The 115343-nt window shown below is 30.0% G+C and carries 79 protein-coding genes, 4 tRNA genes and 1 riboswitch (2 of these 84 only partly in view); of the genes, 7 read left to right on the top strand and 76 right to left on the bottom strand.

The window, feature by feature from the left end:
* Together rhaD and CDLVIII_RS04240 are read right to left on the bottom strand one after the other, a co-directional pair.
* Positions 1 to 559 carry the 5' portion of a rhamnulose-1-phosphate aldolase gene (rhaD, locus tag CDLVIII_RS04245; RefSeq protein ID WP_009168193.1) on the bottom strand. It extends 260 nt beyond the left edge of the window, so the window shows 559 of its 819 coding nt (coding positions 1–559); its start codon is at positions 557 to 559; the stop codon falls past the left edge of the window.
* Positions 560 to 1022: 463 nt separating this feature from the next.
* Entirely contained in the window at positions 1023 to 1781 is a 759-nt protein-coding gene (locus CDLVIII_RS04240) for a DeoR/GlpR family DNA-binding transcription regulator (protein WP_009168192.1), read from the bottom strand.
* 224 nt (positions 1782 to 2005) lie between these two features.
* Here CDLVIII_RS04240 and rhaM point away from each other — a divergent pair, with 224 nt between their 5' ends.
* Positions 2006 to 2320, top strand: coding sequence for an L-rhamnose mutarotase (gene rhaM, locus CDLVIII_RS04235; RefSeq protein ID WP_009168191.1), 315 nt, complete (start codon positions 2006 to 2008; stop codon positions 2318 to 2320).
* A 125-nt stretch (positions 2321 to 2445) separates the two neighbouring features.
* Here rhaM and CDLVIII_RS04230 read toward each other — a convergent pair whose 3' ends face one another.
* Together CDLVIII_RS04230 and CDLVIII_RS04225 are read right to left on the bottom strand one after the other, a co-directional pair.
* A complete protein-coding gene (locus tag CDLVIII_RS04230) occupies positions 2446 to 3987 on the bottom strand; it encodes an MFS transporter (RefSeq protein ID WP_009168190.1) in 1542 nt (513 codons plus the stop codon).
* 644 nt (positions 3988 to 4631) lie between these two features.
* Positions 4632 to 5471, bottom strand: coding sequence for a sugar phosphate isomerase/epimerase family protein (locus tag CDLVIII_RS04225; RefSeq protein WP_009168189.1), 840 nt, complete (start codon positions 5469 to 5471; stop codon positions 4632 to 4634).
* Between the two features lie 480 nt (positions 5472 to 5951).
* On the opposite strand from CDLVIII_RS04225, the gene CDLVIII_RS04220 reads away from it, so the two are divergent.
* Entirely contained in the window at positions 5952 to 7082 is a 1131-nt protein-coding gene (locus tag CDLVIII_RS04220; protein ID WP_009168188.1) for a glycoside hydrolase family 88 protein, read from the top strand.
* A gap of 532 nt (positions 7083 to 7614) precedes the next feature.
* Here the strand turns inward: CDLVIII_RS04220 and CDLVIII_RS04215 are convergent.
* The 11 genes from CDLVIII_RS04215 to CDLVIII_RS04165 form a co-directional block, all read right to left on the bottom strand.
* On the bottom strand, positions 7615 to 8877 hold the full coding sequence (locus tag CDLVIII_RS04215; RefSeq protein ID WP_009168187.1) for an ABC transporter substrate-binding protein: 1263 nt from the start codon (positions 8875 to 8877) through the stop codon (positions 7615 to 7617).
* A gap of 58 nt (positions 8878 to 8935) precedes the next feature.
* Positions 8936 to 10948, bottom strand: coding sequence for a methyl-accepting chemotaxis protein (locus CDLVIII_RS04210; RefSeq protein ID WP_186005543.1), 2013 nt, complete (start codon positions 10946 to 10948; stop codon positions 8936 to 8938).
* Between the two features lie 353 nt (positions 10949 to 11301).
* Complete coding sequence (gene rhaA / locus CDLVIII_RS04205) at positions 11302 to 12558, bottom strand: L-rhamnose isomerase (protein WP_009168185.1); 1257 nt, start codon at positions 12556 to 12558, stop codon at positions 11302 to 11304.
* A gap of 109 nt (positions 12559 to 12667) precedes the next feature.
* Entirely contained in the window at positions 12668 to 14065 is a 1398-nt protein-coding gene (rhaB, locus tag CDLVIII_RS04200; RefSeq protein ID WP_009168184.1) for a rhamnulokinase, read from the bottom strand.
* Between the two features lie 307 nt (positions 14066 to 14372).
* Positions 14373 to 15854: an L-fucose/L-arabinose isomerase family protein gene (locus CDLVIII_RS04195; protein ID WP_009168183.1), complete on the bottom strand. Its 1482-nt coding sequence runs from the start codon at positions 15852 to 15854 to the stop codon at positions 14373 to 14375.
* A gap of 70 nt (positions 15855 to 15924) precedes the next feature.
* Positions 15925 to 16548 (bottom strand): DUF4867 family protein, encoded by a 624-nt coding sequence (locus tag CDLVIII_RS04190; RefSeq protein WP_009168182.1) that lies wholly within the window; start codon positions 16546 to 16548, stop codon positions 15925 to 15927.
* A gap of 211 nt (positions 16549 to 16759) precedes the next feature.
* Positions 16760 to 18751, bottom strand: coding sequence for a transketolase (tkt, locus tag CDLVIII_RS04185; protein WP_009168181.1), 1992 nt, complete (start codon positions 18749 to 18751; stop codon positions 16760 to 16762).
* A gap of 65 nt (positions 18752 to 18816) precedes the next feature.
* Positions 18817 to 19464 (bottom strand): fructose-6-phosphate aldolase, encoded by a 648-nt coding sequence (gene fsa, locus CDLVIII_RS04180; RefSeq protein ID WP_009168180.1) that lies wholly within the window; start codon positions 19462 to 19464, stop codon positions 18817 to 18819.
* Between the two features lie 199 nt (positions 19465 to 19663).
* Complete coding sequence (locus CDLVIII_RS04175; RefSeq protein ID WP_009168179.1) at positions 19664 to 20812, bottom strand: ROK family transcriptional regulator; 1149 nt, start codon at positions 20810 to 20812, stop codon at positions 19664 to 19666.
* 185 nt (positions 20813 to 20997) lie between these two features.
* Positions 20998 to 22500 carry a xylulokinase gene (xylB, locus tag CDLVIII_RS04170; protein ID WP_009168178.1) on the bottom strand — a complete coding sequence of 501 codons (1503 nt, stop codon included), beginning with the start codon at positions 22498 to 22500 and terminating at the stop codon, positions 20998 to 21000.
* Positions 22501 to 22805: 305 nt separating this feature from the next.
* A complete protein-coding gene (locus CDLVIII_RS04165; protein ID WP_009168177.1) occupies positions 22806 to 24800 on the bottom strand; it encodes an FAD-dependent oxidoreductase in 1995 nt (664 codons plus the stop codon).
* 201 nt (positions 24801 to 25001) lie between these two features.
* Between CDLVIII_RS04165 and CDLVIII_RS04160 the strand changes: the two genes are divergently transcribed.
* On the top strand, positions 25002 to 25553 hold the full coding sequence (locus CDLVIII_RS04160; RefSeq protein ID WP_009168176.1) for a PadR family transcriptional regulator: 552 nt from the start codon (positions 25002 to 25004) through the stop codon (positions 25551 to 25553).
* A gap of 187 nt (positions 25554 to 25740) precedes the next feature.
* A complete protein-coding gene (locus CDLVIII_RS04155; RefSeq protein ID WP_009168175.1) occupies positions 25741 to 26640 on the top strand; it encodes an ROK family protein in 900 nt (299 codons plus the stop codon).
* A gap of 227 nt (positions 26641 to 26867) precedes the next feature.
* Here CDLVIII_RS04155 and CDLVIII_RS04150 read toward each other — a convergent pair whose 3' ends face one another.
* From CDLVIII_RS04150 to CDLVIII_RS04010, 29 genes are all read right to left on the bottom strand, one after another.
* Entirely contained in the window at positions 26868 to 27836 is a 969-nt protein-coding gene (locus CDLVIII_RS04150) for an AraC family transcriptional regulator (protein WP_009168174.1), read from the bottom strand.
* 393 nt (positions 27837 to 28229) lie between these two features.
* Positions 28230 to 28883 carry a membrane protein gene (locus CDLVIII_RS04145; protein ID WP_009168173.1) on the bottom strand — a complete coding sequence of 218 codons (654 nt, stop codon included), beginning with the start codon at positions 28881 to 28883 and terminating at the stop codon, positions 28230 to 28232.
* A 222-nt stretch (positions 28884 to 29105) separates the two neighbouring features.
* Entirely contained in the window at positions 29106 to 30044 is a 939-nt protein-coding gene (locus CDLVIII_RS04140; RefSeq protein ID WP_009168172.1) for a DMT family transporter, read from the bottom strand.
* Between the two features lie 33 nt (positions 30045 to 30077).
* Positions 30078 to 31070 carry a Gfo/Idh/MocA family oxidoreductase gene (locus CDLVIII_RS04135; RefSeq protein ID WP_242835817.1) on the bottom strand — a complete coding sequence of 331 codons (993 nt, stop codon included), beginning with the start codon at positions 31068 to 31070 and terminating at the stop codon, positions 30078 to 30080.
* Positions 31071 to 31351: 281 nt separating this feature from the next.
* On the bottom strand, positions 31352 to 32353 hold the full coding sequence (locus tag CDLVIII_RS04130) for a biotin-dependent carboxyltransferase family protein (RefSeq protein ID WP_009168170.1): 1002 nt from the start codon (positions 32351 to 32353) through the stop codon (positions 31352 to 31354).
* Entirely contained in the window at positions 32354 to 33067 is a 714-nt protein-coding gene (pxpB, locus tag CDLVIII_RS04125; protein WP_009168169.1) for a 5-oxoprolinase subunit PxpB, read from the bottom strand.
* A 36-nt stretch (positions 33068 to 33103) separates the two neighbouring features.
* Positions 33104 to 34234, bottom strand: a complete 1131-nt coding sequence (gene alr / locus CDLVIII_RS04120) for an alanine racemase (protein ID WP_009168168.1) — start codon at positions 34232 to 34234, stop codon at positions 33104 to 33106.
* 16 nt (positions 34235 to 34250) lie between these two features.
* Positions 34251 to 35018 (bottom strand): 5-oxoprolinase subunit PxpA, encoded by a 768-nt coding sequence (locus CDLVIII_RS04115; protein WP_009168167.1) that lies wholly within the window; start codon positions 35016 to 35018, stop codon positions 34251 to 34253.
* A 150-nt stretch (positions 35019 to 35168) separates the two neighbouring features.
* Positions 35169 to 35957 (bottom strand): putative hydro-lyase, encoded by a 789-nt coding sequence (locus tag CDLVIII_RS04110; protein WP_009168166.1) that lies wholly within the window; start codon positions 35955 to 35957, stop codon positions 35169 to 35171.
* Positions 35957 to 37084, bottom strand: a complete 1128-nt coding sequence (locus CDLVIII_RS04105) for a DUF4392 domain-containing protein (protein ID WP_009168165.1) — start codon at positions 37082 to 37084, stop codon at positions 35957 to 35959. Before CDLVIII_RS04105 ends, CDLVIII_RS04110 begins: the two co-directional genes overlap by 1 nt.
* Before the next feature lie 11 nt (positions 37085 to 37095).
* Complete coding sequence (locus tag CDLVIII_RS04100; RefSeq protein WP_009168164.1) at positions 37096 to 37938, bottom strand: D-amino acid aminotransferase; 843 nt, start codon at positions 37936 to 37938, stop codon at positions 37096 to 37098.
* 745 nt (positions 37939 to 38683) lie between these two features.
* Entirely contained in the window at positions 38684 to 39139 is a 456-nt protein-coding gene (locus CDLVIII_RS04095; protein WP_009168163.1) for an Lrp/AsnC family transcriptional regulator, read from the bottom strand.
* A gap of 200 nt (positions 39140 to 39339) precedes the next feature.
* Positions 39340 to 41517 (bottom strand): Tex family protein, encoded by a 2178-nt coding sequence (locus CDLVIII_RS04090; RefSeq protein WP_009168162.1) that lies wholly within the window; start codon positions 41515 to 41517, stop codon positions 39340 to 39342.
* A 336-nt stretch (positions 41518 to 41853) separates the two neighbouring features.
* Complete coding sequence (locus CDLVIII_RS04085) at positions 41854 to 42792, bottom strand: type II CAAX endopeptidase family protein (protein ID WP_009168161.1); 939 nt, start codon at positions 42790 to 42792, stop codon at positions 41854 to 41856.
* 173 nt (positions 42793 to 42965) lie between these two features.
* Positions 42966 to 44465, bottom strand: a complete 1500-nt coding sequence (locus tag CDLVIII_RS04080; protein ID WP_009168160.1) for a HAMP domain-containing sensor histidine kinase — start codon at positions 44463 to 44465, stop codon at positions 42966 to 42968.
* Positions 44455 to 45150 (bottom strand): response regulator transcription factor, encoded by a 696-nt coding sequence (locus tag CDLVIII_RS04075; protein ID WP_009168159.1) that lies wholly within the window; start codon positions 45148 to 45150, stop codon positions 44455 to 44457. The genes CDLVIII_RS04080 and CDLVIII_RS04075 overlap by 11 nt, the downstream gene beginning before the upstream one ends.
* Before the next feature lie 294 nt (positions 45151 to 45444).
* Positions 45445 to 45612, bottom strand: a complete 168-nt coding sequence (locus CDLVIII_RS31030) for a hypothetical protein (RefSeq protein WP_186005542.1) — start codon at positions 45610 to 45612, stop codon at positions 45445 to 45447.
* A 112-nt stretch (positions 45613 to 45724) separates the two neighbouring features.
* Positions 45725 to 46820 (bottom strand): peptide chain release factor 2 gene (prfB, locus tag CDLVIII_RS04065; RefSeq protein WP_009168157.1). Its coding sequence is split into 2 segments (ribosomal slippage): positions 45725 to 46741 and positions 46743 to 46820, totalling 1095 coding nucleotides; the frame shifts between segments, so codons are not numbered across the junction.
* 215 nt (positions 46821 to 47035) lie between these two features.
* Positions 47036 to 49588, bottom strand: coding sequence for a preprotein translocase subunit SecA (gene secA, locus CDLVIII_RS04060; protein ID WP_009168156.1), 2553 nt, complete (start codon positions 49586 to 49588; stop codon positions 47036 to 47038).
* Between the two features lie 342 nt (positions 49589 to 49930).
* Positions 49931 to 50464 carry a ribosome-associated translation inhibitor RaiA gene (gene raiA, locus CDLVIII_RS04055; RefSeq protein WP_009168155.1) on the bottom strand — a complete coding sequence of 178 codons (534 nt, stop codon included), beginning with the start codon at positions 50462 to 50464 and terminating at the stop codon, positions 49931 to 49933.
* A gap of 412 nt (positions 50465 to 50876) precedes the next feature.
* Positions 50877 to 51533, bottom strand: coding sequence for a ComF family protein (locus tag CDLVIII_RS04050; RefSeq protein WP_009168154.1), 657 nt, complete (start codon positions 51531 to 51533; stop codon positions 50877 to 50879).
* Positions 51506 to 52522 carry a hypothetical protein gene (locus tag CDLVIII_RS04045; protein ID WP_009168153.1) on the bottom strand — a complete coding sequence of 339 codons (1017 nt, stop codon included), beginning with the start codon at positions 52520 to 52522 and terminating at the stop codon, positions 51506 to 51508. The genes CDLVIII_RS04050 and CDLVIII_RS04045 overlap by 28 nt, the downstream gene beginning before the upstream one ends.
* 135 nt (positions 52523 to 52657) lie before the next feature.
* Positions 52658 to 54886: an ATP-dependent RecD-like DNA helicase gene (locus CDLVIII_RS04040; protein WP_009168152.1), complete on the bottom strand. Its 2229-nt coding sequence runs from the start codon at positions 54884 to 54886 to the stop codon at positions 52658 to 52660.
* 207 nt (positions 54887 to 55093) lie between these two features.
* Positions 55094 to 56269, bottom strand: a complete 1176-nt coding sequence (metK, locus tag CDLVIII_RS04035; protein WP_009168151.1) for a methionine adenosyltransferase — start codon at positions 56267 to 56269, stop codon at positions 55094 to 55096.
* Positions 56270 to 56397: 128 nt separating this feature from the next.
* Positions 56398 to 56497, bottom strand: a riboswitch (SAM riboswitch).
* A 169-nt stretch (positions 56498 to 56666) separates the two neighbouring features.
* Positions 56667 to 56751: transfer RNA gene (locus CDLVIII_RS04030), tRNA-Tyr, on the bottom strand.
* 58 nt (positions 56752 to 56809) lie between these two features.
* Positions 56810 to 56884, bottom strand: a tRNA-Thr gene (locus tag CDLVIII_RS04025).
* 51 nt (positions 56885 to 56935) lie between these two features.
* Positions 56936 to 57011 (bottom strand) — tRNA-Val (locus CDLVIII_RS04020).
* Between the two features lie 7 nt (positions 57012 to 57018).
* Positions 57019 to 57103: transfer RNA gene (locus tag CDLVIII_RS04015), tRNA-Tyr, on the bottom strand.
* A gap of 159 nt (positions 57104 to 57262) precedes the next feature.
* Positions 57263 to 57670 (bottom strand): hypothetical protein, encoded by a 408-nt coding sequence (locus tag CDLVIII_RS04010; protein WP_009168150.1) that lies wholly within the window; start codon positions 57668 to 57670, stop codon positions 57263 to 57265.
* A gap of 91 nt (positions 57671 to 57761) precedes the next feature.
* Between CDLVIII_RS04010 and yyaC the strand changes: the two genes are divergently transcribed.
* Complete coding sequence (gene yyaC / locus CDLVIII_RS04005; RefSeq protein WP_035301651.1) at positions 57762 to 58304, top strand: spore protease YyaC; 543 nt, start codon at positions 57762 to 57764, stop codon at positions 58302 to 58304.
* A 266-nt stretch (positions 58305 to 58570) separates the two neighbouring features.
* Here yyaC and CDLVIII_RS04000 read toward each other — a convergent pair whose 3' ends face one another.
* The 25 genes from CDLVIII_RS04000 to CDLVIII_RS03880 all read right to left on the bottom strand — a co-directional run bounded on the left by CDLVIII_RS04000 (position 58571) and on the right by CDLVIII_RS03880 (position 82218).
* On the bottom strand, positions 58571 to 59599 hold the full coding sequence (locus CDLVIII_RS04000) for a rod shape-determining protein (RefSeq protein WP_009168148.1): 1029 nt from the start codon (positions 59597 to 59599) through the stop codon (positions 58571 to 58573).
* 79 nt (positions 59600 to 59678) lie between these two features.
* Complete coding sequence (spoIIID, locus tag CDLVIII_RS03995) at positions 59679 to 59933, bottom strand: sporulation transcriptional regulator SpoIIID (protein ID WP_009168147.1); 255 nt, start codon at positions 59931 to 59933, stop codon at positions 59679 to 59681.
* A gap of 101 nt (positions 59934 to 60034) precedes the next feature.
* The gene (locus CDLVIII_RS03990; RefSeq protein ID WP_035302051.1) at positions 60035 to 60769 is read right to left on the bottom strand and encodes a M23 family metallopeptidase; all 735 of its coding nucleotides are present in this window, start codon (positions 60767 to 60769) and stop codon (positions 60035 to 60037) included.
* A 380-nt stretch (positions 60770 to 61149) separates the two neighbouring features.
* Positions 61150 to 62208 carry a stage II sporulation protein D gene (gene spoIID / locus CDLVIII_RS03985; protein ID WP_009168145.1) on the bottom strand — a complete coding sequence of 353 codons (1059 nt, stop codon included), beginning with the start codon at positions 62206 to 62208 and terminating at the stop codon, positions 61150 to 61152.
* Between the two features lie 244 nt (positions 62209 to 62452).
* Positions 62453 to 63715, bottom strand: coding sequence for a UDP-N-acetylglucosamine 1-carboxyvinyltransferase (gene murA, locus CDLVIII_RS03980; RefSeq protein WP_009168144.1), 1263 nt, complete (start codon positions 63713 to 63715; stop codon positions 62453 to 62455).
* A 150-nt stretch (positions 63716 to 63865) separates the two neighbouring features.
* Positions 63866 to 64507 (bottom strand): hypothetical protein, encoded by a 642-nt coding sequence (locus tag CDLVIII_RS03975; RefSeq protein WP_009168143.1) that lies wholly within the window; start codon positions 64505 to 64507, stop codon positions 63866 to 63868.
* Positions 64508 to 64766: 259 nt separating this feature from the next.
* Positions 64767 to 65177, bottom strand: coding sequence for an ATP synthase F1 subunit epsilon (gene atpC / locus CDLVIII_RS03970; RefSeq protein WP_009168142.1), 411 nt, complete (start codon positions 65175 to 65177; stop codon positions 64767 to 64769).
* Between the two features lie 15 nt (positions 65178 to 65192).
* Positions 65193 to 66584, bottom strand: a complete 1392-nt coding sequence (atpD, locus tag CDLVIII_RS03965) for a F0F1 ATP synthase subunit beta (RefSeq protein WP_009168141.1) — start codon at positions 66582 to 66584, stop codon at positions 65193 to 65195.
* 14 nt (positions 66585 to 66598) lie between these two features.
* Positions 66599 to 67450, bottom strand: a complete 852-nt coding sequence (atpG, locus tag CDLVIII_RS03960; RefSeq protein WP_009168140.1) for an ATP synthase F1 subunit gamma — start codon at positions 67448 to 67450, stop codon at positions 66599 to 66601.
* A 38-nt stretch (positions 67451 to 67488) separates the two neighbouring features.
* A complete protein-coding gene (gene atpA / locus CDLVIII_RS03955; protein ID WP_009168139.1) occupies positions 67489 to 69003 on the bottom strand; it encodes a F0F1 ATP synthase subunit alpha in 1515 nt (504 codons plus the stop codon).
* A 10-nt stretch (positions 69004 to 69013) separates the two neighbouring features.
* Positions 69014 to 69553 (bottom strand): F0F1 ATP synthase subunit delta, encoded by a 540-nt coding sequence (locus tag CDLVIII_RS03950; RefSeq protein ID WP_009168138.1) that lies wholly within the window; start codon positions 69551 to 69553, stop codon positions 69014 to 69016.
* 1 nt (position 69554) lies between these two features.
* Positions 69555 to 70034: a F0F1 ATP synthase subunit B gene (locus CDLVIII_RS03945; protein ID WP_009168137.1), complete on the bottom strand. Its 480-nt coding sequence runs from the start codon at positions 70032 to 70034 to the stop codon at positions 69555 to 69557.
* A 63-nt stretch (positions 70035 to 70097) separates the two neighbouring features.
* The gene (atpE, locus tag CDLVIII_RS03940; protein ID WP_009168136.1) at positions 70098 to 70313 is read right to left on the bottom strand and encodes an ATP synthase F0 subunit C; all 216 of its coding nucleotides are present in this window, start codon (positions 70311 to 70313) and stop codon (positions 70098 to 70100) included.
* A 48-nt stretch (positions 70314 to 70361) separates the two neighbouring features.
* The gene (locus CDLVIII_RS03935; RefSeq protein WP_035302049.1) at positions 70362 to 71030 is read right to left on the bottom strand and encodes a F0F1 ATP synthase subunit A; all 669 of its coding nucleotides are present in this window, start codon (positions 71028 to 71030) and stop codon (positions 70362 to 70364) included.
* Positions 71031 to 71046: 16 nt separating this feature from the next.
* Positions 71047 to 71412: a hypothetical protein gene (locus tag CDLVIII_RS03930; RefSeq protein WP_009168134.1), complete on the bottom strand. Its 366-nt coding sequence runs from the start codon at positions 71410 to 71412 to the stop codon at positions 71047 to 71049.
* A gap of 663 nt (positions 71413 to 72075) precedes the next feature.
* Positions 72076 to 73257 (bottom strand): acetyl-CoA C-acetyltransferase, encoded by a 1182-nt coding sequence (locus CDLVIII_RS03925; protein WP_009168133.1) that lies wholly within the window; start codon positions 73255 to 73257, stop codon positions 72076 to 72078.
* Positions 73258 to 73529: 272 nt separating this feature from the next.
* Positions 73530 to 74690 carry a UDP-N-acetylglucosamine 2-epimerase (non-hydrolyzing) gene (gene wecB / locus CDLVIII_RS03920; RefSeq protein ID WP_009168132.1) on the bottom strand — a complete coding sequence of 387 codons (1161 nt, stop codon included), beginning with the start codon at positions 74688 to 74690 and terminating at the stop codon, positions 73530 to 73532.
* 160 nt (positions 74691 to 74850) lie between these two features.
* Positions 74851 to 75345, bottom strand: a complete 495-nt coding sequence (locus tag CDLVIII_RS03915; protein ID WP_009168131.1) for a deaminase — start codon at positions 75343 to 75345, stop codon at positions 74851 to 74853.
* 91 nt (positions 75346 to 75436) lie between these two features.
* A complete protein-coding gene (gene upp / locus CDLVIII_RS03910; RefSeq protein ID WP_009168130.1) occupies positions 75437 to 76066 on the bottom strand; it encodes a uracil phosphoribosyltransferase in 630 nt (209 codons plus the stop codon).
* A 28-nt stretch (positions 76067 to 76094) separates the two neighbouring features.
* Entirely contained in the window at positions 76095 to 76544 is a 450-nt protein-coding gene (gene rpiB, locus CDLVIII_RS03905; protein ID WP_009168129.1) for a ribose 5-phosphate isomerase B, read from the bottom strand.
* A gap of 80 nt (positions 76545 to 76624) precedes the next feature.
* Entirely contained in the window at positions 76625 to 77674 is a 1050-nt protein-coding gene (locus CDLVIII_RS03900) for an L-threonylcarbamoyladenylate synthase (protein WP_009168128.1), read from the bottom strand.
* A gap of 92 nt (positions 77675 to 77766) precedes the next feature.
* A complete protein-coding gene (locus CDLVIII_RS03895) occupies positions 77767 to 78354 on the bottom strand; it encodes a hypothetical protein (RefSeq protein ID WP_009168127.1) in 588 nt (195 codons plus the stop codon).
* A gap of 137 nt (positions 78355 to 78491) precedes the next feature.
* A complete protein-coding gene (gene prfA, locus CDLVIII_RS03890; protein WP_009168126.1) occupies positions 78492 to 79574 on the bottom strand; it encodes a peptide chain release factor 1 in 1083 nt (360 codons plus the stop codon).
* A 272-nt stretch (positions 79575 to 79846) separates the two neighbouring features.
* On the bottom strand, positions 79847 to 81607 hold the full coding sequence (gene prmC, locus CDLVIII_RS03885) for a peptide chain release factor N(5)-glutamine methyltransferase (RefSeq protein ID WP_009168125.1): 1761 nt from the start codon (positions 81605 to 81607) through the stop codon (positions 79847 to 79849).
* 23 nt (positions 81608 to 81630) lie between these two features.
* The gene (locus CDLVIII_RS03880; RefSeq protein WP_009168124.1) at positions 81631 to 82218 is read right to left on the bottom strand and encodes a thymidine kinase; all 588 of its coding nucleotides are present in this window, start codon (positions 82216 to 82218) and stop codon (positions 81631 to 81633) included.
* 189 nt (positions 82219 to 82407) lie between these two features.
* On the opposite strand from CDLVIII_RS03880, the gene rpmE reads away from it, so the two are divergent.
* Together rpmE and CDLVIII_RS03870 are read left to right on the top strand one after the other, a co-directional pair.
* Positions 82408 to 82617: a 50S ribosomal protein L31 gene (rpmE, locus tag CDLVIII_RS03875; RefSeq protein ID WP_009168123.1), complete on the top strand. Its 210-nt coding sequence runs from the start codon at positions 82408 to 82410 to the stop codon at positions 82615 to 82617.
* A 189-nt stretch (positions 82618 to 82806) separates the two neighbouring features.
* On the top strand, positions 82807 to 83913 hold the full coding sequence (locus tag CDLVIII_RS03870; protein WP_009168122.1) for a glycosyltransferase: 1107 nt from the start codon (positions 82807 to 82809) through the stop codon (positions 83911 to 83913).
* A 43-nt stretch (positions 83914 to 83956) separates the two neighbouring features.
* Here the strand turns inward: CDLVIII_RS03870 and rho are convergent, their stop codons facing one another.
* From rho to CDLVIII_RS03840, 7 genes are all read right to left on the bottom strand, one after another.
* Positions 83957 to 85429, bottom strand: coding sequence for a transcription termination factor Rho (rho, locus tag CDLVIII_RS03865; protein WP_009168121.1), 1473 nt, complete (start codon positions 85427 to 85429; stop codon positions 83957 to 83959).
* Positions 85430 to 85721: 292 nt separating this feature from the next.
* Positions 85722 to 87332 (bottom strand): CTP synthase, encoded by a 1611-nt coding sequence (locus CDLVIII_RS03860; RefSeq protein ID WP_009168120.1) that lies wholly within the window; start codon positions 87330 to 87332, stop codon positions 85722 to 85724.
* A gap of 170 nt (positions 87333 to 87502) precedes the next feature.
* Entirely contained in the window at positions 87503 to 87808 is a 306-nt protein-coding gene (locus CDLVIII_RS03855; protein ID WP_009168119.1) for a hypothetical protein, read from the bottom strand.
* Positions 87809 to 88199: 391 nt separating this feature from the next.
* Entirely contained in the window at positions 88200 to 97595 is a 9396-nt protein-coding gene (locus tag CDLVIII_RS03850; protein ID WP_009168118.1) for a non-ribosomal peptide synthetase, read from the bottom strand.
* Between the two features lie 520 nt (positions 97596 to 98115).
* Positions 98116 to 98259: a hypothetical protein gene (locus CDLVIII_RS31025; protein ID WP_186005540.1), complete on the bottom strand. Its 144-nt coding sequence runs from the start codon at positions 98257 to 98259 to the stop codon at positions 98116 to 98118.
* A gap of 289 nt (positions 98260 to 98548) precedes the next feature.
* Positions 98549 to 108160, bottom strand: a complete 9612-nt coding sequence (locus tag CDLVIII_RS03845; RefSeq protein ID WP_050816227.1) for a non-ribosomal peptide synthetase — start codon at positions 108158 to 108160, stop codon at positions 98549 to 98551.
* Between the two features lie 87 nt (positions 108161 to 108247).
* A protein-coding gene (locus tag CDLVIII_RS03840) for a non-ribosomal peptide synthetase (RefSeq protein WP_009168116.1) crosses the window boundary here: on the bottom strand, positions 108248 to 115343 show its 3' portion. It continues 3581 nt past the right edge of the window; the window shows 7096 of its 10677 coding nt (coding positions 3582–10677); its start codon lies beyond the right edge, outside the window; its stop codon occupies positions 108248 to 108250.

Below are 115343 nucleotides of genomic sequence, written 5' to 3'. Positions count from 1 at the left end.
GAACCATCCAAGGAACTACTCCAATTCCACTTGGAAATACTACTGGACATTCTGTTGCCATTTCCCAAAGCTCTCTAGTAAATACTACTCCATCTAATGGTAATACAAATGTTAATGCTATTACATTAGTTGTATGAGAATGCATTATAACTCTGTGAGCCCCATTTGTTTTTTCTACCTTTATAGAATGACTCATTAAATGTGAATCTAATTCACTTGTTGGTTTCGCTTCATTCTTTAGTCCCCAAACTATTTTATAGTTTTCTCCCTTTTCATCTATTTTAATTATTCCCGCATTTTCTTCTAATGAAATTTCCATGTTTCTTATGAATTTTCCACTTCCAGTTACTAAAAAATATTCATTAGCAAGATTTTTAACAGTTACACCAATTGGAGTATACTTTGAATCTTCATTAATAAATCCACCAATTGCTACTACTTCATCTTCTGTTAATCTATAAGTTATGTTTCCACCATTTCTTTCATGCCAACCTTTTAGCCAAGCATCATTGGTGATTTTTTTAAAGTTCTCTATAAATTTCATATCTTCTATTGCCATGCTTTCTCCTACTTTCATATTTATAATTGATTTTTAGATTTTTGCTTTAAATCTTTATTCTGATAATTCCATTTGAATTTCTCTCATTACTCTCAATTTTCCAAATAAACTTATTAATTCTGTAAAAATTATAAGTTATTGTGTGATGATAAATGCGCGTAACCTTTATTTATAGATATGAGCGCTATATCTATCTCAAATAACAAATAGATATATCCCCTCTAACTTCTTTAATTATACTTCATTTTTTAGTCAAACACAATTGTTTTTTGTTGTTTTTCTTTGTTTTTATTTGCATGTCTTTTTCAACTCAACATTATTATTAAGTTTGTATTTATGTTTTTAATATAAATGTGATTATTCTAGTTCAATCCAGATATATGACTTTATTTTTTAAAAAATGATCAGCTGTAAATCATTTTTTACAATTTACAGCTGATCATTTTCTACACTAGGTTTTTAATTAAAATACAACTTCAATATTATATGAATGCAATAAATTTATCCATTCCTCTTTTAGTTCCTCATCTGTAATTATATAATCTATATTTTCATAATCAAAAAGCTTTACAAATGATGTTTTATCATATTTAGAATGGTCAACTAATAATATTACTTTATTAGATTGTTTGATCATAGTTCTCTTAATTTCTGCCTCTGCCTCATTTGAATCAAGTATTCCTTTTTCAAGGTCTATACCTTTACAGCTTACAAGTGCTATATCAACGTTATATTTTCTTATAGTATTTTGTGTTATAGGACCTTGCAATGATAAAGAACGTTGTATTACACTGCCACCAGTTGATATAATATTTAAATCCGATTGATTTAATTCTTGAAGCACCTCAATAGAATTTGTTATGACTGTTACATCATTTCTGTTTTTAATCATCTTTAAGGTTTCAAGAACTGTTGAACTGCAATCAGCAACTATTGTACTACCTTCTTTGATAAATTCTACAGCTTTTGCTGCTATATATTGCTTGCTTTCTATGTTAGTTTTTGATCTTTTATAAAAAGGTATGTCTTCATTTGTTTTTTCCGCATTTAATATTGCACCACCATAGCTTCTAGTTACTATGCCTTGTAATTCTAACTTTTCTAAATCTCTTCTTATAGTTTCCTCTGTCACATCAAACTTTTCACTTAACTTCGATACATATACCTTTTTTTCTTTTAATGCTATTGCTTTTATTATTTCTAACCTTTCTCTAGGTAACATTCTATTTCCTCCTTCTATTCATTTCACAACTTCCATACATTTATATTTTAAATCATATTTCAAATAATTAAAATTACATATTTATTATTTGATACTTAATTAATTTATATCCAATATACCAAATCAACACAGATAATACAATATAAATCAAAATTAATTATTGACCATTTTTTAAGAAGAGCTATATAATGTACATATATTATTATTTTCGAAGGAGAATAGCTATGATACAAAAAGCTTTTAAAATGAAATTATTTGAAGGTAAGGAAAAAGAATATGAAAAACGACATAATGAAATCTGGCCAGAACTTGTAAAGGAATTAAAATCTCATGGAGCCTCGACATATCTAATATTTCATGATAAAGAGACCAATTACTTATTTTCTTATGTAGAAATGGAAAGTGAAGAATTATGGGATCAAATTGCAGAAACAGAAGCCTGCAAAAAATGGTGGGAATTTATGAAAGATATAATGGAAACTAATCCAGATAACAGTCCTGTATCTATAGAATTATCTAAGGTATTTAATTTAAAGTAATTATTAAAGTTTTACTTTCATAAACAAAAGTGACTTTAATTGCAATTTTAAAATATACAGAAAGAAAATAGCCTACACTTCTTGGTGCAGGCTATTTTCTTGCTATATTATATAATTCTATATATTTAAGCTTTTTGATTTTCTTTATATCTTCTCCAGTTTCTATAACCTACCTTGTTATTTCCCCATACATTCTCGTAATTTAATCCTGTTAATTCCTCAACTGTTTCACGAGTTTCTGAATCTACATCCTCTTTTAATCCACCATCTTTTAATCTTGCAATTTCTTTCTTAAGTATTTCATGTGTTTTATGAGATACTTTGAATTTATATGATGATATTATACCATATATAAGTAGTATTGCTGGTGCTGCTATTAATATAACCGCCATAGCTGTTAATGCTTCTGGAGGTTGTGCTGTTGTTGATCCAGATTTAAAGTTGAATTCTTGTAATACAACTCCAACTAAGAAAACAGCAAGTGCTTGTGAAGCTTTACGTAAAAGACTCATAAATCCAGCAAATACACCTTCTCTTCTATCAGCAGACACTATTTCATCTACATCAGGAACAAAAGTATAGTTATTCCAAGGAACAAAGTTTATTCCACCTCTTCCAAGTCCAGCCACAGCTGATACAATATATAATGCAACAAGACTGTCAGGAACTGTTTTATATACTATTAAATATCCTATAATACTTACAAAGAATATTAGTGATACAACTCTAAATGCCCCACCAGGACTTAATTTCAATGTGCAATAAGTTGCTATACCAACTCCCGCTATTTGGAATATATACATTAATGCTAATAAGTTTGATGCTACAATAGCCCCCTTAAATAATGCAAATACTATAAAATAAGTAAAAACTGCATTAAATGTATCCTGTGCTAAATACCCTCCAATGTACATTCCTAAATGAGCTCTAAAAGTTTTAATTTTAAGAGTTGTAATTAAATCTATGTAAATTTTCATTACATTTTGCCCAAATGATAATTTTTCCTTTGAATGTCTTCCTTCTAATATTTCTATTTCTTCTAAAGACCTTTCCCAAGTGAATGTGTATACAAGAATTAAAACACATATAAATATTACAGTAAAAATTCCACCAGCAATCAAAAATGATTGTGGAGATTCTTTTCCTAATGCATTTATAAGTCTTCCTGGTAAAAATGCAGCTAGAAAAGCTGAAAATTGAGCAATATACATTCTCGCACTAGTAAGTTTCGCACGAACTTTAAAATCTGATGTCATTTCTGCTGCCAAAGTATCATAAGGTATAAGTACCATCGTATAGACGATTTCAAATGCTATATAAGTCGCAACATAATAAACATAAGAGAAACCACTAACCCAAATAGCTGAATATACAATTATTAAAGGTATTGCTGCTAGTAAAAAGAATTTTCTTCTTCCAAACTTTCTTCCAAGTGCAGTTTTGTGGAAGTTGTCTGTTATAAATCCCATTGTCGGACTTGCTACTGCATCTACTATACGGGCCAACGCAAATATTGAACTCGCTTGAATTGGTGTTAATCCGCAAAAAGTTGTATAAAAATATAATAACCATGCACTTGTTAATGCAAATGCTCCTGCTCCTATGAAATCATTCATTCCATAAGAAAAATAATTTATAAATCTTATTTTTCCATCTTTCTTACTCATATTTCCTCCTAAAATATATTATAAATTTTATTTTTTACATAGTATTTAAGTGTTAACGTTTTTATAATATAAAAAACAAGATTAAAATTCACCATACTATAATAAATTTAATATCTGATTACTCTGTTATAAATCATAAATAACCTTATTTGATATGAGCTCTTTATTTTTCATAAATTTAACTTAACTTGTACACCTTGATGGAATTATCAAATGTAATTAATTCTTTCAATATATTTGTTTTTTCTCTATAGAGTTCTATCTACCATAGCTATTCCCCCCGAGTATCCTAAATTTGTTATCGGTTACTTAAAACATTTACATCCTCTATATTTATATATTACTTTGATTCCAACACAAAGTCAATATATTTTCTTGTATTTTCTTTTGTTTTTATTTGTTTATGTTAGTTTTATCTTTAAAATCATATTTGAATAATCTTTTTCCAATCATTTAGGACTTATTTTTTAGTCATACTTTTGTTTTTAACATTTACTACAATTCATTTTTATTCATTCATTATATATTTTTAATTCTTTTAATATAAAATAAAAGAAGCCTAGGATTTCCCTACGCCTCTTTTATTTACGCCAAACTCTTTGTATATATATTAAAATCAAATCTAACCCTACATATAAATAAATTTATAATAAGCTGTTATAAACTTCCTCAATATATTTTATACTTGAATCCAAATCTTCCGGTATTGTATCTTCAAGTATTATATCTATATAAGGCTTTCTTTTTTTGACTAAGGATAATAACAGCGGATAATTAAATTGTCCTTTTCCTATTGAAACCTGCTGCACCTTTCCATCTTTATAAACAAAATCCTTTGCATGTATTATTGATATTTTTTCACCAAACAATTCAAATGATCTTTTTATTATTTCATCTTGTCTTTCATAATTACTTTCATCTATAAAGTTAATAGGATCAAAAATCACTTGCAGATTATTTGATTTAACACTATCTAGTGCCCTCTTTAATCTCTCTGGAGTGTTCATCACATGTTTTGTAACTCCCTCTATCCCAACTGAAACCCCAAATTTCTCAGCTTCCTCTACAAGAGCTTTTATTGAATTTAATGATCTTTGAAAAGCTTCTTCTGTATTATTTTTTTCTGTATAAATATATTCTCTATTTAAAGCTCCTGTCTCAGTACCCACAATATTGCAGCCCAGGTATTTTGCAAAGCGTATATGTTCCTTAAACATGTCTAATAATTCATTAAGTTCTTTGTCATCTGGATTTGCTAAGTTAATATAACATCCAAGTATACTTATATTAATTCCATACTTTTGAAATGTTTCATTAATATATTGAGCCATTCCTGGTGTCATACTTCCTTTTGTAACCTCAAACTCTGATATTATTTTCTTTGGGACAAATTGTACACTTTTAAGCTTTTTATCATTCATTATTTGTCCTATTTGATCTAGTCTATAGTTTCCAATATCATGTCCTCTAATTCCAATTCTCATAATATTCTTCCTTTCCATAAATGATAATTTTAATTATATAACTCGTTCAATCAAAACTCAACAGTTTTTTGTGTGATTCTTTTTAAAATCAACATAAATCAAAATGCATTCATACCCGCGCATTTAATCAGATCATTACCCATTTTACAATGATTGCAGTTGTCTTATTATTAACATCCTTTAAATATATCATTGATATTTTACTGATATTTTCTTCTTTGTATTTTTGTTTTATGTAGATTTATTTTGTTTTCTGATGTATAATTTATATTGAGATCAAAAATAATCTTAATTCTATAATAAATTTATAAATCATACTAATGATTGCAAACTTATACATTTACATTAAAGCTATATTTATTCAATCAGTTATTTATTGATTGATATTATATTCTCGATTTTATAATAATTACTATTAGAATATAAAATAGAAAGAATATTCCATAATACTTTCTAGCAATAAAATATATGAGGTGATATATGATGAAATTAACAGAAAAAGAAATTCGTGCAAAGCTTGATTTAGTAGTTGATAAACTCATAAACTTAGATCGTCCAGCCGATGAAGAAAAATTAACTAAAGATGGCGGAGAAGCTATTGGAATGTTTCCAAGAGACTTTGGAATTCAAGAATGGGATTGGCCGCAAGGCGTTGGATTATATGGATTGTTAAAGTTAGATAAACATGATAAAAGTAAAAAGTATTTAGACTTTTTAAATAATTGGTATAAAACAAATATAGATAATGGCTTACCATCCAAAAATATTAATACAACAGCACCTTTATTAACTCTAATAAATTTATTAGAAACAAGCCCTAATAAGGAATTTGAAAACCTTTGCTTGAAATGGGCTGACTGGCTTATTGATTGTCTCCCAAGAACTAAAGAAGGCGGTTTCCAGCATGTTACTAGCGCAAACGGAGACAGACAAGGTGTTAGATTAAATGAAAGTGAAATGTGGATCGATACCTTATTTATGACCGTTTTATTCTTAAATAAAATGGGACAAAAATATAATAGGCAGGATTGGATTGATGAATCAATTCACCAAGTACTTATTCATATAAAATATCTGTATGATAAAAAATCTGGCTTGTTCTTCCATGGATGGAGCTTTAACGAAAACAGCAACTTCGGTGAAATTTTCTGGTGCAGGGGTAATTCATGGTTTACATTTGGCATCCTAGATTATATTGATATGTTTGATGGTGAAATGAATCCTGGATTAAAGAAATTCCTAGTTGATACCTTCAAAGCTCAAGTAAATGCATTAGCTAAATATCAATCAAAATCAGGACTATGGCATACAGTCATTGATGATCCTACTAGTTATGAAGAAGTTTCTGGTTCTGCTGCAATAGCTGCCGGTATATTAACAGGAATAAGACTTGGAATACTAGATGATTCCTTTAAACCAGTTGGTAAAAAAGCTATAGAAGCAATCTGTAACAACATAGCTAAAGATGGTACTGTACTAAATGTATCTGGCGGTACAGGAATGGGCTATAATAAAGAACATTACAAAAATATTATTATAGCTCCTATGGCTTATGGCCAATCACTAACTATCATGGCTCTCGTTGAAGCTCTTAACCATGTAGATTGTTAGTTTTTAATTACTAATTATTCAAAAACCTCATTCTCTAGACATAAAGAGAGAATGAGGTTTCTTTTATTTCATATAGCTATCCACCTACCGTTAAGGCACATAAAAATAAATAATAGACAAAATACACGCCGAATATTTAATGCCAAACGAGGAATCAAATTCAGTTCGTAGTTAAACCATTAGCGGAATCTACTGACGCAGTATGGTACAAAATAGACAAGTATACTGATCTATTGTTTTTTGATTGTACCTAAACTTACCCTTATAAAATATACTTCCATATTGACTAAACTTTGAGTTCATATCTACACCAGAAATCAAATACATTTGTGTGCAGCAGGCATTTAAAAATTTCGATGTTAAAAGCACTTAGAGGTAGGTTGTTCCACTTTAGCTTGTCCAATTGAATGATTGGAGCAAGCTAAAGTGGGTGCAACCTACCTCTTAGTACTTTCAGCGTAATTTTCATAGTCCTGCGAAATACAAATGTATTTGATTTCGGTTAGCTACTGAATAAGTTTAAGAGTCTATATTATTTTCTAATACTATCCAGTGTTCTATTCAGATTATCATATGTTTCTTTAGCACATTGATCCGGACTGGCTTTGCCATAACCGACTTTATTTAGAGCATCTATACATACACTTTGAATTAATGTATTTTCATAGTATGGGCTTATCAATATTTCTTTTACACTACTATCTTCTTTATTGGCTTCATATTGCAGTCCTGACAGTTTATTATCTACTTCTAAAGCTTTAATAGCTGTACTGCTTGATGGTACCCCTCTATCGAAACCTAAAACTTTAGCTGCATCTTCATCATTTAATATGAAATTCAATAATAAAGCAGCTTCTTTTGGATGCTCTGTGTTTTTACTTATAGCATATAACATTGATGGTTTTACATAACTTAGACTTGTTTTTCCATCAACAGATGGCAATTTACTAAATCCAGCTCCTTTATTGTTTTTCTTCATTAGTCCTTCAATTTTAGTCGCATCTGAGGTCCATGAAAAACCTGCGACAGATTTATTATCACTTAAATCATTGGCGCCTTTGTGAAGGGTAGCTGGGATTACCTTGTTATCTACAAGAGTTTTATAAAATGTTAATAGATCTTTCAAGTCCTCTTCATTAAATCCAAGAGTTCCATCATCCTTAATAAAGTCTTTTCCAGTCTTCTCCTGAACATAAGCTGTAGGTAGAGCCCATGCACTAACATCATCTAGTTCTAATGGATATTCATTTTCATCTGAAATTTTACTTCTGCTATTTAAAAGCTCGTCCCAAGTATTAAATTTCTCAATTCCATATTTTTTAGCTAAATCTTCATTGTAATAAAAAACCTGCTTATTCATAGAAATTGAAATGCCATTTAACACATTATTTTTAGTACCATATTTTAATATCTCTTTAGAATAATTATCTAATTTTAGAACGTCTGAAACTGAATTCAAATCATAGAATCCTGATCCATCTTTAGAATATGCTTCAAGCCAGTCATAATTTATTTGCATAAGATCTGGCTCTTCATTTCCGGCTATGTTCATGCTCATTTTTTTATTGAAACCTGTCCATTCCGCAAACTCTGGCTTTACCTTAATATTTGGGTATTTTTCTTCAAATTTTTGTATAACTTCCATAGTTTTATCGTGCCTGCTCTCTCCACCCCACCATGAAAATCTTATGGTTACACTATCGTCTGACTTATCTTTATTATTATTTGATTGACATCCATATATACTTAATGATGTGAAACAACACATTAATATTGCTACAATTCTTTTATACATTACAACTTCCTCCTAAAAACATCTAATTTTTTATAATCCTTGCGTCCAAAATGCAAGATTAATTTGTCTTAAATATACTTAAGCTGTCTTCTAATTTTTTCACAGTTTCACTTAATTTCATTGAACGCTCTTCCAAGTTTTCAGCACTAGCTGTCTGTTCTTCTGTTGCCGCCAAAACTTCTTCTGTATTAGCAGATGAATTTTCAGTAATGTATTTTATACTATTTGTTGATTCTAAAGTTTTATCTTTTTGATGATTTATTTTATTCATTAAACTTTCTATATTTCCTATCTCACCAGTTATCTTTTCAGTTGAATTTATTATATTGATAAACGAATTATTAGCAAAAGTTACAGCTTCACTTTGCTCCTTAAATACTTCTCTAGAAGTATCTATGAGATTTTTAGTAGTGCTTGCTTTTGAATATACATCTTTAATTACTTTACTTATGCTCTCTGTTGATTTCCTTGATTCTTCTGCAAGTTTCTTTACTTCTTCAGCAACTACTGCAAATCCTTTTCCACTTTCTCCTGCACGCGCAGCTTCAATACTTGCGTTCAGTGATAAAAGGTTAGTTTCTTCACTTATTCCTTGTATCATTTCAATTACTTTTTCGATTTCCTTTATGCTCTCAGTTAATACTTCGATATTTGATGTTATTTCTCCCATTACCTCATTACTATTTTTAGTTTTAACCTCTAACCCCTTAACTATATTTAATGATTCATCTCCAACCTTTTTAGTTTCATTAGATATAATTGTCACATTTGAAACATTAGATATTATATTATTAATACTGCTCGCTAAGTTTTCCATTATCCCTAATGTTGCATCTAATTCATTGGATTGTTCCACAGTACCTTCTGCAATACCTTCCATTGCCTTGGATACCCCTTCTGCTATTTCAGAAGTTTGTCTTGATATTTCCTTTAAGTCCTTAGCTTCTCTTACAACGATTTCAGAAACACTTCTAGTTTCTTCAATTAAATTTCTTATAGAACCAATCATTGAATTGAAACTCTTGCTGAGCATTCCAATTTCATCTTCTCCAAAGACATCTGCTTTTACTGTTAAGTCTCCCTCTTCTGCTTCTTTCATCTTAACTACAAGATTGTTAATTGGATTAGCTATTCTTCTTGCAAGGAATAATCCAAATATGCCTGAAATTATTATGCACACAATAGTCAATACTATTGTAAGTATTCCTGAAGTTTGAATTTCATGTAATATGTACCCTTTTGGAATTTCATCTATTAATCTCCATCCATTGCTACAAGTATTTAATGTAATTAAATTGCTGCCTGATTCAAACACTTTAGAATTAACTCCATCTATGCTTTTAGCTATGTCATCATTTACCTTAGCTCCAATTCTATTCTTATCAGTTGAATATATGGCTATCCCCTGGCTATCTATTAGTGATAATACAATTCCACTGTTATCATCTTCCCTTTGAAGCATTCCCTCAAGTTCACTTGTATAAATTGATGCTAACATCATCGTTTTATCATTTACCTGCTTTGCATAATATAATTTACTGTAGTTCCCATCTTTACCCGTAAACCAATTTGCTTTACTCTTATTACCACCTACTTGATTTTTTAAATCCGTATATAATGCTTTCATGTCATGCATATTAGTTATGGTTTCAGATGTTTTACCAATTGTAGTTCCATCTTCATAGACTAGTGCAAAATCAGTAAAATTCTGCATCAGACTTATAGATAATAAATAATCACTTATTTCTTTTGATACTTGCTCTTTTTGAAACTGATCTGTTTTATTATCAAGTGGATTAAATATTAAAATGTTATCATTTGCAAAAATAAGAGAAGTTGCATTTTCAATTTCACCTAAATAATTATCTATGTTTAACTGAGTCTGTGCACTTGTACCTTTAGATAACTCTCCTACTTTATTTGTTAATATATTTCTATTATTAACATAAGTTAATGATGCAATCAGCACTATTGATACCAATGCTATTGCTATGTAACTAGCCATTAATTTAGCTTTTAAAGACCTTTTTATATTCGTCCCTTCTTTAAATGCCATAAGCTTTATATCCATTAAAATTCCCCCTAAACTATAGTTAATTAAATTATGATAACCCTTATTATCAGCATGGTTATAATTAGCATTATGCTTTAATAATCTATTATTAGAATAATATCCCATGAACATTGTCTAAAAAAACTTTGCCAAAATATTTCATTTTATTTTGACAAAGCCCAATTTATATTTAATTTATCTAACCTTTAATGCATTTTACTAGTCAGCCACCATGAGCAGCTAGTATATGTCTATTAACTTTAAAAATTATTATATTGTGTTAAACGCTATATTTTATTTCCAATAATATATCTATTGTTAAATGCTATATTATTTTCAAAACTAATTCTTATTCATTTTGTGCTTATCTACTAGGCTCTTTTAGATAGAACCTTTTCTTCATACGCTTTAACTTCTTTAAGCCAGTTTTCAGCAACTGGTACATTGTTCTTTTCACAATAATAATTCCAAATATCACCCATTGGATAAGTTTTGAATTCTTCCATTAAAGCTAATCTTTCTGTGAAGTTTCCAGCATCCTGTAGTTCTCTTAATTTATCATTTGGTATTAACATTGCATTAAGTAATGCTTTTATCATATTTCTTGTTCCAATTGTCCATGCTGCAATTCTGTTTATGCTTGCATCAAAGAAATCAAGCCCAATAATTACTCTATCTAAAGCATTGTTTCTTACTATCTCTTTAGCTAATTCTTTAAGTTCATCATCTAAAACTATAACATGATCAGAATCCCATCTTACTGGTCTACTTACATGAAGAGCAACCTTTTCATCAAATAATAACATTGCTGAAAGTTTATCTGAAACAACTTCTGTTGGATGATAGTGTCCTGTATCCATTAATGACATTATGTTATTTTTAGCTGCATAATTTAGATAAAATTCATTTGATCCTACTGTGTAAGCTTCTGCACCCAAGCCAAATACCTTTGATTCAACACAATCTAAATTATATTTTTTATCTACTTCTACCTTTAAAATTTCATCTAAAGATTCTTTAAGTCTTCTTCTTGGTCCTAATCTATCGCTTGGAATATCCTTATAACCATCTGGAATCCATATATTTGTTAAACAAGTCTGCCCTAATTCTTTTCCAAAATATTCTCCAATCTTTCGTGAAGCTATGCAGTGTCTTATCCAAAAGTCCCTTATTTCTTTGCTCGGATGAGATAATGTTAGACCATCTGAAGCCTTTGGATGAGAGAATATTGTTGGATTAAAATCAAGACCTAATCCATTTTTCTTTGCCCATTCTACCCAGTTTTTAAAATGTTCTGGTTTTAGTTCATCTCTTTCTACTGCTTTTCCATCAGTCTCTGCATAAATAGCATGAAGATTAATCTTATGTTTTCCTGGAATTAAACTTAAGGCTTTCTCTAAATCTTTTCTTAATTCTTCTGCATTTCTTGCCTTCCCTGGATAGTTACCAGTTGCAGCAATACCACCTGACAATTCATTTTGACTTACTTCAAACCCTGTAACATCATCTCCCTGCCAGCAGTGAATTGATATTTTAACTTTATTAAGTTCTTCTAAAACCTTATCTACATCAATTCCCCATTTTTCATATTCTTCTTTGGCTAATTCATATTTTTCTTTAATATTCATTTTTTACTCCTCCGTTTTTATATTAGAATTTTATAAATTTTCATTTACTAGTTTGTTTGAGTAACTTATATTAATAAAACTTATATGCATATATAAATTTACTTTTGTTTTACTTAAATACTTTAATATCAAATGATTCTTTGATAGCTTGTCTTGCTTCTCCTAAGTCTTTAAAAATATTTTTACTTATAAGCTGAGCTACAATGTTTCCTATTGCTGTAGCTTCTACTGGGCCTGCCAGTACTTCTTTTCCTGTGACTTTAGCAACTAATTCATTAAGCAAATCATTTTGACAGCCGCCACCAAAGATATTTATTCTCTTAAATTCCTTTTCAAATATCTCCTCAAGACTGTATACAGCTTTTTTATAACAATGAGCCAGGCTGTTAAACACGCACTGTGCCACTTCACCTATTTCTTCTGGAACTTTTTGATTTGTCTCTTTGCAGTAAGCTTTTATTTCCTCAATCATGTTTTCTGGTTTTAAGAATCTACCATCATCAACATTTACTATTGAAGCAAACTCTGAATGTTTTCTTGCTAAATCAACTAGCTCTGCAAAAGAATATTTGTTTTGAGTATTCCTTCTGACTTCTTGAATGACCCAGAGTCCCATAATATTTTTTAAGAATCTATATCTATAATCTATTCCACCTTCGTTTGTGAAGTTATGCTCCATTGCCTGGGGCACACAAATTGGAAATCTATTTTCAACACCAATAAGTGACCATGTTCCTGAACTTAAATAAATGCTGTCATTATCATTACATACAGATGAGATAAATGCTGAACCCGTATCATGAGTTGCTGGAAGTATTACCTCCATATTAAATCCAAATTCATTAACTAATTTTTCTCTTAAATTTCCTAAGCTTGTTTTAGGTAATTTTATTTCCTGGAAAATTTCTTTGTTAATTTCAAGCTTTTCTAAGATTTCTTCGTCCCAAGTCCTTTCAAAAGAGTTAACTAGTTGAGTTGATGTTGCATTAGTATATTCATTAACTTTCTTTCCTGTAAGCAGGAAATTCAAATAGTCTGGAATCATTAAAAAAGTTTTTGCCTTTTCTAATATTTCCGGATTGTTTTTCTTTATAGAAAGTAGTTGATACACTGTATTAAACCTTTGAAACTGAATTCCTGTATGCAAATACAAATCATCCTTTGGAATAATCTTAAAGACTTCTTTCATCATACCTTCTGTTCTGTCATCTCTATAAGCAACTGCGTTTCCAAGTATCTTATCGTTTTCATCTAATAAAATAAAATCAACTGCCCAGGTATCTATTCCTATGCTCTTTGGAATTTTTCCTATCTCTTTGCATTTTTTAATTCCATTTTTTATATCCTTAAATAATTGCTCAATATTCCAGCAATATTCATTTCCTACTTTAGTTATTCCATTTTCAAATCTATATACTTCTTCTAGATTTATCTTTCCATTTTCTATTGAACCTAATATATGTCTCCCGCTAGATGCCCCAATATCAATGGCTAAATAATAATCCATACATTCCCTCCTATTTATTTATTATTTTATCTAAACTATATTTAAATTATATTGCTTGCGAAAGTCATTTTTAATATCTAGGTTTGCTTAATTTATTATCCTTATTTGCAACTTTATCTATTTTTTTATCATCTTTCAAAACAAAAATAGTTTTGCTCTCTTTTAGTTTTTATAACTATCACAAAGCACTATATTTAAGGGATTTTAGATAAAAATAAATAAAGGTCTGATTCCAATTAAATATTGAAATCAGACCTTTATTTTATAATCTGTATTTTCTATTTATTTGCTTTATTATATCAACCTATTACTCGAATGGATTTTCTGTTTTATATAACATACCTTTTGGTTGATTGAATCCTACTTCTTGTACACCCAAATATCTGAATAAATTGTAAATTGCTTTTCCAAAGTGTCCAAATGCAACTGCTCCATGGTGTGGATATCTACCTTCAATTAATACATGACGATAGAATCTTCCCATTTCAGGTATTGCAAATACTCCTATAGAACCGAAAGAACGTGTTGCAACTGGTAAAACTTCTCCTTCTGCTACATAAGCTGTAAGTTCTGCATCTGCATTACTTTGTAATCTAAAGAAAGTAATTTCTCCTGGTACAATATCTCCTTCTAATGTTCCTCTAGTTATATTTGGCTCTTGATTTGGTTCTAATGCTCTTGCCATAATCATTTGGTTCTTCATAGTACCTTTTGTTAATTTACAAGCTGCTGTATTACCACAGTGGAATCCCATAAATGTATCTTTTAATGTATAATTAAATTTACTCTTTATTTCTCCTTCATACATATCAGCTGGTACTGTATTGTTAATATCAAGTAATGTTACGACATCTTGACTTACGCAAGTTCCAATATATTCACTTAAAGCTCCATAAATATCAACTTCACATGATACTGCAATTCCTCTTGCTGTTAAACGGCTGTTTACATAGCAAGGTACGAAACCAAATTGTGTTTGGAATGATGGCCAGCATTTATTTGCAAATACAACAAATTCTCTTGAACCCTTGTGCTCTTCCATCCAATCTAATAATGTGATTTCATATTGAGCAAGTTTTGGTAAAATACCAGGCATCTTATTTCCTTCACCTAATTCTTCTTCCATGCTAGCCATTACTTCTGGAATTCTTGAATCATCTTTATGTGCATTAAATGCTGCATATAAATCAAGTTCTGAATTTTCTTCTATTTCAACACCTAAGTTATATAATTGCTTAATAGGTGCATTACAAGCTAAGAAATCTTGAGGTCTTGGACCAAAAGAAATAATCTTTAAATTCTTTAAACCAAGTAATGCTGTTGCAACTGGTACAAATTCAGCAATCATATCTGCAACTTCTGTTGCAGTTCCAACAGGATATTCTGGAATATATGCTTTTATATTACGAAGAGCTAAATTATAGCTTGCATTAAGCATTCCACAATATGCATCGCCACGTCCTCCAACTAAGTTATCTCCTGTTTCTTCTGAAGCAGCTGCAAACATAACTGGTCCATCAAATTCTTTAGCAAGTAAAGTTTCTGGAGTTTCAGGTCCGAAGTTTCCAAGATATACTACAAGAGCATTTACACCAGCTTCTTTAACTTCTGCTAATGCCTTTTGCATGTGTTTTTCATTTTCGATAGCTGTTGGACATTCATAGATATCTCCATAAACTTTCTTATAAGATTCTACTACAGCCTTTCTTCTATTATTTGATAATTCCATTGGGAAACAATCTCTACTTACAGCAACAATTCCTAATTTTACTTTTGGTGTATTATTCATTTTTAATTCCTCCATTTATATATATTTTTTATTTCAAAACTTTATTTTTGTTTTATATATCACTAATTGATTATTTTAACGAAATATTTTCTCCTTTTAAGCCTATAAATGCACCTTGCTCGCCTAGGTCAGTATCTTTATGTCCAATTAACCACTTATTTCTTGCAAATAGCAATGCATCTTCGCCTGATTTTGAAATTTCATTTTCTAAAGGTAAATTAGTATCTCTTGGTAAAACAACAACACATCTGAATCCATCTTCATTTGCATTACATGGTGCATAGTGAAGTGTAGTTGCATATACTTCAATTATAGTTCCTGCTGGAACCTTAAAAGCTTCAATCTTAGCTGTGTCATATGAGTAATCGTCTTCAATATCCTGCTGAGAGCCTATTAATAGGATAAGATCATTTACTGCTATATTAATTTCTGATGAACGATGATATTCAACTGCGTTTAACATATAGTTATTACCATTACAATATCCTATTTGTATTGGCAGCTCACCATATTCTCTATCTTGTAACTCTTTAGCAATGCTTAATTTCTCAAGTTCTTCAATTGATGGTTCATATATTACATCATCTGGTAATGGTGTACTCTTCATTTTTTCGATTATTTCTGTACAATCATAATTCTTCAGTACTTGTCCATACTTTTTGAATGCTTTGTCAGTAACACTTTTAATAACCATATTAATCTTCCCTTCTCACATATATTCAATATTAAATACACATTTTATAACAAAATCTATAAATATACTTTAACTAACTCTCTAATTCTTATATTTTATCATTTATACAACTCTTATTTTTTCACACTTTTTTACACTACAATTCTTATACATATCTTTTTAGCTATAGTACTACAGATGAGTTTCAATATATTTATAGATTGAGTACTAATTATTTTGAAACAACTTTAATTGTTCTTTCAACCACATTCTCTACAGTAAAGCCAAATAATTTAAATAATTCTTCTGCCTTACCTGAAGCTCCAAAAGTATCTAGAGAAATAACTTCTCCATCAAGTCCTACATATTTATGCCATCCAAAGCTTGTTAAGGCTTCTACTGCAACTCTTGCTCTTACTGCTTTTGGCATTACAGACTCTTTATAGCTTTCCTCTTGAGCATCAAATAGCTCAAAACTTGGCATGCTTATTACTCTTGCATCGATTCCTTTAGCTGAGAGTTCTTCTGCTGCCTTAAAGATTAATTCTACTTCTGAACCTGATGCCATTAATAGTACATCTGGTGTTTCTTTCTTAGAATCTTTAAGAATATATCCACCCTTTAAGGCTCTCTTTGGACACCCATCATATAGCGGCAAGTTTTGTCTTGTCAATACTAATGATGTTGGTGTAGTTCCATTAGTTACAGCATAATACCAAGCTGCTGCTGTTTCTTTTGAGTCAGCTGGTCTAAATACTGTCATGTTTGGCATACTTCGAAGCGCTGCTAACTGTTCAATAGGTTCATGAGTTGGTCCATCTTCTCCTACTCCAATACTATCGTGAGTTAATACATAAGTTACTGGAAGTTTCATAAGAGCTGATAATCTCATAGCACCCTTCATGTAATCACTGAATACAAAGAATGTTGCACAGAATACCTTGAGTCCGCCATGAGCATACATACCGTTAGTTATAGCTGCCATCGCATGTTCTCTAACTCCAAAATGAAGATTTGAACCGCTTCTGTCTTCTGCCGAGAAGTCGCTACGACCATCCATATGAGTCTTGTTTGATGGTGCTAAATCTGCTGAACCTCCTATAAGGTTTGGAATTAATTTAGCTAATCTATTTATCATTATTCCTGAAGATTGTCTTGTAGCCATTTCTTTATCAAAGCTCCAAAGTTCTTCATTATTTAGTAAACTTTCCTTATCTATTTCTCCACTCATCCAAATTCCATATTCCTTTGCTAGTTCTGGATAAGCTTTCTCATATTCCTTAAATAAGTTATTCCATGCTGTTTCTTTAGCTATACCTTTTTCTATGTGCTCATTCATATTTGTATACACTTCGTCTGGTACATAAAATGCTGGCTCAGCCTTCCAGCCTAAGTTTTCCTTCATAGCTTTTACATTATCAGCACCTAAAGGTTCTCCATGAGCTGAAGCTTTACCTTGTTTTGCAGGGCATCCAAAACCTATTTGGTTTTTAACTATTATAATTGATGGTTTAGCTGTTTCTGCTTTTGCTTCTTCTATTGCAGCTTCTATTGAATCAATATCATTTCCATCTGCTACTTTTAATACCTGCCAGCCATAAGCTTCGTATCTCTTTCCTACATCTTCTCTAAATGCTATATCTGTATTTCCTTCAATTGAAATATTATTTGAATCGTATAATACGATTAATTTTCCAAGACCTAAGGTTCCAGCAAGTGATGATGCTTCTCCTGAAATTCCTTCCATAAGACATCCATCTCCAACAATTGCATATGAATAATGGTCAACTACCTTATAATCTGGCTTATTGAATTTTTCTGCTAAATGTGTTTCTGCAATAGCCATTCCCACTGCATTACATATACCTTGTCCAAGTGGTCCTGTTGTAATTTCAACACCTTTAGTATGGCCGTATTCTGGATGTCCTGGTGTTAAACTTCCTATTTGTCTAAAGTTCTTTAAATCTTCAACTGTAAGTCCATATCCAAATAAGTGTAATAATGAATATTCAAGCATTGAACCATGTCCTGCAGATAATACAAATCTATCTCTGTTATCCCAACTCGGATTCTTTCCATTATGATTCATCTTTGTCCACAAAGTATATGCCATGGTAGCAGCTCCAAGTGGTAACCCCGGATGTCCTGATTTTGATTTTTCTATAGCATCTGCTGATAATACTCTTATTGCATTAATAGATAATTTATCTAATTCTCTACTCATTTCTTACCTCACTTTTTATATAAATATATTTTCAAGAAAAGCTGCAAGCTTTTCCTCCTAAACTGTTAACTGTTAAACGCTGCTGCCCAGTCTGCCTTAAACTTTTCAAGTCCTTGATCTGTTAATGGATGTTTTATCATTTGCATTACTAAGTTATAAGGTACTGTTGCTATATCTGCTCCTGCCTTTGCTGCTTCTATTACATGAATTGGATTTCTTACACTTGCTGCTATTATTTCTGTTTCTATTCCATGTACTGCAAATATTTCTGCTATATCTCTAACTAAATCCATTCCTATCATTGATATATCATCTACTCTTCCTAGGAATGGGCTTACATATGTTGCTCCTGCATTTGCTGCAAGTAAGGCTTGTGTAGCTGAAAATATTAATGTTACATTTGTTTTGATTCCTTCACTTGCTAATACCTTTGTTGCTTTAAGTCCTTCTGCTGTCATTGGTATTTTTACTATCATATTTTTATGGATTGCAGCTATTTCTCTTCCTTCTTTTATCATTCCTGCTGCATCCTCACTTACTACTTCTCCACTTATTGGTCCATCTACTATTTCTGTGATTTCCTTTATTACTTCATTGAAATCTCTTCCTTCTTTTGCTATTAGCGATGGATTTGTTGTTACTCCACTTATTACTCCCATTTCATTTGCTTCTTTTATATGTTCTACATTTGCTGTGTCTAAAAAAAATCTCATTCTCTTAACATCTCCTCTTTGCATTTAGTTAAAAAGTACCAGTTAATCTTTCATATATAAAAGGTTCACCTTAAATCCGGAGTTCCAATCAGAAATTTAAGGTTTCCCTGTTATAAGCTTATTACTCAAACTTTAAAAATATATTTTTAAAATTTATTTAATAAGTTTTGAAATTAATAGAGCAGCTTCTACCACTCTATTATTTAATTTCTAAAAATTCTTCAATAGGCAGCATTGCTGCTCCCATCAAATACGATTCCTTAAAGCTTGCCACACTAATGCTACAACTATTTTCATCTGTGAACAAATTATCCTTATATACTACTTTTTTCAAGATATCTATCTTATCTGTCAATAAATTGTTAATATCTCCACCTATAATTATGCTATTAGGATCCAATAACATGATTAAATTTGATATTCCAATTCCTAATATTTTTAAATATTTATCTAATACCTCTTTAGTTGCTAAATCATCTTTCATATATAATTCTTCAAATTCATCTATATCTGAAATATCCTCTAAAGATATTTCATTGTAACTATCTATCAACGCATTCATTGATGTATATGCTTCTAAACATCCTTTAGCTCCACACTTGCATTTCTTTCCGTCTATAGATACCTTTATGTGGCCAAACTCTCCTGAAGAATTATTTTCCCCCCTATATATCTTTCTATTTATAATTATTCCAAGACCTAATCCATCTGTTATTGACACATAAAGTAAATTTTCAAACATGCCTTTCCTGTTTAAAAATTCATAATATGCTGACAGATTAGCCTCATTGTCTACATATATAGGCACATTTAGATATTCAAACTTTTCCTTCAAATTATAATCTTTGGCTTCAAGAAGATATGAATATTTTATTATTCCTTCATTAAAATCTACAGTTCCAGGTAGTGAAAACCCAACCCCAAGCAGATTTTCAGAATTCAAATCATATTTTTTCATAATCAAATCTATATTTTCCTTAATTATTGATATCATATTTTCTATCCCATTATTTTTATGTCTTATTCTTAGATTTTCAATAATTTTTTTCTTCAAATTAACTAAGGTTATTTTAATATGACTTGGGGTTAATGCAACTCCAATTGAATATCTACAATTTTCATTTAATTTAATTGAAATTGCTTTTCTTCCTCCTGTAGATTCTAAAGATCTCACATCCTCTACAATTCCTTCATTTTTTAGTTCATTAATGTTAGTGGAGACTGTAGTTATACTTATATCCAATATTCTTGAAATATCCAATTTAGCAATCTCATTTTTTTCTAATAATAATGCTATTATTTTTTTTCTATTACTTTCTTTTATTTTACTATGATTTACCTCTATCAAATTTTGTAATGCTCCTCTCATCTATCTATGAATAATAGTAGCTTTCTTAAATAATAACATTATTCTTATTCTTATTAAAGTATTGATAACTAGCCATAGATATTATAAATTTTTTAGTCTAAAATCAATATTTAGTAAACTACGTACTATTACACTATAAGCTAGATGCCTAACATAATTCATTCTTATATATCTTTAATTTTAGGATAAGCTGAATTATATGTTTCATATACCTTAGAATACAACTCTTTTAATTCTGGATTTGGTTCTACTTTTTCATTTCCCTTTACAATTTTATTGCAAGCATCTTCAACTGAATCATATATTCCAGCTCCAACTCCTGCAAGAATTGCCACACCAAGTGCTCCACCTTCTGATGCTTTTACTGTAGTTAATGAATACCCAAAAATATCAGCTAATATTTGTCTCCATATACTGCTTTCTGCGCCGCCTCCGCTTACTCTTATTTCCTTAATATCTACATTCATATTCTCGATAATATCAAGGCAATTCTTCAAGCTAAAACTAACTCCTTCTAATATACTACGTGTAAAATCATCATGATTATTTATAAGTGATACTCCTAAAAAAGCTCCTTTAACATTAGGATCTATATGAGGTGTTCTTTCTCCCATTAGATAAGGCAAATAAACGATTCCATTAGATCCTGGTTTAGATCGTGCTGCTCTTTCAGTTAATATATCATATATATCAATTCCTGATTTTTCGCTTTCTTCAACCTCTTTTGCGCAAAATGTTCTTTTAAACCAATTTAATGAAAGACCTGCACCTTGAGTAACTCCCATTACGTGCCATTTATTAGGTACTGCATGGCAAAGAGTATGAACTCTTCCCTTTTCATCAAACCTAGGTGTATCAGTTGCTGCAAATACCACTCCTGAAGTCCCTATTGTTGTTGATATTATTCCTTCACTTACTATTCCATTTCCAATTGCTCCAGCTGCTTGATCTCCAGCCCCACCAACAACAGGTGTATCTATTGCTAAGTTTGTAAGTTCTGCTACCTCTTTAGTAACATGTCCACTGACAACAACTGATTCATAAACATCTGCTAATATATTCTTATCAATATTTAAATCATTAAGTAATTCCTCGCTCCAGTCTCTAGTGTTTATATCAAGCATTTGCATACCGCTAGCATCTGAAACCTCTGTTGCAAAAACATTTGTCAACTTAAATCTTATATAATCCTTTGGAAGAAGAATTTTATATATTTTTTCATAATTATCCGGCTCATTATTTCTGACCCATAGAAGCTTTGAAAGAGTAAAACCAGTTAAGGCTGGATTTCCTGTTATTTTAATTAATCTCTCTTTTCCTATAACCTCTGTCATATACTCGCACTCTTTTTCTGTTCTTTGATCACACCAGATTATGGAGTTTCTAATTACTTTAAAGTCTTTATCCATTAGAACAAGACCATGCATCTGCCCGCTTAATCCAATACCTTTAATGTCAGAAGCTTGTACACCACTTTTTTCAATAACATCCCTTATTCCTTTGACACACGCCTGCCACCAATCTTCAGGATTTTGTTCAGCCCACCCTACTTGTGGTTGAAATAAATCATATCCATATGTCGCAGTTTTTATAGTTTTCCCTTCTTCATTAAACAAAGCTGTTTTAGTCCCTGATGTTCCAATATCTAAGCCTAGTAAATATCTCATATTAAACCTCCATTCCTATACTAATATCTTATTTTATTTAAAAACAAAACATTCTACTTATGATTTTAAATAACTTTTTAAATGTATTTTAATAAGTTAATTGTATCCTCTTTTTTAGCACTAGTCAATATATTTTAGTAAACTTTTTCATTTAGTTGATTACATTATTTTTAAGCATCAATCTTCCTTGCTGATACCCTATTATCAAGATTAACTTAACAAGATAAAAAGTGCCATATAGATTAATCTATACGACACTTTTTTATAATAGAACTTATTAAGTCATATATAATGTACTAAGTTTATTATATATGATTTGCAACCTCATATGCATCCCAGATACCATACATGATATTAGAAACCTTACGTGCATCTCCTAAAAGATAAATTTCTGGAATTTCAAATTCTAATTCCTTATATAAAGAATTTTCTTCTTTATATCCTACAGAAAGAATTACTGAATCACATTCAATCTTTTCTATTCCATCTTTTGTTTCTATTTCTAGAGCTCCATCTTTATATGCTTTAACCTTTGAATTTACTTTAACCTCAATACCATTAAACGGTACTAATTTTTCAAGCATTTCACTGTTTGCAGAGCATAAAGGTCCATTTAAAGCAAGAATTTTATGCAATGCTTCTACTATTGTAACCTTTTTACCTTTTTTAGCAAGATCAAGCGCCAATTCACAGCCAACTAATCCGCCTCCAACTACAACAGTATTATTTCCAGGCTTCTTCTTTCCAAGCAGTACTTCTGCTGCTGTAAATACTTTATCATCATCTCCAAGTGAAAATACTTTTGGAGTAGATCCAGTAGCCATTATTACAGCATCAGCATTGGATTTTAATACTTGCTCCTTTGTTACTTCGCTATTTAAATGTACTTCAACCTTTAATTCTTCTAATGTATGAGCATACCAAGCAGCTAAAGCAATATCATCTTCTTTAAAATCTGGTGCTCCACCTGGAATAAGATTTCCACCTAGCTTATCATTCTTTTCATAAAGAACTGGCTCATGACCTCTAAGTGCTAAAACTCTTGCTGCTTCGCATCCTGCAACTCCACCACCAACTATTAAAACTTTTTTCTTCTTAATCACTGGTGTTAAAGCATTATCTTTTTCCTTACATGCTTGAGTATTTACTGCACAGTTAAGCAATGAATAATGTTGTACACGTCCCATACAGCCTTCTTGGCATGAGATACATGGTCTAATAGACTTACTTCTATTGCTTCTTAACTTATTTACATAGTCAGGGTCTGCAAGTAGTGGTCTTCCAAGACTTATAATGTCGCATGTACCATTCTCAACAGCTTCAAGTGCCATATCTGGATCATCCATTCTTCCTGCACATATAATAGGTACATCTACAGTTTCTTTCATCAATTTAGCATATGGTCTGTATAATCCTTTTTCTTGATACATTGGAGGATGACTCCACCACCATGAATCATAAGATCCAACATCTGTATCTAATGAATCATATCCATATGATACAAGTAGCTTTGCTGCTTCAATTCCTTCTTCTAAATCTCTTCCCTTTTCAATAAATTCTTCACCTGGAAGCGCTCCATCTCTTAAATCTTTTATAAAACTCTTTGGAGAATATCTAAGAGTTACTGGGAAGTCTTCTCCACATCTATTTTTAATTTCTTCAACTATTTCACGTGCAAAGCGAAGTCTATTTTCTAAGCTTCCACCATATTCATCAGTTCTATGATTAAATAATGAAATAGCAAATTGGTCTATAAGGTATCCTTCATGAACGGCATGAATTTGAACTCCATCAAAACCAGCTCTTTTTGCATTATAAGCTCCCTCTCCAAACTTTTTAACTATAGCTTTAATTTCTTCAACTTTAAGTTCACGGCAAGTCTTATCAAGCCATCTATGTTGAATTGGTGATGGCGCAACTGGAGGAAATTCTCCAAGATTAGTTGGTATAGTAACTCTACCAAAACCACCTGACATTTGTAAAAATACCTTTGCATTATATGCATGTATTCTTTCTGTCATTTCTCTTCCTGTTCTAACAAATTGTACTGGATTGTGTGTTGGACATGGAACATTTGGCATACCATGTTCCTCAACTTCATTATCTACAAAAGTAACCCCTGTAATAATTAAGCCAGTACCACCTTTTGCTCTTTCAGTATAATAATCAATTCCTCTTTGATTAAAACCGCCTTCACTATCAGCTAGCCCAAGTGGTCCCATTGGGGCCAATGCAAAACGGTTTTTTATTTCACATTTACCAATCATAACTGGTTCAAATAGCTTTTTGTACTTATTCATACATATCCTCCTAATATAAATACTTAATCGTTAACCATTTAACAAACATATACTTACTAATATAATGTTGTCACCAATATTATTATAATATTCTGAAAATAAATACGTCAATATTTACATGTTTGTTTTTTCATAACATATTTTAATTTATATATAATCATGATAAAATAACCTTAAAAACTAGCGAGGTGCTAAAGATATATGAGAACTTTAAAATATGCAATTTTAGGGCTTGTTAATAGAAATCCTTTAACAGGATACGATATAACCAAAGCCTTTAATGAAGGCTTAGTAGAATTTTGGTATGCCAAGCATAGTCAAATCTATCCTGAACTAAAAAAACTAACAGATGAGGAGCTTATATCATACGAGACAGTTATACAAGGTGAAAAATTAGAGAAAAAATTATATACGATAACTGAAAAAGGGAAAAAAAGTCTGCAAAAATGGCTTGTAAAGGATGAACCTTTAGAGCCAACTCCTAAAGATATATTTAGGCTTAAGGCTTATTTCTGCGATGAAATGGATAATGCTACTCTATTAAAGCAGTTTGAAAGTACACTTAATAAACATTCTGAAAGATTAGAATATCTAGAAAGTTCTATGGAAGAACTTCTAAAAAACAAGGATGTTTCCAAAGTCTCTTCTCCAAATTTTGGAGATTATATTATTTTGAATGGTGCTATTATGAGAGAAAAAAGTTATATAGATTGGCTTAATGATTGTATCCAAAAAATAATTCAAAAAAAGTAGGAACATTATGTTGTTCTTACTTTTTTTCTATAATAACTAAAACTGGTGCTTCCTTTGTATATTCTAATTAAAATTATCAGATAAATACAATTATTGAAAGTATTTTCCAAGTGAGCTATTATAATCATATAAACAGTATCTTTTCATGCGAACTAACTTAACCATTATATAATCAAGGGGTGCAAAAATGAAATATTTAGTTTTGGATATTGGCGGTAGTGCTATTAAATATGCACTTATGACCGAAGATTTAAATTTTATTGAAAAGGGTAAGAAGCCAACACCTGTTGACAACATTGAAAGTTTCATAGATGTAATTGGCAAAATATATGATAAGTACAAAAGCGAAATAGTTGGGATGCCAATAAGTATGCCTGGAATTTTAGATAGTGAAAGAGGTTATGCTTACACTGGCGGATTTTTAAAATATAATAATGAAAAAGAGATTGTTAAAATACTAGAAGAAAGATGTCCTACTAAAATAACAATAGAAAATGACGGAAAATGTGCAGCATTAGCAGAAGCTTGGAAGGGTAGCTTGAAAGACTTTAATGATGGTGTTGTTATAGTCCTCGGAACGGGTGTAGGCGGCGGAATTATAAAAGATAAAAAAATCTATAAAGGTAAAAATTTTTTTGCAGGCGAATTCAGTTTTATAACCGCTAACATTTATGACCCAGAAAATGACGAAAATTACTGGGCAGCAATAAATGGATCTAATGGATTAATAAATTCTGCTTCGAAAATAAAAAATATACCTGAACAAGAATTGGATGGATATAAGATATTTGAATATGCCAATTCTGGAGATAAAGATATAATTAAAGTATTAGACGATTTCACCTATAAATTAGCAGTTCAAATATTTAATCTCCAATGCATTTTAGATCCAGAAGCATTTGCAATTGGTGGTGGAATAAGTAGTCAGGATATTTTAATCGATTATATAAAAAAGAATGTAGATAAATATCATGAACACTTCAAGCTTCATATTCCTAAGCCACGAGTTGTTAGATGCAAATTTAGAAATGATGCTAATCTTATAGGTGCTTTATATAATTTTTTGATTCACAATTCAAATAGTTAATGCACATAAAAATAAAAAAAGACTCTCAATGTTATAACTATAAAAATATATATGTTGCAATAATAAAATTACATTTAGGATGTCTATCTGCTAAGTAAATATCCAAATGTTAAATGTAGAAAATCAATTGCAACATATATGCTTAAATTATTTTCTTAGGAGTCTCATTTTTTATTTATATTCATTAAAGTTAAGTGTAGCTTTTATACAAATATTTTATTAAAAATCTATTGCTCATTTGTTTTTAACTTATAATCTCTAGGTGTCATCCCAAATTTACTTTTAAATATTTTATAAAAGTATGTTGGATTTTCATATCCCACCAAATCCATTATTTGAGCAATGGAATAATTGGTTGATTTAATTAATTCAATAGCCTTGCTTAACTTTCTTTCCTGTAGTAATTCCTTAAATGTCATTTTAGTATGCTTTTTTATTAATTTACTAAGTTTATAATCCGGCTGCTTTAGATTTTCCGCTAACTCTAAAAGAGTTCCTTTGCCATAAAATTCATCGATGTATTTAAGGCTTTGAATTATTAACAGCTTCTCATAATTATCCACAGAATATGCTTCTATATCCTGTGAATTCTTTATTAACTCTACTAATAATAGTCCAACTAAGAGCTTTATTGTTGCTTTTTTCATTATTGAGGAAGTATATATTTCTATTATTATTCTTTCTAATAAATCCTGTATATCTTTTCTTTCTGAAACTTTAAAATATAGATATTCTCCTTCATCATAATTTGTATATAATGTAGTCAATAGAAATTTACTTATAATATTCTCATTACCTAAAAGCGTTATTATGTAGTCAAAAAATTCTGGCCTAATTATAAAATTAATTATTATATCTTCTTTCTTTGATGCCTTAATTTCATGAGTTATATATTGATTTAAAAAAATCAATTCTCCCTTTTGCAACGTTATTTCTTTATTATCAATTACTTGAGTTAACTTTCCTTGATAAATATAATTAAATTCAATGTAATTATGCTTGTGGCTTGGAAAGTTAATAAATCGTGTATGTTTTCTAATATTTATTAACTCTCCACTTGGCAATAACTTATTACTATCAATGATAAATTTTCCTTCATCCGTATAAATACTCTTATTTACTGAATTCTCTCCACTTATAATCTTTGATTCTTCATCCGTAAGTTCTATGAGTTTATCATGAATTTCCTTCAGCATAAGCTAAGCCTCCTTATCTCATTATAAATAAACATAATATTTATATTATACAACTTATATATACAAAAGTTAATTATCCCTTATAATCACCTAAATTAATACCTACTTTATCAACCTCATATATTTACCAAATAAATAAAAAGAATATAGCCATGTACTTATATCTCCTCATGCTATATCCTCTCCATATTAATAAACATAAATAAGGCACAATCAAATAAATAATAAGTCCATTTGCCAGCCTATTTTCCATCATCCTACGGCGACAAATTAACCTAATAGCCCGCTATGAGGGTAATTTGTCTTCTTGCCTAATGAAAAATATCCATGGCAATTTTAGACTTGTTATATATTTTCATGTGCCTAAATATTTTTAATTATGCCTTGCTACTACTAATTATTTATACACTCACTTAAAAATTCAAATCCTTCTTTTATAGTTCTATGCTTTAATAACTTTACATCAGATTTAGATATCTTATAAATAAGTTGAACACAATATCCTATTCCAAATGCAGTTACTAATGTTCCAATTCCAACAAATCCCCCTAAGACCCATCCTATGATTAAAGCACTCATTTCTATGCAAAATCTTATTATACTTATTGGCTTTCCTGTACGTTTTACTAATGCAATCATAAGTCCATCTCTAGGCCCACATCCCATTTCACATCCTATATAGAGATAACTTCCTATTGCTGATGCAAACAAACTAGCTATCATCATTAATATTCCTGAAAATAAATTATTACAAACCGGGATTATTTTCATATACATTATAAGATCTATGAAGCATCCTATTATTATCATATTTGCTATAGTTCCAAGCCCTACCTTTACTCCAAGCAAACTAGCAATTACTACTATAACCACTCCAACTATGATACTTGCTTGTCCCATAGTTATACTTGTTACATTGGTCAATCCTTGATGGAATACATCCCAAGGACTTAGTCCTAAATTTGAATTAAGGGCCAACACAGTTCCACTTGCGCACAAAAAAAAGCCAACTAGTAATTTAAGTACAAGACTAAATAATTTTTTCATAATTCCCCTTTTCTCCTGTAGTTTATTTTTTACCATATAATTCTCCGCATAAAAAACAGCTACAGATTATTTCTTCAATTATTAGTCAGTTTACCTCAATCTAGTGAAAAACTCAATTTGCTTTTACTTATAAAGCGTTAATATAAAGCGTATACATGTCTTTTTATATCACTGTATTTCCTGTTGATGAAATTTTTTAAAAAAGTTTTCCCTTTTTAATTTTTACACAATAACTTCTGACTGCTTTTCTTTTTTTACTCTATAAACCAAGAATATTCCATAGCAAACTAATATTAGAGCTGCTAATATCTTAACATCAAATATATTTTCTCCTAAAAATATAGCTGACAATAATGTTCCAAAAACAGGTATTAAAAAATTAAATACTGATATTATTCCAACTTTATTATATTTTAATAGTTGAGTCCATAGAGTAAATGCTACTGAAGACAATAATGCCATATATATTAAAAGTGATGTGGATTTTATTGTAAATCCTTCTAAACTTCCACCTAAGGCAAATCCTAAGATTATAAGGACAATTCCTCCTATAAACAGTTGAAATCCAGTAACTATTGACGGTTCCTGTGCTTGAGTTATTTTCTTACCATATATGGCTGAAACAGCAAAAATTATTGCTGCAAACAATATAAAGCCTTCTCCTTGAAATGTAATATTTCCACCTAGTGATTCTCCATTCAAATTAACTATTATTACACCCAAAAAACCTATCAAGCATCCTGCTATTTTGTTAAAATTAAGCTTATCATTTTTATAAAGGAAATGTGCTAAGATTATGCTTACAAATGTCCCTGTTCCATTTATTATAGAGCCTCTTACCCCTGTAGTATAGGACATTCCAACATAAAAAAATATGTACTGAAGAGTAGTTTGCGTTAATCCGAGTAATGTTATCTGTCCAAATTGACTTTTAGTGAATTTTATTCCTCTTCTATTTTTAACAAGCTCAAATAATAATATAAATAGTCCTGCAAGAGTAAATCTATACCCTGCAAAAACTAATTTTCCTCCTACATCTACTACATTAAATAATGAATATCCGATCTTTATAGCCGGGTAAGCACTTCCCCACAAAAGGCAGCATAATGCTGCGAAAAATACAATGTTCCTTCTATTAGTATAAAATTTAGTATTATCCATATTTCAATTTTTCTCCCTGATTTTTGTTCAAAACTATTTTAATATTGCTGCTTCTTTTATCTCATCTATAATCTTCATAACACGAATTGATTCATCTAAAGATAAATAATCACTTTGTATTCTATCTGCCTTTAAGCAATTATGAACTTCTTTAATTTCTGCATACATATCATCAAATTCTAATTCTTTTTCAATTGTATAAGACTCACTTTCATTTAAATAAACCTTGGCTTTATCAGGCCTATTATACATGGGAACTTCTATGTAACCTTTTGTTCCTTTAATTATAGCAGTTCTTTCCTTATCTCTGTCCATCGCACCTTCTATAGTTCCTATTGTTCCATTTCTAAATGTTAATACAGCTTTAAAATAAGAATCTACTCCTGCCTCATTAAGCTTCATACTAGAAGTGACATTCTCAACTTCGGAATCAGTCATATCCATAACAAATGATAATGGATAGATTCCAACATCTAACAATGCTCCGCCTTGATTTTTATCCAGCAAATAAGATCCTTCTTTTATATTAGTAACATGATTGCAGAAATTAGCTTCAACAGCTGCAATTTCACCAATTTCCCCACTTTCTATTATCTTCTTAATGTCCTGAATTAACGGTATGAATCTAGTCTTCATTGCTTCCATAAAAAATGTATTATTTAATATGGCCTCTTCCTTTATTTCTTCTATTTCTTTTGAATTCAATCCTACAGGCTTTTCACATAGTACAGCTTTCTTATGCCTTAGAGCTTTTATTGACCAATACTTGTGCAAACCATGAGGAAGTGCAATGTAGACCGCATCCAGCTCTTCATCATTTAATAATTCATCGTAATCTTCATAAATTTTTTCACACTTATATTTTTCATAAAATGTATCACGTTTTTCTTTTGTTTTAGACGCAATAGCATATAACCTACCTTCATCTGAGTAAGATAAGCTTTTTGCAAAACGTGCAGCTATATTTCCAAGACCTATAATTCCCCACTTAACCATAACTTCCTCCTTCAATTTTTCATTATCCATAACTTGGTTACATCTTTTTTACTCTACTTATATTATATTGTAATACTGATATATAACAAGCCTTAATCAGTTTATAGTTAAAAATAAGAAACTGTTAGCCTTTCATTATTTATTCCCACATGCTATCAATAAATAGCACTAATTATATATTATTCATTATCACTTTATTCGTCATTAGCTTAGATTTAATCAGAATCAAACCACTGGAAGATTTCAAAGTTTTATATGTAATAAAAAACTATATAAAGAAAATCACAAACTATCATAATTTATAATTTTCTCTATATAGTTATTATTTCTATGGACTTTTTTAATTCAGAAATATATCTTTCTCTCTTTAAATATAACTCTTCTGCTTCCTTTAGTGTAATTTTTTGAAACGAAATTTTATCATTAGGTTTTAGCTGAACTATCTTGCCAATATCCACAGCCGCTACATGAGCTATCTTAGGATAACCTCCTGCTGTCTGTCTATCAGCTAAAAGAATAATAGGATTTCCATCTGGTGGAATTTGAATAGTTCCTACTGATACTTCTTCTGATATCATCTCTAACTTTTCTTTTAATTCAACTTTAGGACCAGACAGACGATACCCCATTCTATCAGATTTATTATCAACATTAAATTTTGAATTAAAGAACTTATTTATACTCTCTTCTGAAACATTTAAGAATTGCCTGTCTTCAAAAACCCTAATTACTATATCTTCATGATTTGATTTCATAAAATCTTTAATATACCAGTTTGAAGCTATAAACTCATCCTCATTTTTTATTTTCTTAAGATTATTTATTATTTTACAAGACTTTGAACTCTTATGTCCAATATTAATGATATCTCCTTTTTTTAAAGCTCTTCCTTCATATCCTCCAAAACCTGCTCTTAAATATGTGCTTTTGCTTTCCATAACTTTTGGTACATCAAAGCCGCCTGCAATGGCCAAATAACCTCTGCAGCCTGTCTTACAAGAACTAAACTTTAATATGCTATCTTCTTTTAAATAAATTGGTCTTCCTCTTGAAATTCTCTTTCCATTAATTGTTGCTTGGAACTCTCCTCCGGTTATAGAAAATAAAGTTTCTTTTTCAAGTTTTAATGAAGGACCAACTAACGTAATTTCTAAGACACCTTCATTTTCTTCATTTCCAACGCCTATATTTGCAAATCTAGCAGCATAAGCATCCATTGCTCCGCTGACTATAACACCATACTTTTGATATCCACTTCTCCCTAGATCCTGAATCGTTGAAAGAAGCCCTGGACTTAAAACTGATATACTCAACTAATATTCCTCCTCCTTAAGCTTCATATATTCATCATAAGATATAGGATAAAATTTAGCTATGTCGCCTGCCTTTAAAATACTTTGTGGCTGCCTATCCAATTTAAACATCTTTATAGGAGTTCTGCCTATAAGCTGCCAGCCTCCAGGCGTTTCTATTGGATATACCCCTGTCTGCATTCCAGCAATACCAACTGATCCTTCTGGTATTGCTATTCTTGGAGATTCACGTCTTGGAGCTGATATTTTCTCTGACATTCCTCCTAAATAAGGAAAGCCTGGTGCAAACCCAACCATATAAACTAAATATTTTCCTTCTGAATGGATTTTGATTACCTCTTCTACAGTAAGATTATTTATTTCTGCTACATACTCAATATCAGGTCCAAATTCCCCGCCATAGCAAACTGGGATATTAACAATATTTTCCTCATAAACCTTTGAGAAATCTACATGACATAACATTTCTTCCAAAAGTTCTTTTACTTCTTCATAAGGAGATTCATAATTTAACTCTAGTGGATTATAAATTACAGAAATACTCGTAAAGGCAGGGACATATTCCACAAATCCTTTAAAAGGATGATTATCAAGATAATTGCAAAATGTTCTTACTCTTTTATTTATCTCTTCATTAATAACCTTTCCAAATTCAACTAAAGCTGCTGTTTCACTTATTTGAACAATTTCAATTTTAAATTCATCTTCTCTCACCCTTATATCTTCCCTTCAAATAACTGCCTATTCTGCTTATTTAAAATTTTCATATATTCTCTTAACCCTCTTACATATCCCACAAACAAATTCATAGTTGAAACTTCCTGCAAGATAAGCTAATTCCTCTACAGAAATGCTCTTATCCTTATCTTTACCTACCAATATCACTTCATCTTCAATTTCCACATTATCTATATGTGTAACATCAACCATCATTTGATCCATACAGACTCTGCCTATTATAGGTGCATACTCTCCACTTATTAATACTCTTCCTTTCGATGAAAGCGCTCTTGGGTATCCATCTGCATATCCTACTGAAATAGTTGCTATCTTTGTTTTTCCTTTTGTAATATAAGTTTTTCCATAACTTACGCCACATCCTTCATCTACTGTTTTTACATTTACCACATGAGCTTTCCATTCTAAAGCCGGTTTTAGCTCAATTGCGCTTTTATTGACTTCCTCAGATGGATATAGCCCATAAGTAATTATTCCAGATCTCACCATATCAAATCTATGATGATTAAACTCCATAATTCCTGCACTATTGCAGATATGCTTAATTGGAATGTTTATGCTTCTTTCATCTAATAAATTAATGAAATTATCATATCTCTCCATCTGCAATTTACTATAAGCTTTATCAGTTTCATCTGCGCAGGAAAAGTGTGTAAACAAACCTTCAACCACTACATTAGAAAGAGAGAAAATCTTCTGAAGCTCTATAATTCCTGCTTCATTTGGCTCAAGGCCTATTCTTGTCATCCCTGTATCTAATGCAATATGGATTTTAGCAGCCTTTTTGCAGAGCTTTGCAGCATTTGATATTTCTTTAGCCATCTCTAAACTATATATAGTTTGAGTAATATCATTTTTAACTAATTCAATATACTGGCTTGGAGATGTATAGCCAAGTATAAGAATAGGTAATTCTATTCCATTATCTCGTAATTCTATTGCCTCTTCTATAGTGGCTACACCATAATAATCTACTTGATTTTTAAGAAACTCTCCCAAAACCGTCGCTCCATGACCATAACCATCCGCTTTTATTACAGCCAGGACCTTGACTCCTTTTTCTATTCTCTTTTTTACTTCCAATATATTATGCTCTATTGCATCTAAATCTATTTTGGCATAAGTTCTAAGATATTCTCCCATAAAAAATCCTTCTTTGTTAAACTATTTTATTTAATGAGGCAATTTTTATATCTTCCTCTTCAAGCTTAGCTTTAATTCTCTTAACAAATTCCAAAGCTTTGATTCCATCTCCATGTACACATATAGAATCTACTTTTATTGGAATTTCTTTTCCCGTAATTGCTTCAACTTTATTTTCTTTTATCATCTTAATAACCCTTTTAATAGCTATTTCTTCGTCTGTAATCATAGCTCCTTCTTTAGTCCTCGCAACTAGAGAGCCATCTTCTTCATAAGCACGATCAGCGAAAGCCTCCAAAGCTACCTTTAATCCAACACTCTTCGCTGCATCTATCATTTTACTTCCAGATAAAGCAAGCAGAATTAATTTAGGATTCACCTCATATATTCCCTCACAAATAGCCTCTGCAAGTGCTATATCTTTTCCTGCCATATTATATAAAGCTCCATGTGGTTTTATATGACACATTTCAGTTTCATGAGCTTTGCAAAAAGCATCTAACGCACCAATTTGATATTGCACCATAGCTTTAGCTTCTTTTAAGGATACATTCATATTTCTTCTTCCGAAACCAACTAAATCTGGAAATCCAGGATGGGCGCCAATACTGACTCCAGCTTTTTTTGCCAGCTCAACTGTATGACTCATGACTAAAGGATCTGATGCATGAAATCCACAAGCTATATTAGCAGAGGAGATATAAGAAATTACTTCCTCATCTAAGCCGAGTTTATAATTTCCAAAGCTCTCACCTAAATCACAATTTAAATCTACCTGATACATAAACTCCCTCCTTTTATCAATTCAGTTTATTCCCTTTAGAGTATTCTATGGATAATTTACAGTTAACAGTTATATAATTGAAAGCCTCGACCTTAGGCTTTCCCTTAATTATTCTTAAATCCTATAGGGATTTCCTCCATAAGTTTTAAATTAATTATATTTCAAATCAATGTTTTTTATATCTGTTATAAGCATATGCCCTGGAGAATGGGTAATAACTATTTTGGGCTTTACATTCATAATTACCGATTGAGGTGTAACACCACAGGCCCAGAATACTGGAATTTCACCTTCTTTTATTTCTACGCTGTCCCCAAAATCAGGACTCATAACGTCCTTTATTCCAATAACAGATGGATCTCCTATATGAATAGGGGTTCCATGAACCTTAGGCATCGCTCCTGTAACCATTACAGATTTTACAACTTGTTCATGTGGTATAGGTCTCATACTTACAACCATTTTTCCATTAAATATTCCTGCAGGTTCGCATTCTATATTTGTTTTAAACATAGGCACATTACATTCTTCTTCAATATGCCTTACAGGAATACCAGCTTCTAAAAGTTCTGATTCAAAAGAGAAACTGCAGCCTATTAAAAAACTCACAAAGTCATCTCTCCACAAATGATCTATATTTGTATATTCGCCTGTAAGTATTCCATCTTCATATACTCTATATTTAGGAATATCTTTAGTTATATCTATATCATGAGCAATATAGTTAAGGTTTTTACTTCCAACATCGCTGACTTCTAGTACTGGGCAGGACTTTGGATTCCTTTGAGTAAATAACAGAAAATCATAAGCCAGTTCTTTAGGCAAAATAACTAAATTAGCCTGTGCATATCCAGCACACATCCCAGAAGTCGGTCCTGTAATTCTACCTTCACGTATTAATTTTCTAACTTCTGCCGGCTCCATTGTTGAATAATCCATTATATACTTCTCCTTTCACTTAACATTATTAAATTCTCGTCTTCACCTTTTTCTTTAACAGTCCTTTCATAATATCCAAGTTCAATCACTTTCTCAAACCAGGTAGCACATGTCTTTTCTAATTTAATAGCATAGGATACACATTCCCTCATTAAATTTATAATTGAAAGATTCATGGATATTCCAAATCCGTCTATTGCCGGGATTAACCAGCCATACATATCTATCATTCCACTTCTTGAGGCTGTTATCATTGCTTCTTCCTGCATTTCTTTTGTGTGCAATATTTCTAAATCTTTTTTCAAATAAGCAATTGCTGCAATTAATCCATAGCATCCCCAGTCTGAAACTGTAGCTGTTATTATATTATCTGCTTTTGTAGCCACTGCAATACCGCCCTTGCATTCACAATTGCATTTTCCTTTGGCCGCATATGGAATATATTCTTCTAAATGTTCCTTTATAGTTCCCATGCCAATTTCATTTCCAAGGTCTCCAATTGCAATGTTAAGAACTCCTTTTTCCTGTAACTTTGTAAATAATATATCCTGCTTTGCTTCTATTTCAGTTACATCTAATCCCACAGCATTATGATAAGTGCCTGCTGAATTAGCTCCTGGACACTCAATACTTATTACTGCACTAGGCAGTCCCTTAGCTATTATTTCATCAGCTTGACTTTCTGCTTTATCCACGTCTTTTGTAAAATCCACCGCAGACATAGATATAGGATATTCCTTTAATTCTTCTATAGTATCATAGAAATGCATGCCAACTACATAAGCCAGATTTTTTACCGCTGTCATATTTTCTTTTGGGCATATGATTACTGGCTTTACGTTAAAAGCCTTTACTAAAGCTCTTGCCAAAAGTACTGAACTTACTATCCCATCCATTTCTGCCTTTTTAGATGGAAGTAATACAAATCCAGTCATTATATAAATTAGGTCACCTTCCTTTAGTGTTTCAACAAGCTTTTTAGCAGCATTTGTTGTTAATGGTTCATTTGTATATTTTCTAGAGGCAGAGTATAAAATACGGCATACTCCATATCCTCTAGGATCTAGATTCATCAAATTATCTAGGTTTTCCCCCATGTTAAAGATTGTTAACTCTTCCTGATTCATATAGCCCCCTCCTATTCTGCCTTTGTTTCTTCTAAAAATTCATTTAACAATGCATCCTGTAATTTCTTCACAAGCTCTGGTGCCTTCCCTCCTACTGGCTTTCCATCTATTTCAGATGCAGTCATACAGAATTGACCTGAGCTAGTAACAATAACTTCATCTGCTTCCATCAAATCCTTTAAAGTAAAAGCTGTTTCATCTACTGGGATATTAAATAACTTACATTTTTTAATAATATGAGCTCTTGCAATACCAGGTAAAATTAAATTATCAGTCGGTGCAGTTCTAAATACACCATCTTTTATAATTGATACATTACTGTGAGCACATTCAGTTATTCTGTCTCCCCTGTGAAATACAGCTTCCTGGCAGCCTGCTTCCTCAGTTTTTTGTGCTGCAATTACGCTTGGTAATAAATTTAGAGTTTTAATATTGCAGTGTAAAAATCTAGTATCTTCTAAGGTAATTAACTTAAGTTTATTTGACATATCTTTAATTTGTAGCGGCTTTAACATAATCCACAAGTTTGCAGGAGTATCTGGAAATGCATGATTACGTATTCCAGTTCCTCTAGTGATCTGCCAGTATACAAATTGTTCTCCTGAATCAACTTTCTTTACCATATCAATTAGAATTTCTTTTAATTCTGCTTTTGTATAAGGAATCTTTATTTTTAATAGCCCAGCACTGTTATAAAAACGATCAATATGCTCATCTAGTGCAAATATCACATGATTTCTGCTGTAAGTTGCATCATAAACCCCATCACCAAAATAGCATACACGATCAAGCATTGGTACCTTCATTTCTTCCAATAATCCATATTCACCATTATAATATCCCAAATTTTCCATAATAATTCGTCCTCCTCAAAATTCATAAATGAGGCACATGAAAATAAATAACAAGTCCAAAGTTGCCATGGATATTTTTCATCAGGCAAGAAGGTAAGTTGCCCTCATAGTGGGTCTATTAGGCCAATTTGCCGCCGTAGGATGATGGAAAATAGACTGGCAAAGAGACTTGTTATTTTTTGATTGTGCCTAAAAAAAACAGAAATATATTAGACTAAAAAAACTGACTTCTTCGTCTAAAATATTTCTGTTTGCTTCCAATTAATTCTATAAGCATATTTTATATTGAACAAAAATATTTTTCAATATTTTATCAAATTACCATAAAATTTATTGTATTTTATTTTTTATCAATAATTTCTTTCGATATATTAATAAATTTTAGTATAAATATGAATTTTTTTCGTTCGAGTTTTCATAATCATAAAATTGTTACTAATAATGTTCAAGTATATTATATACCTAATCCATGTAATTTAATTTATGCTTACAGATGTGTATGCGTTTTTCGCTTGATTTACGCATATATTCAAACAAAGAAAATAGATACATGTTTATGGAACAGGCATTTGAAAATGAGCTGTTAAAAACACTTAAAGAAAGGTTGTTCCAATTTAGCTTGTCAAACTAAAGTTGGAGCATACTAAATTGGATGCAACCTTCCTTTTAGTGTTTTCAGCGAAATTTTCATAGTCCTGTGTAATAAACATGTATCTATTTTCGGTTAATATATGCTTAACTCTATTTAATCTTCCTCATCTGGTATTGAGGTAAGTTCATTTTTTACATTCTTTAAGACGAAATGAGTTTTTGTTGATGATACTCCTTCTAAACTTTTTATTTGACGATGAATTTTTTCAAGATCATCCGATGATTTGCAAAGTATTTTTATCATAAAATCAAAATCTCCTGTTAAATAATAGCAGGAAACAATGTTATTATTATGCTTAATAGCTGTTGTAAAGGCTTCATAGAATTTAGGATGTTCAAGACTTATCTCCATAAGTGCAGTTACATCACTTCCAAGCTTTTTCTGATCTACTATAATAGTATAATTTTTAATAACTTTATTTTTTTCCATTTTCCTTATGCGTTCTATAACTGCCGAAACAGATAAATGTATTTCATTACTTATTGCAGATGCTTTAGTTCTTGCATTTAATTTCAAACATTTCAATATCTTATAATCCATCTTATCCATAAATTATTCCCCCAAAATATTATTTATTTGATTCCGCCTTATATAATATTATAAGTATTAATAAATAAAGTTTCTACTAGAACAATAGTTAAAACTATCTTTATAACACGAAAAGCCATACATCCGAGGATATTTATTTCCTCATATGTATGGCTTTTACTTCTATGAAACTATAACTTAATTGAATTTTTTATAACTCATTAAACTTCTATAGATTCATCAATATCCTTCATTGTTAAAGATATTCTCTTTCTCTTTTCATCAACTTCTAATATTGCTACTTTTACTATATCTCCAACCTTAACAATATCCAAAGGATGCTTTACAAATCTATTGGCCATTTGGCTCTTATGAACAAGACCATCCTGATGAACACCAATATCTACAAAAGCTCCAAAGTCCGATACATTTCTAACAGTTCCTGCAAGCACCATCCCTGGCTTTAGGTCTTTCATTTCAATTATTCCAGTCTTAAGTATTGGCTTTGGCATTTCTTCTCTCGGGTCCCTGCCTGGTTTCTTTAATTCTTTGATTATATCCTTTAAAGTAAGCTCTCCAACTTCTAATGTTTCGCTTAAATTCTTTAGACCTTTAGCTTCTGCTCTTTCATCAATATCGCTTAGTTTATTATTCTTAAGATCCCCTTTATTGTAGCCTAAAACTTCTATTAGCTTTTTAGCTATACCATAAGACTCTGGATGCACCGATGTATTATCTAAAGGTTCCTTACTATCATCTACTCTTAAGAAACCTGCACATTGTTCATATGCTTTTTGTCCTAGTCTCTTTACCTTTAACAATTCTTTTCTTGAAGTAAAACGTCCAGCTTCTTCCCTATAATCAACAATGTTTTTAGCAATAGCTGCATTTATTCCTGAAATATGTGTTAGTAGTGATGGTGTTGCTATATTTAAATCAACTCCAACCGTATTAACTGAATCTTCTACTACACCTGCTAAAGATTCCTCTAATTTTTTTGGTGTAACATCGTGTTGATATTGCCCTACTCCGATTGCCTTTGGATCTATTTTAACTAATTCAGCAAGCGGATCTTGAAGTCTTCTTCCTATTGATATTGCCCCTCTTACTGTAACATCTAAATCAGGATATTCTTTAGTTGCAAGTTCTGATGCAGAGTAAACTGATGCTCCAGCTTCAGATACTATAACATAAGCTAATTCCTTACCTGTTTCGTTTTTTATTTCAGTTATCATCTCAGCAATAACTTCTTCTGATTCTCTTGATGCTGTTCCATTTCCAAGAGAAATAACATCAACATTATGTTTAGCAATAAGTGCTTTTAAAGTTTTCTTTGTTCCTTCAATATCCCTTTTAGGTACTGTCGGATATACTGCTGTATTTTCTAAGAACTTTCCTGTTGAATCTAGTATTGCTATCTTACATCCTGTTCTGAAACCTGGGTCATAACCCATAACTACTTTACCTTTTATTGGAGCTTGTAATAATAATGCTTTTAAATTTTCTTTAAAAATCTTAATAGCTCCTTCTTCACCAATATCAGTTAACTCACTTCTGATTTCTCTTTCTATTGATGGATAAATTAATCTCTTATATGAATCTTTTATTGCTAGCTTTAATTTTTCATCTAAGATTGAATTTCCCTTTAGCACTTGATTTTCTAAATATTGAATTACCTTATCTTCATTAGCAGTAATTTTAACACTTAAGATTTTTTCCTTTTCACCTCTGTTAATAGCTAATATTCTATGAGGTGGTATTTTGTTTACAGCTTCAGAATATTCATAGTACATTTCATAAGGAGTTGGATCTTCTGAGCTTCCCTTTGACTCAATATTTCCTTCTCTTATAACGAATTCTCTTATATATTTTCTATATTTAGCTTCATCTGATATAGTTTCTGCTATTATGTCTAAAGCTCCTTGAATAGCTTCTTCACTATTTGCTACACCTTTTTCTTCGCTTATATACTTAGATGCTTCTTCATCTAAATCACCATTAAACTTACCTTCTAGAATCAATTCTGCAAGAGGCTTTAATCCCTTTTCTGCAGCAATTGTTGCCTTTGTTCTCTTTTTAGGTTTGAAAGGTCTATATATATCTTCAACTTCTGTTAAAGTTGTTGCGCTATCTAAAGCTTTACCAATTTCATCAGTGAACTTTTCCTGCTCCTGTATTAATCTCTTTACATCTGCTTTTCTTTCTTCTAAATTTCTTAAATAAGTTAATCTTTCAGATAATTTTCTTAAGACTTCATCTGAAAGACCTCCTGTTGCTTCTTTTCTATATCTTGAGATAAATGGAACTGTATTTCCATCATCTAAAAGCCCAATTACATTTTGAACCTGACTTAATTTTATTTCTAACTCTTTTGCAATTCTCTCTTCAATTGAATTCATAATTTCCTCCTGCTTCTCTTTGCTCCATTAAAAAAATGTGCCTATACTTTTTCTAATTATAGGCTTAAGGCACATGAAAATAAATATCAAGTCAAGGTTGCCATGGATATTTTTCATCAGGCAAGAAGTCAAATGGACTTGTTATTTATTTGATTGTTCCTAAATACTCATCATTTTCTTAATATACCTTAAATTGTCTTAATTATTACAAACATAATAATATTTTACCACATAAATGATTATTGCCATTACTATTTTTTAAGTAATGGCAATAATCATTTATATTTATTATGAATTTACCTTAATATCTTTACAAATTAAATTTTGTATTTAATATTACATTTTAAATATTACCATGATAACTAATAATATAAACAAAATTGTATACAATATCATTCCAGGATTTTTGATTACAAGTCCAAACTTCTCTATTTTTGTTAAATTCAAAGTGCTGTTCTCTAATATAATCTCATCTCTATTAAGAATAAATAATACTACACCTGCTGACATACTAACAACAACCAGCATGCTTACTATAGCAGTTAATATTATATTATTCATCAATGAAACTTCTGGTATAATTACCGACCCAAAAATATTTATGCACATATGAAGAATGATGGAGTATTTAATTGTTCCAGTTCTTACTACTGTATATCCAAGAATGCATCCTAATGCAACTGCATAGAAAAACTGTGATAAATTTCCATGAAACATTCCGAATGCAAGTGCTGATAAAAAGATGCTAAAAAAATCTCCAAATCTACGTAGTCTAGATAGAAGAACTTTTCTAAAAATCACTTCTTCCATAATAGGTGCTAAAATTCCAACAAAAAACAATGTTTCAAAGATATTAACTTTACTTAAAAGATCATTAAGAGGATTGTCTATCGGACTTCCCTTCAAAAGAGATATTAAAAAATTAATACCAACTCCTAATATATTGAATATATACATAGTTCCAAAACTTATTATTAAAATCTTAATTAACTGAATTATAGTTAAGCTAGATTTTTCTGCTGTATTTTCTTTAGGTATTTTCCTTAGTATTAACCAGAAAATAGGAAGCCCTATAAAATATATTGGTAATGTGCCTGCAATAAAATTATACACTGATGTATTTGTTAAACTTCCAAAATATATCTTACATACTATTGAAACTATTACTGCTCCAACTTGTGATGATACAATTAATGCTGTTAAGGCCCATCCAATTCTATTCATAACTTTTCTATTTTGCTTCTTTTCCATTTGTATATCATAAAGATCACTCATTTATTACTCTCCTTAATAGGCTTATTATTTAATATTATTAACCTCATAACTTTTTTAATATACTTTTTCAATTATAGATTTGATCATAAATATAGTTCCATTAGTATAAATATACCTGATTAAATAATACTTATGACAACATTTAATTGACGTTAAAAATAATCTACACCACTTTATATTTTTGATTTAAATAATACCAGTGGTAATTCAATTTCAAAGGTTGTTCCAATTTCGCTGTCTATAATTCTTATATCTCCATTATGTTTGTTTAGTATCTTTTTTGTTATCGACAGTCCAAGTCCAGTACCACCTGTTTTAGAATTTCTGGATTTATCAATCCTCACAAAGGGATTAAATATTTTTTCTCTATATTGCTTTGGAATCATCTCACCATCATCTGATAAAATAATATAAAAATTAGTATCCCGTATTTCAGTCCTTATGCCTAACTTTCCACCTATTCGATTATATTTAATCTTATTATCTAAAACATTATTTATTGCCCTCGATAACTTCTCTTTATCGACCATTACATAATATGCATCTTCAGTTATATCAAAATCATATTCAAATTTTTTATGCTCGAATTCTGGAATATAATTAGCAATAGTTTGTCTTATAAATTCAGAAATATCTGTTTTTACTGTACTAATTTTATAATCAGTATTATTATATAATGAAAATTCAAATAGATCATTTATTAGTTTGTTAGCTCTATGTGAATTTCCATTTATAATATTTAAATACTCTAGTCTCTCATCTTCTTTTAAATCATTATTATTAATCAAAATTTCACTATAGCCTAAAATAGATGCTAGAGGATTTTTTAAATCATGAGATATATCTAATATTAAACTATCTTTTGATTTCTCTAACTTTTCTTTTTCTCTTCTTTCATCTTGTATAGTTTCTGCCATCATATTAAATCCATTTGCTAATTCTAAAAATTCATTTTTTTTATCAATATCAAGACGTACGTCATAATTACCTTGAGATATCTCTATTACTCCATTTAATAATGTTTTTATTGGTTTTATAAAGGCTCTTGAAGTTGCTTTTGCTAAAACATATACTATTAAAAGAATTAGTATTATATTGAAAAAAATCATTACCTTTATCAATGTATTATGGGAAATCGCCCTAGTAATTATACTTGGCTTTGTTACCATATCATAAGGACATCCAATAACAACTAATGAATCTTCATCTTTTAAATACCTGCTATACAGACAATATTTAATATTATCTTTTGTCTCAATTATTGAATTATTAAATTCTGAAAAGACAGAATATGTTCTAAAATCATCATTTAAGGAAATTTGATTTTCTTTAGATACTCCAAATAAATCCATATAACTTTGCAAATTTATGTTTTTGAATTCTTCAATAACATTTCCTCTTAAGTAGGAAATTTGATTTTTATTATTTATCTTTATCATAAAACCATTTATTTCTGCTAATTCATCATCATTTATGCTTTTATAATCATTTACTAGCTTGTCCTCTAGATGTTCAAAATAAGAATTGTATGTTCGTGAATTACATAAAAATTCATATGCCGTAATAGAACCAATAACAGCTAAAAATATTATTACAGTAATTGCAATATATCCAAAGAAGTATGTAAAAAACAATTCAGTTGTAACACTTCTTCTAACCTTTTTAGTTTTCATTAATGTTGATCCTTTCAGCCTTATAACCTATTCCCCTTATATTCTTTATGTAAATAGGATTCTTTGGATCATCCTCTATTTTCTCTCTAATATGACTTAAATGAACCATTATATTATTAGAGTCATCAAAATAAGCTTCTTCCCAAACATTCTCATAAATTTGCTTTTTAGTAAAAACTTTTCCTAAGTTAGAAATCAACAATTTCAAGATTTTAAATTCTTTTGGATTTAAATCTATCTTTTTATTTCCTTTGTATACTTCAAAAGTTTCAGTAAATAATTTTAATTCACCTGTCATATACATTACATCTTTATGCTCAGTATATTTATAACATCTTCTAAGATTAGATGCCACCCTAGCTGATAGTTCAATTGGACTAATAGGCTTTACTAAATAGTCATCTGCTCCAAGTCCTAATGCCAGCACTTTATCCGAATCATTCCCCATTGCTGTAATGCAAATTATAGGAATGGTTGAAACAGCTCGTACCTTCTGTATTACCGAAATTCCATCAACCTCTGGCATCATTATATCTAATAAAATTAAGTCTATTTTCTCATTTTCAAATATCGTTAAAGCTTCCTTACCATCAGCTGCTTCATAAATATCATAATCTTCTTTTCTCATATGTAATGAAATAAGATTTCTAATATCTTTTTCATCTTCAACTATTAGAATATTCATAAATTCAACTCCTCTTTTAACTATGATTATATTTTAACATAAATTCATGAAGCTAAAAAATTAACTTTATTATAAGTCTATTTATACAGGTTTTAATTTTATATAGTAGTTTTTTATTGCTCAAGTAAGAATATAACTGTATAATTATTATGTAAATATTTACCAAAAGGATAGTGATTTTATGATTAAAAATATAAGTAGAATATGCTCTTTTTCATTATTATTTTTACTTTCTGCCCTTACATTAAAAGAACTCCGAATAATGAGCTATTCAGATGACTTAAAAAACATATTTTATTTTTTAACATTAATTTTAATTATGTTTTCATCTGTCACAACACTTTTAACAAATAAATCTGGCTTCTTTAAATTTGTGAGTGTTGTAATTATTGCCACTCTGACAGCTGGCGGTATTATTTCTATACTAAAGCCTGGATTAAACATATCTATATATGTCTGCATAATTCTTATAGCAGTATATTCATTAATTGATATATTTTATAAAGCAGCTTAGCTTATAAACAAATAAAAAGTTAAGAATTTTTATATTCCTAACTTTTTATTTGTTGCTATATTATTGTTTTAAATATGCATTTATAAACATATCTATTTCTCCATCCATTACAGCTGTAACATTTGATGTTTCTACATTTGTTCTATGGTCTTTAACCATGCTATAAGGATGGAATACATATGATCTTATCTGGCTTCCCCATCCCATATCTTTTAGCTCGCCAGTTAAGTCCTCTATCTTTTCTTTATGTGCTCTTTCCTTTAATTCAACCAATTTAGATTTAAGCATTTCCATGGCAGTATCTTTATTAGCAAATTGACTTCTTTCATTTTGACACTGCACAACTATCCCTGTAGGAAGGTGCGTAATTCTAACTGCTGAATCAGTTTTATTGACATGCTGGCCACCAGCGCCTCCTGAACGATAGGTATCTATTCTAAGATCATCAGGTTTTATATTTATATCCTGCTCCTTTGTTAGTTCTGGAAGCACTTCCATAGATGCAAAAGATGTCTGTCTCTTACCATTTGCATTATATGGTGAAATTCTGACTAATCTATGAATTCCCTTTTCCGCCTTTAGATATCCATATGCATATTCCCCAATAACCTTCAAGGTAACACTTTTAATTCCAGCTTCATCCCCTGGAAGTAAATCTAAGGTCTCAAGACTATAACCTTGTTTTTCGCACCACCTTGTGTACATTCTTAACAGCATTTCAGTCCAATCATTAGCATCTGTACCACCAACCCCAACATGTAGAGTAAGGATAGCGTTATTTTTATCATATTCTCCAGACAAAAGCACTTTCATATTATAATCATCTATCTTATCTTCTATTCCTTTTATTGTCTGAATTATTTCACTTGCAGATTCTTCGTCATCTTCTTCCATGATTTCTTTTAATACTTCTATATCCTCAATATCAGATTTCAATTTATCAAAATTTTCAATTTTATCTTTTATTAATTTACTTTTTTTAGTGACTTCCTCTGCTCTTTTGGAATCATCCCAAAAGCCTGCTTCCTGCATTTGACATTCTAACTCATGAAGTTCTCTTTCTAAACCTCCTCTGTCAAAGTGAAGCCCCCATTTCTTCTATAGATTTTTTTAAATTAGGAAGCTTCATTAATTCTTTTTCAAGCTCAATAATCATATAATCACCCCGTTCTATCAGTTTAATCTAATAAAAATTCCGCAGAAATTCAAATTGCCTTCAATCAATAATAACAATTCTTCAAAATATCTACGGAATTTATTATATCAAATCTATTCTTTCAAAATTTATTTCTAAAAACTCTGTAAAGTATTAACACTAACAGCTAATTATTAAACATTCACTTAACTGTGAACTTTAATCTGTTAACTGAATTAAGCTTCTCTTCCGCAGCAATTTTTATATTTCTTTCCACTACCACATGGGCATAATTCATTTCTACCATGCTTATCAATGTTTCTAACTGGTGCTGCTGGACCTTCATTTGCTGGTGCTGCTCCTGAACCTGGGCCAACTGCTGCACTTGATGCTTCTGCATGGACTGCTGCTGTTTCTTGTGCAACTCTCACTCTTTCAGGCGCTACTTCTATCTTAACATGGAATAATAGTTTAACAGTTTCTTCTTTGATTGCTCTAATCATTTCATCAAACATCTCACTACCTTCCATTTGGTATGCTTGAACTGGATCAATTTGCTTAAATGATTGGAAACCAATACCTTGTTTTAAATGATCCATATCATCTATATGATTCATCCACTTTGTATCAACAGCCCTTAAAAGAACAACTCTTTCAATTTCTCTTAATCTTTCTGAGCCGAATTCTTCTTCCTTTTTCTCATAGAATTCACGTGCAGTTTCAAATAAACTTTCAGTTATATCTTCATTTGATAAGTTTTCAAGGCTAGGCAGATTAACTGAATTTGGTGGTATACATATTTCTTGTAAGGCTACCATTAGATGAAGGAATTCTTCTCTATAATTCTCTGATTCACCTGTAATATGAGCATTAACAGCATTTCCTATGATCTCTTTTGTCATTCCTAATACTTCTTCTTTTACATCTTCGCCTTCAAGTACTTCTGATCTTTGCTTGTAAATAACTTCTCTTTGAACATTCATTACATCATCATAACCTAATAATTGTTTTCTTGTATCAAAGTTGTTACCTTCAACCTTCTTTTGAGCATTTTCTATAGCCTTTGAAACCATCTTACTCTCAATTGCTTCATCTTCTTTAAGACCTAGTCTTTCAACAACGCCTTGAATTTTTTCTGATCCAAATATTCTCATTAAGTCATCTTCTAATGATATAAAGAATGTAGATTCTCCTGGATCTCCTTGTCTTCCTGAACGCCCTCTTAATTGGTTATCTATTCTTCTTGATTCATGTCTTTCAGTACCTACTATCTTAAGCCCTCCAAGTTCAACTACTCCTTCACCAAGCTTAATATCAGTACCACGTCCTGCCATGTTAGTAGCTATAGTAACCATACCCTTTTCACCAGCATGGCTTATTATATCAGCTTCTTGTTCATGGAATTTAGCATTTAATACTTGATGTGGTACGCCCTTTTGCTTAAGCATACTTGAAACAAGCTCTGATTTTTCAATACTTACAGTACCAACTAGAACTGGCTGCCCATTAGCGTGAGCTTTTTCTACTTCATCCGCAACTGCTTTTATCTTTCCTATTTCAGTGCTAAATACTAAATCCGGATTATCTTTTCTTGCAATTGGCCTATGTGTTGGAATAACAATTACATCTAATCCATAAATTTCTCTAAATTCATTTTCTTCTGTTAATGCTGTACCAGTCATACCTGACAATTTCTTATACATTCTGAAATAATTTTGGAATGTAATAGTAGCCAAAGTTTTTGATTCTCTTGCAATCTTAACTCCTTCTTTAGCTTCTATTGCTTGGTGAAGACCATCTGAGTATCTTCTACCTTCCATAAGTCTTCCTGTAAATTCATCAACAATTATTACTTCTCCATCCTTAACCATGTAATCTTTATCTCTTCTCATGGCAAAGTTAGCTTTTAAGGCTTGAGTTACGTAGTGTTGTAATTCTATATTTTCAGCATCTGCATAGTTTGCAACTTTAAATGTTGTTTCTGCTTTTCTTACACCTTCATCAGTTAATAATATTGCATTAACTTTTTCATCTTTTGTAAAATCTCTTTCTTCTACTAACTTCTTTGCAAAATAATCTGCAACCTTATAAAATTCAGTAGATTTTTCTCCCTGACCTGAGATTATAAGTGGTGTTCTAGCTTCATCTATTAAAATTGAGTCAACTTCATCAACTATTGCAAAATTTAATGGCTTTTGAACTCTTTCTTCTTTATAGATAACCATGTTATCTCTTAAGTAGTCAAATCCGAATTCATTATTTGTTCCATAAGTAATATCTGAAGCATATGCTTCTCTTCTTTGATCATTATTTAATTCATGTACGATAACCCCTGTAGTTAATCCTAAGAACCCGTACAGCTCACCCATCTGCTCTGCATCTCTTTTTGCAAGATAGTCATTAACAGTTACTATATGAACTCCATTTCCACTTAATCCATTTAAATATGCTGGTAATGTTGCAACTAAAGTTTTACCTTCACCAGTTTTCATTTCTGATATTCTTCCTTGGTGAAGTACCATTCCACCCATAAGTTGTTCATCATAATGCTTCATCCCTAAAACTCTTGTTGAAGCTTCTCTCACAACTGCAAATGCTTCTGCTAAGATATCATCTAAAGTTTCTCCATTAGCTAATCTTTCTTTAAACTCTTCAGTTTTTGCTTTAAGCTCCTCATCAGAAAGTTTTTGCATGTTTTCATCTAAATCATTTATTTTTTGTATAGTAGGTTTAAGTCTTCTAACTTCTCTTTCACTATATGTTCCAAATACGGCATCTAATAGTCCCATAATGTCATCCTTTCGAAATTATATATTTCACATTAAATTTTATAAATCTTTTCATTAAAATTTAATTTCTGTTTTATTTTACAAATCACGTATTCTATAATTATAGCATTTTATCTATGTTCTTTTCAAGAAAACTAGTGATTTTTGTATTAGATCCTATGTAAAACGGCTAATATTAACTTTTTCTTAACATTTATATTGTTACTATTTATAATTTTTGACATAAATATCAATATTAATTCTTCATCTAACTTAAAATAAACTATTATTTTTATACCAAACTAAAAAAGAACTGTCCAAATGTAGTTTTCATACACATTGGACAGCCGCTTTATGTTTAACTTATATAAATTCTGGTTCTAATAATCCGTAATCTCCATCTTTCCTCTTGTAAACTACATTTACCTTACTGCTATCTGCATCCTGATATACAAAGAAATTATGTCCTAATAAATCCATTTGAAGAATAGCTTCTTCAGAATTCATTGGTTTAACACCGAATTTCTTTACTTTAACTAATTTTCCATGTTCCTCTTCTTCAGCTTTTATATCTATATTATTTATTTCAGCAAATTTTAATGATTCGCTATGTTTTCTTGATAATCGAGTTTTTTGCTTTCTAATTTGTCTTTCTAATTTATCTTCAACCAAATCTAATGATTTGTACATATCCGAAGTTGCTTCTTCCCCTCTTAATATTACCCCATTGAATGGAATCATCACTTCGATTTTATGCCTATTTTTTTGAACGCTTAATGTAGCCTTTGCTTCTACATTTCCTGAGAAATACTTTTCCAATTTGCTTATCTTCTTTTGCACTATTTCCCTTAGTGCATCTGTTAGTTCCATATTCTTTGCTATAACTGTAACTCTCATTAGCTCCAGCCCCTCTCATTTGAAAAAGTTTTTAACTTAAAATTAACTTGTTTTTAAGTTAATAATATTCTATCACTTTTTAGCAAACTTAACAAGAAAATTATCAGTAAATTCTGATAATTAATACTAAAAAAATATAATTATTGCCTAACAGACCAGATTATTTCATTTATAACTTATTTTAATAATCATATAAGGTAAAGCTAGCTGACCTGGTTTTTGACCCCACACTCGCCTGCTGGAGCTTTCGCTACTAAAATTTAATCCCTCACTACTAACCCTCTCAGTACACACTGGCAGGACTTACTTCTATACCGCACCATGCTCCTTAGACATTTTATCTAAATTACGTGGATCGTTTTGCCTGCGACTAGCTTCGACTTTCAACCACAAACCTAGCTTTACATTAATATTATATATGACTTTTGGCTAAGGTCAATAGTTTTATATCTTTTGCCTTAAATTTTTTTAATAATCTGCATGCTTCATTAATTGTTGCTCCTGTAGTTGTCACATCATCAATTAGTATAATATTACAATCATCCAATCTTAAACCAGCCTTTAATTTAAAGGCATCTTTTATGTTTTCGTATCTCTCATCTTTTTTCAATGTCTTTTGCTCTTTAGTTTCTCTGCTTTTAATTAATACTTCTAAGACTTCAATACATAAATCCCTAGCTATTTTTCTTGCAATATATTCACATTGATTAAATCCACGAATTTTTCTAGATTTATTAGATAACGGAATATATGTTATTATGTATTCTTTATAATTAAAATTCTTAATAATATAATCTTCAAGTAACTCCGCTAGTATATTTCCTGCCGTAAAATTATGTTTATATTTAAATTTTAATATTAATTCTTTTAATACGCCGCCATAATATCCATAACTTATTATTTTGTCTTGATATAAAATATCTATGGTCTTTATACTTTTTTTACAATGTTCGCATATTCCAAAACAATCCTCTTCTTTACAAATAATGCAGTAATTTTCCCTTGGATATACTACTTCAATTATTCCTTCCCATATGTTTCTTATAATTCTATTAAACGCTTTTCCCATACTTTTTTATTGAATTCTCTTGCCATATTTTTCGCTTTTTCCATATCTTCTGATACCTCATTTGCTACCAAAAGAATCTCTGGAAGCTTTGAATTTATATTTCTTATTTGACCGCATATATATAATATTTTTTTATAATTGTATCTTTCATTGTCAGAAAATAATATTACTGAATCATCAACATAGCAATATTCAAGTAACTCCTCTATCTTATTTGTTATTATAAATATTGACTTATCTTTATATTTTGATACCTTTTCAGACATTTTAATTTCATCACTTCTAGATACTTTTATTATTTTAACATCAGAAAGTTTAAGTTTATTAACAAAATAATCATAAACTATATTAAGCTTTTCTTTGTTAGGTACACAAATAACTACCTTATGATTATTTTCCTTAAACCACTTAAGGTAGTCATACAAAGTAAATGGAATATCTAAATTCAAATCTATTCTAGTTGTTAATATTCTAGGCTCTACAAAAGGTTTTTTATAATTGTACGCTGCAAGTTCAAACTTTTCACCTATTAATGTCATTTTTTCTATACTGTATAGCAAAACTCTTTCTCCTAAATTAGTACAGCTTTCTAATATTTCTCTTAAATTTACGCTACTTACATTAGAGAAATATGTTATATCGTCGAAAATGACCAAGTCATACTGTGAAGTAATTTTTGACAGATTATTATAGTGTATAAATGTCAAATTTGAGCTTGAAGATTTTTTTTCAATATATGAATGAGTTATACTTGAATTAAATTCTCTTATTGTATTAATTAATTCCTTGTTTTCTCCATTTTTTCCCCATACATATAATATCTGTCCCCCATTTTGAGCAATTTTACTTATTATATTTGAAAAAACACATGCAGTATTAAATGGAACTGTAATTATAGTTAAAACCTTAATATTCTTCTTATACCAGTAATCTATTTTATCAAATGCATATTTCAAATCTTCTAAAGTTACTTTACATTCATTCCTCATACACATATCTCCTCAATTACACACTTCTATATAATTTAACAGTTGATTTATAACATATATAGACTTATAAAAATTCTTCTATTTAGTCATAAGTTATAAGTTTAAGAAATATAACTTGTAACTAACTTAATACCTTTACTCCCCAAATTCATCTTTAGTTATTATATCTCTTATTCTATATTTTAAAGCAGAATATCTTTCTATACTATTTGTATTATTTATCATGTACATTAATGCTTTTTGAAAACCAACTACTACTACTAATTGTTTAGCTCTTGTAATTCCGGTGTATAGCAAATTACGGTTCATCAGAAATGGTGAACCCATAAATGCTGGAATAATTACAACTTTAAACTCACTTCCCTGGCTCTTATGAATAGTAGTCGCATATGCCAAATCCAATTCATCTAAAAAGTTAAAATCATAAATAACTTTTCTTTCCTCATCAAATACGATTGTTAAAACTTTATTCTCCTCATCAATGCTTTGGATGAATCCCAAATCCCCATTATAAACTCCAACACCTTCATTTTCACCATTTCCACTGACACTAATCCACTTTAGTGTATAATTATTTTTTGTTTGCATAACCTTATCGCCTTCTCTAAATATTATATCTCGAGAAGTTTTCTCTTTTTTATCTTTTGATTGCGGGTTAAATATTTCCTGAAGCCTGTTATTTAAATTACTAACTCCAAGTGTTCCTTTTCTCATAGGCGTTAATACCTGCATATCTTTTAATATATCCCATGATTTATTAAATTTAGGAAGACGTCTATTTATTAGATCTATTATAGTATTTACAATTCTTTCTTGATTTTCTTCACTAATAAAGAAAAAATCTTTATCTTTTTGATTCAGTAGTGGCATTTGACCTTCATTTATCCTATGAGCATTTACTACAATTAAACTCTCAGAGCCCTGCCTAAATATTTCTTTTAATCTTACTACCTTTATATATTCACTCTCTATAAGATCCTTTAATACATTTCCTGCTCCAACAGACGGTAATTGATCAACGTCTCCAACAATTATTAATCTTGTACCTAATTTAATAGCCTTAAGTAAATTCTGCATTAAGATTATATCAATCATAGATGCTTCATCAATTATTATTACATCACAATCTAAAGGCGAGGATTCTCCTCTCTCAAAAACTGACTCATCCTCTTCTGAAACTCCCATTTCGAGAAGCCTATGTATGGTTTTAGCTCCTCTTCCTGTTGACTCAGTCATTCTCTTAGCAGCTCTTCCTGTTGGAGCTCCAAGGATTACCTTCATACCATTATTCTCATAGATATGTATTATTGCCTTTATAATTGTTGTTTTTCCTGTTCCTGGTCCACCTGTTATTATTTCTATTCCATTACTAAATGCCCCAAGTATTGCCTCCCTTTGAGACTCAGCAAATTTTATTTTCTGTTCCTTTTCAAAAACATCAATCTCAAAATCAATATCTGAGTTTATTGTTTGTATTTGCTGCAATCCTAAAGTTATTATTTTGCTTGTTACTCCAAGCTCACAATAGTAATACTGAAGTAAGAATCCTGCTTCAATGCCATTAATTTTTTCAACAACTATTATCTGTTTTGCTGCCATATCATAGATGTTTTTTTCTATCACATCTCTTGAAATCAATAAATTTCTTTCACATTCTTCTATTATATTATCTTTTGGCATAAATGTGTTTCCTGAGGCGCAAAATTGATTCATAACATACTTAATCCCACTTTGAATTCTAAAGTCAGAATCACTTTTAACGCCAATGCTCATAGCAATTCTATCTGCTGTTTTAAATCCAATACCTGAAATCTCATCACATAGTATATAAGGATTATTGCATACTATCTGCCTTGCATTTGGTCCAAACTTTTTGTAAATTTTTACGCATTGATTATTAGTTACTCCATGTTTATTAAAATACAAAATTATATCCTTTAGACCTTGCTGCTCTACATAGGATTCATATATAATCTGAAACTTCTTTTCTCCTATCCCCTCTATCTCCATAAGTCTTTCAATGTGGTTTTCCATTATATCAAGGGTATCTTCTCCAAACTTACCTATTATCTTTTTAGCTGTAACTGGACCTATCCCATGGATTATACCAGCGCTTAAATATTTTTCTATACCATCTAATGAAGTTGGTAGAAGTTCTTCATAATCTTGAATATTAAATTGATTACCAAACTGCTTATGCACAGTCCAATAACCTGTTAACTTTACATTTTGGCCTTCTTTTAAAAAAGGAACTGTACCTACAGCACTGATTAAATTTTTCTCTGTCCTAATCCTGCAAACTACATAACCTGTATCTTCACTTTTAAAAACAATATTTTCAATAAAACCACTTAGAACTTCCATAAGATCTCTCCAACTCTTTTATGTATATTAATTTACGACCTATCTTAATCTTCACTTTGTTTTTATTATATCATAAATACATTATACGCTAACTTTTCATCAAGTATTGCCTTTGTGTTATAATTATATCCTCTTACTGTAGTATCTATAATTTTCTGCAGCGAAAAGCTGCCTTAAATCAACTTTAAGGCAGCTTGCATATAATCATTATATATATTTTTTTATTTCTTCTACTTTATTTAATTGTTCCCATGGTAAATTTAAATCATTTCTTCCAAAGTGTCCATAAGCAGCTGTTTGTTTATATATAGGTCTTCTTAAATCAAGATCTCTAATTATAGCTCCTGGTCTTAAATCAAACACTTTTTCTACTATTTCAACGATTTTATCTTCATCTATTTTTCCTGTTCCAAATGTTTCAACTTCGATTGACACTGGCTTAGCAACACCAATTGCATATGCTAATTGAATTTCTAGCTTATCTGCAACACCTGCAGCAACTAAATTTTTAGCAACCCATCTTGCAGCATAAGCAGCTGATCTATCTACCTTTGTTGGATCTTTTCCTGAGAAAGCACCACCGCCGTGTCTTCCATATCCACCGTATGTATCAACTATTATCTTTCTTCCTGTTAAACCAGAATCTCCTTGAGGTCCTCCAACAACGAATCTTCCTGTTGGATTAATGAAGTATCTAGTTTTGCTATCTAATAATTCAGCTGGAACAACAGCATCAATAACATACTTCTTAACATCTGCTTGGATTTGTTCTAAAGAAACTTTATCATCATGTTGTGTTGATATAACGATAGTATCAATTCTCTTTGGCTTATTATCTTCATATTCAACTGTAACTTGAGTTTTACCATCTGGTCTTAAATATCCTAATGTATCATTCTTTCTTACTTCTGTAAGTCTTCTTGATAACTTATGAGCCATAAATATTGGAAGTGGCATAAAGTCTTCAGTTTCATTAGTTGCAAAACCAAACATCATTCCTTGATCTCCAGCTCCTACAGCTTCAACCTCATCTTTTTCACCTTTTTTAGATTCAAAGGCTTCATCTACACCCATAGCAATATCCGCTGATTGCTCATCTATTGATGTAAGAACTGCACAAGTATCACAGTCAAATCCAAATTTTGCTCTGTCATACCCAATTCCTCTTACTGTTTCTCTTACTACTTTTGGAATATCAACGTAACAATTAGTTGATATTTCTCCCATTACCATTACCATACCAGTAGTTGTACATGTTTCACATGCAACTCTTGCAAGTGGATCTTTTTCTAATAAAGCATCTAATATAGCATCTGATATTTGGTCACACATTTTATCTGGATGGCCTTCTGTAACTGATTCTGAAGTAAATAATCTTCTCATTTTTTTCTCTCCTTAACTTAAATATTTTAAATAATTATTATATTTTTCTTTTGTTAATTAGGTTTGTACAAATTTAAGATAAATGAAAAAAACTCTTCGATAAGAAGAGTATAATTTTACAAATCACTTTCTTATCTTGTAGAAACACCTCTACAGGAATTGGCACCTTATATAATACAGGTTGCCGGGTTTCATAGGGCCCTTTCCCTCCACCTCTCTTGATAAGAGTCACATCATTTAATTTTCAAAAAATATTTTACCACATCACGCAAAGTTAGTCAACATTATAGAATGCAATCAATATACTATCTAAATACATACATACATGTATATTAAAAAGTACTTTATGATTATAGAATACAAAATAAAAAAAGAACAAACTAAGTTTATTCTTTTCTGGTGGAGGAAGATGGATTCGAACCATCGAAACGAAACGTAACAGATTTACAGTCTGCCCCCTTTGGCCACTCGGGAATTCCTCCATATTCTTTTTTAATATAATATAAGTTACTAAGTAAATACTTTCTTATATTATTTTATTGGAGCTGGCAATAGGAATCGAACCTACAACCTGCTGATTACAAGTCAGCTGCTCTACCGTTGAGCCATGCCAGCACGTTATCCACTTTAAAATTATCATTTTACAATTAAACTTTATTTTTTAGATGGTGGGCACAACAGGGCTCGAACCTGTGACCCCCTGCTTGTAAGGCAGGTGCTCTCCCAGCTGAGCTATGCGCCCATCTAAATGGTGGAGGAAGATGGATTCGAACCATCGAAACGAAACGTAACAGATTTACAGTCTGCCCCCTTTGGCCACTCGGGAATTCCTCCAAAACAAATTACTTTAATGTCGTCACTTTTCAACTGATCGACAATGATTAGTATATCTGCAAAGAGCTTTTATTTCAACTCTCATATCCACTAGTGTGACTAATTTATCCTTCTATTCCTCCTGATTTCTTCTATATACTTCAATTTAACATATCATTCTTATTTATTTTTTATTTTCTCATTAACCTTGTCTAATTGTATAAAATTTGAACTTATTCTTTCTATTTCTTTATAATCTTCATCTGAAAGCCTCTTGTTTAGAAGCTTAAAAGCATTCGTTATTCCTTCTTCTTCATTATCTTCTTCATAATACTCTCTTATCTTCCCCATATCAAGCGCGGATAGCTTTTTTAGTATCTTCTCAAAATCCTTTCTATCCTCAGAAGATAGTTGTTCTAATGCTTTTTCTTTATCTACTTTAAACACGGTTCCATTATTATAAGACACAATTTCTTTACTAATAGTATCACTAGCTGCAATTTGACCTTCTGGCTGCCAAAAAAACATTAAATAAATATTTAGTAATATTATAAATATTGATAATAAATATACACAAACTTTCTTCATATTAACCTCCTTTACTTGTATTAATTTCCATAAAATATTTTTTTATACTATCTTTTGATTACTCATCATATACATTTTATAAAGGGGGTATATGTCCTTGATTGATTTAAATTCTAATACAAATTCAAAATTTTATTATGATTTAACTTTAGAAATTAAAAATTACATTACTGAAAATACTGTAATAGTTTGTATTGGTACTGATAAATGTATCGGTGATTGCTTAGGACCTTTAGTAGGATCCATATTAACTGAAAACTTTTTCCCACTTCCAGTTTACGGAACCTTATCTTTTCCAATTCATGCTTTAAATATAGATGAACGATTAGATGAAATATACACTAAACATCCTAAAGCATCCATAATTGGTGTTGACGCATGTTTAGGAGATGAGAGTGATATAGGCGAAATTCGCATACGAGACTATGCGATACATCCAGGCAAAGGAGTAGGTAAGGAGCTTCCTGAGGTTGGAATTGCTTCTGTCATAGGAATTGTCGACTCTAGCGATAATGCAGAACTCTTTTTTTCACGTAGTATAAGACTTTCCTTTGTTATGAACATGGCAAAAATCATATCTAGAATATTTATTGAAGCCTATAATTTAAATCGTGGGCAATTTCCTATGATTTAAATTATATACAAAAGCAATAACAATTTACTATATTCCAGATTTGCATGATTAATATGTCATTCTGATAATATTATATTAGGAAAACATATTTCTCTATTCTTTTGTAAATATGCATCATGATTATATACTTACTATTTCTTATTATATGCCTTCCTTATATTTTTTAATTAGGCACATGAAAAATAGGCTAGCAGATGGACTAGATATTTATTTGATTGTGCCTTAAATAACGGCCAGAACAATGTTCCAGCCGTTATTTATTAATACTATTCTATTAATACTATTTGTTGTGAATTTACTTCACTATCTAACTTATCTATGTAGCTTAAAACCTTACCAGTTCCTTTAACAACACATTCAATAGAATTCTCGGCAACAGTTGCTGCAACTCCTGTCCTAAATTCAATAAGCTTATCTAATCCATGTACTAATGCGCCACCACCAGTCATCAATATTCCTCTTTCTATTATGTCTGAAGCTAATTCAGGTGGAGTTCTCTCTAATACTCTTTTTACAGTTTCAACTATTACTTCTACTGGTTCTTTTATTGCATTTCTTATTTCCTCAGTAGTAATTTCTACTTCATCTGGTAATCCTGTTATAAGATTTCTTCCTTTCATCATATATGTTAGATTTCTAGAATTTTTAAAGGCCGATCCTATATTTATTTTTAATTCTTCAGCAGTCTTTTCGCCTATCATTAATTTATAATTATTTCTTACATATTTTATTATAGAATCGTCAAACTTATTTCCAGCCACTTTTATAGATTCTCTTTCTACTACTCCTCCTAATGAAATTACAGCAACATCACAAGTACCTCCACCAATGTCTACTACCATACATCCATTTGGTTTAGTAATATCTAATCCTGCACCAATAGCAGCTGCTAATGGTTCCTCTATTAAATGAACCTTTTTAGCTCCTGAGTTCATGGCTGCATCAATTACTGCTCTTTTCTCAACTTCCGTTGCTTGAGATGGTACACAAACAATTACTTTAGGTGCCCTAATAGTTTTCTTACCACATGCTTTTCTTATAAATTCTTTTAGCATTTTTTGTGTTATATCGTAATCCGAAATAACTCCATCTTTCAACGGACGTACTGCAACTATGTTTCCCGGGGTTCTTCCTATCATTTTTCTTGCCTCTTCCCCTATAGCCAATAGCTTATTATTATTTTTATTTATAGCTACTACGGATGGCTCCTTTAATACCACCCCTTTACCACTCACATAAACTAACACAGTTGCCGTTCCTAAGTCAATTGCAAGGTCTATCCCTGTTCTCCACATCTCTTATTCACTCCTATAATACATATTAATACCTATATTTACATAATTCTACTAATATTATATTATAGACTTAAATTTATCAAGATTCAATAATTTTATACTTCATTTTTGTTGCTTCTCCACCCCTAATGTGTCTTTCAGCTTTATTTAATTCCAATATAGAATGAGTTTCTTGGGCAATTTCCGGATTAATTTTTAAAAGTCTTTCTGTCATATCTTTATGAATTGTACTCTTACTTACTCCAAAAACCTTTGCGGTCTTTCTTATTGTAGCTTTTGAATCTATAATGTACCTTGCAACATCTAAAACTCTTTCTTCAATATAATCTTTCAAAATATCACTTCCTTAATCTTGTCTTTAACATAATAGTTTGTTAATATTTTTAATTAGTCATTTATCCTAACTATGACAAATGACTAATATTAACTTTTATCTTATTTAGTTTTTAAGCTGAAATATTTTTCCGGATTAACTTGCTCTCCATTAGCATCAATTACCTGTAAATTTAAAAATTCTCCAAATACATCTTTGCTAAATACTTTTGCGGTCTCTCCAACCTTACCAATAACTTGGTTAGCTGTTACCTTTTCACCATTCTTAACCGATAAATTTGCATCAAGATTTCCATATCTTGTTTTCAATCCATTAGCATGTTTAATCTCTACAACTACGCCTTCTTCAACCCCTGTATTTTCAGCAAAATCTACCACACCATCAGCTGATGCCTTAACATCAGTTCCTATATTAGCTTGTATATTTACACCTCTAACAGTTCTAAAAGAACCTTCTTCCATTTTTACTGGAGCAGGATAAGTATATTTTCTACTTTCAACACCATCTATAGGATTTATGAAACTTACTTTATTAGTTGTAGCTACTGTAGTTGATTTCTCTGCTTTTGTATTATTATTATTGCTTTCCTTATTGTCCTGAACATTTTCTACTCTCTCTGCATTTTGAACTTCATTTATAGCCTTTTCATCATTGCTAGAATTCAATGTTAATTCTTTATTTGTATCTTCTGTCTTATTTACTTCATTTTTACTGCTCATCATTTTATATGAGACGGTTCCAATAGCCAATAATATGCAAAGACAGAGGAATAAAGCGATATAAAATCCCTCCTTCCTAAATAATTTTTTTGCTCTTTCTTTTAAATTCTTGTTCAACATGAACACCTCCAATTGTTATATTTCCCCTTTTACGAGAAATAATACATAAACGTATATTTTTTTATTTGATATTTTTGTGTTTTTCAATTAATTTCTTATTAGTCTTGAGTATATCCACTTTTTTATCTTTTATACAAAATAACCATTTTTTATTATTTAAATACTATAAATTCATACAACTTAGATAACATCATCCAAACTGTTAATTATTTAAAAATCACTAAATTAAAAAGAGAATAATCATTTTATAAAAAATAATTATTCTCTCTAAATATCTGTTGAAGATGTTCGATTGTAAATAAAAAGCAGTATATTACTGCTAAAAAGTTCGCTTATACTTGAATTCATTAAACTACTTTTCGTGTTTTATATTTATTTTATTTGTATGTTATAGTTTGAAGTTCCACCCCATTATAGTAGTGCTTAAGAATTTTATCATAAGTTTCACCATTTTTAGCCATAACATCTGCTCCCCACTGACTCATTCCAACTCCATGTCCATAACCCGTACAATCTATTTCTACTCCATCACTTTCCAAATTTAATATGAAGTTTGTTGAATTTAAATTAAACAGTTCTCTAAATTCTGTGCCTTTTATATTCTCATTACCTACTTTAATTTCTTTTACACTTCCAGCTTCAGTATAGCTTTCTATTTTTATCTGAGAAACTAAGTCATTTACTTTAATCTTGGCATCTTTATATTTTGCATTAATCTTATTTACGAATTCATTTATTGGAACTTTTACAGTAGATTTATATTTAGGAGCAATTTCTTCCCCTTTACTTTCTTCAGATTTCAAATATGGTACATCAATAGAAAGGACATCTTTTGCATCTTCAGTTTTACCTGAGCTAATAGCAAAGAACTGTGGATATTCTAACACAGCTCCATTGTAAGTAAGAACTTGGCCTTTTGTATCCAGAACTGCTTTCTGAATTTTATTCCAATTACTTTCTTTTTCTTGACTACTCCATTTAGACATCCTTTCATCTCTACTCATGTATACTTGGCAATTACTTGTGTCACAAACTTCTGCTCCTTTTTCCTTATCATCTTTGCTTGGGTTATTACGTCTATTCATATAAAATGTTCTTGCTGCTACCGCTTGAGCCTTTAATGCCTCTTCTTCAAAGCTTGCTGGCATTTCACTTGCTACTACCCCCATTATATATTCTTCCAAATCTATCTCCTCTACTTTATCTTCTGCCTTGCGATAAAGTTTTACTTTTCCATTTTGTGGAAATACTATTTGTGAATTCTTAATCAGACTTTCATCCTTTAAACTAAATGAATTGCTCCTCCCCTGATCAACATCTAAAAATATTAGTGGCAATACAATTAAGATACTCAAAATAATTATACTTATAATGACAGTTATTTTTATATTATTATTAATTTTTATATTTGAATTTTTCATACCAATTATCTTCATTAATTTTTCCTCCCCAAATATGCACTATAAAATATATTCTTTACTTTCTACAATTATGATGATTATGTTAACTACAAATATAAAAATTTCAATTATAAGTTGTTCATATAGTTAAGCCTTCCCGCTTTGCTGATAGTTTTCTTAATATTAGAAATAAAATAAAAAAGCTCAAGAAATAAACATAAAATATCTATTTCTTGAGCTTTTGCATTTCTTTTTTTAATAATATATTACTGAAGCAAATTTATATACTTACTCTATAAATATCTGCTCCTAAATTTCTGAATTTATTTTCAATGCTAACATATCCTCTATCAATATGATAAACATCGCTTACTTCAGTCTCTCCATCTGCTATTAGTCCACTTAATATCATGGCTGCTCCCGCCCTCAAATCTGTTGCCTTCACCATACATCCTGTGAGCTTAGGAGTTCCCTCAATTATTGCTGTTCTTCCATCAATTTTTATATTAGCTCCCATTCTCTGAAGCTCAGCCACATGCATAAATCTATTTTCAAAAACCGTTTCTGTGATTACACTTACACCTTCAACTATAGATAATAAACTCATCATCTGTGCTTGCATATCTGTTGGAAAACCTGGATAAGGCAAAGTCTTTATATCTAATGGCCTTTTAGGTCCTCTTCCATCTACTATTATAGAATTATTGTCATTATGAGTAAATTTAACACCACATTCTTTTAGTTTCTCTATTATCGGTCTTAAATGATCCTCATTTGCTCCATTAATTTTTATTTTGCTATTTGTAATAGCCGCTGCTATCATAAATGTTCCAGCTTCTATTCTGTCATATATTGGCCTATAATGAGTTCCATTTAGACTTTTAACCCCATGTATTGTTATCTTACCAAATCCAGCACCTTCTATTTCAGCACCCATTTTATTTAGAAATTGTGCTAAATCCCATATCTCCGGCTCTTCTGCTGCATTCTCTATTATCGTTGTACCCTCAGCAAAAACTGCTGCCATCATAATATTTTCTGTTGCACCAACTGAAGGAAAATCTAAGTATATTCTATTGCCTCTAATCTTTTTTGCTCTAACCTCTACAAAACCATGGCCAATTGTAACATTAGCTCCAAGTAGTTTAAATCCCTTAAGATGTAAATCTATGGGCCTGCTACCTATATTACATCCACCTGGCAATGATAGTTTGCAATATCCAAATCTAGCAAGCATAGGTCCCATAATAAAAAATGATGCTCTCATTTTCCTCATCAGCTCAGCATTAGCATCCATTTCCCTTATATTCTTTGTATTTATTGTCAATTCATTGTTTAAATTAGAAATATTAACATCACAATTTAATTCACTTAATAATTTACATATAACTTTTACATCTTCTAATTGAGGTGTATTTTCAATAACTATAGGTTCTGGACATAATATAGTTGCTGCAATTATAGGCAAAATTGAATTTTTGGCACAACTTATATCAACTTCACCTTTCAGCTCCTTTACACCTTTAACTACTATTTTCTCCATATTATCCTCCATAATAATTGTTAAACATCTGAAATTTTGTCCAAAAACTAAATCTGTTCTGAATTTATACAGTGGAATTAGTTTTTTATATAAAACCCTGTTCCAATGCACGCGACAAAACTAATTAATTTTTAGTTTTTTCAATATGTCTTAATATGCTGTAAATATTATTGGCGTACCAATTATTATATGTGAAACTTTATTATACCTAATTAATGCAAAATTAATTTTATAGCTGCCATTTAAATATCCTGTTCCAGTATAGCCATTATTAATCCCTAGTAATTCTGTATTTTTTAAATCATTCTCATCTAAAAACTTATTTATTGAGTAGCCATCACTTAAATTTTTTCCTTCGTAATAAGAAAAATATTGAACATCTTCTGATTCTTTATTTTCAACTTTTTGAATCATATCTCTTAAATTTATTGTTGAATACTCACTATTCTTATTAATTAGTACAATTTCTACATAGCTGTATTTATCCTCACGCCATATTTTTACATTAATGTTATAACTATGATTGAAAATTTCAAACTGATTTTCATTGATCTCTTCATAATCACCCTCTGTGTTATGAATAAAATATTCTTTTATCCTGTAAATTTCTCTTTGCATATCTTGTTTTGTTTTATATTGAAGCTTTACACCATTTTCTTCAAATACACTTACATTTCTCGCCTTTAACTCTAGTGAATTTAGTGCATTTTGTGAACTATTTACATTACCAGAAATCGCTCCTATCTCAAAAAAAGATAACAACAACATAAGAATTGCCATGCTTATTTTCATATTACTTCCCCCTTAAGTTATCTTTTTTAATTATGGACAATTCTGATAATTAATATTCCATTTTTATCTAACTATATTTATATAATATAAATTTCTTAAAATTTTGTGATAGATTGTCAATATCTAGAATAAAAAATAGTAAAAAAACTACCTTATGAAGATATAAACATAAACCTGAGGAATAAAAAAATAAAGTGTAATGTCTCTTATATAGTTTCACCCATATAAGAAATATTACACTTTAAATCGTCATAAAATTTTATCTATGACTAGATTTCTTTAACAATATTCTTTGTTTTGCTCTAAGCAATGCTGCTTCTGCTCTACCCTTATTGTATTTTTCAGGGTTTTTTAGCCTGCTTTCAGCCCTTTTTAAAGCTTCTTCTGCTCTTTCTTCATCGATGTCTTCTTCAAATTCAGCAGCATCACTACTTATTACCATTTCATTATTTCCAACTTGCACAAGAGCTTTAGAAATAAATAATTCCTCATCATTTCCTTTAGCATCTTTAAATTTAGCAATACAAGGAATAGTACTTGATATTAAGTTTGCGTGATTTGCTAAAACTTCAAATTCTCCATCAGCAGTTTTTAGCATTACTTTTTCAACCTCTCCATTATACACTTCATGGCTAGGTGTAACTATTTTTAGTAAAAAGGTATTAGCCATAATTGCTCATCCCCTTTATCCTAAATTCTTTGCTTTTTCTAGAACATCGTCTATAGTACCTGCAAATAAGAATGCTGATTCTGGTAAATCATCATACTTACCTTCAAGAATTTCTCTAAATCCTCTAATAGTTTCCTTTATAGGAACATATTTACCCTTTAAGCCAGTAAATTGTTCACCAACTGTAAATGGTTGAGATAAGAATCTTTGGATTCTTCTTGCTCTAGCTACGACAGCTTTATCTTCGTCTCCTAATTCATCTACACCTAGGATAGCTATGATATCCTGTAATTGTCTATATTTTTCAAGAACATTTTTAACGTCTGCTGCTACTTTATAGTGTTCTTCCCCAACCACTTTAGGATCTAGTATTCTTGATGTAGATTCTAATGGGTCTACAGCTGGATATATACCAAGTTCTGCTATACCTCTAGATAAAACTGTTGTTGCATCTAGATGAGAGAATGTTGTAGCTGGTGCTGGGTCAGTTAAGTCATCGGCAGGAACATATACAGCTTGAACTGATGTAATTGATCCATTAACTGTCGATGTAATTCTTTCTTGAAGGGCACCCATTTCAGTTGCAAGTGTTGGTTGATATCCAACAGCTGAAGGTGTTCTTCCAAGTAACGCTGATACCTCAGAACCTGCTTGAGTATATCTGAATATGTTATCTATGAATAATAACACGTCTTGCCCTTTATCTCTAAAGTATTCTGCCATAGTAAGACCTGTTAAGGCAACTCTCATTCTGGCACCTGGTGGTTCATTCATTTGTCCGAATACTAATGCAGTCTTATCAATAACTCCTGACTCTTTCATTTCATAATATAAGTCATTACCTTCTCTTGATCTTTCACCAACACCGGTAAATACTGATAATCCACCATGTTGTTTAGCTATATTGTTGATTAACTCTTGAATTAAAACTGTTTTACCAACTCCAGCTCCTCCAAATAGACCTATCTTACCACCTCTTTGATATGGTGCAAGTAAGTCTACTACTTTTATCCCTGTTTCAAACATCTCAGGTTCAACTGATTGATCTTTAAAACTAGGTGCTGGTCTATGAATTGGGTATTGTTGTTTTATTTCAACATCACCACATTTATCAATAGGCTTTCCTAAAACATTAAATAATCTTCCGAGTACTTCTTCTCCTACTGGAACAGAAATAGGTGCTCCTGTATCAATAGCATCCATTCCTCTTTTTAAACCTTCTGTAGCTTCCATTGCTATTGCTCTAACTATATCGTCTCCAACGTGTTGTTCAACTTCTGCTACTAAATCATGATCTCCCATCTTAATAATAATTGAATTATATAAGTTTGGAAGAGAATCTGTATCAAACTTTATATCTATTACTGGTCCAATTACTTGAACTACTTTTCCAATCTTTTCAGGCATAAGATACCTCCTTACTAATTTTGAGCTGCTGCTCCTCCAACAATTTCACTTATTTCTTGTGTAATAGCACCTTGTCTGATTCTATTATACTTGAGTTTTAAGTTAGACAATAAATCATTTGCATTTTTTGTAGCTCCATCCATAGCAGTCATTCTTGTACTTTGCTCGCTGCATTTTGAGCTCAATAAAACGTTTCTTATTTTTCCTTTTAAATAGATGTTAAGAGCATCTTCTAATACTATACCTAAATCAGGTTCAATAAGGTATGGATTTGATTTTTCTTCTGGTTTATCTATAGGCAAAATTTTAACGCATTTTTGCTGCTGATTAACTGATGATATAAACTCAGAATATATGATATTAACTTCTGAAACTTCTCCATTAAGATACATTTCAAGGGCTTTATCAAATATTAACTTTGCATCACTTACTGTTGGTAAATCTGAAATCCCAACATATTCAGCTACAGGCTCTACTTTAATTCTTTTTAAGTAACCAGCACCTTTAGCTCCAACCAAAATAACTTTCGAAGTCTTTTTCTTGTCTTTAATTATGCTGTCTAAGTAAGATACTACACCACTATTGAAACCACCACATAATCCTGAATCTGATGTCATTAGCACATATAATTTATTTTCATTATCATTACCATCGAAATAAATATTTGCACCCTCTAAACTAGCTGTAGCTGCAAGATTCTTTACAGTTGGTTCAGTTATTTCAATGAACTTATTGTTTACTACAAGTTCATTTTTAGTTTTTCTTAACTTAGAAGTGGCAACAAGCCCCATAGCATTTGTTATTTTTTTTGTATTTTCTACTGATCTAATTCTCTTCTTTAAATCAAGAAGTCCAGCTGCGCCCATTATTTCCACCTCCTAAAGAAGGGCATAGCTAATTTAAGCTATGCTTCCTTTAAAAATATCTTTTTAAACTCAACTATTGCTTCCTCTAACTTAGCTTTAATATCATCAGTTAAAGTTTTTTCAGTAATAATTGCTTTTTCAACTTCTCTATGATGAGTGTCAGCATATTCTAAGAATTCTTCTTCAAATCTCTTTATATCGCTAACTTTGATATCTGATAAGAAATCATTAACTGCAGCATATAATATCATTACTTGTTTTCCAACTTCAAGTGGACTGTATTGATTTTGTTTTAATACTTCAACTAATCTCTTACCTTTTTCAAGTCTTCTACTAGAATCGGCATCTAAATCAGAACCGAATTGAGTAAATGCTTCAAGTTCTCTATATTGTGCAAGTTCAAGTCTTAATGTACCACTTACTTGCTTCATAGCTTTAATTTGAGCGCTACCACCAACTCTGGATACTGATATACCAGCATTTACGGCTGGTCTTTGTCCTGCATTAAATAAATCAGATTCTAGGAATATTTGACCATCTGTAATTGAAATTACATTTGTTGGTATGTACGCTGTAACGTCTCCTGCTTGTGTTTCTATAATTGGAAGTGCTGTTATTGAACCACCACCTAATTCCTTAGATAGTTTAGCAGCTCTTTCAAGTAATCTTGAGTGAATATAGAAAACATCACCTGGATAAGCTTCTCTTCCTGGTGGTCTCTTAAGTAATAATGACATAGCTCTATAAGCTGTAGCATGTTTAGAAAGGTCATCGTATATTATTAATACATCCTTTCCTTGAAGCATGAAATATTCACCTATACTACATCCAGCATATGGAGCAATATATTGAAGTGGTGCAGATTCTGATGCTGTAGCATCTACAACTATAGTATAATCCATAGCACCTGCTTCAGTAAAAGTATTTACTAAATGGGCAACTGTAGATTGTTTTTGACCAATAGCTACATAAATACAGATAACATCTTTACCCTTTTGGTTCAAGATAGTATCTATTGCTATTGCAGTTTTACCTGTTTGTCTATCTCCAATTATAAGTTCTCTTTGACCTCTACCAATTGGAATCATTGAGTCTATAGCCTTAATACCAGTTTGTAGTGGTTGATTAACAGAGCTTCTGTCAATGATTCCGGCTGCTGGTACTTCCACTGGCCTATGTCCTGCTGCAATTATAGGTCCTCTACCATCAATTGGTTCCCCTAATGCATTAACTACTCTTCCAAGCATTGCTTCACCAACTGGAACTTCAACAACTTTTCCGGTTCCTTTAACTATATCGCCTTCTTTTATTCCTTTTTCATCTCCTAAAAGAACGCAACCAACGTTATCTTGTTCAAGGTTTAAAACCATACCATATACATTGTTAGGAAATTCTAATAATTCCCCTTGCATACAATTATCTAATCCATAAACCCTTGCAACACCATCTCCGATTTGGATTATAGTACCAGAATCCACTGTTTTAATATCTTTTTCGTAATTTTCTATTTCCTTCTTTATAATAGAAGTTATTTCTTCTGGTTTAATATTCATGGATTCACCTCTATTCTTTCTTAAGCATTAAATCTTTCATCTCTTCTACCTTTGATTTCAAAGTACCATCAATAACATCATTTCCAACTTTTACATAGACCCCGCCTAAAAGGCTTTTGTCTACTTTAGTATCAAATAATATAGTTTTTTCGTACTTCTTTTCAAAGATATCCTTTAATTGTTTTAATTCATCATCTAAAAGCGGTACAACAGTTTTAACTAGACCTCTAATAGTATTTCTTCTTTCTAAATCAATATTTTCCATTTGATTTAGTATATCTTTTAATTGAAGAATTCTTCCTTTTTCAATTAAAATAATCATGAAGGAAAGTAATTCATCATCAATCTTTCCTTTAAACAAATCAGTAAATAATTGCTTCTTTTTTGTTGTATTAATTACTGGATGTTTAAGTACTTCATAGAAATCTTCATTTTCAGCAAAAATGTTGCAGATTTCTGTTAAATCACGTAAATATTCATCTACACTATTTTTTTTCTCAGCAATTTCATATAGAGCTAAAGCATATCTTTTTTCTAAATATTCATGCATACTACATACCTACCTTAGCAATAAAATCGCCGATAAGTTTTCTATGTGTTGCTTCATCTACTTGCTCACCTAATGCTTTAACTGAAAGCTCGATTGCTAAATCTACTGCTTGTTTTTTGATTTCATATTCTGCTTTTTCTTTTTCTCTTTCAATTTCTAAGCTAGCTCTTTCTTTTAATGAAGTTGCTTCAACTTTTGCATTTTCAACGATTTCTGCATAAAGCTTATCACCCTTAGCTCTTTGTTCTTCAGTGATTTTCTTACCTTCTTCTTTGGCTCCTTGTAGAATCTGCTCATTTTTAACTAGATACATTCTAGCTTTTTCAGCATCTTCATCAGCTTTAGTCATTTTATCATTTATATATTTTTGTCTTTCTCCAATTATTCCTTTTAGTTTATTCCAAAAGAAATGTCTTAAAAGCAAAAGTATAATGGCAAAATTAATCCAGTTGATTATTAATGTCGACAATCTAATTTCCATATTTTATCTATATCCTCCCTTCGGAGTCAATACAATTAACTCATACGAACTCATATTTAGCTATTATTTACCCATTACTATAAATGACATTACTAATCCGTAAATCGCTGTTGTTTCTGCAAGGGCTGCACCTAAAAGTAAAAATGTCATTATTCTTGGTTGTGCTTCTGGTTGTCTTGCCACTGCTTCAATTGCCTTTCCTGTTGCGATACCAATACCTGCACCTGCTCCAATACCAGATAATACAGCTATACCTGCTGCTAAAACTCCAAAACTCATTCTAATTCCTCCTTAAATTTTCAAAAATGTTTGTTTGTTTGTTTAAATTTACTCTTCTGCAACGTTTTTAATATTAATCATAGTTAACATTGAGAATACTACCATTTGAAGTACTCCATCAAATAAATCAAAATAACCATGTAATATAATTGGTATTCCTAGCTGTGCAAAAACTCCTATTGATCTTAAGCCAGAATAAACTAAATCTACCAATACTACAGCTGCAAACATGTTACCAAAAAGTCTAAGTGCTAATGTTATTGGCAACATAACTCTTTCTAATAGATTAAGTGGTAACATAGGTACAAATGGATGAAAATATGCTTTTCCATAACCAAGAAGTCCATTTTTTCTAATTGCATTTATATTTACAACTAAAAATGTAACTATTGCAAATGATGCTGTTGTGCTAACATCACTTGTCGGTGGTTTGAAACCTATTGCCCCAATCCAGTTAAGGACTAGCAAATAAATCATTAATGTTCCTATATATGGTACAAATGATTCATACTCTTTACCCATGGTGTTCACTATAAAATCTTTTAATAGCTGATATATATTTTCTACAGCAGCCTGGGTTTTATTTGGTTTTAACTTCAAATTTCTTGTCAATACATAAGCAGCTATAGCTAAAACCACAATAACAACCCATTCAATTATTATACCCGCTGTAATATCAACAGTATAGCCAAAAATTTCAGGCGACCATACAGGCATAGGCGTAATTTCCAATTCAAACACTTCCTTTCCTTCTCATTATATTTGATCCTATTAGCAGAATATAATGTGAAACAAATCCAGCTATATAATAAAGCATATATATCATATTATCTCTGAATGGCAATATAGTAATAACTATGAAAGCCATTCTAAGAAAAAATTCTAGTATGAAAAGCCAATTCTTTGCACCTTTACCCAAATTTTTTCCAATTGTATAACCATATGCCAAAAAATTAGCTAATGCTACACATATTCCTACTGCATAGATCCCTGCATATGTAAAATTAGAAAATAATACTATCAGTAAAGATATCAATGCACCACTTACCAGATCATACTTGATAGCTTGTAAGAGCAGTTTATTCATCTCTTTATTCATACATTACCTCCTAACTCTCAATGTTTATATTATATCTTTTATATTTATCTTTAACAAATTACTATTTTAAGTTAAATTATGCCGATTGCCCGCTTATGATTAGTTTATATTTGTATTTCTTCAAAATGCTCAGCAAATCTTACATATTACTTCATTTTTCTTATTTTTTGATGTTTATTATTTTTCACATTGCTCTTGTCAGAATATTCTGTTATATGAATAATTGCATTTCAATTCATGTTAACATTTTCATTACAGTTATTGTAAATTTTTTTTATCATTTCTGTAAATTTTGTGCAAATAACGCCTTTTTTAACTTTCATATATAGCAAACTTAAAATTATGATTTTAATAAAATTGAATATATAATTTAATGCTAATTCAAAATTTATTTTCATTTTTCAATTTATTAGATAAATTTACTTCTTCTTTTATTAAACCCATCAGATTCGAACCATATTATAATACGCATAAAACCTTTTAACTAAAATTTTTTCATGAAAATTTTTAATATAATACTTCAAATTTTATGTAATCTAAGCATTGTTTCTATTTTCTTCTTTAATTTGTCCTTTTATACTAACTTGTTTATAAAATTTCTTCTATAAAAAAAAGTTACTATGACAGTTTATCATAGTAACTTTTACAGAAATGATATTTGTACTAAACTCTTTCAACAATAAGAGCTGTTCCCATTCCCCCACCAATACAAAGTGTTGCAAGTCCTTTTTTAGCATCTCTTTTTTCCATTTCATGAAGAAGAGTAACTAAGATTCTTGCTCCTGATGCACCAACTGGGTGACCTAAAGCAAGTGCTCCACCATTTACATTTACTTTTGACATATCAAATTTTAAATCTTTAGCAACTGCTAAACTTTGTGCTGCAAAAGCTTCATTTGCTTCAATTAAATCCAAATCTTCTACTGTTAAGTTAGCTTTTTCTAAAGCTTTTTTAGTTGCATGGAATGGTCCATATCCCATAATAGCTGGATCTAATCCTTTTGATCCGTAAGAAACGATTTTAGCCATTGGTTTAATTCCTAATTCTGCTGCTTTTTCTGCACTCATAACAACAAATGCTGCTGCTCCATCATTAATTCCTGAAGCATTACCAGCTGTTACAGTACCATCTTTAATAAATGCAGGTTTCAATTTTGCTAAAGTTTCAACTGTTGTTCCGAATCTTGGGAATTCATCTGTATCAAATACTTTTGGATCTCCCTTTCTTTGTGGGATAACAACTGGAACTATTTCATCTTTGAATCTTCCTGATTTAATTGCTGCTTCAGCTTTTTGTTGAGAAGCTGCTGCAAAAGCATCTTGTTCTTCTCTAGTTAATCCCCATTCTTTGGCAATGTTTTCAGCTGTAACTCCCATATGATAGTTATTAAAAGCATCCCATAATGAATCCTTTATCATTGAGTCAACTAATTTACCATCGCCCATTCTTTGGCCCCATCTTGCCTTATCTAATACATATGGTGCAGCTGACATGTTTTCCATACCACCTGCAACAATAACATCAGCATCTCCTGCTTTAATCATTTGAGCTGCTAAACTAACTGCTCTAAGACCTGATCCACAAACCTTATTTATTGTCATAGCTGAAACTTCTTGTGGTAATCCAGCTTTAATTGTTGATTGTCTTGCTGTGTTTTGACCAAGACCTGCTTGAATTACGTTACCCATTATAACTTCTTCAATTAATTCAGGTTTAACCCCAGCTCTGTTAACTGCTTCCTTAATTACTAAAGCTCCTAAATCAACTGCTGATACATCTTTTAATGAACCACCAAAACTACCTAATGCTGTTCTTACCGCACTTACAATAACTACGTCTTTCATGTTTGACCTCCTCAAATCACATTAATTATACTATAATTTTTTCGTTAAATTATTAACATAACTAAATTATACCCTCTATTATTTGTTTTATCAAGAGAAAATTGTTAAATTTTAAACAAACTTTAAAATTTTTTAGTAATACGAAAAAAATAACAAATCAATACTGTCATGTATATTCCGTGTCATACAAGAAAATACGTTAACATAATTGCTAAACTAAATTAACGTATTTCCTAAAAGTATGATACGAAATAAACAAGCATATTGACTTGCTATCTTATTGAATCTGTATCAAATTCCTCTACATTTCTTGAATTTAAATCAAAGTATTTTAATATAGCATCTACTATTCTTCTTGATGCAATTCCATCTCCATATGGATTAATAGATTTACTCATTTTAGAATAAGCTTCATCATTTCTAAGTAATTCATTTGCCTCAGAAACAATTCTATCTACATCTGTTCCAACCAACTTTACAGTTCCAGCTTCAACAGCTTCTGGACGCTCTGTTACATCTCTTAATACTAGTACCGGTTTACCTAGATGTGGAGCTTCCTCCTGCAATCCTCCTGAATCTGTCATTACCATAAATGATTTGTTCATTAAATTATGAGTTTCTTTAGTATCTAGTGGTGATAATAAATGAATTCTCTCTTTTCCACCAAGCCTCTCAAATACTACATCTTTAACAACCGGATTTAAATGAACTAAATATATCAATTCTACATCACTGTTTTGTTCCACTATCTTGTTTAGTGCAATGCAGATATTCTGAATTCCTTCTCCCCAATTTTCTCTTCTATGTGCAGTAATCATTATAACCTTTTTATTAAAATCTATGTTGTTTAATTCCTCATTTTCAAAAACGTAATTTTCCTCAACTGTGTGTTTCATTGCATCAATTACAGTGTTTCCTGTAACATATATTTCATTCTCTTTTATGCCCTCTCTTAACAAGTTATTTTTTGATCCCTTAGTAGGTGCAAAATGTAAATCTGCTAAACTACCTGTCAATTTTCTGTTCATCTCTTCTGGGAAAGGGAAATATTTGTTGAAGGTTCTAAGACCCGCTTCTACATGACCCACCTTAATTTGTTGATAAAACGCAGCTAATGAACCAGCAAATGTAGTTGTTGTATCTCCGTGAACTAGAATCATATCTGGCTTTTCTTCCTTAAATACTTCTTCTAATCCCTCTAAAACTCTACTCGTAATTCCAGTCAAGCTTTGCTTTGTTTTCATTATGTTTAAATCAAAATCTGGTTTAATATCAAATAATTCTAAGACTTGATCCAGCATTTCTCTATGTTGAGCTGTTACACAAACCTTTGATTCAATTTCTTCTCTTTTTTCCAACTCTTTTACTAAAGGTGCCATTTTTATAGCTTCCGGCCTTGTTCCAAAAATAGTAATTATTTTTTTAGTACTCAATTCATTTCCTCCTAATTCAAACATTTCATTCAGTTAAAAGTCAAGAGTTAACAATTAACAGTTGAGGATAAAAACCACTGGTTTCCTTCTTTATAACTCAGAAATTCTATGATTCTATTGTAGAATTTGCTATTAAAATCATAAATCCCTAATTTTTAATTCAATATCCTGCTTCTCTTGCAATTTTTAAAGAGTCATCATCTTCTATCCAAGATTCTACACTAATTCCCCTGTAATCATCTTTTGAATCTCTTATAATAACGCTGATAATTCCTGAATTAATTATCAGTCTCTTACACATTGAACAAGAGTTAGCATCTTTTACATATTCTTTAGTTTTTGCATCTTTCCCAACTAGATATAAGGTTGCTCCAATCATATCCTTTCTTGAAGCACTTATTATTGCGTTAGCTTCACTATGAACACTTCTGCAAAGTTCATATTGGGTTCCTCTTGGTATATTAAGTTTTTCTCTTATGCAGCTATTTAAATCTATACAATTTTTCCTGCCTCTTGGTGCGCCTGTATAACCTGTTGAAATTATTTCATCATTTTTAACTATTATCGATCCATAATTTCTTCTTAAACAAGTTCCTCTCTCTAAAACTGTTTCTGCAATATCTAAATAATAGTTTTGCTTATCTCTTCTTTCCATATTCAAAATCCCCACAAATCATAAATTAGTCCAGGTTACTTATGTATATATAGTCAGTATATTTTTTAATTTATAATCTTTACTAAAAACTTTATTTAGTACCAAACAGTCTATCTCCTGCATCCCCAAGTCCTGGTACTATATATCCGCTTTCATTTAATTTCTCATCTATAGACGCTAAATATATATCTACATCAGTATGAGCCTTTTGCACTGCTTCAATTCCTTCTGGAGCTCCAACTAAACACATTAATTTTAAGTTTTTAGCTCCTCTATTTTTAAGCATTGTTATAGCATCTATTGATGAACCGCCTGTTGCAAGCATTGGATCTACAACGATTATGTCTCTCTCAGCAATATCTTGTGGTAATTTGCAGAAATATTCTACCGGTTGAAGTGTTTTTTCATCTCTATATAATCCAATATGGCCAACCTTAGCAGCAGGAATTAAGTTGATCACTCCATCAACCATTCCAAGACCAGCTCTTAGTATAGGTACTACTGCTATTTTCTTTCCTGCAAGCATTTGACATTTAGCTACAGCTACAGGAGTTTTCACATCAACTTCTTCTGTATGTAAGTCTCTTGTAACCTCATAAGCCATTAACATAGAAATTTCTTCTACTAACTTCCTAAATTCTTTTGAACCTGTTTCCTCATCTCTTAAAATCGCTAACTTATGTAATATTAATGGGTGATTTATTTCTGTTACTTTACTCATTATTATCCCTCCGAATTAAACTTTTTCACTACTTATTATACTTTTTTTCAATTTCTGATATTTTATCTATTCTTTTTTGATGTCTATCTCCTTCAAATTTTGATGTTAGAAATGTTTTTACTATATCCAAAGCAAGCCCAGTCCCAACAACTCTTTGGCCCATTGTTAATATATTGGCATTATTATGTTCTCTAGTCGCATGTGCACTAAATGTATCTGAACATAATGCTGCTCTTATTCCAGGAACTTTATTGGCTGAAATACCGATTCCTATTCCTGTACCACAGATTAGTATTCCAAATTCATATTCTTTTGATGCAACTGCCTCAGACACTGGTAAAGCAATATCAGGATAATCACAAGAACTAGTTGAATATGTGCCAAAATCCTTTACTTCGTGATTTTCACTTTTTAAATAATTAATAATCTCATTTTTTAATTCAAATCCGCCATGATCGCATCCAATTGCAATTTTCATAATTTAATCATCTCCAAATCTAATTAATCTTAAGTCTATTATCATCAGCACTTTCTGAAAAATATATTCAGGTTAACTGTTTAAACTTCCACGATATCAAATCCAGCAGCTTTATTTAATCTATTCATAATAGCCATTCCAACACCTTTTTCTTCATATGCTTCTGCAAAGATCAAATCAGCTCCTAAATCATCACATTTTCTCAAAGCTTCAAATAAGTTTTTAGCTACTGTGGATAAATTTTCTATGCTTCCTAAAACTATACTTGTTCCTTCTTCATACTCTTTTGCATTTTCCTCAACAGTAAGAATACATACGCTTTTGTCTTTTTCTATATTATAGTGTACCATTTCTTTTATTTTTTCAACAGTTTTTTTTCTTTCACCAGAAATTATTGTAACTTTAGCATTAGGTGCATAATGCTTATATTTCATCCCTGGAGCTTTAGGTTTTAGATTTTCTCTTGGTTTTTTCATAATAGCGCTATCTATTTCTATACTCGAATCCACTTCTCTGAGCATTTCTAGCGTTATTCCTCCCGGCCTTAATACTACAGGTGGGATTACTGTACAATCAACTATTGTTGACTCAACACCTATATCGCTTTCTATTCCTCCCAAGATGCAATCCACTTTTCCATCTAAGTCTTCAATGCATCTTTGAACATCTGTCGGACTTGGCCTTCCACTTATATTAGCTGAAGGAGCTGCAATAGTTGTATTAGATAATTCTATTAATTTTCTAGCTATTTCATTGTCTGGCATTCTAATTCCAATAGAATCTAAATTAGCACTGGTTATACTTGGTATTACTTCTTTCTTTTTCAATATTATTGTTAATGGTCCTGGCCAAAATTTATTTATAAGCTCTTTTGCTACTTCTGGAATTTCCTTTGCATATAATTCTATATCCTTTGATGCAACATGAATTATTAATGGATTATCTTGAGGCCTTCCTTTTGCTTTAAAAATTTTTTCTACAGCTTCTGCATTAAGCGCATCAGCCCCTAATCCATAAACTGTTTCTGTTGGAAAAACTACAGTTCCTCCCATTTTTATTAATTCAGCAGCCTCTTTTATTTTTGCTTCATCTTCCTTAGTATTCTCAATCATACTAATTTTAGTTTTCAACTACATTATCTCCTTTCTATCAGGTGTCAATCGAATCATCCCACAGTCCTTTGAGCATAAACTGTGAACTTATAACTGTACCATACTATATACTATACTATAAGCTGCCCTCGTGCTATCTTTATATTTTGAATGCTTTCATCAGTATAAATCGCTTTAACACAATTTTTGTATATTGAATCCAATAACAAATATTTTCTTAATCCACCTCTTCTGATTACCTGAAAATAATAATCTTTAGTAGAATTAAGTTGTTTAATAGCATCATAGTGTTCAACTATCTGCGGGTATCTTTTAAAAAAGTTTTTATCCACCGGTCTCAATCCCGGATTTTTAAAAACCACATTAGTTATTAATACTATTTCTAAATCATAATCTGATTTATTTGTATGTACTAAAGCGACCTTGTCGCATATAATTAAGTATTCCTTAGCAAAAATACCTGTTTTAAATACTAACTTATTGGTCATATATCTATATTCGACCCTGTATGAATTCATTTTAATTATAATAGATATGACTATTAAAAGATAAATAAATATAACATAACTTATATAGAACACATTAGTTCTTCCAGTTATCATTAACATTGTTGGAAGAATCAACGCTATAATAACCATAGTAATTAGAAATATTTTTAAGTGTTTTTTTTCTCTCTTTATCGCCTTATATATATCCATAGTTAATCTCCCGATATACTTTTAAAGCCCAACAAAATACTGTAAGGCTTTTTTTGAGTGTTACTAAACATACTCAGAAAATAACAAGTCAGCATGCTAATTTCTTGCAACATTGACTTGTTATCTTGTTCATATGCCTATTCTTGTGTATTTCCCATTAACTTCATTTTTTCTGCCTGGTCTGCTGTAATAAGCGCATTTATCATTTCATTAAGATCACCATCTAAGAACGTATCTAACTTATATAAAGTTAACCCTATTCTGTGATCAGTAACTCTTCCTTGTGGATAGTTATAAGTTCTTATTCTTTCACTTCTATCCCCTGTTCCGACCTGGCTCTTTCTATCTTCAGCTATTCCTTCTGCTCTTTCTCTTTCTGCTTGTTCATAAAGTCTTGATTTTAAAACCTTCATAGCTTTTTCTTTATTTTTTAATTGTGATTTTTCATCTTGACATGAAACCACAAGACCAGTAGGTAAGTGAGTAATTCTAACAGCTGAATCTGTAGTATTAACGCATTGACCTCCATTACCTGAAGCTCTAAATACATCTATTCTGACATCTTTATCTAAAACTTCTATTTCTACATCGTCAACCTCTGGTAATACTGCTACTGTTGCAGTTGATGTATGAATTCTTCCGCTTGATTCAGTATCAGGAACTCTTTGTACTCTATGTACTCCGCTCTCATATTTTAATTTTGAATAAGCCCCATTACCTTTAATCATAAAGACAACTTCCTTGAAGCCTCCAAGATCTGTTTCATTTAAACTCATTATTTCTACTGACCATCTTTGAGTTTCAGCATATCTTGTATACATTCTAAATAAATTGTATGCAAATAGTGCTGCTTCCTCACCACCTGCACCCCCTCTGATTTCTACGAATACATTTTTTTCATCATTAGGGTCTTTTGGTAATAATAAAATCTGTATTTTGTTTTCTAATTCTACTTCCTTATTTGTAAGATCAGAGATTTCTTCATTTAACATTTCTCTCATTTCTTTATCACTTTCGCTGCTTAACATTTCTTTATTGTCTTGCAAATCCTCTGTGACTTTCTTATATTCTCTATAAGCATTAACTATAATCTCTAAATCAGCATGTTCCTTGCAAAGTTTTCTCCATTCATTCTGATTCTGCATAATTGATGGATCGCTTATTTTTACTGATAATTCATCATATTTACTTTCTATAAATTCTAATTTATCTAATAACATCTAATCACTCCGTACTTATTTTTTCATATCATTTCATTATACCACGAACTAGTTCAGTTAACAATTATGAGTTAGAACTAAGTGGCCTACTTTAATTTACAATTTACATGAGATAACTCAATATGAAATCCTTAAATTTTCTTTAAAAATCCCTTAATATAGATTTTATTCTTCATTATCAATTGTACATCGTAAATTGTTAATTGCAACATAATATATTTATTTTTTAAAGATATCCAGTTTTTCTTCCTAAAAGTTACAATTTCTAATTTTTAACTCTTAATTCCAATAACAACTCTATCTAAACTTGCAAAATCTTTAACTATCTTTACATCTTCAAAATTTTCTTCTTCCATTAAAGATTTTACCGCATCTCCTTGATTATAACCTATTTCAAATGCTAATATCCCGCCTCTTTTTAATATATGCTCACTTTGACTAATTATCTTTCTATAGAACTCCAAACCATCAGAGCCTCCATTTAAAGCAGTATGAGGTTCATAATCTTTAACATCTTCCATAAGTTTACTTATTTCTCCTTCCTCAATATAAGGAGGGTTTGAAACTATGATATCATATATTTTTCCGCTTTTTATGACCTCTTCTAATAAATCACTTTTTATAAATTTCACTCTATTTTCTAAACTATTTTTTTGTATATTAATAAGTGAAACTTTCTCTGGCACAGGATAGTAATCTATTAAATCGACCTTTATATTCTGCCTAAAACCTGCTAACGCTATACCAATAGCCCCTGAGCCACAACATAAATCGCATATTTGTTTTTCATCATTTTCTTCTATATTTTTAAGAACTTCTTCAACAAGTATCTCCGTATCACTTCTAGGGATTAATACACCTTCCTCAATATAAAAGTCAATGCCCATAAATTCACACTTATTTAAAATATATTTTACCGGCATTTTATTTCTTCGCTTTTCAATTAAGTCAAAATATTTTTTAGTATCGTCCTCATTAACTTCTTCTTCCTTGTGAGTAATTAAATAGACTCTATCTTTTTCAATTATATTTCCTAGTAACAACTCAGAATCTAATCTGGCTGTATCTATGCCTTTTTCTTTAAGCGTAGATGTACCAGTGCAAAGTAATTCTTCAATTGTTTTGTTAGGATCCTTTATACCTTCTGCTGCTTTTAAAGAAGCAATAGCAACTTCAATTTGAGAATCATCAGGTTCTTTAGTCGTTAACAGCTGCAGTTTAAGTCCAGGATATGCTATTATTTTAGCTAATAAACTATCATTTTTACCAAGCCATTTTATTAATTCATAACTTATCCCTGTAACTACTGGTATTAGAACAACTCTGAGTATTAATCTCTGAACAATTCCTCCCCAGCCAGTAAAAGAAAAAACTATTATACTAATAAACATTACCAAAAACAAAAAATTCGTTCCACATCTTGGATGTAATCTTGATTGCTTTTTGACATTTTCTACAGTTAACTCTTCCATAGCTTCATAGCAAAATATTGTTTTATGCTCAGCTCCATGATATTGGAACACTCTATATATATCACTCAGCTTACTTATAAAATACATATATAGTACAAGAATTGTTATTCTTATAGCTGCCTCAATTAAATGTAATACTATAATAGAAGTACCTGTACTTTTAAATATGGATGCTATTCCAGTTGGTAATGCAATAAAAAGACCTATGGCAAAAATAAATGAAATGCACATTGTTATAGCCATCAAAACACTGTTCGCTTTTTCACCCAATTTGTCATCAAGCCACTTTTCGAACTTTGACGGTTCTTCGCTTTCATCTTCCAAAAAAGAAGCTGAATAATTAAGAGAGTCCATCCCAACCTTCATTGATTCAATAAGAACAAAAAATCCCCTAAGAAGAGGTATGTTCAAAATCGGATATTTTTTAGTTATAGTACCATTGTCTTTCAAATCTATTTCTATGTTTCCTTTTGGAGTTCTTACAGCTGTTGCAAGGCTTTTACTTCCTCTCATCATAACGCCTTCTATAACTGCTTGCCCCCCAACGTCACGTCTTTTCATATATTATAATCACTTACTCTCTTTTATATTTTTTCTTTATATTTATAATAACATTCCCCGCATAATGATTCATATTGAATATCATTTTCTTCATCAATTGCAATTTGCTCTCCTTCAAATACGAATCTATTATTAACTTTTCTACCATTAAATATAGCTTTCTTACCACATGCACATATTGTTTTCATTTCTTCTATACTATGAGCTAACAACAATAGTCTTGTACTACCTTCAAATCCGTTTCTTTTAAAGTCTGTTCTAAGGCCATAGCATATAGTAGGAATATTAAGCTTAACCGCAATTTCGAACAGCTGGTCTATTTGTTCGCTTTTCATAAATTGTACTTCATCCACTAATATGCAGTGTATTTCTTCGTTTCTTTTTAGATAATTATGTACTGTTTCAAAAACATTATCATGTTCAGAAACTAATAAATCTACGTTTCTAGTTACTCCAAGTCTAGATATAAGCTTTTCTCCACCTTTACTATCAACCTTTGGTTTCACAATAATAATCTTCATACCGCGTTCTTCATAATTAAAAGCAACTTGCATTAGATGTGTTGATTTACCTGAATTCATCGCACCATATCTAAAATATAATTTACTCATTTTTAAAATTCTCTCCTTTTTTCAATTCAAGGTATCATAATCGATTATATCATTTAATGCGATTCATAAAAAGATATTTTTTTATAGCTTCAAATTATTTATTGACGCTAAAAATCTACTATGCTATAATTTAATGGTTGTTATTGAATAATTAACATAAGTTTATATAATTGAAAGAGGTGAAAAATAATGAGAGAAGGCATACATCCAGAATACCACCACGATGCAGTGGTTAAGTGTGCATGTGGAAACACTTTCACTACTGGTTCTGTTAAATCAGAATTAAAAGTTGAAATATGCTCTAAATGCCACCCATTCTTCACTGGTAAACAAAAAATTGTTGACGTTGGTGGAAGAGTTGATAAATTCAACAAAAGATTCAACCTTGGCAACAAGTAATAGATCTTTGGGGAAAGACTTTGTCTTTCCCCTTTTTTAAATTATTGTAGTTTATTAGTATACAAATTAATTAATACTTTTTATAAATTAATATAATATTAATATATTAATAAGCATTAATTAATATTTAAATTATATAATAAAGATGGTAAACTATGTAATATAATACATTTGAAATGAGTGACTTTAATGAAAAAAGTTTTAATCTTAACAACTTCTACAGGACAAGGTCATAATCAAGCCGCTACTTCAGTGGCAGAATCTTTTAAAAGTGCTGGTTATGAAATTACAAAGCTGGATTTCCTTGCTAAGAATAGTAGGTTACTTAATGATATAATTGTATTTGGCTATGAAATGTCTGCTTCTAAATTTCCAAAAACCTATGGAGCTATATACAATCTAACTGATTCTAAATATATCAACAAGCTTTTAAAATATCCTTTTTATTTCGCAAGAAAAAAGGTTGCAAAACTAATTAATGAAATAAACCCTGATGTAATTGTTGCCAGTCATTCTTTTAGCATTAGTGTAATTTCGGATTTAAAAAAACATGGATTAAAAGCTCCATTCATTTTAATAGTTACAGATTTTAAAGCTCATTATTTATATGTAGACCCTTATGTTGATGTGTATATTACCGGAAGTAATTATACTAAGCAATCATTAGTTAGAAGAAATATAAATCCTAATAAAATTTATCCAATAGGAATTCCTATACGTAATAATTTCTATACAGATGTTACATCTGTTGACACTCTAAAAGATAATGAATATTTCAATTTATTACTTATGGGCGGAAGTTTAGGCTTGGATACTATTTTTACAGTTCTTAAGGAATTATTAAAAAATCCAAACAAACTAAGGATTACAGTTGTTTGTGGTAAAAACGAAAACTTAAAAAACAAATTACTAAAATACTGTAATGATAGAGAATTTAAGAATAAAAAGCTTCACATAATAGGTTTTACAAAAGATATATCTTATTTAATGGATTATTGTGATGTAATAGTTTCGAAACCTGGTGGTTTAACAGTTACTGAATCAATAGTAAAAAACATTCCTCTAGTAATTCCTTTTGCTATTCCAGGACAAGAGACTGAGAATATAGACTTTCTTACTAGTGAAGGATATTCAATTTACGTAAAAGATATAAGTAAACTAAATGATTCCATAAATCATTTAATAGATAATCCTGATGAATTATCTCAAATGAAATCAAAATTGAATAAATTATCATCAACTTATTCACTAACTGAAATAGTTCAGATAGCTGATAATTTAATTTCAAATAGTTAAAAAAGATGACCAATAATTTTATTGGATCATCTTTTTTGCTACATTATTGATTTCTCTTTTGAAAAACATTTATAAATTCTTTATTATTGTTCGTTTTAGATAACATATTAATTAAATTTTCTGTAATGTCATCAGAATTTCCATCTTTATACATTATTTTCCTTACAGAAAAGGCTACATCAAGTTCCTCTTTTGATAGAATTAAGTCTTCCTTTCTAGTTCCTGATTTATATATATCTATAGCTGGGAAGATTCTTCTTTCTTGAAGCCTTCTATCTAAATGAACTTCCATATTTCCTGTTCCTTTAAATTCTTCAAATATCATGTCATCCATTCTTGATCCAGTTTCAATAAGTGCAGTCGCAAGTATTGTCAAGCTTCCGCCTTCTTCAATTTTTCTAGCTGCTCCAAAAAACTTCTTAGGCATTATAAGCGCCCCAGGATCAAGTCCTCCCGATAAAGTTCTGCCTGTAGGAGTTATTGTTAAATTATAAGCTCTTGAAAGTCTAGTTATACTATCCAGAAGAATAACAACATCTTTGCCCTGCTCTACCATTCTTTTGGCTCTTTCCAAGACCATTTGTGATACTTTAGCATGGTTTTGTGGCTCTTCATCAAAAGTCGAATAAACTACATCACCATTTATTGATCTCTTCATGTCTGTAACTTCTTCTGGTCTTTCATCTATTAACAAAACTATTAATTTAACATCTGGATAATTCTTAGATATGTTTTGAGCAATTTTTTTAAGCAACGTAGTTTTACCTGCTTTAGGAGGTGCTACTATAATCCCCCTTTGCCCTTTACCTATAGGGCAAATTATATCCATCAATCTAGATGCCAAATCATTTTTATCTGAAGTTTCTAACCTTAATCTTTCTTTTGGATATATAGGTGTCAACGTTTCAAATGATTTTCTACCTATTGCTCTTTCAGGATGTTCATCATTAACTTTTTGGACAAATAAAAGTGCTTTAAACTTTTCTCCTTCTTTAGCCTCTCTTACTTTTCCTTCAACCTCATCTCCTGTTCTCAAATTGAATCTCCTAATTTGAGATGGTGATACATAAACATCATCGCTGCTAGTTAAATAATTTTTACATCTTAAAAATCCAAAACTATTATTCTCCAAAATCTCCAAAATACCTTTAATGACATTGGATTCGTTTATCATTTCTCTTAAATTTTCTTTTTTTTCAGCGTTTTCGCTATTATTATTTTCAACTTTTGTTTCTGAGTAATTATTTACTCTTGTATTATTGTTGCTTATTCTTGCAACTTCTTTATTTTCTTTAATTTCTTTATTTATTGTGTCTTCTTTAACATCTTTTGAAATCTTAGGTGATATATTTTCTCTTAATATCACACCATCTTTTTCTATAAAATTACTAGAAATTTTTAATATCTCTTCTATTAATTCATTTTTCTTATATTTTGATATGTTTTTAACACCTGCTTTTTTAGCAATATCTTTCAAACTCGTTAAAGTCATACTTTCATATTCTTGTTTTGTCAAGTTCGCACCTCCAATTTATAGATTGCAATCTATAAAAATCATTCTTTTTTAACTTCAATTTTATTTCAATCGGAAAATTTAATAGCAAGATAATTAGATGTGATATAATCCTTTAGAATTTCATTTGAATCTACTTTCTATTTTTAGCTGATTCTATAATAAAGTTGATTTGCATGTTCTTTCATTCTTCATAATTATGAACTGGTAACCTTTCAAAAAGTTTACCAGTCCTCAAAATTATTATCTCTAATATTCATTATATAATAATACAAATATTAATACAATTTACTTTTTACTTTGATTGATTTTCTTTTACTGCTGCTTCAATAAAACCTACAAATAATTTATGAGGTTTATTAGGTCTTGATTTCAATTCTGGATGGAATTGAACTGCTACATACCATGGATGTTCTGGAACCTCAACAATTTCTACTAATCTTTCATCTGGACTTGTTCCAACAATCTTCATTCCAGCATCAATTATTTGTGCTCTATAATCATTATTGAACTCATATCTATGTCTATGTCTTTCTTGAATTAATTCTTCTTTGTATACTTCATAGGAATTGCTGTCTGGATCTAATTTACAAGGATATTTTCCAAGTCTCATTGTTCCACCAAGATTTTCTATATCCTTTTGATCTGGCATAAGATCTATCACTGGATATTTTGTATTTGGATTTATTTCTGAACTATTGGCTCCCTCATATCCTAATACATTTCTTGCATATTCTATTACAGCACATTGCATTCCTAAACAAATTCCTAAGAAAGGCTTTTTATTTTCTCTCGCCCATTTTATTGCTGATATTTTACCTTCTATTCCTCTATCACCAAAACCTCCAGGCACTAAAACTCCATCTACATCTTTAAGAATTTCTTCCACGTTTCCAGTTTCTAAGCTTTCAGCATTAACCCATTCAATTTCAACATTAGCATCATTAGCATATCCACCATGACTTAATGCTTCAACAACTGATATGTATGCATCATGTAACTCAACATATTTACCAACTAATGCAATCTTAACATTATTCTTAAGATTTTTAATTTTTTTAACCATGTCAATCCATTCTGAATTATCAATATCTTTACATCCTAAATGTAATTTTTCACAAACTAGATTATCTAACCCTTCATCATGAAGCATTAATGGCACTTCATATAAATTTTCTGCATCTAAATTTTGAATTACTGATTTCCCATCTATATTACAGAACAACCCAATTTTAGCTTTTATATCATCCGATAATTCTTTTTCAGTTCTACAAACTATTATGTCTGGTTGAATACCTATCATTCTTAATTCTTTTACAGAGTGTTGCGTAGGTTTTGTCTTTAGCTCTCCTGCTTTTCCTAAGTATGGCACTAAAGTAACATGGATATAACATACATTTTCTGCTCCAACTTCGCTCTTTATTTGTCTGATAGACTCTAAAAATGGTTGTGATTCTATATCTCCAACAGTCCCACCAATTTCAGTTATTACTACATCTACATCTCTTTCTTTTGCTACTTGATATACTTTATCCTTAATTGCATTTGTTATATGGGGGATTACTTGAACTGTACCTCCAAGATATTCTCCTCTTCTTTCTTTTTCTATAACAGAACTATATATCTTACCAGTTGTAACATTTGAATTTTGTGTTAAGCTCTCATCTATAAATCTTTCATAATGACCTAAATCTAAATCAGTTTCAGCTCCATCATCAGTTACAAATACTTCTCCATGTTGATAAGGACTCATTGTTCCTGGATCCACATTTAAATATGGGTCAAACTTTTGAATAGAGATATTCACCCCTCTATTCTTTAATAATCTTCCAAGGGATGCTGCCGTTATCCCCTTACCTAATGCCGATACAACTCCACCCGTAACAAAAACATATTTAGTGCTCATTTTTATCCTCCCTATGTTAAATAAAATCACATTTTCATTTTAATGTTGACTTTTTTAATACTTAATGCTATAATGTAAATTACCCCATAAAATACATTATGGGTTATTTGTGTTGCTTAATAACATAGGTAATATCATATCACATCTTACGATCAATATCTAGTCTTTTTTTATAAATTAGTCATTTCGCTTTTTTCTATAGTGTTTTCTAATTCAAAATACCTTTCTCTAAAATATCTATTAGCCAGTAATTTTTCTTCTGCCAATTTTAGATTATTATTTATGCTTCTAGATGTTTTCAAATTAAAAACTTCTTTAATCTTATCAATTTCCAGACAGTGATTATTTTTTAAAACTAATAGTAAAATATATTTATTATCTCTATCTTTTAATAATTCTATGAATTTTTCTTCATTAATTCCATAGTAATCACAAACATTTCTTAATATTTTTATATATTTCAATTTATTTATCATATATATTTCCTCCTTTTCAAATTATATCCTCAATTCTCCATTTTTAATCAATTAAAAAAACCTTTATTCAATTTTTAACACACTGAAAAAATAGTGTTAAAGATGCTACATTTTAGAGATTTAAAAATTTATTGTTTTATATAAAAAAGGAGTATCGCTCCTGATTAAAACTTAATCATTTTGCGATGCTCCCTTAATCTGCTTTTTATTATCCTATTGGTAATAGACTTACATGAAAACCAAACATTTAAATTAAGCCTTTTTGATCTATCTTACTGATAATTTTTTTAATCTTATTTCTTTTTCCTGAATCAATCAATAAGCTTAAGTTATTTAAGGTTCTTTAATCAATATCTGAAATTTTCACATTATAAGTTTCCATTATAAACCTCTAGAATTCTATTTTCTCTAGTATATTAAATATGACACTGGAGTTATAATCAATATTATTCTCTTTAATCATATCTTCATGTTTTCCAGATCCTTTATACGTAATCAAGTCCTCATTAATTTGTTTCCACGCATTATAGATTGTATTATTATCAATATCTCCCATCTCTCTACATTCATCTGGTATCAAAATCAAGTGTAATCTTGAAGAAACACTCTTAACATCACTAGATGAATTATAATATTCTAAATATCTTGTCATTTTCTCCTGTGCTTCACTATCATTTTTTATAAATTCCAGATACTCTGGCATATTTTGAGATATGAACTTTAATACTTCTTCCATATTTTCAGCTGCAAATTGTGCTTCTCTTTCTTTAGATATCTTATGCTTATTGCTTTCATCAGCAGTTTGTTTGTTGAAGTTTAAAGGCATAGTATCCATTAATATTATATCTGTTACATCATATCCCATTTTATTCATTTTATCCGCAATCTCAACTGCTAATCGCCCTCCAGCAGACCATCCGAAAAACACGAATTTTTTATCACTATTTATGCTTGTAATTCTTTTAACATAATCTTCAATTAGATTATCACTATGGATGAAATTATAACTATACATTTTATAATCTTTAATTCTTTTAGCAATTCCACTATACAAGAAACCATATGCCATATATGGGGGAAAACATATAATAGTTTTGTTAGCATGCTCGTTAAAAATAACATAATCTTCTGGAGTATATTCACCCTTCTCAATATATTCACTTAGCTCTCTTATAGTAAGTTTTGTAAATATTATATTAAGTGGTATGTCTATTTTTAATCTTTCTTTTATTTTACTCTTTAATATAGTTCCCTTTAATGAATGCCCCCCAAGATCATAAAAATTATCATTTATTCCTATCCTCTTAATTCCTAATACATCTTCCCATATAGCTGCTAGATTTTTTTCTATCTCATTCCTTGGCGCCTCATATTCACTCTCTGGTATTTGCGTAACAGCTATTTCTTCAAGAAATTTTTTATCTACCTTTCCATTTGGCGTTATTGGAAGTTTATTTATTTTAATTATATGGCTTGGTATCATATATGATGGTAATTCTTTTGAAAGTTCTGCTTTGATTGATGTAACTGTTACTTCCTGCTGCACTGTTAGGTATCCACAAAGATACTTATCTAAATTCTCATTATCTTTAGCTAACACTACCGCTTCTTTTACTCCGTCAATTTTTAAAAGCTGATTTTCTATTTCTCCAATTTCAATTCTGAAACCTCTTATTTTTACCTGACTATCTATTCTTCCTAGATATTCTATGTTTCCATCTGGAAGCCACCTTGCTAAATCTCCTGTTCTGTAAATTTTAGTTCCTGGTTCAAATGGATTATCTACAAACTTTTCTCTTGTTAGCTCTTCTCTATTTAAGTATCCTCTTGCAAGCCCATCTCCTGAAACGCATAATTCTCCACATGTTCCTATTGGCATTAATGTATTATTATCTCCTAATATGTATATTTTAGAATTACTTATTGGCTTTCCTATTGGTATATTTCTATAATTTTTATCTACTTTAAAACTTGTTGTAACTACAGCATTTTCTGTTGGTCCATAATTATTTATTAATTCATAAGTCTGATTTTTATAAATCTTTAACTTATCTGCTCCAGTTAATAGTTTTCTTAAGGATTTATTCTTTAAATTCATAAATTCCTCACACATTTGTGTAGGTAAAAAGCCTATTGTTATTTTATTATCCTCATAATATTTGTTTAATGCATCTTTATCGAGCATTATAGACTTATCTATCATATACAATGCTGCTCCAGCTATAATATAAGGGAATATTTCCCAAACTGATGCATCAAAACCAAAGCCGGCATATTTTGTTGCCCTGTCTTTTTCTGTTACTTCGTAATACTCATTATGCCAGAAACACAAATTCACAAGAGCTTTTTGTTCCACCATTACTCCTTTAGGTTTTCCAGTTGTTCCTGAAGTATATATAACATATGCTAAATCACTTGACTTTCCTCTATTATTTAAGTTACTATTTTCTCCTTCATATAATTTATTATCTTCTAAATCTATAGTTTCTCCAGCACAACTTATACTTTCTAATAATTTGTTTTGTGTTAAAAGTATTTTTGTATTACTGTCTTCTAACATATACCTTATTCTGTCTTCTGGATACTCAGGATCTATGGGTAAATATGCTCCCCCTGCTTTTAAGACTCCCATTATTCCAATCAGCATCTCTAATGATTTATCTATCATTATCCCGACTATTGTCTCTGCTTCTACACCTTTTCCTCTTAAAACCATTGCTAAAGCATTGGATTTTTCATTAAGCTCTTTATATGTCAACTTGTTGTTTCCACATACCACTGCTATATTACTTGGTGTTTTCTTAACTTGTTCTTCAAATAAATCAACTATTGTTTTATTTTTCGGATATTTCATTTTTGTTTTATTGAAGTCATTTAATAATTTATTTTTTTCTTCTTCATTTAATATATCTATATCTCGTATTAAAATGTTTGGATTATTAACTACAGATTTTAATTCATTACATAGATTCTTTATTATCTGCCTTATTATTTCTTTGTTATAAATACTACCATTATATTTTATTTTCAAAGTCATGCTACTACCTGGAATTATTATAAGGGCAAAATCATAATTTATTTGTTCAAACATTTCAACGTTATTTATTATTTTAATCCCCGATTCACTACTTATACCAGAATTTAACATTTCTCTATCAATAGGATAATTCTCATAGGCTACAATATGATTAATAAGGTTATTTTTCATACTTGTTAAAGCCTGTATTTCTGCCAAAGAGCAATAACTATGCGAATTTGCCTCAATAAAATCCTCATTTATTTTTCTTGCAAGCTCTATGAATTCTGTAGTATCTTCCCCTTTTACCCTAATAGGAACTGTATTTATAAATAATCCGACTATATTTTCTATGCCATTAATTTCACTTGGTCTTCCAGAAACAACAGAACCAAATACTACATCATTTGTATTGTTATACTTCTGTAACAATACCCCCCAAGCTGTTTGGATAACAGAATTTAGAGTTATAGATCCTTTTTCTGCCATACTCTTTAATTTATAAGTTAAATCTTCGCTAATTATAATTTCTTCTTCTTCATTTACAAATTCCTCAGCTAAATTTTCAAGCTTAGGTATATTAATCTCTTGCTCATATGAAGAAAGATAATTATTCCAATAGCTTAATTCTGATGCCTTATCTTGCTTATCTAGCCACTCTAAATACTTACTATAAGGTTCTGTTTCATCAAACACTATTTCTTCGTTTTTAGATATTAATTTATACATATTTATTATGTCGTTTATTATTATGCCTAGGCACCACCCATCCATAATTATATGATGGAAACTATATACTATCTTATATATATCGCTATCGATTTTTATTACCGATAATCTATTTAAGCAATCATTAGTTAAGTCGAATCCTTTGTCTTTATCCTTCTTTTTAAATCTTTCCAAATATTCTTCTTTATTTTCTTCCAGATTACTTATATCTTCATAGCATATCTTTAATTCTCTATTTCTTAAAACTACTTGTTTAGGCTCACTTATATTTTCATAGAAAAATGCTGTTCTTAGTATTTCATATCTTTCTATAAGTTTATTAAATGCCTTATTCAATATTTCTATATCTAATGGCCCTGTTACTGTAAATATACTTTGTTCAAAATACGCATTAGACTCTCTATTGATCCTTGAATTATACATTATGCCTTCCTGCATTGGGGTTAAAGAGTGTATTTTCTCTATTTCTTTTTTGTATGATAGTATTTTATCTAAATCCTCTACACTTAATTCTCTATCTCCATAATCCCATGGTGTTCTTTCTGTTTCCCTTATACTTTCGCAGTGTTTTATAATTTCAAGCAGATTTTTTGTATATAACTTTGTTAGCTTCTCTATTGTTTCAGCTTTATATTCTTTAATACTATAATTAAATATGAATTTTAGTTCTCCATTCACTACAAAACCATTTATCTCAATATTGTTTAATTTTTTATTTTCTTCTGATATAGTCTTTCCACTTGATATCTTAGAATACTTAAATAAGCTTTCAGCATTACTTTCACTAAATTCCCCTAAATAGTTAAATCCTATTTCAGGATTTAACTCAAAACAAACATCCTTTTTATTCTCAGGATCAGTTAGATATTTCAAGATTCCATATCCAACACCTTTATTTGGTATATGCCTTAGAGTTTCTTTTGTATTTTTTATTGAGTATCCAATATCATCACTATTTTTCATATCTAAAATCACTGGATATGTAGATGTAAACCACCCTAATGTTCTATTTATCGAAACATCCTCTATTATTTCTTCTCTTCCATGACCTTCAAGCCCTATAAGAATTTTTTCGTTTTTGGACCATTCTTTAATAGTTAATCCTAATGAACAAAGAAGTATATCATTTATTTCTGTATTATACGCTGTACTTGTCCCTCTAAGGAGCCTTTCGGTTTCATCTTTTGATAAATTTATAATGATATTTTTACTATCTCCTACAGTACTTTCACACTTTTTGAAGTCCCTTGGAAGCTCTTTAATCTCTATGTTAGTTACATTATTCCAATATTCTTTTTCTCTAAGCATTTCTTTACTATTAGCATATTCATTAAGCTTTTCTACCCAAACTTTATAAGACGTAGTCTTTTCTGGTAACACTACTGCTTTTCCACTTTCTACACTTCCATAAGCTTTTTCTAAGTCTTCAAGTAATATTCTCCATGATATACCATCAATAATCATATGATGTATTGCTATGAGTAAGTGGTCTCCCTCACTTGTTTTGAATAAACCAAGTTTCACTAAAATTCCATTTTCTAAATCCATGCCTTCCTGCATTTTGTTTGTTAAATCTTCTATTTCTGTTTTATAATCTTCTGCATTTTCTAAATTATATACATTTAACGTGAACATATTTTCTATGTTTTCTATATTTCTATTTACTTGCTTAATTTTATTATCTTCCTTTATATATATCATTCTTAATACATCATGATGTTTCATTATCTCTATGAAGGCTTTTTTTAATATTTGTTCATCTATCCCATCATTTTTGTCAAACATAAATGCTTGGTTAAAATAATTTTCCACTGCAAATTTATTGTCAAAAAACCACTTTTGTATTGGTGAATGATATACTTCTCCTTCAATTACTCCCTGATCTGCTTTAACATTACTATACTTAACATGTTTACTTAGCTCTTCTATTGTTTGATACTTCATTAAATCTTTTATTTCGAGCTTAATACCATGACTATGCAGCCTCGATACTATTTGTATTGATTTTATTGAATCTCCACCCAATTCATAGTAATTGTCATTAATCCCCATTCTCTCTATCTCTAATACTGCTTTCCACGCTTCTGCTAAAATCTTTTCTGTCTCACTTTTAGGTGCCTTATATTCTGTCTGTGCTACCTTAGACATGTCTATTTCTGGTAGAGCTCTCTTATCAACTTTACCGTTTGGTGTCAATGGAAGCTTATCTATCTTCATGATATATTTTGGCAGCATATAATTAGGAAGCTCTTTAGACAATTCTTCTTTTATACTTGATACATCTAGTTCTCTTTCTGTTGTTATATATGCACACAAATACGCATTTTCATTCCTATCCTTTTTAGCTATTACAACAGCTTCTTTTATATCTTCTATTTTTAGGAGTTGATTTTCTATCTCTCCAATTTCTATTCTAAAGCCTCTTATTTTTACCTGATTATCTATTCTTCCTAGATATTCTATATTTCCATCTGAAAGCCATCTTGCTAAATCCCCTGTTCTATACATTTTTGTTCCTGGCTCAAATGGATTATCCACAAACTTTTCTTTTGTGAGTTCTCCTCTGTTTAAATATCCTCTTGCAAGTCCATATCCTGAAACGCATAATTCTCCGCCTGCTCCTACAGGCATTAAACTATTACTAGTTCCTAATATGTATATTTTACAATTATTTATAGGTTTTCCTATTGGTATGTTATTATAATTTTTATCTACCTTAAAGCTTGTTGTAACTACTGCATTTTCTGTTGGACCATAGTTATTTATTAATTCATAAGTCTGCTTTTTATAAACCTTTAATTTATCCGCTCCAGTTAACAATTTCCTTAAGGATTTATTTTCTAAACTCATAAATTCTTCACACATTTGTGTAGGTAAGAAGCCTATTGTTATCTTATTATCCTCATAGTATTTATTTAAAGCATCTTTATCAAGCATTATAGACTTATCTATTATGTGCAGAGTTGCTCCAGATATAATATAAGGAAATATCTCCCATACTGATGCATCAAAACCAAAACCTGCGTACTTTGTTGCATTATCTTTTTCAGTTACTTCATAATACTCATTATGCCAAATACACAAATTTACAAGGGCTTTTTGTTCTACCATTACACCTTTAGGTTTTCCAGTAGTTCCAGAAGTATATATAACATATGCTAAATCATTTGACTTTCCTCTAGTATTTACATTACTATTCTCTCTTTCATATAACTTACTATCTTCTAAATCTATAGCTTCTCCATTATAATTTATGCTTCCTAACAATTTATTTTGTGTTAAAAGAATTTTTGTATTACTATCTTCTAACATATACTTTATTCTGTCTTCTGGATATTCAGTATCTATTGGTAAGTATGCCCCTCCAGCCTTTAGGATTCCTATTATTCCTATCAGCATTTCTAACGATCTATCTACCATTATCCCAACTATTGTTTCTGCTTTTACACCTTTTTCTCTTAAAATTCTTGCTAAAGAATTTGATTTTTCATTTAGCTCCTTATAAGTTAATTTCTTATCTTTATATACTCCAACTATATTACTTGGTGTTTTTTCTGCCTGTTCTTCAAATAATTTAGTTATAGTTGCGGCCTTATTATATGAAAAATTTGTATTGTTGAAATTCTCTAATAAAATTTTTTCTTCTATTTTATCTATTAGTTTAATATCCTCTATGGAAATAGCTACATTTTCTACAAGTTGATCTAATATATTTAAATAATGCTTTATCATAAATTTTATTGTTGCTTCTTTAAATAAATTTCCTGAATATTCTATGCTCAAATTAATCTTGTCATTATTTTTGAGTATGTTCATAGTTAAATCAACCTTTGAAATTTCCTCTTTCATTCCTACTGTTTTTTCTTTAACATCTTCAAGGTTAAAAGAATCTAAGTTTAATTCATTCCAAACAAACATGAAATCAAAGAGCGGGTTTCTGCTTTGATCTTTTTTTATATCTAAATCACTTATTAATTGTTCAAATTTATAATTTGAATTTTCCATTGCCTCTATAAAAACTTCTTTAAATTTATCTAAATATAAATTATAACTATCTTTAAAACTTATTGAATCATATATTACAACTGTATTTACTAATCTTCCCTCTATGTTTTTTAAATCATGATTATTTCTTTCAATTATTGGTGTTCCAATTACAACATCTTCTTGATTGACATATCTTGAAAGCATAATATTAAATATAGACATCATTACCATATATGGAGTCGTATTCATATCCTTTGAAATTCGCTCAATCCCATCCACTAATCTTTTTGACAGATTTACATAAATAGAATTACCTTCGTAGTTTTGTGTAGCAGATCTCACATAGTCTGCTTGAAGTTCTAAGTTCTGTATATTCTTCAGTCTATTTATCCAATACCTTTTTTGTTTTTCCAGCCTTTCATTTCTTCCTAAAAGATATACATTTCCATCTGACGTAAGCTTTCCTAATTCTCCAGTTTTATATAACTTATTATTTACTGAATCAAATGGATTATCTATAAAACTTTTTTGTGGAAATCCGAAATTATTAACAGTTTCTTCAATTGCTCCTTGTATAGCTATGCACAATTCCCCTTCAACACCAATTGGCTGCAAACTATTATCTGGATCTACTATATAAACTTTTGCTCCAGACATATCGTGTCCTTCTTTTGGAATGCTTTTATTTCTTTCAATAAAATCACTAATACTATAATGCTTTATACCTTCTATACATTTTGTCTCACTAGGCTTAGTTAAAACTTTTTCTTTTTCGTAAGGACTTATCATTTCTATATCACTAATAGTTGTATCAAAATTCTCTACTAATTGTACTAGCATATTATTAATGCAATTGCACATAATTTTAATTTCTTCTTCGCTAAATTCATTTGCTCTATATTGAAACTCTAACTCCAAACTCGACTCAAGAAACTCTCTCAAGATCAAATTTAAAGGAAGTGTTACTTGTTTAGATGTTATTTCTTCTACTTGTATCTCACTATTATTCATAGGATACCTAAAAGACTCATTATAATAGTTAAATACAAATTTAAATAATCCATCAAATCCTTTTTGAGGTAATTTCAAATCATTTATCAATATATCATATGGATAACTTTGATGTTTATAGCAGCTTCTTAATTGAACGTTTAGCTCTTTTATAAAATCTTTAAAATTAATTTCGTTATTAATTCTAAAAGTTACCGGTACTGTACTTACAAACATACCTATAGCTGCTCTCATTTTCTTGCTAGCTCTATTATAAACAGGCATTCCTATTACTATATCCTTTTCCCCTGTTTTCTTGTAAAAATATAAATATAATAAAGACATAAAAAATGTATTCCTTGTTATATTATTTTCATTTAATAATTTATTTAATCTATTAGTTATTTTAGTTGGAATCTTATATTTGTAACTCTCTCCACTACAATCATATGTTTCTTTATATAAAAATTCTTCATTTAGATTTGAAAACCTCTCATTCCAAAATTCCTTATCTTTTAAAAATTTTTCTGATTGTAAATACTCATTTTCTGATTTAATATATTCTGAATATGGAACTGCAGCTGTATCTATTTCTCTTATTTTTAATAAATTATCATAGATTTCTGCTATCTGATTTGTTAAAATTGCAAAAGAATATCCATCTGAAACTATATGGTGCATTTTAGTAACATACCCGTTTGTTTTATTATCTAACTTGAATAATACAAACTTGTATAAATAATTATCATATACAGAAATAGCCTCATCAAAAAACTGCTCACACCACTTATCAAATTTATTTTTATTCTTATCAAAATCAATAAATTCAATTTCATTACATTTACAATCAACTAATTCTTGATATACTTGTCCATTTTCATTTTTAAACTTAAAATGAAAAATCTCATTTTTCCCTATAAATTCATCAATTGACTGTTTTAGTGCCTTAAAATCCACGTCTCCAGGCACATAACATACACCTCCAATGTTTGAAATTGATGAATTTTTGTATAAATCATCAGTATATAATATTCTTCTTTGTGCGTGTGTTAATCCATATTTCATATAATAATCTCCCCTTAAATTTAAGATCAATTGACTAATTTTTCTGCTTCCTAAAATCTACAAAATTTTAATTTATCGTCTATATATTACAAAATTTAATCGTATTTCTTACAAAATTCAATGTTATCCACTTTAAATGTATATTTTTTTATATAAAAAGAACTTTTTTGACATTCAAACGTTTACAAGTAATGATTATGCCTAATAATTCTTTTAATGTATGAAATATGTACTTTTATATAAAAATATTGAATTTCTTATTTTTTGCATGTATATTGGTACTATCCACATAAGGGAAGTTAAACTTGGTAAAGATAATAATTTTTTTTGACTTAAAAACTCTCATAAAGTAAAATACATATTTATATGCATTATCCAGGCCGCAATGGAAAGAGACATATAAAAAATAAAAATATATTAAAATACTATATTTAATCTCTCTTATTTATAGGATGTATACTATTTTTCCCCCTTACAAATGCAATTGCATATTTATAAGTTTATTAAGGAAATTATTTAATTAATTATTAATAATGATTTCTTTTGATACTACTTTTATTTCCATACAAATTTTATGTAATGTAAATACTAGTTCTACATTATACATTTCATAAAACCTTGTAATTGGATTTTTAGTAGAATCTCTTCCTAATAAACATCTCATTTATATTAAATTATTCAAAATTACAATTTGATTTTTAACTATTAAATGAGGTGTTTCACATTTTTTTAATATTGATTTCAATATTTTTAATATAGTTATTACTATAGCTAATTAGCCCAATAATAGATATCTTTCTGTTATTGGGCTAATTAGCTTAGAAGCAGGAAATATAATATAACTTGTATTGCTAGCTTAAATAATATTACAGATAAATAAAAGACATAATCATATAATAAATCTTATGATTATGTCTTTTATTAAATTTCTTATATTATTACAGCCACTTCACTTAATCAATATTACTAATAATTTTTTCTAAATGATTAATCATTGTTTCCACATTCGGACTTCTTAGCATAGAAATATGCTTCCCTGGCACCTCAATGATCTGACAATTTTTATTAGTGTACTTAGTCCAATTAGTATACTTCTCCCAATTAGATTTACTTTGACTAGCTTTAAAAACTATTATTGGTATAGCTAATACACCTTCCACTAACTCAGCTTCATTGTACATTCTAATGTTATCAGTATGAACTTTAACATATAAATCTAAAAATGATTCATTTAAAAGTGCATTTAGCATCATATCATCCTTAGCTTTTTCTCTAAGATATTCTTTTACTTCTTCATAGGTCAAAGTCTTCATTTTTGCTAATTCTGTTTCTTCTATTTCTAAAAGTTCTTCCATCACTGATACAACTACCATTGCCTTTAATTTTTCATCACTCATTTTAAAATAAGCATTAGTATCTGGATTATTTTCTGGAAGAGAGTCAATAATTACTAATCCCTTAGGTGATATTCCTTGTTTCTCTAATTCTGAAGTGATTTTGAAAGCTAAATTACCACCAAAAGAATGACCTCCTATATAATCAATTCCTGGTCTAAATACACTTTTGACTGCACTTACATATTCTTTTACAAGTTTCTCATCATTGTTAGAATAATTGTCTTCTTTACCTGATAATCTTGGATCTTCTAAGGCATATATGTCACCAATACCTTTTGCACTATTAGCCATATCCATATATCCCATAATGGTTCCTCCTGCCGGCGGAAGCATTATTAAATTGCTTTTAAGCTTACTATCACTTGTTCTTAGCTTAGCTACAATTCTATTTTCACCCTCTGCCATTTTATCGTTTTGCGCTTTTATATACTCTGCTATTTTACTTGGACTTTGGCAAGAGAAAATAGTTTTTAAATCAATTCTAATTCCTTTTTTATTTAATTCATAAACTAATCTTATTGCAAGTATAGAAGTTCCTCCAAGTAATGTGAACTCATCATAAGTACCAATCTTTTTAATCCCAAGTACATCTTTAAACATTTTTACTATTGTCTTTTCAAGCTCATTTCTAGGTGCAACATATTCTTTCTTATACGCACTTATATCTATCGGTGGAAGAGCTTTTCTATCTATCTTTCCATTTGGTGTTAATGGCAGTTTTTCTATTTGTAGCATATAGCTAGGTACCATATATGATGGTATTTCTTTTGAAAGTTCTTCTTTTATTGCTGCTATCTCCACTTTTTGTTCCGAAGTAACATACCCACAAAGATACTTCTCTCCATTTTCATCATTATTTGCTACTACTAACGCTTCTTTTATATCTTTAATTTTTAAAAGCTGATTTTCTATTTCTCCTATTTCTATTCTAAAGCCTCTTATTTTTACCTGATTATCTATTCTTCCTAGATACTCTATATTTCCATCTGGAAGCCATCTTGCTAAGTCTCCTGTCCTATACATCTTTGTTCCTGGTTCAAATGGATTAGCCACAAACTTCTCTTTTGTGAGTTCTTCTCTGTTTAAATATCCCCTTGCAAGTCCATCTCCTGAAACACATAATTCTCCACCTGTCCCTATTGGCATTAAACTATTATTTACCCCTAATATGTATATTTTAGAATTTCTTATAGGCTTACCTATTGGGATATTATTATAATTTTTGTCTACTTTAAAACTTGTTGTAACTACTGCATTTTCTGTTGGACCATAGTTATTTATTAATTCATAAGTCTGCTCTTTATAGACTTTTAATTTATCTGCTCCAGTTAACAACTTTCTTAAAGATTTATTTTCTAAATTCATAAATTCCTCACACATTTGTGTAGGTAAAAAGCTTATAGTTATTTTATTATCCTCATAATATTTGTTTAATGCAGCTTTATCAAGCATTATACTCTTATCTATTATATGCAAAGCCGCTCCTGCTATAATATAAGGGAATATCTCCCAAACCGATGCATCAAAACCAAAACCAGCATATTTTGTTGCCCTGTCTATTTCTGTTACTTCATAATTTTCATTATGCCAAAGGCACAAATTCACAAGAGCTTTTTGTTCCACCATTACACCTTTAGGTTTTCCAGTTGTTCCAGAAGTATATATAACATATGCTAAATCATTTAATTTTCCTATAGTACCTAAATTACTATTTTCCACTTCATATAATTTATTATCTTCCAAGTCTATAGCTTCCACACCGTAACTTATACTTTCTAATAATTTATTTTGAGTTAAAAGAATCCTTGTGCCGCTATCTTCTAACATGTACTTTATTCTGTCTTCTGGATATTCAAGATCTATTGGTAAATATGCTCCTCCAGCCTTTAATATTCCCATTATTCCAATTATCATCTCTAGGGATCTATCTACCATTATTCCGACTATTGTTTCTGCTTCTACACCTTTTCCTCTTAAAATCCTTGCCAAAGCATTGGATTTCTCATTAAGCTCTTTATACGTTAATTTCTTATTTTTATATACTACTACTATATTATCTGGTGTTTTTTCTACCTGCTCTTCAAATAGATCTACTATTGTTTTATTCTTTGGATTCTCTGCTTTTGTTCTATTAAAAGCATTTAATAACTTATCTTTTTCCTCTGGACTAATTAAATCAATTTCACATATCCTGTTCTCTAATTTGCCTGCTACATAAGTCAATATATTGATATAATGTTCCTTCATCCTTTCTATTGTTTCTTCTTTAAATAATTTAGTGCAATATTCTAAACTGAAATTTATACCTTCTTCTGCCTCTGCTCCAGCTAAAATTAAATCGAATTTTGATATAGTTAGCTCTGATTCAACCACCTTAGCCTTCATACTATTTTCTTCAATACCCAAGTCCATATTTTCAATTACAAACATCACATCAAATAGAGGATTTCTACTTATATCTCTTTTGAAATCTAGTTTATTAACTAAATCATCAAATTGATAATCAAGATTTTCAAAATCTCTTAAAGTATTATCTTTCAATTCTTTTAAGAACTCTTTAAAAGTTTTATTTCTCTCCGGATAATTTCTAAGTGCTACCGTATTTACAAACATCCCTACAGTATCCGCAAGTTCGGCTTGTGATCTTCCTGCTTGAACAGTTCCTACTATAACATCTTCTTGTCCACTATATCTTGCCAGCATCACATTATATGCCGCCAAAAGTACCATATATAATGTTGTCCCTGTTTCTTTTGCTATGTTATTTAACTTTTCTTTAAGCTCTTTATTTACAGTAAAGTTTATTCTATTTCCTTCATAGCTTTGTACTTTAGGTCTTTCATAATCTGCTATAATATCGAGTACTGGTAATTCTCCACTTAATCTATTTAACCAATATTCCTCTTGTTTTTTTATTACTCCACTTTCTTCTAAGTTATTTTGCCATTCTGAATAATCTTTATATTGCAATTGAGGTTCTCTTAGGTTCTCACCTACATACAATTCCATAAATTCCTTCATTAATATACCCATAGACACACCATCTGTTACTATATGATGGACATCCAACATGAATATATATTTCTTATCTTTGCATTTTATTAGTTTACTTCGTATTAATGGTGCTTTCGCTAAATCAAATGGTCTAATAAACTTCTTTATTCTCTCCTTGATTACTTTTTTATTTGCTTCTTCATATTGAAACTCTAGTTTCCATTCTTTATGAATTCTTTGTACTATTTCTCCATCTATAACCTCAAAACTAGTTCTTAATGCCTCATGTCTTCTTATTAATTCATTTAATACTATTTCTACTTTCTTCTCATTCAGCTTCTCTTTTATTTCTAATATCATTGGAACATTATAAACAGTATTAGATTTATCCATTTCCCATAATGTAAATATTCTCTTTTCTGCTGAAGATGCTTTATAAAAGTCCTTCTCTTCTGCTTTCTTTATTGTAATATATTCTTTTTTATCTGCTTTTTCTATTATTGCACTTAAAGCTTTTATATTAGAATTTTCAAATATTTCTCTTACCTTTATTTCTATCTCAAATTCTCTCTTGATTTTTGCTACAATTAATACTGCTTTTAAAGAATGACCACCTAAATCGAAATAATTATCATTAATACCTATATGATTTCTATCTAAGACTTCCTCCCATATTTCTACTAGCTTTTCTTGTATTTCATTTTCTGGTGCCTCATATTTAGCTTCTAAAACTTGTGCAATATCAATTTCCGGCAATGATTTCCTATCAAGCTTACCATTAGTCGTTAATGGTAACTTATCTATCTGCACAATATAACTAGGTATCATATAAGCTGGTAATTCTTTTGAAAGTTCTTCTTTTATTGATGTTATTGCTACTTCTTGTTCTGCTGTTATATAGCCGCAAAGATACTTGTCTCCATTATTATCGCTCTTAGCTACAACTACCGCTTCCTTTATTTCTTTTAACTTTGAAAGCTGATTTTCTATTTCTCCAATTTCTATTCTAAAACCTCTTATTTTTACTTGATTATCTATTCTTCCTAGATATTCTATGTTTCCATCTGGAAGCCATCTTGCCAAATCTCCTGTTCTATACATTTTAGTGCCCGGCTCAAATGGATTATCTACAAACTTTTCTTTTGTTAGTTCTTCTTTATTTAAATATCCTCTTGAAAGCCCATCTCCAGAAATACATAGTTCTCCCGCAACCCCTATTGGCAGCAAACTTCTATTTTTATCTACAATAAATATATTAGAATTTATTATAGGTTTTCCTATAGGTATTCTCTTTGAATTTTTTATCTGTTCTATATCATTAATATGATAAGCTGTAGAATCAACACAGCATTCTGTTGGCCCATATATATTAGTAAGAACTATCTTGCTAGAATTAAATGTATTGTAGAAATTTTCAACAACTTTAATTGAAAATGCATCTCCACCTATAATAAATTGCTTAACATTTAACTTTGCATTATTTAACTCAGCACTATTAATTAACATGTTAATATGCATTGGTGTTCCATCAGAAACATCCACTCCATTATAGTCATAATACTTTAATAATAAATTACCATCTAGTCTTGTATCCTTCGGAACAATGAAAAGAGTATTTCCTAGTGCTAAACATGGGAATATCTGCTTTACAGACGCATCAAACACATATGGAGACACTAATGCTACATTTAACTTTGATTTATAATTTTTATATATAGACTCAAACAATGCATTTATCAAACTTATAACATTTCTATGTTCAATCAATACACCCTTTGGCTTTCCAGTAGTACCTGAAGTGTATATAACATATGCTAAATTATTTGATTTTATTATTTTATCTAGATTACTATTTTCCTTTTCATATAATTTACTATCTTCTAAATCTATAGTCTCTACATCATATTTTATGCTTTCTAGTAATTTATTTTGTGTCAGAAGGATTTTTGTCTTACTATCTTCCAGCATATACTTTATTCTATCTTCAGGATATTCAGGGTCTATTGGCAAATAGGCTCCTCCTGCTTTTAATATTCCCATTATTGCTATCATCATCTCTAAGGATCTATCTACCATTATTCCAACTATAGTGTCTGATTTAACACCTTTTTCTCTTAAAACTCTTGCTAGAGCATTGGATTTTTCATTTAGCTCTTTATATGTCAATTTCTTATCTTCATATACTACTGCTATATTATTAGGAGCCTTCTTCACTTGTTCTTCAAATAATTCTTGTATTGTCTTATCCTTTTTGTACTCTGCTCTTATTTTATTAAACTCATGGAGTAACTTATTCTTTTCCTCTACACTCATTATATTCATTTCATATATTTTACTATCTAACTTAGAGGTTATGGAATTTAATATATTAATATAATGTTCTTTCATTCTCTCTATAGTTTCATTTTTAAATAACTTAGTACAATACTCTAAGCTAAAATTCATCCCATTATCCGTTTCTACTCCAGCTAGTGTTAAGTCAAATTTTGCTATAGTTAACTCTGATTCAATATCAATAGGCTTAAATTTCATAGCATTTTCATCCACACCAGAATTCATGTTTTCAAGTACAAACATTACATCAAACAAAGGATTTCTACTTATATCTCTCTTTAGATTTAGCTTATTAACTAAATCATCAAATTGATAATCAAGATTTTCAAAGTCTCTTAGAGTATTATTTTTTAGTTCTTCTAAGAATTCTCTAAAAGTTTTGTTTCCACTTGGATAATTTCTAAGTGCTATTGTATTTACAAACATCCCTACAGTATCCGCAAGTTCTGCCTGTGATCTTCCTGCTTGTGCTGTTCCTACTATAATATCTTCCTGTCCACTGTATTTTGATAACATCACATTGTATGCGGCTAAAAGAATCATGTATAGTGTTGTTCCAGTTTCTTTTGCTGTATTGTTCAATTTTTCCTTCAAGTCTTTATTTATAGAAAAACCTATTCTATCACCTTCATAACTTTGAACATTTGGTCTCTCATAATCCGTTACAACATTTAATATTGGAAGTTCTCCACTTAATCTATTTAACCAATATTCTTCCTGTCTTTTTATTACGCCCTCTTTCTCCAAATCACTTTGCCACTCTGAATAATCTTTGTATTGTAATTGAGGCTCCTTCAATTTTTCACCTATATACAATTCAACAAATTCCTTCATTAGTATTCCATTAGACACTCCATCTGTTACTATGTGATGAACATCCAGCATGAATATGTACTTTTTATCTTCACATTTTACTAATTTGCTTCTTATTAGTGGTGCTTTTGTTAAATCAAATGGCTTAATAAAATTGTTTATACTTTCTTTAGCAGTTTTCTCACTTGCTTCTTCATATTTATAATCCAATTTCCATTCTTTCTCTATCTTTTGTACTATCTCACCATTTACTACGTGAAAGCTTGTTCTTAAAGCTTCATGCCTCTTTACTAATTCATTTAATGCTTTTTCTACCCTTTTATTATCAATTTGTTCTTCTATTTCTACTATAATTGGAATATTATAAACAGTATTTAATTTATCCATCTGCCATAGTGTAAATATTCTTTTTTCTGCTGAAGATGCTTTATAAAATTCCTTTTCTTCTGCTTTGTTTATTGTTATGTATTCCTTTTTCTCTGAGCTTTCTATTATCATCCCTAAAGCTTTTATAGTAGGATTTTCAAATAACTCTCTTACCTTTATTTCTACTTTTAATTCTTTCTTTATTTTTGATATTATTAATACTGCTTTTAATGAATGACCACCTAAATCAAAATAATTATCATTGATACCTACATGTTTTCTATCTAGAACTTCTTCCCATATTTCTACTAGCTTTTCCTCTATTTCATTTCCTGGCGCTTCATATTCAGTTTCCAGCATTTGTGCCATATCTATTTCTGGAAGTGCTTTCTTATCTATCTTTCCATTAGTTGTTAGAGGAATTTTATCTATCTGCAGCATATAATTAGGTATCATATATGCTGGTAGTTCTTTTGAAAGTTCTTCTTTTATTGATGTTATTGCTACTTCTTGTTCTGCTGTTATATATCCGCAAAGATACTTATCTCCATTATTATCGCTCTTAGCTACAACTACCGCTTCCTTTATCTCTTTTAATTTCGAAAGCTGATTTTCTATTTCTCCAATTTCTATTCTAAACCCTCTTATTTTTACTTGATTATCTGCTCTTCCTAAATATTCTATATTTCCATCTGGAAGCCATCTTGCTAAATCTCCAGTTCTGTACATTTTCCTTCCTGGCTCATATGGATTATCTACAAACTTTTCTCTTGTTAAATCTTCTTTATTTAAATATCCCCTTGAAAGCCCATTTCCTGTGATACATAATTCTCCAGCTACTCCAACTGGCAATAATGAATTATTTTTTCCCAATATATATATTTTAGAATTATTTATAGGCTTTCCTATTGGTATTGTATGTAACTTTCCTACCTTCATCCTATCAATATGATAGGCGGTAGAATCAACACAGCATTCTGTTGGGCCATATATGTTAGTAATAATTGTTTCATTTGAATTAAATGTATTATAGAAGTTTTCAACAGCTTTAACCTTTAAAGCATCTCCACCTATTATAAAACGCTTAACATTCATTCCTACATTATTTAGTTCAGCACTATTAATAAGCATATTAATATGCATTGGTGTTCCATCTGAAACATCTATTCTATTATGCTCATAATATTTTAATAATAAATTACCATCTAATCTTGTATCCTTAGGAACAATGAAAAGAGCATTTCCTAGTGCTAAGCATGGAAATATCTGCTTTACGGACGCGTCAAAAACATATGGAGCCACTAGTGCTACATTTATCTTAACTTTATAATTTTTATATATAGACTCAAATAATGCATTTATTAAACTCATAACATTTCTATGTTCTATTAATACACCTTTTGGTTTTCCAGTAGTACCAGAAGTATATATAACATATGCTAAATTGTTTGATTTACTTAAATTATCTAAATTACCATTCTCTTTTTCATATAATTTACTATCTTCTAAATCTATAACTTCTCCATCATAGTTTATGTTTCCCAATAAATTCTTTTGTGTTAAAAGGATTTTTGTCTCACTATCTTCCAGCATATACTTTATTCTATCTTCCGGATATTCAGGATCTATTGGTAAATATGCTCCTCCTGCTTTTAATATCCCCATTATTGATATCATCATCTCTAAAGATCTATCTAACATTATTCCAACTATAGTATCTGCTTTAACACCTTTTTCTCTTAATACCCTTGCTAGAGAATTTGATTTTTCATTTAGTTCTTTATAAGTTAATTTCTTATCCTCATATACTACTGCTATATTATCTGGTGCTTTTTCTACCTGTTCCTGAAACACCTCTTGTATTGTTTTATCTTTTTGGTAGTCTGCCTCTATTTTATTAAACTCATTTAATAGTTTATTTTTTTCTTCATTTAGTAATATTGATAAATCCTTTAACTGCATATCATAATCACTGAATAAATTTTCAGCAATAATTATATATCTCTTTAAGAAACTTTCTATATATACTTTTTCAAATTTATTTTCATCGTATCTAAGCTTAATTTTTATTTCATTATCTTCTTTTACAAATACAAACATTAACTCAAACTTATATTTATTTATGTATTTTAACTCATGAATATTTTCATATATAGCTCCAACATTAACTACAGAATCTATATTTTCAATATTTAATCCATTGCTCTCTAGGATTTTATCTAGTGGATATCCACTATTGTTATATCCATCTGAAATAGTATTCTTAATTTCAGTTAGGATTCGTTTAAAATTCATATTATCATCTAATATATCATTTAATAATATGGCTTTATTAAACATATCCACTTTACTATTCTTCAATACTGGAGTCATGAAAGTTATGTTATCTTTACCTGCAACTTTATAAAAAAGAGCTTTTAAAATAGAATTTAATACTATGAATATTTGCAAATCTGCATCTCTGCCTATTTTAATAATTTTATTCGATAACTCCTTTGGAATACTTATCTCTATATTACTTATTTTATAGTCATCATTCTTATTTTTAGTTGGTATTGGAATGTCTAATTTTTCAATACCATTCTTTAATTTTTCATTCCAATAATTTAATTCTTTTCTAAATTTATCCATAGAAAGTATGGCATTTTCATTCTTACTCATCTCACAACATTCTCCCATTATATATTTATTTATTACAGGCATATTAATTAAATATGCCTGTAATAATACTAAAACTAGCTTAAGAATTTATATAGTTAAAAAATCGAAATCATCTACTTGAACTTTTTCATCATCAATATATTCTTCATATTCCTTTAACTCTTCAGCTGATAACATTTTTATCTCACATAATTTTATGTCAATATTGTTAGCTGCTTCTTTAATTACATTAATATAATGATTCTTCATTTTTTCCATAGTTTCAGCTTTAAATAATTTACTACAATAAGTTAAACTAAAGTCCATTCCTTCTTTTGTCTCTATACCAGTTAATGTAAAGTCAAACTTTGATATAGTTGATTCTGATTCAACCATTTTAATCTTCATCTTGTTTTTATCTAAACCAAAATCCATGTTTTCAAGTACAAACATTACATCAAATACTGGATTTCTACTCACATCTCTTCTTAAGCTTAGCTTATTGACTAAATCATCAAATTGATAATCAAGGTTTTCAAAATCTCTTAAGGTATTATTTTTCAATTCATTTAAGAATTCTCTGAAAGTCTTGTTTCCATTAGGGTAATTTCTAAGTGCTACCGTATTTACAAACATTCCAACTGTATCTTCAAGTTCTGCTTGTGATCTTCCTGCCTGTGCTGTTCCTACTATAATGTCTTCTTGTCCACTGTATTTTGATAACATTACATTGTATGCAGCCAAAAGTACCATATATAATGTTGTTCCTGTTTCCTTTGCTATATTATTTAATTTTTCTTTTAATTCTTTATCCATAGCAAAACTTAATCTGTTTCCTTCATAACTTTGTACCTTTGGTCTTTCATAATCAGTTTCAAGCTTTAATATTGGCAGCTCTCCATTTAATCTATTTAACCAATATTCTTCTTGTTTTCCTATCACACCATTTTCTTCTAAACTATTCTGCCATTCTGAATAATCTCTATATTGTAATATTGGCTGCTCTAATTCTTCATCATTGTACAATTTCATGAATTCTTTCATTAACACGCTCATGGATACTCCGTCAGATACTATATGGTGAACATCTAACATGAATATATATTTTTTATCCTCACATTTTATAAGCTTGCTTCGCATTAATGGTGCTCTTGTTAAATCAAATGGCTTAGTAAAATCATCTACTTTTTCTTTAACCATCTTTTCATCTACTTCTTCATATTCATAATCTAATTTCCACTCATTATGAATTTTTTGTACTATTTCACCATCCATTACCTTAAAGCTTGTTCTTAATGCTTCATGTCTTTCTATAAGCTTATTTAATATTGTTTCTACTTTTCTATTATCCATTTTTTCTTGGATCTCTAGTATCATTGGAATATTATATACAGTATTAAGCTTATCCATTTCCCATAATGTGAATATTCTTTTTTCTGCTGAAGATGCTTTGTAGACTTCTTTTTCTTCTGCCTTACTTATTGTTACGTACTCTTTTTTATCAGCTTTTTCTATTATTCTAGCTAAAGTCTTTACAGTTGGATTTTCAAATAATTTTCTAACTTCTATTTGTACTTCAAATTCTTTTTTTATTTTTGCCATAATTAATGCTGCTTTTAACGAATGACCACCTAAATCAAAGTAATTGTCATTAATACCTATGTGATTTCTATCTAGAACTTCTTCCCATACCTTTACCAATTTTTCTTCTATTTCATTTTTTGGTGCCTCATATTCACTTTCTAACATTTTAGCAACATCTATTTCTGGAAGAGCTTTTTTATCTATTTTCCCATTTGGTGTTAATGGGAATTTATCTATTTGTAATATATAGCTTGGTATCATATATGATGGCAATTCTTTTGAGAGTTCTTCTTTTATTAATGCTATCTCTACTTCCTGACCTGCTGTTACATAACCACAAAGATACTTGTCTCCATTTTCATTACTCTTTGCTATTACTACTGCTTCTTTTATCTCTTTAATTTTTAAAAGCTGATTTTCTATTTCTCCGATTTCTATTCTAAAGCCTCTTACTTTTATCTGATTATCTATTCTTCCTAGGTATTCTATATTTCCATCTGGAAGCCATCTTGCTAAATCTCCTGTTCTGTACATTTTAACTCCTGGCTCAAATGGATTATCTACAAACTTTTCTGTTGTTAATTCTTCTCTGTTTAAATATCCTCTTGCAAGTCCATCTCCTGAAACACACAATTCTCCACATGTTCCTACTGGCATTAAGGTATTATTATCTCCCAATATATATATTCTAGAATTACTTATTGGTTTTCCTATTGGTATATTCCTATAATCTTTATCTACAACAAAGCTTGTTGTAACTACCGTATTTTCTGTAGGTCCATAATTGTTTATTAATTCATAAGTCTGCTTTTTATATACCTTTAATTTATCTGCTCCAGTTAGTAGCTTTCTTAAAGATTTATTCTTTAAATTCATAAATTCTTCACACATTTGTGTAGGTAAAAAGCCTATTGTTATTCGATTATCCTCATAATATTTATTTAGTGCATCCTTATCAAGCATTATAGACTTATCTATCATATATAGTGTTGCTCCAGTTATAATGTAAGGGAATATTTCCCAAACAGATGCATCAAAACCAAAACCTGCATACTTTGTTGCTCTATCATTTTCTGTTACTTCATAATATTCATTATGCCAGAAACATAAATTTACAAGAGCTTTTTGTTCTATCATTACTCCCTTAGGCTTTCCAGTTGTTCCTGAAGTATATATAACATATGCTAAATCATTTGATTTACCTATATTATATAGATTGCTATTTTCTCTTTCGTATAAATTATTATCTTCTAAGTCAATAGTTTCTCCAGCATAACTTACACTTCCTAGTAATTTGTTTTGTGTTAAAAGAATTTTCGTGCTGCTGTCTTCTAACATATACTTTATTCTGTCTTCTGGATATTCAGAATCTATTGGTAAATATGCTCCTCCAGCTTTTAGGATTCCCATTATTCCAATTATCATCTCTAAAGATTTATCCATCATTATTCCGACTATTGTTTCTGCTTCTACGCCCTTTTCTCTTAAAACCCTTGCTAAGGTATTTGATTTTTCATTAAGCTCTCTATAGGTTAATTTCTTGTCTTTATATACTACCGCTATATTATCTGGTGTTTTTTGTACTTGCTTTTCAAATAAATCTACTATAGTTACATTTTGAGGATATTCTGCCTTTGTTCTATTAAATTGATTTAATAATTTATCTCTTTCTTCTGCACCAATTAAATCAATCTCATATATCTTACTATCTAACTTAGCTGTTACATATTTTAATATATTGATGTAATGCTCTTTCATTCTTTCTACTGTTTCTTTTTTAAATAATTTAGTACAATACTCCAAGCTAAAGCTTATACCTTCGTCTATTTCCGCTCCAGTTAATGTTAAATCAAACTTTGCTATAGTTAATTCTGATTCAGCTTCTATCAATTTGATATTCATATTATTTTGATCTAAACCAAAATCCATATTTTCAAGTACAAACATCACATCAAATAACGGATTTCTACTCATATCTCTTTTAACATCTAATTTATTAACTAAATCATTAAATTGGTAATCAAGATTTTCAAAGTCTGTTAGGGTATTATCTTTTACTTCCTTTAAGAAATCTCTAAAAGTCCTATTGGCATTTGGATAATTTCTAAGTGCTACTGTATTTACAAACATTCCAACAGTATCTTCAAGCTCTGCTTGTGATCTTCCCGCCTGAGCTGTTCCTACTATAATATCTTCCTGCCCGCTATATTTTGCCAGCATCACGTTATATGATGCTAAAAGTACCATATACAAAGTTGTTCCTGTTTCCTTTGCTATATTATTTAACTTTTCTTTCAACTTATTATTTATAGCAAAATTTATTCTGTCACCTTCGTAGCTTTGCACATTTGGTCTTTCATAATCTGTTACCATATTTAATATTGGTGTTTCTCCCTTTAGTCTATTTAACCAATATTCTTCTTGTCTTTTTAGTACTCCATTTTCTTCTAAGCTATTTTGCCACTCTGAATAATCTTTATATTGTACTAGTGGTTTCCTTAATTCCTTACCTCTATATACCTCAGTGAATTCTTTTATTAATATGCTCATAGAAATTCCATCTGTTACTATATGATGAACATCAAGCATAAATATATATTTTTCATCTGTGCATTTTACTAACTTACTTCTAATTAGAGGTGCTTTTGTTAAGTCAAACGGCTTAATAAAATTACTTATCTTTTCTTTAACTTCTTTTTCACTTACCTCCTCATATTCGAATTCTAATTCCCACTTTTTATGAATTTTTTGTACTATTTCACCACTCACAACCTCAAAGCTCGTTCTTAATGCTTCATGTCTCTTTACTAATTCATTTAATACTATCTTTACTTTTTCACTATCCATTTTTTCTTTCATTTCCAATATCATTGGAACATTATAAACAGTATTAAACTTATCCATTTCCCATAATGCAAATATTCTCTTCTCTGCTGACGATGCTTTATAGAATTCTTTTTCTTCTGCTTTGCCTATTATTATGTATTCTTGTTTCTCAGCTTTTTCTATTATTCCGCTTAAAGCTTTTATAGTAGGATTTTCAAATATTTCTCTTACCTTTATTTCTACCTCAAATTCTTTCTTAATCTTTGCTGCTATTACTGATGCCTTTAATGAGTGTCCCCCTAAATCGAAATAATTATGGTTTATTCCTATACCCTCTATTGCTAATACTTCTTCCCATATTGCTATCAATTTTTCTTCTATTTCATTTCTTGGAGCCTCATATTCATCTTCCATTATTTTAGTGATATCTATTTCCGGAAGAGCTCTCTTATCTACCTTTCCATTTAGCGTTAATTGGAATTTATCTATTTGTACTATATAACTAGGTATCATATAAGCTGGTAATTCTTTTGAGAGTTCCTCTTTTACTTCAGAAGCTGAAACTTCTTGCTCTGCTGTTATATATGCACAAAGATATTTATCCCCATTCTCACTGATTTTTGCCACTACTACTGCTTCTTTTATTTCTTTTAGTTTTGAAAGTTTATTTTCTATTTCTCCAATTTCTATTCTGAAACCTCTTATTTTTACTTGATTATCTATTCTTCCTAGATATTCTATATTTCCATCTGGAAACCATCTTGCTAAATCTCCTGTTCTATACATTTTAGCTCCTGGTTCAAATGGATTATCTGCAAATTTTTCTCTTGTTAATTCTTCTCTATTTAAATATCCTCTTGCAAGCCCATCTCCTGCAACACACAACTCTCCTGCTACCCCTATTGGCACTAAGCAGTTATCTTTTCCTAATATATACGCTTTTGAATTACTTAGCGGGCTTCCTATAGGTATATTATTACAGCCTTTAGTATTATCTATATGGTTAATATTATAATAAGTAGAATATACAGTTCCTTCTGTTGGTCCATATACATGCACTATGTGGTTTTCTCCAAGATATTCAAGTGCCTTTTTAGCATGACGTACAGATATACTTTCTCCTCCAAAAAGTACTTTTCTTATATTCTTTAAGCATTCTATATTATTATCCACAATACTATTAAATAATGCTGTAGTAACAAAGAATACACTTATCTTTTTATTCGTTATTATGCTTCCTAATTTATTTATTTCAAGTAAATCATTTTTATTAAGCATAACGAGTTTTGCTCCATTTAATAATGATCCATATATATCAAAAATAGAGCCATCAAATGCATAGTTAGATAATTGTAATAATGTATCATTACAAGTTACATCTATATAATTAGGGTTTTTAACCAATTTTATTACGCTGTAATGTTCAATTAAAACTCCTTTTGGTGTTCCGGTTGAACCAGATGTATATATAATATAAGCTAAATTATTTGACTTATTTATGGAAGTTAAATTGCTCTTTTCTTTAACATATAAGTTTTCATCTTCTAAATATATTGTTTCTCCTGAATAATCTATATCTTCTCCTACATTTTTCTTTCTTAATATTATTTTAGCTTTACTATCTTCAAGCATATATTTTATTCTGTCTTCTGGGTATTCAGGGTCTATTGGTAAATATGCTCCTCCGCTTTTTAATATTCCCATTATTCCTATCATCATCTCTAGTGATCTATCTACCATTATTCCTACAACTGTATCTGCTTTTATACCCTTTTCTCTTAATACTCTTGCCAAAGAATTTGCTCTTTCATTTAATTCACCATATGTTAATTTTTTGTCTTCATATTCTACTGCTATATTATCTGGTGACTTTTCTGCCTGTTCTTCAAATAATTGCTTTATTGTTTTATCCTTTGGATATTTTATTTCTGTTTTATTAAACTTATTTAATAGCTTATCCTTTTCTTCTGCACCAATTACATCAATTTCGCATATCTTACTATCTAATTTGGATGCTGCACAGTCTAATATATTGGTGTAGTGTTCTTTCATTCTTTCTATTGTCTCTTTTTTAAATAACTTGCTGCAATATTCTAAATTAAAGTTTATGCCATCCTCTGTCTCTGCTCCAACTAATGTCAAATCGAATTTTGATATATTTAGCTCTGATTCAACTAATTTAATTTTCATGTAGTTTTCATCTATACCAAAATCCATATTTTCAAGTACAAACATTACATCAAATACTGGATTCCTGCTTACATCTCTTTTAATATCTAATTTATTAACTAAATCATCAAATTGATAGTCTAGATTTTCAAAATCCTTCAAGGTATTATCTTTTAATTCAGCTAGGAATTCTCTAAAAGTTTTATTTCCATTTGGCTGATTTCTAAGAGCTACTGTGTTTACAAACATTCCGACAGTATCTTCGAGTTCTGCCTGCGATCTTCCCGCTTGTGCTGTTCCTACTATAATATCTTCTTGCCCACTATATTTTGCCAGCATCACATTATATGCTGCTAGAAGCACCATATATAATGTTGTTCCTGTTTCCTTTGCTGCGTTGTTTAGTTTCTCTTTTAATTTGTTATCAATTACAAAATTTACTCTGTCACCTTCATAGCTTTGAACATTTGGCCTTTCATAATCTGTTACTATATTTAATACTGGTATTTCTCCGCTCAATCTATCCAACCAATATTGTTCTTGTCTTTCTATTGTTCCATTTGTTTCTAAGCTGTTTTGCCATTCTGAGTAATCTCTGTATTGTAATTGTGGTTCTCTTAAACTA

The organism is Clostridium sp. DL-VIII (genome assembly GCF_000230835.1).
Classification (GTDB): domain Bacteria; phylum Bacillota; class Clostridia; order Clostridiales; family Clostridiaceae; genus Clostridium.
The sequence above is the reverse complement of the archived record's forward strand: the minus strand, read 5'-3'. Positions and strand labels throughout refer to the sequence as shown.

Excerpts from the sequence above, each read along its gene's own strand:
- CDLVIII_RS04215 (WP_009168187.1), bottom strand. The coding sequence starts at position 8,877 with ATGTATAAAAGAATTGTAGCAATATTAATGTGTTGTTTCACATCATTA.
- CDLVIII_RS03950 (WP_009168138.1), bottom strand. The coding sequence starts at position 69,553 with ATGCATGAATATTTAGAAAAAAGATATGCTTTAGCTCTATATGAAATT.
- CDLVIII_RS04190 (WP_009168182.1), bottom strand. The coding sequence starts at position 16,548 with ATGGTTATTAAAAGTGTTACTGACAAAGCATTCAAAAAGTATGGACAA.
- CDLVIII_RS03850 (WP_009168118.1), bottom strand. The coding sequence starts at position 97,595 with ATGAAATATGGATTAACACACGCACAAAGAAGAATATTATATACTGAT.
- CDLVIII_RS31025 (WP_186005540.1), bottom strand. The coding sequence starts at position 98,259 with ATGAGATGTTTATTAGGAAGAGATTCTACTAAAAATCCAATTACAAGG.
- CDLVIII_RS04195 (WP_009168183.1), bottom strand. The coding sequence starts at position 15,854 with ATGAATAATACACCAAAAGTAAAATTAGGAATTGTTGCTGTAAGTAGA.
- murA (WP_009168144.1), bottom strand. The coding sequence starts at position 63,715 with ATGGAGAAAATAGTAGTTAAAGGTGTAAAGGAGCTGAAAGGTGAAGTT.
- raiA (WP_009168155.1), bottom strand. The coding sequence starts at position 50,464 with ATGAGAGTTACAGTTATAGCAAAGAATATGGAACTAACAGATGCACTA.
- CDLVIII_RS04220 (WP_009168188.1), top strand. The coding sequence starts at position 5,952 with ATGATGAAATTAACAGAAAAAGAAATTCGTGCAAAGCTTGATTTAGTA.
- CDLVIII_RS04140 (WP_009168172.1), bottom strand. The coding sequence starts at position 30,044 with ATGGATAATACTAAATTTTATACTAATAGAAGGAACATTGTATTTTTC.
- CDLVIII_RS03945 (WP_009168137.1), bottom strand. The coding sequence starts at position 70,034 with ATGGAAATTAGATTGTCGACATTAATAATCAACTGGATTAATTTTGCC.
- CDLVIII_RS04105 (WP_009168165.1), bottom strand. The coding sequence starts at position 37,084 with ATGAATCAGGAAGAGTTAACAATCTTTAACATGGGGGAAAACCTAGAT.
- prfA (WP_009168126.1), bottom strand. The coding sequence starts at position 79,574 with ATGTTATTAGATAAATTAGAATTTATAGAAAGTAAATATGATGAATTA.
- spoIID (WP_009168145.1), bottom strand. The coding sequence starts at position 62,208 with ATGAAGATAATTGGTATGAAAAATTCAAATATAAAAATTAATAATAAT.
- CDLVIII_RS04080 (WP_009168160.1), bottom strand. The coding sequence starts at position 44,465 with ATGAAAACTAAAAAGGTTAGAAGAAGTGTTACAACTGAATTGTTTTTT.
- CDLVIII_RS04010 (WP_009168150.1), bottom strand. The coding sequence starts at position 57,670 with ATGAAGAAAGTTTGTGTATATTTATTATCAATATTTATAATATTACTA.
- CDLVIII_RS04110 (WP_009168166.1), bottom strand. The coding sequence starts at position 35,957 with ATGGATTATTCAACAATGGAGCCGGCAGAAGTTAGAAAATTAATACGT.
- alr (WP_009168168.1), bottom strand. The coding sequence starts at position 34,234 with ATGGGAGAATATCTTAGAACTTATGCCAAAATAGATTTAGATGCAATA.
- CDLVIII_RS04135 (WP_242835817.1), bottom strand. The coding sequence starts at position 31,070 with ATGGATAATGAAAAATTGAAGGAGGAAGTTATGGTTAAGTGGGGAATT.
- CDLVIII_RS03860 (WP_009168120.1), bottom strand. The coding sequence starts at position 87,332 with ATGAGCACTAAATATGTTTTTGTTACGGGTGGAGTTGTATCGGCATTA.
- atpD (WP_009168141.1), bottom strand. The coding sequence starts at position 66,584 with ATGCCTGAAAAGATTGGAAAAGTAGTTCAAGTAATTGGACCAGTAATA.
- CDLVIII_RS04155 (WP_009168175.1), top strand. The coding sequence starts at position 25,741 with ATGAAATATTTAGTTTTGGATATTGGCGGTAGTGCTATTAAATATGCA.
- CDLVIII_RS03855 (WP_009168119.1), bottom strand. The coding sequence starts at position 87,808 with ATGATAAATAAATTGAAATATATAAAAATATTAAGAAATGTTTGTGAT.
- CDLVIII_RS04050 (WP_009168154.1), bottom strand. The coding sequence starts at position 51,533 with ATGGGAAAAGCGTTTAATAGAATTATAAGAAACATATGGGAAGGAATA.
- CDLVIII_RS04045 (WP_009168153.1), bottom strand. The coding sequence starts at position 52,522 with ATGAGGAATGAATGTAAAGTAACTTTAGAAGATTTGAAATATGCATTT.
- CDLVIII_RS04240 (WP_009168192.1), bottom strand. The coding sequence starts at position 1,781 with ATGTTACCTAGAGAAAGGTTAGAAATAATAAAAGCAATAGCATTAAAA.
- CDLVIII_RS04165 (WP_009168177.1), bottom strand. The coding sequence starts at position 24,800 with ATGAATAAGTACAAAAAGCTATTTGAACCAGTTATGATTGGTAAATGT.
- CDLVIII_RS03845 (WP_050816227.1), bottom strand. The coding sequence starts at position 108,160 with ATGAGTAAGAATGAAAATGCCATACTTTCTATGGATAAATTTAGAAAA.
- CDLVIII_RS04160 (WP_009168176.1), top strand. The coding sequence starts at position 25,002 with ATGAGAACTTTAAAATATGCAATTTTAGGGCTTGTTAATAGAAATCCT.
- xylB (WP_009168178.1), bottom strand. The coding sequence starts at position 22,500 with ATGAGATATTTACTAGGCTTAGATATTGGAACATCAGGGACTAAAACA.
- CDLVIII_RS03925 (WP_009168133.1), bottom strand. The coding sequence starts at position 73,257 with ATGAAAGACGTAGTTATTGTAAGTGCGGTAAGAACAGCATTAGGTAGT.
- fsa (WP_009168180.1), bottom strand. The coding sequence starts at position 19,464 with ATGAGATTTTTTTTAGACACAGCAAATGTAGAACATATAAAAGAAGCA.
- metK (WP_009168151.1), bottom strand. The coding sequence starts at position 56,269 with ATGAGAAGATTATTTACTTCAGAATCAGTTACAGAAGGCCATCCAGAT.
- prmC (WP_009168125.1), bottom strand. The coding sequence starts at position 81,607 with ATGAAAAGACGTGACGTTGGGGGGCAAGCAGTTATAGAAGGCGTTATG.
- atpG (WP_009168140.1), bottom strand. The coding sequence starts at position 67,450 with ATGGGCGCAGCTGGACTTCTTGATTTAAAGAAGAGAATTAGATCAGTA.
- CDLVIII_RS04145 (WP_009168173.1), bottom strand. The coding sequence starts at position 28,883 with ATGAAAAAATTATTTAGTCTTGTACTTAAATTACTAGTTGGCTTTTTT.
- atpC (WP_009168142.1), bottom strand. The coding sequence starts at position 65,177 with ATGGCTAATACCTTTTTACTAAAAATAGTTACACCTAGCCATGAAGTG.
- CDLVIII_RS03915 (WP_009168131.1), bottom strand. The coding sequence starts at position 75,345 with ATGGAAAGAAGAGATAAGCAAAACTATTATTTAGATATTGCAGAAACA.
- tkt (WP_009168181.1), bottom strand. The coding sequence starts at position 18,751 with ATGAGTAGAGAATTAGATAAATTATCTATTAATGCAATAAGAGTATTA.
- CDLVIII_RS03930 (WP_009168134.1), bottom strand. The coding sequence starts at position 71,412 with ATGAATAAAGAGATGAATAAACTGCTCTTACAAGCTATCAAGTATGAT.
- CDLVIII_RS04100 (WP_009168164.1), bottom strand. The coding sequence starts at position 37,938 with ATGGAAAATTTGGGATATTATAATGGTGAATATGGATTATTGGAAGAA.
- CDLVIII_RS04225 (WP_009168189.1), bottom strand. The coding sequence starts at position 5,471 with ATGAGAATTGGAATTAGAGGACATGATATTGGAAACTATAGACTAGAT.
- CDLVIII_RS04000 (WP_009168148.1), bottom strand. The coding sequence starts at position 59,599 with ATGTGGAGAACAGGGATAGACCTTGCAATTGACTTAGGAACGGCAACT.
- CDLVIII_RS03895 (WP_009168127.1), bottom strand. The coding sequence starts at position 78,354 with ATGGATATATATAAGGCGATAAAGAGAGAAAAAAAACACTTAAAAATA.
- atpE (WP_009168136.1), bottom strand. The coding sequence starts at position 70,313 with ATGAGTTTTGGAGTTTTAGCAGCAGGTATAGCTGTATTATCTGGTATT.
- atpA (WP_009168139.1), bottom strand. The coding sequence starts at position 69,003 with ATGAATATTAAACCAGAAGAAATAACTTCTATTATAAAGAAGGAAATA.
- CDLVIII_RS04095 (WP_009168163.1), bottom strand. The coding sequence starts at position 39,139 with ATGGATAAGATGGATTATAAGATATTGAAATGTTTGAAATTAAATGCA.
- CDLVIII_RS03975 (WP_009168143.1), bottom strand. The coding sequence starts at position 64,507 with ATGAAAATAAGCATGGCAATTCTTATGTTGTTGTTATCTTTTTTTGAG.
- CDLVIII_RS04150 (WP_009168174.1), bottom strand. The coding sequence starts at position 27,836 with ATGCTGAAGGAAATTCATGATAAACTCATAGAACTTACGGATGAAGAA.
- CDLVIII_RS04230 (WP_009168190.1), bottom strand. The coding sequence starts at position 3,987 with ATGAGTAAGAAAGATGGAAAAATAAGATTTATAAATTATTTTTCTTAT.
- CDLVIII_RS03870 (WP_009168122.1), top strand. The coding sequence starts at position 82,807 with ATGAAAAAAGTTTTAATCTTAACAACTTCTACAGGACAAGGTCATAAT.
- CDLVIII_RS04210 (WP_186005543.1), bottom strand. The coding sequence starts at position 10,948 with ATGGATATAAAGCTTATGGCATTTAAAGAAGGGACGAATATAAAAAGG.
- CDLVIII_RS04085 (WP_009168161.1), bottom strand. The coding sequence starts at position 42,792 with ATGAGTGATCTTTATGATATACAAATGGAAAAGAAGCAAAATAGAAAA.
- yyaC (WP_035301651.1), top strand. The coding sequence starts at position 57,762 with ATGTCCTTGATTGATTTAAATTCTAATACAAATTCAAAATTTTATTAT.
- rpiB (WP_009168129.1), bottom strand. The coding sequence starts at position 76,544 with ATGAAAATTGCAATTGGATGCGATCATGGCGGATTTGAATTAAAAAAT.
- CDLVIII_RS04115 (WP_009168167.1), bottom strand. The coding sequence starts at position 35,018 with ATGTATCAGGTAGATTTAAATTGTGATTTAGGTGAGAGCTTTGGAAAT.
- CDLVIII_RS04090 (WP_009168162.1), bottom strand. The coding sequence starts at position 41,517 with ATGAATTCAATTGAAGAGAGAATTGCAAAAGAGTTAGAAATAAAATTA.
- rhaB (WP_009168184.1), bottom strand. The coding sequence starts at position 14,065 with ATGGATTATTATTTAGCCATTGATATTGGGGCATCTAGCGGGAGACAT.
- rhaM (WP_009168191.1), top strand. The coding sequence starts at position 2,006 with ATGATACAAAAAGCTTTTAAAATGAAATTATTTGAAGGTAAGGAAAAA.
- CDLVIII_RS03935 (WP_035302049.1), bottom strand. The coding sequence starts at position 71,030 with ATGCCTGTATGGTCGCCTGAAATTTTTGGCTATACTGTTGATATTACA.
- secA (WP_009168156.1), bottom strand. The coding sequence starts at position 49,588 with ATGGGACTATTAGATGCCGTATTTGGAACATATAGTGAAAGAGAAGTT.
- CDLVIII_RS04040 (WP_009168152.1), bottom strand. The coding sequence starts at position 54,886 with ATGGAAGTTCTAAGTGGTTTTATTGAAAATATTGTTTTTAAAAGTGAA.
- upp (WP_009168130.1), bottom strand. The coding sequence starts at position 76,066 with ATGAGTAAAGTAACAGAAATAAATCACCCATTAATATTACATAAGTTA.
- CDLVIII_RS04075 (WP_009168159.1), bottom strand. The coding sequence starts at position 45,150 with ATGAATATTCTAATAGTTGAAGATGAAAAAGATATTAGAAATCTTATT.
- CDLVIII_RS31030 (WP_186005542.1), bottom strand. The coding sequence starts at position 45,612 with ATGCAGACATATATAGATATGTTTAATCCAGGCTTTAGTATAGAAATA.
- rpmE (WP_009168123.1), top strand. The coding sequence starts at position 82,408 with ATGAGAGAAGGCATACATCCAGAATACCACCACGATGCAGTGGTTAAG.
- CDLVIII_RS03880 (WP_009168124.1), bottom strand. The coding sequence starts at position 82,218 with ATGAGTAAATTATATTTTAGATATGGTGCGATGAATTCAGGTAAATCA.
- rhaA (WP_009168185.1), bottom strand. The coding sequence starts at position 12,558 with ATGAATATTAAAGAAAAATATGAATTAGCCAAAGAAGAATATGAAAAA.